Here is a 115,343-nt window from a genome sequence, read left to right as displayed (position 1 = left end):
AATATATTTAGTGAAAAAGATTCTTTGCAAATGAGTGCATATGCATGTGTTCCTGAATATCGCGATATCTTTGTTTTTAAAAGGAAAGAAAAGACGATTGGAATAGCGAAGATCTGTTTTAAATGCGGTCGTTTCCAGATTATTGGAAGTAAAATTGACACTCAGTATTTTGGACTTTTTGACGAATTAGAAAAATTACACAATATTGTTCGTCCCAATGAGAAAAAACTTTAGAATCTTAGCAGTTTAGTATCTAAGTTGCTAAGATTCTTTTTTTTTAGATTTGTTGATAAATGTAAATGGTTACAAATTCACCGTCATCTACTTTTATTAAATAACCTTCTGTATCATAAAAATATTTGAACGATTGTGTTTTTTGTGTTACACCATTGTCAACTATAGATTGTTCAATAATATGTAGATAAGGGTTTGGTAATGTCTGTCCTAATAAAGAGGAAAAAGTAGTGGCGATTTTATAATAAGGCTCATTATTATAGATTCCAGCCTTTGTTTTATCATATTTTGTGAGAATAACTCTTCCGTTGGCAACTTCGCCTAATGATTGAATAATTTCATATCGGGTTTCTTTGACTTCGGTATCGGTGTATTCAAAAGTGGATGCGTTTAATTTTCCTGTTCGTTTAGTGACTCTCTGCTCTGAATCATAATTGTATGTGGTTAAATAATTATCAATCAGAACTTTAGTTATTAGGCCATTTTCATATGTATAAGGAGTTTTGTTGTTTATAACATTTCCATTGCTATCATATTCATAAGAGAATTCAATTCCAGAAGATCCCATTGATTCTGGGCCCTTTTGAATTTCAATTTGAGTTAATTGACCGGCATTATTATAAATATAATTTCGAATATCTCCCTTAGGCGTATTTGCGTTAAGAGTATTTTCATTATCAGAGTACAGGTTGTCAGTTAATGAATAATCGGAAGATTCGTCAATTTTATAATTGCTTTTTTTGTATTGAATTGATTGAACTAAATGTTTTATAATTGTTTTCGTTTTTGAGACGATAGAGTTCTTATTGATATTTTTGATAGCTGGTTTAAGCAAAGATGATTGAGGAAGTGTGGCTTTTGGCTGCAAAATCTTTGTTGTTAAAGTTGTTGTTAGTCCTTTGCTATCTTTTATGGTAAAGGTATAATCTCCAGCTGCCAGTTCTGTTTGCGATGGCGCAATGGTATAAGGAGGAGTTCCTCCGGTAGGAGTAATGTTTACTGAGCCTGTACTTGCGCCGTAAACCGCAACATCAACTTGTGTGAAAGTTACAGTTAGAGGTTTTGTTTCTGCTTCAGGATTTGGTTTTTCTGGTGTAGTTGGAGAATCTTCCGAAGAACAGGAAATTGTTAAAAAAAGAAAGAAAGATAAGGTCAGCGTAATTTTTTTCATAGATCTAGGAAATTATCTGACAAATATTATTCTTTTTTTTTAATAAAAGAAATGATGTGTTTGAGAAAACGAACTTTACTTATAATAATTTCGAAACCAAACCTTCTGCCATTCTCTTTTTAAGATCAAGAAAGCAACTTGTTCAGCCAAAATAACCAAATCTGAACCATCTAGTTGTTTGATTTCGTTTTCGGGAACGTCAATGATGTATAAGAGGTTTAAATATTCAGCAAATTTGTACTGAATCATTCGGTAAACTTTTTCGTGAAGCTGAATTTTTAATTCATTTGGTGAAATGCTCAACGGAAAATCGATTCCTTCATTGGCCAGATTAAAATCTTTATTAATCTGTTCGATAAGATTCAGATATAAGGTCTCTGCTTGCGCTTGTGCTAATAATGATTCGGTATTTATTGGTGCTACAAACATGTGATTTTTAGATTTTAGATTGCTGATTTATGATTGTAGATTTTCTCCTGAATACTAAACTTTACGGCCCATTAAATTCTCGCCAAATGTTCTAAGAATATCCTTTTTTTCAGAATTAATATCCATTTTTTCTAAGGTTTCAAAGGCTTTTAAAGTATACATTTCAATAGCTTCTTGCGTAGCTTTTGAGGCTCCTGATTCGTTAAAAATCGTTTTGGCTGTTTCTATTTTTTCTGAATTATCATCTAATTGCAATGTAAATAATTTTTCTAATTCAGAAGCTTTTTCATCAGAAGAAAACTCTAAGGCTTTTAGGTATAAATAGGTCTTTTTGTTTTCTATAATATCACCACCAACTTGTTTTCCAAAAGTTTCTGGATCTCCAAAAGCATCTAGATAATCATCTTGAAGCTGGAAAGCCAATCCTAAATTTAGTCCGAAATCATAAATCAAATCTGCTTCTTTTTCAGAAGTTTTAGCTACAATTGCACCCATTTTCATGGCAGCAGCAACCAAAACTGCTGTTTTATATTCAATCATTTTAAGATATTGAGGAATCGTAACATCTTTACGAACTTCAAAATCTACATCCCATTGCTGTCCTTCACAAACTTCAAGAGCTGTTTTGCTGAATAATTTGGCAAGGTTTCTAAAAACAATCGGCTCGTATTGTTCAAAATATTGATACGCCAAAATAAGCATGGCATCGCCAGAAAGAATTCCAGTGTTTAAGTCCCATTTTTCATGTACCGTCACTTGTCCTCTTCTTAATGGTGCATCGTCCATAATATCATCATGCACCAGCGAAAAGTTATGAAAAACTTCAACCGCCATTGCTGCTGGTAACGCAATCGAATAATCAGTATCAAAAACTTCAGCAGCCATTAAAGTTAAAACTGGACGAATGCGTTTTCCTCCAAGTCCTAAAATATATTCAATAGGTTCGTAAAGATTTGTTGGTTCTTTATGTATGTTTTGACTCTCTAGATAATTGATGAAAAAATCTTGGTACTGACTTATATCGTGCATAATGAATTCTGATTTCGAGGCTCAAAGATACAATTCAAATATGAATTTTTAGAGATGAAATGTTAAAAGCGTACCAATCATTTAAAATGCACTTTTAATGCATCTCATTTTTAATGCGTTAAAATTTTTTCTAAAAAACCCGGAAACTTTTTTGGTATTCAGAGTTTCCTGTCTATATTTGCAGCGTTAATATGGAAACTAAGAACACTGTAAAAGTTTCCATGAAGAGTTTTAATGATTTGTAAAATCAATTAAATCAATTATTTATGAAAACAAAATGGACTTTAGATTCAAGCCAATCAGATGTTTTATTAGAAATGAGAAGATCTAGAACTTCTTATTTGGGAGGTGATGCAAATAAATTTGGTGGTTATGTAAACATTGAAGACAATGAGATTGAAGATGCTTCTGTCGAATTCTCATTAGATATCAATAACAAAAATGAGAGTTTCCAATCTATAGATGCTTACTTACAGCTTCAAGATTTTTTTGAAGAAGATGAGCATCCGATTATCAGTTTCAAATCGACTTCATTTCAAAAAGTAAATCAGAATATCAATTTTTTCAAAGGAGATCTAACGATAAAAGATATCACGAGAGTAGTTGAATTGGATGCTGAATTTCTTGGAGAAAATATTTATAACGGAGAGAAGAAAGTAGCTTTTGAAATTAAAGGAAATATTAAGCGTGAGGACTTTGGTTTAGATTACAGTTCTTTCAATCATACTTCTGGTGCTGCCTTAGGGAAAGACATAAAACTTATAGCGAATTTAGAATTTAGCATATAAATCTTACTAAATCAATAAATTGATGTAAAATTATTACAAATAAACAGGAAACTATTTTTTTAATTTTAGTTTCCAAAGTATATTTGTGATGCAATCGAGAATTTAAAATGAAAGAGAAGATTATAGCAAAAGCAAGCGAGTTGTTTTTAAAGCTTGGTTTTAAGAGTGTTACAATGGACGATATTGCGGGTGAAATGTGTATTTCTAAAAAAACGATTTACAAGTATTTCTGCAATAAAGAAGTTCTGATTGAGGAAAGCACTTCGCTGGTTCATGGCCAGGTACACGAAATCATGGATACCATTATAGCAAAGAACTTTAATGCTATCCATGAAAATTTTGAGATTAGAGAAATGTTTCGTGACATGTTTAAAAATAACATTGATACTTCGCCAATCTATCAGTTAAAAAAGCATTATCCAGAGATTTACCAAAACATTTTGTCTTATGAAATTGATCAATGTACACAGCTTTTTAGAGAAAACATTGAAAAGGGTATTCGTGAAGGTCTTTACAGAAGTGATTTGAATGTAGAGGTGTATGTGAAGTTTTATTATACACTGGTTTTTCATATAAACGAAAATACCGTTTCTGAAAGTGAAGCGCAAAGAATTGAGCTGGAAGCATTAGAATATCATACTCGCGCAATGGCAACCGTAAAAGGAGTAGAGGAATTAGAAAAGCAGCTAAAAAGAATAAATAATTAATTCATCCAAATATATTCAATCGTCATTATTCTGAGAGAGGATGGAAGATGACGATACTATCTCAAAATTTAAAAAATAAATATTTAACTACTTATGAAAAGAATCCTTCTTATATTTTTGTGCACCATTGGCTTGTCTGTCAACGCACAAACCACTTTAACCCTGAAAGATGCTGTCAATTATGCGCTTCAAAATAAAGCCGATGCGAAAAAAGCAAAACTTCAGGTAGAAAATAGTGAGTACCAGATTCAGGAAGTACGTTCAAGAGCCTTACCACAAATTAGTGCAAACGGAAGTTTAACGTATAATCCGGTAATTCAGACTACAGTTATTGATGGAGCTGCATTTGGTGCGCCAGGAACTACAATTCAGGCGGCGTTTGGTCAAAAATGGACTTCGACAGCAGGTGTTTCTTTAACTCAAGCGTTATTTGATCAATCTGTTTTTACAGGTTTAAGAGCTGCAAAAACAACTCGTGAATTTTATCAGATCAATGATCAGTTAACTGAAGAACAAGTTATTGAAAGAGTTGCAAATAACTACTATTCAGTTTATGTACAAAAAGAAAGACTTATTTTATTAGACAGTAACTATGTAAATACGCAAAAAGTTCGTGATATTGTTCAAGGACAGTTTAATAACGGTTTGGCAAAAAAAATTGACTTAGATCGTATTATCGTAAAAATGTCTAACATCGATACAGATCGTCAGCAAGTTAAAAATCAGATCGAATTACAGGAAAATGCATTAAAGTTTTACATGGGTATGCCTATCGAAACTCAAATCGTTATGCCTAAAGAAGAATTTCAAGTAGTGCCAGCTGCTTTAACACAAGAGCCAAATATTGAAAACAGAACAGAATATTTGCTTTTGAAAAAACAAGAAGAACTTTTAATATTTAATAAAAAGGCAGTTGAAGCAGGTTATTATCCGACACTTTCATTATCTGCAGGATATAATTATATCGGACAAGGACCTGAAATGCCTTGGTTTGCAAAACCAGAAAAAGGAGTGTATTGGTCAGACTTCTCTGCAGTTGCTTTAAACTTACACGTACCAATCTTTACAGGTTTTGGAACTCGTGCAAAAGTAAGACAAGCTGATGTTCAAATTAGAGAACTTCAAGAAGACATCAAAGACACTAAACTATCTCTTGATTTAGATTATAAAAATGCAATGGCGCAGATTAATAATAATCTTGTAACTATTGAGAATCAGAGAGAAAATATGCGTTTAGCGCTAGATATTTTAAGCAATACTAAAAACAATTATCTTCAAGGATTAGCATCTTTAACCGATTTGCTAGATGCAGAAAATGCATCGCTTGAAGCTCAAAATAACTTTACAAGAGCAGTTTTAAATTATAAAATTGCCGAAATATCTCTAATCAAATCGAAAGGCGAACTTAAATCTCTTACTAAATAACAAATTATTACAATGAAGAAAATAATTATAACAATCGTAATCATAGTCGTGGCTTTTGTCGGGATTAACTACATTCTAAATAAGAACAAGGCAGAAAATGAAGCAAAAACAGCAATTGTAGCAGAAAAAAACGCTGCGGTTTCTGTAAAAGTGGCTACAGTAAAAACAGAAGATGTTAACTTAGGTTTTACTGCAAACGGAAACTTCGCACCAATTCAGGAATTGACTTTCTCTGCTGAAAAATCTGGAAAAGTAATTAGTGTTTTAGTTAAAGAAGGTGACTATGTAAGAGTAGGCCAAACTCTTTTAACAGTAAGAGGTGACGTTATCAATGTAAATGCTCAAGCAGCTGAAGCAGCATATCAAAATGCGAAATCTGATTATGCTAGATATGAAAATGCTTTCAAAACTGGTGGTGTTACAAAACAGCAATTAGATCAAGCAAAATTAGCTTTAACTAATGCTCAATCTAATTATACTCAAGCTAAAATTAATGTTGGAGATACAAGAGTAAAAGCGCCAATCAATGGATACATCAATAAAAAATATATTGAGCCAGGATCTATTTTAGCCGGAATGCCTGCAACTGCTTTATTTGATATTGTAAATGTTTCTAAATTAAAATTGACTGTTACGGTAAACGAAAGTCAAGTTGCTAGTTTAAAATTAGGACAAACTGTAGACATTACAGCAAGTGTTTATCCTGATAAATCATTTAGCGGAAAAATTACTTTCATCGCTGCAAAAGCTGATGCATCTTTAAATTTCCCTGTAGAAATTGAAATTACAAACAATGCTAATAACGACTTAAAAGCAGGTATGTACGGAACGGCAAACTTTGGCGCGAAGAGTCAAAAACAAAACTTAAAAGTTGTTCCTAGAAATGCTTTTGTTGGAAGTGTGAGCAGTAACGAAATTTTTGTTGTAGAAAACGGTGTTGCTAAACTAAGAAAAGTAATAGCTGGAAGAATCTTAGGAGATAAAGTTGAAATTATCAATGGTTTAAATGATGGAGAAACTGTAATTGTGACTGGTCAAATCAACCTACAAGACGGAAATACAGTAGAAATTATTAAATAATTATTTGGCTATAAGCATTAAGCTATAGGCTATAAGCAATTCCAAAGCTTAAAGCCTATTGCCTACAGCTTAAAGCATAAAGAAAAAATATATGAAATTAGCCGAAATATCCATAAAACGTCCGTCGTTGGTAATTGTATTGTTTACAATTCTGACACTAGGTGGATTGTTCAGTTATAGCCAATTAGGCTACGAGCTGATCCCAAAATTCGAAACCAACGTTATTACGGTTTCAACTGTATATCCAGGAGCTTCTCCGAGTGAGGTTGAAAATACAGTAACAAAGAAAATTGAAGATGCGATTGCGTCTTTAGAAAATATCAAGAAAATCGATTCGAAATCTTATGAGAGTCTTTCGATTGTGTCAATTACATTGACTTCAAATGCGAATGTTGATATTTCGATGAATGATGCACAGCGTAAAATTAATGCAATTTTAAGTGATCTTCCAGATGATGCTGATCCGCCGTCATTGACTAAATTCTCTTTGAGTGATTTACCGATTATGACACTTGGTGCGAATGGTAAAATGGACGAAGCAGCTTTCTACGATTTGATCGATAAAAAGATTGCGCCAGTTTTATCTCGTGTACAAGGGGTTGCTCAGGTAAACATTATTGGTGGTCAAGAGCGTGAGATTCAGGTAAACCTTGATGCAGTAAAAATGCAAGGTTACGGACTTTCAGTTCCACAAGTACAGCAAACTATTTTGAGTTCAAACTTGGATTTCCCTACAGGTAATATCCAGACTCGTAACCAAAAAATCTTAATCCGTTTAGCGGGTAAATATAAGAATGTTGACGAATTAAGAAACTTAGTGGTTTCTTCTCAAAACGGAATTCAAATTCGTTTAGGAGATATCGCCGACGTTCAGGATACACAAAAAATTGCAGAGAAAATTGCTCGTGTAGATCAAAAAAGTGCAATTGTACTTCAAATTGTAAAACAATCAGATGCTAATGCCGTTGCGGTAAGTGAGCAATTGATTAAGACAATTAAGACACTAGAAAACGATTACAAATCGGCTCAATTGAAATTGGAAGTAGCAAAAGACAGTACTGTCTTTACGCTTGAAGCAGCAGATTCTGTTGTACATGACTTGTTAATTGCGGTTATTCTGGTAGCATTCGTAATGTTGTTCTTCTTGCACAGTATTCGAAACTCATTGATCGTAATGGTATCTATTCCAGCATCTTTGATTGCGACATTTATCGGAATTTATTTATTAGGTTACACACTTAACTTAATGTCTTTACTTGGTTTATCTCTTGTTGTAGGTATTCTTGTGGATGACGCGATTGTGGTACTAGAGAATATTTACCGACACATGGAGATGGGTAAAAGCCGAATTCGTGCGGCTTATGATGGAACTGCCGAAATTGGAGCAACCGTAACTTCGATTACATTAGTAATTGTGGTAGTGTTCTTGCCAATTGCAATGAGTACCGGATTGGTATCAAACATTATTACACAATTCTGTGTTACTGTAATTATTTCTACAATGTTCTCATTGTTGGCTTCGTTTACAATTATTCCGTGGTTATCTTCTCGTTTTGGAAAACTAGAGCATATTGAAGGTAAAAATCTTTTCGGAAGAATTATTCTTGGTTTCGAAAGCTATTTGACTCGTTTTACAAACTGGGTATCAAACTTGCTTAACTGGTGTTTAGATCACTATATTAAAACAATAGTTGTAGTTGTAGTAATGTTTTTTGGAACGATCTTCTGGTTAATGGGAGGTGGATATATTGGAGGAGAGTTCTTCGCATCATCTGATAGTGGTGAGTTCTTAGTACAAATCGAGATGCCAAAAGACGCTTCGTTAGAGCAAACTAACTTTATGACGCAAAAAGCAGAAGCTTTCTTAAAAGGAGAGAAATATGTTTTCAGCCAGATTACAACAGTGGGTCAAACCAGTGAAGGTTTAGGAGCTGCTCAGGCAACTGCATACAAAGCAGAGATTGACGTTAAAATGATCGATCAAAAAGATCGTACAGACGACGCCAACGTATACGCTGCAAAAGTAAAACGTAAACTGGAAAAAGTTTTAGTTGGAGCAAAAGTAAAAACAGTTCCAGTAGGTATCTTAGGTACTGCTGAGGATGCAACTTTAGGTTTGATTGTAACAGGTCCGAACGTAGAAAGTGCAATGAAATTTGCAAAAATGGCTGAAGCTGAATTACGTACTATTCCTGGAACAACTGAGATTAAATTAACAGTTGAGGACGGAAACCCTGAAATCAACGTTCAGGTTGATAGAGATAAAATGGCTGCATTAGGATTAACACTTCAAACAGTTGGTTTAACCATGCAGACAGCTTATAGTGGTAACACAGACGGTAAATTTAGAGCTGGTGAATACGAGTACGATATCAACATTAAATACAACGAATTTGATAGAAAAAACATCACAGACGTTAGTAATTTGATTTTCATCAACAATGCAGGTCAGCAAATTAAATTAAACCAATTTGCTACAATTACGGAAGGTTCTGGGCCAAGTAAATTGGAGCGTAGAGATAAAACAGCTTCTGTAACCGTGCAAGGTCAGAACGTTGGAGTACCAGCAGGAACAATCGTTCAGCAATGGCAGGCGAAATTAGATAAATTGCAAAAACCTACAGGAGTTAATTACATCTGGGGTGGTGACCAAGAGAACCAATCAGAAGGATTTGGTACTTTAGGAATCGCATTATTAGCTGCTATTATCTTAGTTTACCTTGTAATGGTTGGATTATATGACAGTTTCGTTCACCCGTTTGTTGTATTGTTCGCTATTCCGCTTTCGTTCATTGGGGTTTTATTCGCACTGGCATTGACAAACAACACCTTAAATATCTTTACCATCTTAGGGGTAATCATGTTGATTGGTCTTGTGTGTAAGAATGCGATCATGCTTGTCGATTATACGAATCAGCGAAGAGCAGCTGGAGAATCAATTAGAAATGCTCTAATCCAAGCAAACCACGCACGTTTACGTCCGATCTTGATGACGACAATTGCGATGGTGTTTGGTATGTTCCCGATTGCATTAGCATCTGGAGCAGGAGCAGAATGGAAAAACGGATTGGCATGGGTAATTATTGGAGGTTTGATTTCTTCATTATTCCTTACGTTAATTGTGGTTCCTGTAATCTATGATATTATGGAGAAAATCATTAGAAAATTCTCTAAAGGAGAAAAAATCGACTACGAAGCTGAAATGCATGCCGATTATGTGCATACTGAATTAAGCGAAGACGGTTTTAATCCTAAACACACTCATTAATAGTTTTAATTTTTGATAGTGGAATTCCGAGCCCGAATTCGGAATTTCACAATGAAAAATCCCAGATTCCTTTAAATTGGAATTTGGGATTTTTTTATTGATTCTTTAAAATTATTTCAGGCAGATTTTACAGATTTTAGCAGATCAGATTAAAAATCTGCGTGAAAAAAATATAAGTTTTAATAATTCAATACTACGTTCTTCAAATTGGAATTTGGATTTTTTTTAATGTTAATTGAAAAATCTGTTTATTTGCATCACCTTACAAAAACAACTATGCTACAAAAAGACAAGTCAGCAGCTATTGGTTTTATTTTTATAACCATGTTAATAGACATTACAGGATGGGGAATTATTATTCCTGTAATACCAAAATTAATCGAAGAATTGATTCACGGAGACATTAGTGAAGCCGCAAAAATTGGTGGCTGGTTGACTTTCGCGTATGCGATAACTCAGTTTGTATTTGCTCCCGTTATTGGAAATTTAAGCGATAAATTTGGAAGAAGGCCAATTATCTTGATTTCCCTTTTCGGATTTTCATTAGATTATCTTTTATTGGCATTTTCGCCAACTATTATTTGGCTTTTTATCGGAAGAATTATCGCTGGAGTTACCGGCGCAAGTATTACAACCGCTTCGGCTTATATTGCCGACGTTAGTACGCCTGAAAACAGGGCCAAAAACTTCGGATTAGTTGGAGCTGCTTTCGGATTAGGTTTTATCATCGGACCAGTTATTGGTGGGCTTTTAGGACAATATGGATCAAGAGTTCCTTTTTATGCGGCAGCAGTTTTATGTATGCTGAATTTCCTTTACGGATTTTTCATTCTGCCGGAATCGCTTAAAAAAGAAAACCGCAGACCATTTGATTGGAAACGTGCCAACCCAATTGGAGCTATTTTAGGACTAAGAAAACACCCAACTTTAATCGGATTAATTGTCGCAATATTTCTTCTGTATGTTGGCTCGCATGCTGTACAAAGCAATTGGAGTTTCTTCACCATTTATCAATTCAATTGGGATGAAAGAATGATCGGAATTTCATTAGGGATAATTGGTTTATTAGTTGGAGTGGTACAAGGTGGATTGGTGCGTTATATTAATCCGAAAATAGGAAATGAGAAAAGTATCTACATTGGTTTAGCTTTATATACAATCGGAATGCTATTGTTTGCTTTTGCAACAGAAAGCTGGATGATGTTTGTCTTTCTAATTCCGTATTGCCTTGGCGGAATTGCAGGTCCAGCGTTGCAATCTGTTGTAGCCAGTAAAGTTGCACCAAGCGAACAAGGAGAAATTCAAGGAACTTTAACCAGTTTAATGAGTGCTTCTTCGATTATAGGTCCGCCTATGATGGCCAATACATTTTACTTTTTCACGCATGATGATGCGCCGTTTAAATTTGCAGGAGCACCTTTTATTTTGGGAGGAGTTTTAATGCTGCTGAGTACAGTTGTTGCTTATTTTTCATTGAAAAAACATGCTGCTCCAAAAATAGAAATTGAGAATCAAGAAACCGTATAAAAATTAAAAAGCCTTTCTGAGGTATTAGACAAACAATAATCAGCTTCGGAGAAGCGAAATATTTATAGAAATCGTATTATTATCTATAACAAAGCTCCAGAGGAGTGAAATATGTAGTCATTATAAAAAAAATATGTCGCTCCGCTGGAGCTTTTAAATTAACATAATTGAAATTTCTATAAATATTTTGCTCCGCTGGAGCAGTTTAAAAAAAATAAGGCTATCTCATTATTGAGACAGCCTTATTTTTTTATTTGTAATTTTTCTATTTTAAATACAAATAATGATTAAAATAGTCAATAATCGCTTTTCCCTCCAATAAAACATCAGCGCCAATAATGCCATGAACGGCTTTGGCCTTAAAAGATTCTAAAGCTTCATTAACATGTGAAAGGTCAAAAATTACGATACTAAAATTTTTGCTTTTCCAGCTTCCTAATTGCAATTTATTTTGAGACGAGATCTGTGTTGTCATTCCAGTTCCGCCTGCTCCAGAAGCTTTTGTTTTAGAGTTTTTTGCAGAAAGTTCAAAACGCTCAATAGACTCAAAACCCACGCAAGTGTTGGATGCGCCTGTGTCTAAAATGAAATTGCCAGAAATGCCATTTATTTTGGCTTTTATCTGCAAATGCTGTGTTTTAGTGATTTTGAATTTTATTTTTTTATAATTCTCTTTTTTGAGAATTTCGTGAAGATTTTCCATTTCTGTACTGATTGAAACCCAAAAATAAGCCAATTACAGCCAAAAAACTAATGATATAGAAGATATAATTGGTTTGTGTTTCGGGTTTTTCAAGAGTGCCGTAATATACAAAAGCACTCCAGTAATAAGGTGACTTTTTTGCGTTGGGAATATTTTCATCTTTTAAAAATTTCCTTTTTGCATTTGCCGTTGCGTGTACAAAAGAAGAATTATGTTTAAGATCTTTATAAAAATAATCCATGAAAACAGAAGTCGTATAATCGTTTACATTCCACAAAGAAAATAATAGATTTTGCGCTCCTGCAAACTGAAAACCTCTGGCAATGCTCATAGCGCCTTCGCCTTTATAGAGTTTTCCAATTCCTGTTTCGCAGGCGCTTAGAACCACTAAATCTGGATTGAGCTGTAGATTATACAATTCAGAAAACAGGATTTCCTGATCGTAAAACTTAATGCTCGCCGGAATTTCAAAATCTCCCGAAGAGGCATGTGTGCTCAGATGAATAATTGATTTTCCTATAACATTATTTTTAAAGTTTGAAAAAGTGGCATTTTCATTTTCAAAAAACTGTCCGTCAAAATTGTGTTTTATAGATTGCAACTCATTTTTTGAAAAAGGAAGTTCGTAATTGGTTTTTCCGAAAACAGGAAAAAGACCTAGAATATTTCTTTTGCCACTTGAAAGCGTATTCGCATTCAAATACAATTCTGCAGAATTGTTGTAGGCAATATCAAACTTGTCTAGTAAATAATGCATTTTCGTAAAATTTGACGTGTTTGAAGTTTCACTTACTAAAGCTTCAAAAGGCAGAAAAGACAGAATACCATCAGGAACAATAATTAAATTTTTGTGCTTTTCAACTTTTGGAATTTGAAGTTTCTGATAGATTTTATTTCCAAGTAAATTATACTTTTTAGGATTATTGGCAATTATCGAAGGATCTTTAAATAAACCTATGAATGAAAGTAAGTCTTTATCATCTGTTTCAATTTTATGCAGTGCAATTTTTTTATTTTCTAAAGTAAAATTATAAATGCAATGAGCTCCAAAAAAGTATTCTATTAATATAGCATTGTCTTTTTCTAATTTGGTGAAAAGACCAGAAAGATCAAAGCTAGGATTCTTTTTTGAGTCTGTTTTACTTTGTTTCGTTTTCAAAAGCAGCATCAATTCATTCTGCTTTTTAACCGCTTCATTGATTTTCGAAATATCGGCCAATTCCAATTTTTGCTGTTCTTTTAAAATTGTAGCATTCCAATTTTGCAATTGCTGTAAAATCAGTTTTTCCTCTCTTGAAATCGTTTCTAAGTTTTTCAAATGATTCTTTAAAACAATAGATTTTGTCTGCTCCGAAAGTAGAAAAGCACTTTCCAAATAAGTCATTTTTCTCTCTTTTTCAAAAAGAGAAAGATAGATTTCGATGCATTTTTCAGTACGGTTTCGGTTTCTGACTTGTGTTATAATTTTAGAATTTTCATAAACCAAAAGCGACTGGATCGTTTCTTCAATTTTAAAAGAAAGCCCAAAACTTTTCAAGGCATTTTTAGGCTGATTTTCAGCTAAAAAAATCAAAGCCTGCAAATCTAAAGCATCTAATAAAACGGTTTCCGCATAAAGCGAATTCTGATTTGGCAATCTGTTTTTGGAATTTGAAAAGGATGGAAGAAGTGTTTTGAATATTAATGTGATATTTTCTTGCGCTTCCGCTAATTTTCCTTCGCTGAAAGCAATAAAAGCAGCTTCAAAATAAAACTGTCCTATTTTTCTAGGTTCTCTGTTCGGCGTTTTATTGAATTCCGTTTTGGCTTTTTCAAAGTATTCAGATGCTTTTTTAAAATCATTTTCATTTACTTTCAGCTGTGCCAGATTTCGATATGCATTCGCCAAAGTTTCGGTTTGTGATATGTCATTTTTTAGAAGAGCAACCGCTTTCAAAAAAGAAGTTTGTGCCTCCGATTTTTTAGAAGATAAAACATAGTTTGTGCCTAAATTATTCAGCAAAAGAGCTTTTTCTTTATTAGAAAGCTTTTCGGTCTGAATTGTTTTTTCGATTAAATCTATCGCTTTATAAACGTTACCGGTATTTTGATAAACATTGGAGAGGTTTAGAATTGCAGCTGTTTTTTGACTCTTATTTTTCTGCTGACTGGCAATAAAATAATATTGTTTGATGGTATTTTCGGCATTTTCATAATCGCCCAAAACGGTATACAAATTGCCTAAAGGTTTTAAGCAAAATTCAATTATGTCATAATTCTTCAGTTTGTTTTTCTGATAAACCATCCAAGCTTTTTCATAACTCTTTATAGCATCCAAATTCTGCCCAAACTGATTTTCATAATACGCTTTGTTGCAATTTAAAATGACAATTGCCAGTAATTCTTCTTTGGTTTTAGGTTTGGCACTTTTCCAAAAATCAATTTCAATACTTTTTAAATTTTGTAACGCTTCCGCGGAAGGATTTACGGTAAAACGATCCACGGCATTATATATTTTAGCTTCCTGACTTTGTCCGAAAACATTCAGACTCAGGAAAAGGAAAATAAAACCATATAAGTGATATAAGTTCATATTAAGCTTTTTTATTTCGCAGAGATGCACAAAGATTTTTTCGCAGAGATTCGCAAAAGAAAAATACTTTGTGTCTCTCTGTGGTATAATCTTTAAAACTTCCAAATCCCATAAACCTGAAAATAATTAAAATTCTGTTCAAAATTAATCACATAACGTGCGCCCAAACTTGGTCCGATTCTGGCAAAACCAGCTGTCAAATCAAATAAAAGCCCAGTTTTAAAGCCCGAGAAATTGTTTTTTATCGTATTAGAACTTGTATTAGAACTGATTAAAAAGTTTCCTTTATCGCCTTCATAAGTATCAACTGTGATCGTTTGATTTTGTTCTGAATAAACATTTACATTCGCCTGAATTCCTGCTCCAACTCCGATATAATTATTGATATTGTAGCGAATTAAAACTGGAATTTCCCAATTGATATTTTTATTTTCGGTTGCAGTTGTGGTGCGCACCAATTGCCTTGTTCCGTTGGCATTCGTAGTAAACTCTTCGGAGACATTTACGGCGCTATTATATTTGTTTAAAGCATTTTCCCATTCTACCTGCCAATAAAAGCGATACGATTTAAAAGGCGAAAGCGTAGCACCGACAAAATAACTGGTCGATTTATCTAAATCGGGATAAAAATTATAACCCGCTTTTGCTCCAATCGAAATTCCGGGCAAGAATCGGGTAGTGGCGTAATTTGTGATTATAGGTTCATTTTTATCAAATATAATCGCAGTTCGGCTTTTGGTTTTTACTTTATGAAAATCTTCGCCAAACTTCATAGAGTATTTTACAAAACCTTTCGTAGAATCCTTTTCCTGTACATTTTTCTGTTCGCTTCCAGGCAGATAAATATTTTTGAAGGTGAAAATAATTTGTTTCTGTTTGATGATCGTATCGAGACAGCTTACTGTTGGTTCTTCTCCTTTTGGACAAATCGGACATTCGGGATACATACTTTCAATCTGAAAAGTTTTTTTGTCGAACATCTCCGGAACATCGGTTTCCAAACGAATTTTTCTTGCAGGACCTTCACCATTATTCTGAAAGCGCGTTTTAAAATTTACTCTTTTAAAACGAACCAATCTGTAATTCATAAAACTTCCGTTAGACCCCATTTTATTAGGATCATGAGAAGTCACAATTTCCATTTCCAGATTTTTTACTTTATGGTTTTTATAACTTCTGTTCGGCACAAAAATACCACGCATTGTAACTGTTGCGCTTGTATCTTTTATCATTTCGGGAGTAGTTTTGAAAGTGTAAAAAACATTTCGGGTTTCTCCAGGATTTGCATCGTCAAATTCTAAAATAGAAACATTGTGATACGTTTTATTCGCGTCTAAAAGAGAAGCGTCTAGATCTTCTTCTGTTGTGGTATTTCGGTATTTTTTGGTTTTGAAATTCCCTTCGGCGGAAGCCAGAAAAGTATTCGAATCATTTAAATCATCAACAGCAGCGACCAAGTTTTCTTTTACTTCACGTTCGCCCGCATAAGTTCTGAAATCGCTTAACTCGAAATTATTGTGTTTGAATTGCTTTTCATTATAAAACAAATAAAGCTTTCCGCTAGAAACATAATTCTCCAGATTTTGGTAACTCACTACAACTACCATTTCCTGATCTGGAATTGGATCACAATTTTTAATAATCGCAAAACCGTTTTGGTCGGCAATAGAAGCAATGTCTTTATAATTGGTTTCTGTAATATCGTTGACAGCGACTTTTTTAGGGCGAGTTGCTGGAGGTTTTCCGTTATCGTAATTATTGGTTACAGCAAGTCTTGTGGTGTAAGTTCCTTTGTTTTTATAAACATGTTTAGGTTCGGCTTCTTTGCTGTAATGCCCGTCTCCCAATTCCCATAAATAAGAATAACTTGGTTTTGGCGCACCTGCAATCGGAATCAAAGGAGGTGTTTCGGGTTTAAAAGAAACCTGATTTCCGTTTTGGATAAAACCTATATTGGCTCTTCGCGTTATGGTGTCTTTCACTTTGGTTTGTCCTATTGTGAGAATAGAAAATAGAATAAAGAAAATAGACAGTTGTGGTTTCATAACTAGATAGTTTTGAGGTTTAAAAATTTCTGAATGAAATCTCAAACAAGATTAAATGTAAAAAAAAGTGATGAGCAAATCACCACTTTTTCTTAAAAAAAGCATTTGTAAGCTACTGTATGGCATTAATTGCGGCAATCAGTTGAGCTTCGGTACCGACTGTTGTTTCGGATAAATTAAATTCATAAACCGCATTGGCAGAAATTGTCACTCCTTTTATTGCATAACGCCAGTTACCATTATCTTCAGTAGCAAAAATGATGTGGCATGCTAATCCGATTGGAATTTGTCCATAATGCTCGCTAAATAATCCTTGAGCAGTAAAGGTGTCCAGTTTAGCAAGAGCATTTGTGCCTTCTCCATCATAAGAAAGATAAACAGCACTGTTTGTATTATTGTATCCATCTGGTACATCTACCAAAAGAGTTGTTTTTGGTCTTGGATCGCTGTAAAAACGGTCTACGTTTGTCCATCCAAAGTTTCCAAAAGTGACATAATAATTGTTTCCTTCGCCTTGTACGCCACCTTTTCCACCATTTCCATCAGCATTTGCTTTTGCTTCTCTCCAGGCCAATTCGCCATCTTCATCAATAACTCCAGTCCATAAAGTCATTAAATTATCAAGACCATTTGTCAATGCCGTCGGAACAATCATGTTCATACTGCATGAAGTTTGTAATTCGACTCCCCCCTGAGTTGCTTTGATGAAGAATTCTCCTCCAGAAATCAAAAGATTTTTCTTTCCGTCTGCTGTAAGTCCCATAGTTGGTTTATTGGTTACCAGCATATTTCCTTTGTCAAAAAGTTCAATGTATTCTATATCGACTTGTCCAGTTACCGGATTTCCATTTTTGGTTAGACAGTCTCCGTTAATGGAAAGCTTTACACCCTTTGCCGAAGTTAAAGTGACAACACCATTTCCTGCGGTCATGGTAAAATTTTGCGTGTTTCTTTTTACTCCTTTTTCGCTAATGCTTTTAAATGCTGCCGAAGTTGGTGGAGAAAGTTTAATATCGTCTCCGTCAGTATTGTCACAACTTGCAAACATTGTCATAGCTAGTATTAAAAGTCCGATTTTTTTAAAATTTGTTTTCATAATTTCTAGTTTTTTATAAATCTGTTCTGAAATTTTTTCAGAGGATTTTCAGATTTGGTTAATTAATTTTTAGTTAAATCAATTCGGGTTTGATTTTGTTACCCTTCTTTTCTAAAAATATTTTTAAGAGGCTTGTATATCGCTATATCAAGGGAGTAGAAAATTTGTTACCCCTGTTTTTTTGTTTTAAGCAGAAATACATTTGTCTTCAAATAAATTTCCGTCTTCGTCGACAGCAACTAAAATGTCTTTTTTGCGAGAGAATTTTAGAATAAGATAAATCCAGACAATTGCCCAAAAACCAAAAGTGAGGATACTGAGAAACAAATGAAATGCATGATTTATGGTCTTCTTTTCTTTAGACAAAACCACATAAGGCAGTTTCTCATTTTGTTCTGTAATTACAAAACCATTGCGTGTTTTGGCAGCGATTATTTCGTAAAACCGATCTAGGTTTTTTTCGTCTATAAATTGATAACTTTTCATTTCTTTTAATTTTTTAAAGGTTTTTAAAAGACTTTTGTTTCGTTATATACAATTGATTGTATTATTGTTACCTCTTATTTTAAAAGTTTTTAGGATTCTTTTTTTTAAATTAGCTGTAAAATGTCTTTTTATGGATCAAAATAAAATTCATCCTGATCAAAAATATATCGACGGACTTGCTGCAAACGATTCAGTGATTATCGAGATGATATATAAAAAATTTGCGCCCAAAGTCGTGCAGTTTATCACCAATAACTCCGGAGATAAAGATCAGGCGCAGGACGTAGTTCAGGAAATCATGATTCTGCTTTTTAATCAGGCGAAAGCCGGTAAACTTTTTTTGACCTGTCCTTTTGATGCTTATTTTTTCTTATTGTGCAAAAGACGATGGCTGAACGAATTGAAAAATTCTGCCAATAAAGGGGTAACAATTTATGAGAATGTAGTATCTATCAATGAATCTGCTCACGAATTGGTTGCGCAAGCCGAAGAATTTGATGAAAAACAGAAACTTTTTGAAACCATGTTTCAGAAACTAGGAGAGAAGTGCCAAGAAGTTTTGAAACTTAGTTTTTCTTTAAAATCGATGGAAGAAGTAGCCGAGAAACTCAACGTGACTTACGGTTATGTACGTAAAAAGAAATCGTTATGCGTAGGCCAACTGACACAGTGGATTCAAGAAGCGAAAAATTTTAACTCTTTAAAAAATAATTAATCATGAACGAAGAACGCTATATATTATTTGATCAATATCTTCAAGGCGAACTGACCGTTGATGAAAAACACAATTTTGAGAAACAATTGTCTGAAGATACTGAACTGGCTTCAGAATTTGAAAGTTTCAAAGAAATACATTTTCAATTGGAAAATAAATTTGGGCAAGAAGAAGAGAGAGAAATCTTTAAAGAAAACCTCACTAAAATTTCAGATAAATATTTCCATAAGAAACAAAACAAAGTGGTTTCGCTTAAACCGTGGTATTTTGCGGCGGCGGCATCTGTGATTATTATGTTCGGACTGTTTTTCTTCGATTATAAACACTATCCTAATTTTGAAGATTACAATCATCCAGAAAGCGCTTATTTTACAGAAAGAGGCGTGTCTGAAGCCATTTTAAAACAAGCAGAGAATAATTTCAACGGAAAAAGATACGAAACCGCTATTCCGATTTTTGAAATGATTTTGAAAGAGAATAATTCAGATGAAATTAAATATTTCTACGCAGTATCCTTATTACAGGTTGACAAATATGTAAAGGCAGAAACTATTTTTAAAGAATTGGAAGCAGGAAATTCTGTTTATAAGGAAAAAGCAAAATGGAATCTGGCTTTGTCTAAGCTAAAACAAGGAAAATATAAAGAATGTAAAGACATTTTACAGACTATTTCTCAGGATTATGAAGACTATGATCAAGTAGAACAGCTTTCGGAAGAATTGGACTAAAATACAATTATTAAGAAAAATTTTATCCGTTTACGGGAAACCTCAATCGAATTTGGAATTTTAGTTCTAAATTCGATTTTGTTTTTAAAGGAATTTGCCCAAAACATTTAACCTAAACCTACCCTTTTAATGAAGAAGTTTACATTGTTGCTTTTTATTGTTTTTTCTCAAAGCATTTTTAGCGCCGCTAAAATTACAGAGACCGAAAAGCTTTATGCAACCTGTAAAGTCTGGGGATTTTTAAAATATTATCATCCCAAAGTTGCTGGCGGAGAATTGAATTGGGATAATGAGCTTTTGGAGAAATTGCCTAAAATAGAAAAAGCACAAACCAAAGAAGAGTTTTCATTAATTCTTGAAAATTGGATTGATGATTTGGGGCCAGTAAAAGAAATAGCGCCAATTGCAATACCAAAAGACGTAAAGTTCTTTGATAAAAATTTTGATTTAAGTTGGATTAACAGCGACAAACTGTTTTCAAAAAAGCTTTCAAAGAAATTAAAATTTATTGAAGAAAATAGATTTCAAAGTAATGAAGAATTTGGGCCAAGTTTTGACGGTTTTAAAAATTTAAAAAACTATTTTAATCTTGATTACACTAATAAAAATTCAAAGCTTTTAATGCTTTATGCGTATTGGAATGTGGTAGAATATTATTATCCATACAAATATGTAATGGATCAGAAATGGGATAAAACTTTAAACGAGTTATTGCCTTCTGTTGTTGAGTCCAAAACACCAGAAGATTTTTATAAAGTATTGAGAAAAGCAGCGGCAAAACTCAATGATACTCATGTTGAGTTTCACATTTATCCGTCTTCTGCAACAGCAAAAAAGAGTTTTTATTATTTTCCTGCAACAGGTAAAGTAATAGATGAAAAATTAGTAATTACCGAGATTTTAGGAGATAGTCTTGCAGAGGTCGATAATATTAAAATTGGAACTGTAATTACTAAAATAAACGATAAGAGCATTAAAGAAATTATTGAAGAGAAAAGAGATGTTGTTTCTGCTTCAAACGACGTTGCTTTTCTAGATAAAGTTCTGCGCACAATTTTAATGAGCGAATCTGAAAAGGTAAACGTAGAATTCTTAAAAGATGGAAAATACGAAACAAAGTCAATGACTTGGTTTAACTATCACGATTCGCATCGAAATGAGTTTAAAAAAGGAGCTCAGATAAAGAAAGATAAATTTAAACTTTTGGAGAATAATATTGGTTACGTAAACATGGGAGTTATTAAACCCAAAAATGTTCCAGATATGGTTGAAGCTTTAAAAAATACAAAAGCAATTGTTTTTGATATGAGAAATTATCCGCAAGGTACTTATGCAGAAATTTCGAATTTTTTAAATGCTAAACAAGAGAAATTTGTGATTTATACTTATCCCTATTTAAACTATCCAGGCAAGTACTTTTGGACGGATGGAAGAAATGCAGGGTTTGACAATAAAGAAAATTATAAAGGGAAAGTGATTGTATTATTGGATGAGAATTCTATAAGCCAGTCAGAATGGACGGCGATGTGTTTTCAAACAGCTGGAAATACTACAATTATTGGAAGTCAGACCGCTGGAGCAGACGGAAATGTTTTTGAATTTGATTTTAGTGGTTATCACACTAATTTTTCTGGTATTGGAGTTTATTACCCAGACAGAAGAGAAACCCAACGTGTAGGAATTGTACCTGATATTGAAATAAAACCAACAATTTTAGGCATTCAACAAGGCAAAGATGAGGTTTTGGAACGCGCTTTGCTATATATAGAAACAGGAAAATAACTCCAATTATCGTTCTGAAGAACGAGGGATCGCACTAGCTGATCGAGAGAAAAAATGGGGGTTTTCTCCTCGAAGCTTCTTGTGAGATCCTTCGTTCCTCAGCATGATAAAAAATTGGTTATTATTATTCAGACCTTTGTAAAAGTTTAAGCTTTGACAAAGGTTTTTCTTTTTAATCAAATACAGAAAATCCATTTTTATCAGCGTTTTCACAAAGTGAATCCGTTTCATCCGTGTACCAATCGTGCGGAATTGCTATTCTTTTAATATTGTCGTAATTTTGCTACTTTAAAATTATAGACTTGAATTCAACACCCATTATTACCGATACCCATACGCATTTGTATTCTGAAGAATTTGATCAGGATCGTGACGAAATGATTCAGCGCGCTATTGATGCCGGAATTACCCGTTTTTTTATTCCTGCAATCGATGCTGCCGCGACTCAATCTATGTACGATTTGGAGAAAAATTATCCTGAAAATATATTCTTAATGATGGGTTTACATCCCACTTACGTGAAAGATAATTATCTGGAAGAATTGGCGCATGTTGAAAACGAACTGGCCAAAAGAAAATTCTATGCAGTTGGCGAAATCGGAATCGATTTATATTGGGATAAAACGCATTTAAAAGAACAGCAAATTGCGTTTAAAAGACAAATTCAGCTTGCAAAACAATACAAATTGCCAATCGTAATTCATTGCAGAGAAGCATTTGATGAAATCTTTGAAGTCTTAGAAGAAGAAAAATCTGAAGATTTATTTGGGATTTTTCATTGTTTTTCCGGAACTTTAGAACAAGCAGAGCGTGCAATTTCTTACAATATGAAATTAGGAATTGGCGGTGTTGTTACTTTCAAGAACGGAAAAATAGACCAGTTTTTAAATCAAATCGATTTAAAACACATCGTTTTAGAAACAGATTCGCCGTATTTAGCCCCGATTCCTTACAGAGGGAAAAGAAATGAAAGCAGCTATTTAGTCAATGTTATTGCCAAATTAAGCGATGTTTATAGTGTTTCTGCCGAAGAAATTGCAACAATTACAACTCAAAATTCAAAGGACGTTTTTGGTATTTAACTTAAGCCTTACAAAACTTTAATTTTTTTTTTGTTCTTTTGCCCACTTAAACCCAAATAAATAATGCAGAGATTTGATGCCATTCGACCGTTTTATGATTCCGAAATAAATGAAGCACTTCATGGTGTGGTAAATCATCCTATGATGAAAACCATGATGAACTTTACTTTTCCGGACGTGGAAGATGAGGTTTGGAAGGAACAATTAAAGAAAACACATTCTATTCGTGATTTTCAATGCAACTTTATTTACAATACAATCCAGAAAGTTTTAGAAAAAAGCTCTGAAGGTCTTACAACTTCAGGTTTTGAAAAACTGGAACCCAATACTTCTTATCTGTTTATCTCAAACCATAGAGATATTCTTTTAGATACAACCTTATTGAATGTTTGTTTGTTCGAACATGGTTTGGTAATGACGGCTTCGGCAATTGGAGATAATTTAGTGAAGAAAGCTTTCTTGGCAACTTTAGCAAAATTAAATAGAAACTTTTTGGTTTTAAGAGGATTAACGCCTCGAGAAATGCTGCAAAGTTCTAAATTATTGTCTGAATACATAGGACAATTATTGCTTCGCGAAAATCGTTCGGTTTGGATTGCACAAAGAGAAGGAAGAACAAAAGACGGAAATGACGAAACCAATCCAGGAGTTTTAAAAATGATTGGAATGGGTTCTGACGAAGAAAATTTAATGGATTATTTCAAGAAATTAAAGATTGTTCCAGTTTCTATTTCTTATGAATACGATCCGACTGATGTTTTGAAAATGCCTCAATTAATGGCAGAAGCAAACAACGAAGTTTACGTAAAAGACAAAAATGAAGATTTCATGACCATTATAAGCGGTATCATGGGAACTAAAAAAAGAATACATATTTCTGTTGGCGATGTTCTAGATACAGAAATCGATCAGATTGTGGCTGAGAATGACAACGCAAACAAACAGGTTCAGGCTTTGGCACAAACTATTGATGATGTTATTTTGAAAAACTACCAATTATGGCCAACAAACTTTATTGCTTACGATATTTTAAACGAAACAGACAAGTTTGCTCACAAGTATAAAGAAAGCGAAAAACAGCTTTTTGAGCGTCGTTTAGAAATGAGAATCGGAAGCGATAATCCTGTGACAAGACAAGGATTTTTGGCTATGTATGCTAATCCTGTTGTCAATAAATTGAAATACCAAGATGTCATCTAAAGCAAGAATACTATTAGTTTATACCGGAGGAACCATCGGTATGAGCAAAGATTTTGAAACTGGAGCGCTGAAAGCCTTCAATTTTGGTAAATTAATTCAGAAAATTCCAGAAATTAAACAATTGGACTGTGAAATCGAATCGATTTCATTTGAAGATCCAATTGATTCTTCGAATATGAATCCCGAAATGTGGACAAGAATTGCCACTATTATCGAGGAAAATTACAACGCTTACGACGGATTTGTTGTCCTTCACGGATCAGATACTATGTCGTATTCGGCTTCGGCATTGAGTTTTATGCTGGAGAATTTGGCTAAACCAGTTGTGTTTACAGGTTCGCAATTGCCAATTGGAGATTTGCGTACCGATGCAAAAGAAAACCTGATTACAGCAATTCAGATTGCTTCACTTTTAGAAGATGGAAAGCCAGTTATTAATGAGGTTTGTCTGTATTTTGAATACAAGTTATACCGCGGAAACCGAACTTCTAAAGTAAATGCAGAACATTTTAGGGCTTTTACAGCGCCAAACTATCCTGAATTGGTAGAATCTGGTGTTCATTTAAAACTAAACAGACATTTATTTCTTCCTGTAAATAAAGATGCAAAACTGATCGTTCATAAGAATTTGGACAATCATGTTGCCATCATCAAAATGTTTCCTGGAATGAGCGAAGTAGTTCTAGCTTCAATCCTTTCTACTAAAGGATTGCGAGGAATTATTCTAGAAACTTACGGCTCAGGAAATGCTCCAACAGAGGATTGGTTTTTAAATCTAATAGAAAAAGCCATTAAATCTGGAATGCATATCGTAAACGTAACCCAATGTTCTGGAGGAAGTGTCAATATGGGACAATACGAAACGAGTACTGCTTTAAAATCGCTAGGAGTTATTTCTGGAAAAGACATTACAACAGAAGCCGCAATTACAAAATTAATGTATTTGTTAGGGCATAATATTCCGCAAAATGAATTTAAAGATATTTTTGAGACTGCACTTCGTGGCGAGATATCTCTTTAAATAAAAATTCCAATATTTTTAAATCCCAAATTCTAAAATCTAAAGTTGGAATTTGGGATTTTTATATTAAAAATTTTATTAAAAATTTCGCTTAACCGCGCAGTTTGTCATCCTGACGAAGGAAGGATCACATAAGAAACTCGGCAACGTTAAGATAGCGAAACCCGACAGGTTTTAAAACCTGTCGGTTTGTTTTTAATGGATTAAACGTTCAGTTTGTCATTTCGACGAAGGAGAAATCTTCGCGAGAAGCTCGATAAAGATTGGTTTATTTGCATGCGGAATTACTACTGTGATCCTTCCTTCGTCAGGATGACAAGACTGTGGGAAATTGGAATTTAGTTTTTAGAATTTTGATATGGAACCGGGCAAGTTTCCAAGTCTTCTTCAGTTGCTTTATGTTTTTTATAATAAACGTAAACAATAACAGAAAGAATACAAATAATTCCCTGAATGGCAACGGTAGTTCTTACGCCAAGCGAATGAGAAACATAACCGATAATTAAACTTCCAACAGGAATCATTCCCTGATATGCCATCATATAATAACTGATACTTCTAGAACGCATGCTAACAATACTATGAGTCTGAATATAAATGTTGATCGATGAGGTTTGTCCCATCATTCCGATTCCGCTTAAAGTCATACAGATCAATGCAATTGTAATACTACTTGAAACTGCTAGAATAATAATACTGAAACCTAACAATAAACTGGCAGCAATCATTAGTTTTCCCATATTTTCAGACGATTTTAAATTGGCCAAATAAATTGCTGATATAACAGAACCAATTCCGGCCGCACTCTCAAACCAGCTGAAAGTTTCGGCATTTCCGCTAAAAATATCTTTGGCGAAAACGGGCATCAAAGTATTAAAAGAAATTACAAACAAACTGCTGCAAGTCAGCATCAAAAGCATTCTTGCCATTTCGCTTTCTTTTTTCACATAATCAAGTCCTTCTATAAGATCGTCTAGCATATTCAATTTGTTTTCGGCTTTAATATGTGGTGTGATTTTCATCATCATTAGCGAAATCAAGACAGGCACGTAACTAATAAAGTTCCCGATAAAACAAATGTCTTCTCCATATTGGTGCAGAATAATTCCCGCAAGCGCAGGTCCAGCGATTCTTGCAAAATTGTTTAAAGTGGAGTTAAGCGCCACAGCATTTGGAAGATCTTCTTTATTATCGACAATATCAATCATCATGGTCTGACGGCAAGTCATATCAAAAGCATTAATAATTCCTTGAATTAAACTCAAAGCTAGAATAAAATTGATATTATAAATTTTAAGATAAATAAGCAAAGCCAAAGCTCCGGCTTGAAGCATCGCCAAAGATTGCAAAACCATCATAGCACGGTGTCTGTCATAACGTCCAATAATACTTCCTGCAAGAGGTGCCAGAAATAAAGACGGAATCATGCTTAAAAAAGTCGCTAATCCCAGTAGAAAAACAGATCCAGTTATGCTATAAACCATCCAGCTTACGGCAGTTTTCTGCATCCAGGTTCCAATTACTGAAACAGATTGTCCATAAAAGAACAACTTGAAATTTTTTGATTTTAACGCTTTAAACATAGTCCTAAATATTTAATACAAAGGTCGGGATTATGATTTCATTAGAAAAATTAATAATTTTACTGATAATAAGTAGTAAAACTTATCAATATGGAAATCTATCAACTGCAATATTTTATTAAAACTGCTGAGGTTTTGCATTTTACCAAAGCGGCAGAATTGTGTTTTGTAACGCAATCGGGGCTTTCGCAGCAAATAAAGAAACTTGAAGAAGAATTGGGAATGCCATTGTTTAAGCGAATTGGTAAGAAAGTGCAATTGACAGAAGCTGGAGCTGTTTTCTTGATTCATGCCAAAAAAGTGGTCGAAAACGTAGAAAACGGAAAGCAGGCGATTGAAGATTTAAACGAAATGATTGGCGGAGAGCTCAGAATTGGTGTAACCTATATTTTTGGATTATTGATTCTGCCTGTTGTAAACGCCTTCGCCAAACGATATCTGAATTTAAGAATAGTCGTAGAATACGGCACAACAGAAGCTTTAGAACAAAAACTGATTAATAATGAATTGGATTTGGTTTTGGTAATTTCATCGCATGAGATTGGACCTCCAATTCAGAAAGTGCCTTTGTTTACTTCGAACATGGTTATGGCGGTTTCAAAATCGAACTCTTTAGCTGAATTAGAAAAAATACCGTTTAAGAGATTAGATGAAGTGCCATTAATTCTTCCAGGAAAAGGTTCTAATTCAAGAGAATATGTTGAATTGCTGTTTGCAAAACACAATATGAATCCGAAAATTTCGATCGAGTTAAATTCGATTCATGCGCTATTGCAAATGGTAGAAAACAGTGATTGGGCAACGATTGTAGCAGAAAAAGCATTGAAAGGTTGGGAGCATAGCCTTAAAGCCATTCAGATTACAGGCGTAGTAACCAAACGAGATTCGTTTATGCTGACAATTGGCAGTTATCAAAAGAAAGCGGTAAAATTGTTTATGGAAGAATTTAGAAAAAGTATAAACGAATCTTAATTTTACTTTTTAAACTCGATTTTTTTTGTGTTATTTGCAGACCAAAATAGAAAGGTGTCCGAGTGGTTTAAGGAGCTAGCCTGGAAAGCTAGTATATGGGTAACTGTATCGAGGGTTCGAATCCCTTCCTTTCTGCGAGTTTTTAACTAAAAATAATACCAAACCTCGAAATGTATATTTCGAGGTTTTTTTATTAACTTTCTATAATGTGTTAAATCTATTAAGTTGTAATTATTAAGCTTGGAGGAGTATAAATGATTTTATTAAAAAAGAATGGCAAAAGGAAAAAGTATTAATGTTGAAGGAACTCAAATTACTATCTTATCAAAAAAAGGAGGAGAAGAATATATTTCTTTAACCGATATGGCACGTAGTCAATTACAAGAAGTTGTAATTATAAAATGGCTGAGCCTTAAAAGCACAATTGAATATCTTGGAGAATGGGAAGCATTGTACAATCCAGATTTTAATTATACCGAATTCGGTATAATTAAAAATGAAGCAGGTACTAATAATTTTGTGCTTTCGGTAAAACATTGGATAGAAAGTACAGGTGCAATAGGACTTACTGCAACTGCTGGGCGATATGGAGGGACTTACGGACACAAAGACATAGCTTTTCATTTTGGGATGTGGATTAGTCCTAGGTTTCAACTATTGTTAGTAAAAGAATTTCAAAGACTTAAAGAAGAAGAAAATGAAAGACTAAATCTAACATGGAATTTACAGCGAACTTTAGCAAAAGTAAATTATAAGATACATACTGATGCTATAAAAGAGAATTTGATCCCTCAATTGCTTACTAAAGAAAAAATAAATTTTATATATGCAGATGAAGCAGACTTGTTAAATGTAGCATTGTTTGGAAAAACAGCAAAACAATGGCGTATTGAGAACCCAAATAGCACAGGCAATATAAGGGATGAAGCAACAATTGAACAACTGGTTGTACTTAGTAACATTGAAAGTATTAATGCTGTTTTAATAAATAAAGGGATGATACAAAGTCAACGTCTAGAACAATTGAATGCTATTGCTATAACACAAATAAAATCATTATTAGGTAATATAAACCTAGACAAGTTAAAATAATGTATTGTAAAAGCTTTTATTTCTTATTCAACAACTTCTCCAAATACTCATTTTTATCCTTTTCAGCCTGTACCAAACGTTCATAAAGTTCAACAACTTTGTCTAAAGGATTAAAAGTGCAATCATTATAATGTTTATTAAAAGCTGCATTATCATAAATATTATTAAAGTAATTAATTACAGCTTCTTCCGAAAAGTTTTTAATGGCTTCAACAGTCATTCCAAGCACTTTTGCCACTTCTTTCAATTTGTCTTCGTCTATGGTTTCACTATTTTCCATGGTAGAAACACTTTGTTGACTCATTCCTAAAGCTTGTGCCAAAGCTTCTTGTTTCATGTCTTTCAGCTCGCGAATTCGGCTGATCTTGCGTCCTATATGACTTGGTTTTGTTGTTGTGCTCATAAATCAAAGATATTTAAAATCTTAAATAAAAATAATATTTTGGTAAAAAACAGGTTCTTTTTGTAAGATACAGCTTTCAATATATATGCAAAAATACAGTTTTTCAGACAATTAATTATACACTAAAGCTTAATCTCAAACAAACTAAAAGAACCTTCTTTATAATGTTCTGGTAATTCGTTGGTCCATTCAATGGTGCTTATTCCTTTGTATTCGAAACCACAGCTGGTATAATATTTATTTATTCTTTCGTTACCGCTGTGCGTATCAAGTCTAATGTATTCTTTATTATTTTCTTTAGCATATTGCTTAACCCAATCAATAATTTTTTTGACATAAGATTGTCCTCTAAACTTCGGGTTTGTAGCAATACGATGTAAATAAACTGCAGGATCTTTACTGGCTTCTTTCCAGATAATTAAATCATCAAAAGTAAGTACAAATGTACAGGCGACTTCGTTTCCTTCTTTGATTATAAAATGACGATTTTCGGCAATTTCTTTTTCTATTAATGCTCTTTCAAAACCTCTCCAACTTTTGTTGTTTACTGTTTTTTGATATGATGTCGCTTGATTGTAAATATCGAAAACAGTATCGATATCTTCGTTTGTAGTTTTAAAAAATTCCATTATTAAGCTTTATTCTGTCGATTAATGAATCTTCAAAGGTAAATCTTTCAATAGCTTTAGAGAGGAGAAATGTTTAATTTATGCTTTTTTTATCAGAGTTCAACCAAACAACATTTTGTTCCGATTCGTGATTTTGACCAATAATAGCTCTATATAATTCTGGTCTTCTAGCTTTTATATAACGACTTCCTCCTGCAAGATTACATTTTTCGGGAGTAATTAGTGCCGTTGCAAAAGAATCGTCAAAAGTGCGGCATTCTGCTAGAATATCTCCAAAAGGATCAATAATCATAGAACAGCCGTTTTTTAATTGATCGTCGTCCATGCCAATTGGGTTCGAAAAAATGGCATAAATGGCATTGTCGTAAGCTCTTGCAGGAAGCCATTTCATTAACCAGTCACGACCTTTCATTCCGTCAAACTCTAATCGTAACGAAGTTGGATCGGCTTCGCGATTTTCCCAAAGCTGAGGTGCCACAAAACCAGCGCCAGGTCGGGTAGAAGGTGTGCACATCGTTACGTGAGGCATAAATATAATATCGGCACTTAGAAGCTTTGTTGCGCGTACGTTTTCGATAATATTATTGTCGTAACAAATTAAAATACCGCATTTCCAGCCTTCAATTTCAAAAATACAATAACGATCTCCAGGTGTTAAATACGGGTTTATAAACGGATGTAATTTTCGATATTTAGCAACTAAACCATTTTTATCCACGCAGACATAGGCTTTGAAGAGATTATCGTTTTCGTCTTTTTCAAAAAGTCCGGCCAATATTACGATGTTATTGTTTTTGGCAATTTCGATTAATTTTAGAATGCTTTCTCCACTCGGAATCAATTCTGCCAAATCTAACATTTGGTCTTTCGATAAGTTTCTTGCAAATGTATATCCGGTTATAGAACATTCATGAAAAGAAATTACATCGCACCCTTCATGAGAAGCTTTTTGAGAAAGTTTTTCAATTACAGATAGATTATATTTTTTGTCTCCGCTTTTGTTTTCAAATTGTGCAGTAGCAATTTTTAGATTTTTCATATAGTAAGCTATTAATTATTAGATCAAAAATAGCTTTATCAATATGTCGTGAATTGTACAAAACCGACATTTTAGAATGTTGAAGCAGGAAATCTTTTGATAAGATTATTGGCTAATTTTCCTGTGTTATAAACATATTCTGTTGGAGTAATTCCGGTATGTTTTTTAAACTCTTTTATTAAATGAGATTGATCTGAAAATCCAGCGTCGTAACAAATTCCAGTTAGATTGATGTCGTCGGGTTTGTTTTTCAATAGTTTCAAAAAATAATGCAGTCGTACAACGTTGCCAAATTTCTTAGGATTAAGACCAATACATTCTTTGAATTTTCTTTCGAGGTGTCTTTCGGTATAGCCCGTGTATTCTACCAATTGTTTTATAGAAAAAAGACCTTTCTTGTCAATTATAAAATTTAAAGAGTGATTCACTATTAACTGATTTGAAGAAGGTTTTGAAGCAATTGCTGATCTGAAAAATTGATTTAACAGCTCAACACGAGTCTGATTGTTTTCTTCTGATAATTGTTCTTGCAGCTCAATAATCTTTTGGTCAAACACATCTTCTACCGGAATAATAGAATCGTGAAATTCGCTGGCAGGAATTCCTAATAATTGATGTATTCCGTTGGGTTGAAATACGACAATGATTAGAGTTATTTCATTTTCAGAATAAAGATCTTTAAAGCCATTAAGTTGTCCGTATAAAAATGAAACAGGCAAATAATCTTTTATTTGCTGTTTGTTAATTCCAGAAATAAGCTTGCTTTTTACAGAAAATACAAGACCAGTATTACCATCAGAAAACAAACGAAATTTTTGAATTGCAGTTTCTGCATTATCTAAAAATAGATAATGTTTGATATAAGGTGATAATTCTTTTGGTGGAGAAACTTGCATGATTCCAGTTCATATTTATTCATAAATGAAATTGTCATTTATTGTGGCGCCTTGGTTTTGTAAATCTAATAAAACTTCTTCTATTCTATGCTGTACATCGTCGCCAGTTTGTATTAATTCTTTTAGAAGAACTATTTCATAACCGCTTTTCAGTCCGTCCAGCGCCGTTTGTTTTATGCAGTATTCTGCCAGAAAACCACATAAAACAAGTCGGCGGATTTTATTTTCTTTTAAGAATTTTTTAAATTCCTGAGACGAAAAACTGCTGTGCTGTGTTTTTGAAATTAAGATTGAAGAATCATCAAAGTTGAGATCAATTTCATGGCCTTTTGTTCCTTCAATGCACATTGAAATTCCGTTGCCAAATTGGTCTTTTTGATAATTAGAAAAAATAATCACAAATCTCTTAGTATCAATTTGTTTTATTAGACTGTTAATCTTGTTTTTGACTTTTATTATCTGCTTGATGGGATGTTTTTTTGCATACACACCTTCTGGATCAGTAAAGTCTTTTTGAGGATCTATAATTACCAGTAATTCTTCAGATGTTAATTGCATAATGTCGTTTTTAATTTTAAGTTTAAATCATCAAGAATTAACTTCGTGCAAAATTAGACATATTTTTCGATTATATTTTTTCTGATTCCTTGTAGATGTTTCTCTCCATAGTGATGTGAAGTCTTTCGAACATTTCAGAAATATTGAACCCTTCTTTTTTATAATGAGCTTGTACAGCTTCTTTTGCATTTTTCAAAACAGTTTCATTTTCCCAAACTGCAATTGTGATGTAAATTAAATTGCCATTTTCGTCAGTGCGTTCGTAAGCATTGTCATTTACAAATCCGTTTAAATGTTTTATGAAGTTTCGGTTGATTCGTACTCGTTCTAAAAATTCTTGCTTTGATTTCTCGGGAACGATAAATTTATCAATAAAAATTTGCTGCATGGTTTCGGATTTTTTAGATTCAATTTGTGAATTAATTGTGGCTGATTGAGCATTTGCTTTATAGGCGAGCAATGTCAAAAAGACAATTCCGATTAAAAGATTTGTTTTCATAATTTCTGTTTTTATTGATGTAAAATTCAGAATTGTGAAAACCAAATCATTGTAAAAAATCATTGATTTACCAAAAAGAAGGAAATCTGAAAAACTCAGTTGGTGTTTGTCCTGTGAACAATTTGAAGTCTTTATTGAAGTGAGGCTGGTCAAAATAACCTGCGTCAAAAGCTAGATCTGTGAGATTTTGATTTTGTTGTTTAAGATTGATAATAGATTTTATGCGAATCACATAACAGAATTGTTTTGGAGAAGAACCAATTGTTTTTCTGAATCTTTTTTCAAATGCGTCTTGGCTGATATAGAGTGAGTCGGCAAGTTCTTTTATTTTAACGATACCTTTTTTAGATTGTATAATAGTAATGGCAGCAGAGATTAAATCGTCGGGTTTGTAATTGTGAAGTCTTGACAGAAGAAACTGTTCGATAACAGCTATCCTTTGATTATTGGTTTTTGCTTCGGCTAAAAGTTCTTCGATAACTGCTATTTTTTGCTGTGGAATGAAGTTGTCCAATGATACACTTTCTTCAAATAATTCATGAAGAGGTTCTTTAAAAAAAGCTTTAGCACCAGCTTCTTTAAACTGAACGACAAGAGTTGTGGTTTCTTTTTCGTAATTAATTAAACGAACCGATCTGCGAATACCCGAAATTGTAGAAATTGGCAATTTGTCGGATTGATTTTCTTTAATATAACTGACAGTACCTTTACATCGAAAGGCAATTGCTAGAGAAGTGCTGGGCAAAACCCTATTTATCAATTCGTCTTCGCTTTCAATAATTCTGTAAGTCTTAATAAAAGGCTTTAATTGCACTGTTGGAATAAAATCGATAATTTTCATTTGATATTGTTTTCAACAGATTGAATTTCAAAGGTATGAAAAATAAAATTCCAATAACTCAGCTGTTTTTGAAACAGTTTAAGTTATTGGAATTTTTTAAAGAACTTATTTTGTTTATTAAACCATTTCAGTTTTCATCACAATTTCTTCTTCAATAGCGTTCCAAAGTCCGATACGTTTTTCTAAAGCAAGAATTGAAACTTCTTCAACTTCTTTCCATTTTTGAGCATCTTCCTCACATAATTCAGTAATCATGGTCATTGCCATTGGTCCGTGTTCATCGGCATCTAGTTCGATATGTCTTTCAAAATAATATAACAGTTTTGCTAAATCGCTCTCTGGCAGATTTTTTTGAAAGTTCTTTAAGATTTCCGTAAACATACTCGGAATCAAATCTTCTCTTCCAAAAGTAAATGCAGCGGCAATTTCGTGTGGTTTTCCTTCTTCAATAACTCTAAATGTAAAATCTAAAAAGGCTTTTACATTTGGATGTAAATTACTTTGCTTGATAGCAACAAATATATTGTGAAGAGAATTTACTTCTGATAAGAAGTTTAAAACTCCTGTTGTATCTGCACCGCAGGCTTCCATAGCTTCAAGATACATTTCGTAGTGACTTTGTCTTCTTCCGTCAATACTTAAATCTGTTTCTTCTGCAAGAACAATTTCATTAATTAAATATCTAGTTTCTGGATTTTTTGTAGCAAACCAAGGCGTTGTTGTACAGGTAAGTTTGGCTTGTAAAGCTTTTAATAATGACATAAAATCCCAAACAGCAAAAACGTGAGTTTCAAGAAAACTGTGCAGGTCGTCTATATTTTGAATCTTATTGTATAAAGAATGATTTAATAGTTGGTCTTTTTGTGGTTGTATGCTTTTGTTTATCGTTTCGATATTCATTTTTGAAAAAATTTTGATGCAAAGATAAAAAGCTTCTTCGTGAAGAAGAAGCTTTTTAGATTGATTTTGTATATATTTTAATAATTATCAATTATTTAAATGCTGGAATTCCGGTTACATCCATTCCAGTTATCAATAAATGTATGTCGTGAGTTCCTTCATAAGTAATAACACTTTCAAGGTTCATCATATGACGCATAATTGAGTACTCGCCTGTGATTCCCATACCTCCAAGCATTTGTCTGGCCTCGCGTGCAATAGTAATGGCCATATTTACATTATTACGTTTTGCCATAGAAATCTGTGCAGTAGTTGCTCTACCTTCATTTCTTAAAACTCCTAAACGCCAAGTTAATAATTGTGCTTTTGTGATTTCGGTAATCATTTCAGCCAGTTTTTTCTGCTGTAACTGTGTTCCTCCAATTGGTTTTCCAAACTGAATTCTTTCTTTTGAATATCTTAAAGCGGTATCATAACAATCCATTGCAGCACCAATTGCTCCCCATGCAATTCCATAACGAGCAGAATCTAAACAGCCAAGCGGGGCACCTAAACCAGATTTGTTTGGTAAAAGGTTTTCTTTAGGAACTTTTACATTGTCAAAAATTAATTCTCCTGTTGCAGATGCACGAAGTGACCATTTATTATGCGTTTCTGGAGTTGTAAAACCTTCCATGCCACGTTCTACGATTAAACCGTGAATTCGGCCTTCTTCATTTTTAGCCCAAACAATAGCGATATCAGCAAATGGAGCATTCGAAATCCACATTTTAGCACCATTTAAAAGATAATGATCGCCCATATCTTTAAAATTGGTAATCATACTTCCAGGATCAGACCCATGATCTGGTTCGGTTAAACCAAAACATCCTATATATTCTCCCGTAGCAAGTTTTGGAAGGTATTTCATTCTTTGTTCTTCGTTTCCATATTTCCAAATCGGATACATTACCAAAGAAGATTGGACAGATGAGGTAGATCTTACACCAGAATCGCCCCTTTCTATTTCCTGCATAATTAAACCATAAGAAATTTGGTCTAATCCCGCACCGCCATATTCTACAGGAATATAAGGTCCGAAACCGCCAATTTCGCCTAGACCTTTAATAATTTGTTTAGGAAATTCTGCTTTTTGAGCATATTCTTCAATAATAGGAGAAACTTCTTTTTTAACCCAAGCACGAGCAGATTCGCGAACCAATTTATGTTCGTCTGATAATAAATCGTCTAGGTTAAAATAATCTGGAGATTGAAATAGGTCTGGTTTCATGTTTTTTAATTTTTAGCAAAGCAAATTTACATAATAAAAATATAACAAATACCGGTTAAATTGTTGTATTATTTTACGGTAAAAATAAAATTAATAGGAATTTGGCAAATTAATTGTAGTTTATTGATAATTTATAGACTATTTTTGAATACCAAAAACTAACTTAATGAGGCTGATCATCTCTTTATTTTTTTTACTATTAATATTTTCCAGTGGGACTGCTCAAATCAAAGAGGAGTTCACGGAACAAAGGTACTTAGAATTACAGGATAAAATTCGTTTCAGCATGAATGGTAACTTCGACCAGGGTCTTGAGTATGCAGAAGAATTAAAGAAATCCAACAACAATGAACACGTAGCATTTGCCTATGGTGCAGGATCATATCTTTATCAATTAAAAAATAATAGAGCTAAAAGTGATGAATGGTTTACCAAGGCATTAGCTTATTATAATAAACTGCCAGAATCTGTTCAAAAAATAAATCTTAGAGCCTACCTATATAATTATAAAGGATTGATAGAATGGAAGAGACGAAACTTTAGTAATGCTCTTACTAATTATCAGGAAGGAATTAAACTCTCTATCAAAACTAATGATGTTATCCAGATTGTAAAGTTTAAAAGTAACATCGCCTTGGTTAATGAAGCTGTGGGTAATTATGAACTTGCCGTTAAAAATCTTAGACAAAACAGTGATTTTTTAGATAAGAACGAAAATCTTTATGATAAAGACCAATTTCAGAATAGTAGAAGTAACATTTATACCAATCTAGGGAATGTCTACGAAGGTTATTATATGAAGAATCGAAGTAAAGCCTTTTTACTTGATTCGGCCGAATACTTTTACAAAAGGGCGATAACCTATTCTCAAAACTATATGGATAATAAAATGACGGCTACTTTAAGTCTAGGAAATATCTATTTGTTGAAAAAAGATTTTAAAAATGCCGAAAGGTCTTATTTTGATATTGCAATGTATGCGAAACAAAATAATGACGAGGACTATTATAAGACTGCAAATTATAATTTGGGAGATCTTTATTATGCTCAAAAGAAATACGATAAAGCCCTGATATTCCTGAAAAAAGTTGATTCGCTTTATCTTAAGGAAAAGAAAATAGATGTGAGCTATTTTCAATCCAATTATGTCCAGGCCAAAATTTATAATATTCTAAACGAGCCTGAATTGGCTTTTAAGCATTCTAAAATTTATTTAGATTCTTATGAAAAATATGAGGGGCAACTGAGGGAAGAAGCTTTAGAAGTTAATTATAAATTGGGTACTGCAAATCTGAGTGATGAGATGTTGAGCATTCAAGAGAAATATAAATATGAAGTTTTATGGAATAAAGCCCTAAAAGTCTTCTATGTTATTTTGGTTGTTGGGATTGTATTTTTCTTGATTAAAAATATTAGAGATAAGAATAGAGCGCAGAAAAAAATGAACGCTTTAATTGAAGAGTTTAAAGCTAATCTTGAGAAAAAAGAATCTGAAAAAGCAGCATTAGAGAAAAACATAGTTTTGGAAGAGTCTATAGAACTAGAAGATACACAGCTTAAAAAAGAAAATGCAAATCTTAGTATTGATGAGGCTAAAGAAAATAAAATCGTAGAAAAATTATTGGCGCTAGAAGAGAAACTAGAATATCTAAATGCAGATTTTACGCTTTCGTATGTTGCCAAAAAAATTAAAACCAATACAACTTATTTATCCTATGTTGTCAATAAAAGATTTGGAAAATCTTTTGGAGAATATTCAAATGAGTTAAAGATTAATTATGTTATTAATCAGATGATTACAAATCATTTGTATCGTAAATATTCGACTCAGGCAATTGCAGAAAGTGTTGGTTTTAAAAATGCCGTTTCATTTGCAAAATCGTTTCGCAAAAGAACTGGAGTGTCTCCAGCTCAATTTGCGAACAATATTTAAGCTTGAATTATTAACCATTTCCTCCACCATTGGTTTTTATAGGATAGCTTACAACAGGCGGGTCAATAGAGTCGTTTTCACCTCCTCTAATAATTCTTTGAGTTTTTTTGTCTATTTTTTCTAGTTCAAAATCTTTGAATGTCAATATTTTAGTTTTCATGGGTTAAATTTTTTTAGTTGTTTTTTATACTACATATTTGAAAATAAGATCAGCCGTTTCCTCCACCATTAGTTTTTATAGGATAGCTTACAACAGGCGGGTCAATAGAGTCGTTTTCACCTCCTCTAATAATTCTTTGAGTTTTTTTGTCTATTTTTTCTAGTTCAAAATCTTTGAATGTCAATATTTTAGTTTTCATGGTTTAAATTTTTTAGTTGTTTTTTATACTACATATTTGAAAATAAGATCAGCCGTTTCCTCCACCATTAGTTTTTATAGGATAGCTTACAATAGGAGGATCAACAGTGTCGCTACCGCCTCCTCGAATAATTCGTTGTGTTTTTGTATCTATTTTTTCTAATTCGAAATCTTTGAATGTCAATATTTTAGTTTTCATGTCTTAATTTTTAGTTGTTTTTTATAATTGAAATCTGTAAATGCAAATCAGCCGTTTCCTCCGCCATTAGTTTTTATAGGATAACTTACAACAGGCGGGTCAATCGATTCGTTTTCACCTCCTCTAATAATTCTTTGAGTTTTTTTGTCTATTTTTTCTAGTTCAAAATCTTTGAATGTCAGTATTTTAGTTTTCATGTCTTGAATTTTGTAGTTTTTTATACTATGATATTATATATTAAGAATCAGCCGTTTCCTCCGCCATTGGTTTTTATAGGATAGCTTACAACAGGCGGATCAATAGGTTCGTCATCACCTCCTCTAATAATTCTTTGAGTTTTCCTGTCTATTTTTTCTGTTTCGAAATCTTTGAATGTCAATATTTTATTTTTCATGTCTTTTTTTTGGATTACTTTTTTTGGAATTTTTGCTATTTTAAGATGTCTATCAGCCGTTTCCTCCACCATTAGTTTTTATAGGATAGCTTACAATAGGAGGGTCTGTAGAATCGTTGCCACCTCCTCTAATAATTTTTTGAGTTTTCTTGTCTATTTTTTCTACTTCGAAATCTGCTAATGTGAATATTTTATTCTTCATGTTTTTGAATATTTAGTTTATTATTTTGTACTATTAATCTGTCATATTTGTTTTTTTGCAGTTTTGTCAAATGCGACAAAAGAGCGCTAAAAAATTTGGTTTATGCTAAATTTTTTTTGGGTTTTATAGGTCAAAAGCAATAAAAAATCTAGTTTTATTTGCGAGATAAAACTTTCAAATTAAGGTATTGCTTTTTGCTTTTTAGGGGAGTTTTTCGCTTCCGATTTGAGGCTTTTTTTTACTATTAAAGTCGTTTTTTTGAACCTCCTTTTTATGATTTTTTTTCTTGAAATCTGTATGTTTTTTTTGCCCTTATTTTCATGTTTTATGATGTTTAGATTATTACTTATCCAAAACTAGATAAAAAGCAAAACCGTTAATCGAAAATAGGCTTTCTGAGCTTTTTGTTGAAAAATTAACTATATAACTATCTGGTAATTAGATTGTTGTGTGTGGTACTATACTTGGTATAATTTATAAATTGTATGTGGTATAATTAATAAAATGTATGTGTTCATGTGATTTTTATCAATAAAAACCCCAATCTTTGCAGTGTAATTATGATTTAAAAACAATCAAAAACGATGTTAAAACTGGTCCAAAAATTTCTACAAATCAATCGATACTCAGACATCAAAAATGAGTTCAAGGACCTGTTTTTGTCTCATCCAAATTATCCGAGTTTGTTTGCCATTACAGACTCGTTTGATTTGCTTTCGGTAGAGAATGCAGCCGTAAGAGTTTCGAAAGAGCAGATCGAAGATTTGCCGTCAAATTTTTTGGCGTATTTTAAAGATGAGTTGATACTGGTTGAAAAAATTAAAAGTGGGGTTAGAATTACAACCACAAAAAAAGGAAGCCAGAAATTATCTTATGATAAATTCCTTTTAGACTGGAACGGTGTAATTGTTGCCATTGAACCAAACAACGTAGTAGCAAGAGATAATTTAAAATTCGAATACAATTGGCTTAAATATTTTCTGCCTTTTGTACTTGTAGCAGGGTTGTCTTTTTACTATAATGGTTTTGACTGGTTTAGTACCACATTCTTGGTAACATCAGTTCTTGGTTTAATTGTGAGCATATTTATTGTTCAAGAAAAATGGGGAGTTAAAAACACTGTAATTTCAAAATTCTGTAATTTAAGTTCTAATTCTTCTTGTCACTCAGTAATAAGTTTCAACGATGATATTGCAAACAGATGGTTAAGTTTCTCAGATTTGCCATTACTTTTCTTTAGTGCAAGCATTATCGCAATATTAGTACAGCCTTTAAGCTCTGCTATTTTTGTTGGGCTTTTAAGTCTGTTGGCTATTCCAATAATAGTTTGTTCGATCTGGATTCAAAAATTTGAGATTCAAAAATGGTGTATAATGTGTTTAGCAATATCATTTTTAATATTGGCTCAAAGCATTATTTGGTTTTCGTCAGATCTTTTTACATTGAGTTTTAGTTTTAATGAAATTTTTCCTTACGTATTCTCTTTATTGCTTTTAATGCCAATTTGGGCGACAGTTAAAGTGATGATTAGAAAAATGCTTGATAACGAAAACTCTCTTAAAGAGCTTAAGAAATTTAAAAGAAATTACTCTCTATTGAACTTCTTGTCTAAAAAAGTAAAATATACAAAAGGGTTTGAAGATTTGCGAGGTTTGACATTTGGTAATAAAAATGCAGGAGTTAGACTTTCTGTAATTCTTAGTCCAAGTTGCGGGCATTGTTACAAAACTTTTCAAGAAGCTTTTGATTTGGTACTGAAGTTTCCAGACAAAATATATTTGAATGTTCTTTTTAATATTAACCCAGAAAACAACGATAATCCTTACAAAGCAGTTGTTGAAAGACTTTTAACTATTAATAGAACAACACCTGGAAAAACGGTAGAAGCGATTTCAGATTGGTACATTAAAAGAATGTTGCACAAGAAATGGCTTAAGAAATGGAATGTTGATTCTGTAAGTATGATGATAAATCAGGAAATTCAGAAACAATATGATTGGTGCTCTATGAACAATTTTAATTATACACCTATTAAAATTGTAAACGAAAGGCTATTTCCAAATGAATATGAATTGAATGAGTTGAAATATTTCTTAAATGATTATGTAGACGAAGTTCAAGTTTTAGAGAAAATAGCTTAAGATACAGAAGCTTCAACTGTTGAAATAGAAGAGAATAACCCCCGATTAAAAAAACCTGCAGTTATGTTAAAGAACATTTTGAAGTTGAAAAGTGCAGTAGAATTGACTGCGAATGAGCTGAAAACAATAAACGGAGATCATGCTCCTATTTGTGAAGATGGATTTAAAGCTAAAAGATGTACAGAATTTGGAACAGTACCAGCTTACTGGAACTGCATACCAAATCGTTATGTTGGAAGCTGTTAAAGAAGATTTTTTTAAGTATCAAGTTATTTAAGATTTGAGGCTTAAACCAAAAAACGTAAATAGCCAGTTATGTTAGAAAAGATTTTAAAAAGTAAAGAAACAAGAAAGCTGACAAAAAAGGAACAGAAAAATATTTTGGGAAATGAGTATCTACAAGAGATCAATTGCCATGATAATGCTGTCGAGAAATACACTGCTTGCTAATTTATAATAGTATATAGCAATATAAAAAACACTATTGTTATATAAAAAGGTAATTAATTATGCTAAAGAAGATTTTAAAGCTAGAAGGTGCTCATTACATAAATAAAAATGAACAGAAAACCATGAAAGGAGGAATTCCGGAATGTTGGGTTTATGCTTTAGAAGCTGGATGTTTTTTAATACCGTTAGGCGAAACTTGTCCGTTAAATACATCATCGGGCATATGTGATACAAGCCGTCTTTGTTGTTAAGTTGAAAATTATTAAATTATTATAATAATGTAAAATAAAGCCTTTTTAAAATTTAGTCATGTTTTTTTTAATTCGTAGGCGCTCAATCGTGGAACATTGAGCAAATTATCCCAACATTGATGATTGGTGTCGGGATTCTCAGGATAATTGGCCACCTGATTAGTTTTATTTGGTTAGGGCTAATCAAGTGCCATATTCCTAGAGGAAAACTAAAATACGAGTACTTATCGTATTTAAAGTACTAGAGAAGTGAATTTACTTCTCTTTATTTAAAAGAGCAAATAGTTTATCTATAGAGACAGACAGAAACTTCAAATGTCTTAAAAGGAGTGTAGTGCAAACAAGCTAAAAAGCAGAGAAAGCATGTTAAAGAAAATTCTAAAATTAGAAGGAGCTCAAGAGCTAACTAGAGATCAACAAAGATTAATTAAAGGCGGAATTGCTTGCGGTGCTGGACACCCTCCATGTAAAAGTGGTTTTCACTGCGTTATTCCAGATGGCGGTGAGGGATATTGTAAAAGTAATTAATTGTAATAGTATTTAGGATATAAAAATATCAAAAAAAGCTTTGTTGTTAAAACAAAGCTTTTTTTGATAAAAATAGTTCTGCATAAATATTTTTTTAAGAATTTTTGTATAATATTGCTAAAATAAACCTAAATACAAGATTGAAAAAATTCGCTCATTATAAGCAGGCAGATTTTAAAGACTGTGGCCCCACATGTCTAAAAATTATTGCAAAACATTACGGTAAGACAATCCATATTCAGGATCTTAGAGATTTTAGCGAGACGACCCGCGATGGAAGCAATCTCCTGTTTCTGAGTGATGCCGCCGAGAAAATTGGTTTTAGGACTTTGGGAGTAAAACTGAGCTTAGAAAGATTGGAAGAAGCTCCGTTGCCGTGCATTCTGCATTGGAATAAAAACCATTACGTTGTACTTTATAGAATTAAAAAAGGGACTTACTATATTTCAGATCCTGCATTTGGGCTAATTGAATACAATAAGGAAGATTTTTTAAAATTGTGGATTGGCAGCAATGCCGATGATGGGACAAAGGAGGGAATTGCACTGCTGATCGAAGCAACACCTAAATTTTTTCAGTCTGATTTTGATAAAGAAGATCATAAAGGGTTGGGTTTTGGAATTTTGTCCCAATACGTGATCCGATACAAATCGTATCTTTTTCAACTAAGTATCGGGTTGCTGGCCGGGAGTTTACTGCAACTGATATTTCCTTTTTTAACCCAGAGCATTGTAGATGTCGGAATCCAGAACCAGAATATCCATTTTATTTATCTGATTCTCTTTGCCCAGCTGTTTCTCTTTGCAGGAAGAACAGGTTTAGAGCTCATAAGAAGCTGGATACTGCTTCATCTCTCCACGCGTATTAATATTTCACTGATTTCAGATTTCTTTATCAAGCTAATGAATCTTCCGATTTCTTTTTTTGATGTAAGAATGACAGGTGACATCATGCAACGTATAAATGACCATCACAGAATCGAAAAAATACTGACCACATCGTCTTTAAATGTGCTTTTTTCTATTATCAATATGTTTGTGCTGGGAGGAGTTCTGGCTTATTTCAATGTAAAGATATTCTTGGTGTTTTTTGCTGGAAGTCTTCTTTATTTTGGCTGGATAAGCATGTTTTTAAAACGGAGGGAGATTTTAGATTACAAACGTTTTGCGGAAGTTTCTAATGAGCAGGGAAAAGTTATGGAGCTTATTAACGGAATGCAAGAAATTAAGCTTCATAATGCCGAAAAACAGAAACGATGGGGTTGGGAATATGTCCAAGCGAGACTCTTTAGGGTTTCGATAAAAGGACTGGTTTTAGAACAATCGCAAACCATTGGGTCGTCGGTAATAAATGAATTAAAGAATATCTTCATTACTTTTTTATCTGCGAAATTAGTTATCGACGGTTCAATTACTCTGGGGATGATGTTGGCAATTAGTTCGATTGTAGGCAGTTTAAATGGCCCAATCGCACAACTTATCCAATTTGTGAGAGAGCTTCAGGATGCTAAAATTTCATTGGCAAGGTTGTCTGAGATTCATGAAAAAGAAGACGAAACGCAGCAGGAAGAGCATCAGTCTCATGATGTCCCTTATGATTCAGATATCGAATTAAAAAATGTCTCTTACAGATATCTAGGTTCAGATATTCCTGTTCTAGATAATTTAACCTTAAAAATTCCAGCCAATAAAGTAACGGCAATTGTCGGAACCAGCGGAAGCGGAAAAACAACGCTCATGAAGCTGCTTCTTAAGTTCTACGAACCCGAAAAAGGAGAGATCCTAATTGGGAATTCGCAACTTAGAAACATATCGCAGTATGCCTGGAGATCAAGCATTGGGGCTGTAATGCAGGAAGGATTTATTTTTAGCGACACCATAGCCAATAATATTGCCTTTGGAGTAGATAAAATTGATAAGGAGCGGCTGGTTTATGCTGCAGATGTGGCAAATATCAAACAGTATATAAGCGAATTGCCATTGGGCTATAACACCAAAATCGGCGCAGAAGGAGTAGGGATGAGTACCGGACAGAAACAACGGATGCTGATTGCTAGGGCAGTGTATAAAAATCCCGAAATTCTGTTTTTTGATGAGGCAACATCAGCTTTGGATGCTAACAATGAAAAAGAAATTATGCAGAAGCTTGATATTTTCTTTAAGAACAAAACCGTAATTGTAATTGCGCACCGATTAAGTACTGTAATGAATGCGGACCAGATTGTGGTTTTGGATAAGGGCAGAATTATTGAAATCGGAAATCATGTTACACTGGTTGAACAGAGAGGTAGTTATTTTGAATTGGTTAGAAATCAGTTGCAGTTAGGAAATTAATTATGGCAGAAAACAACGATACATTTGAATTAAGAAGCGAAGAGGTTCAGGATATCCTGACTAGAGTGCCACATTGGATGATACGATGGGGAACCGTTTTAATATTTGCCATTATCATCATGCTGTTTTTTGTTTCTTGGTTCGTTAAATATCCAGATGTCGTGAAAACCGAGATCGTCATTACAACCAATATCCCGCCAGAAAAAATAGTGTCAAAATCTTCTGGACGTATTGAAGCAATTCTGGTTCGGAATAAAACATTGGTTGAAAAAAACAGCACGCTGGCCATCATTGAAAACACAGCCAATTATAAAGATGTTTTCCTGCTGAAAAAGATTGTTGATAGTTATGATATAAACGGCTCAAAGAAAGAATTTCCTTTTGAGATACTTCAAAACAAACAGTTAGGCGAAATAGAAAGTGCTTTTGCAGTTTTCCAGAAGGATTATCAGGCTCAAGAACTAAATAAAGACCTGCATCCTTTTCAGGTGGAAAGCAGGGCACAGCAGTCCGAAAAAGTGCAGATAACCGAAAGGATCGAAATCCTGCAGCAACAGAAATCAATTAACGAGCACGAACTGGAGCTTCAGAAAAATGAAGTGGCTCGCTTTGAAACCTTATTCAATAAAGGGATTATTTCTGCACAGGAAATGGAAGCGAAAAAATTGGGTTTTCTTCAAGCGCAGAAGAATTACAGAAGTTTATTGTCGTCAATTTCTCAGCTGAGATCTTCTTTGATTGACAATACAAAATCAAGCCAGAATTCGCAGATAAACAGCACTAGAGAAGAGGTTAACCTCGGACGTAACGTGTCACAATCTTTCTATCAATTGAAAAAAGTGATAAGAGACTGGGAGCTGGCTTATGCGCTAAAATCTTCTATCAGTGGCAAAGTGACTTTTTTGCAGGTCTGGAATGAAAATCAGACTATAAATGTTGGAGATAACGTATTTTCAATAATTCCAGATGCTAAAAACAGTTTTATAGGAAAAGTAAAAGCGCCGGCTCTAAATTCAGGAAAAATTAAAGTGGGGCAGCGCGTCAATATCCGTCTAGCCAATTTCCCTGACAGAGAGTTTGGGGTTTTAAAAGGCGAAATCAAAAACATTTCACTGGTTCCCGATAAAGATGGAAACCTGCTTATAGACGTGGCTCTTCCAGACGGACTGAAAACATCCTATAATAAACAGATTGCCTTTCAACAGGAAATGAAAGGAAGCGCAGAAATTGTAACCGAAGATCTGCGTTTAATTGAAAGAATTCTGTATCAATTTAAGAACATTTTTGAACAAGTTTAATACTAATTTTAACTAACCTAAACCACCCCCAAGTTATCAATGAAAAAAACATTACTAATTACTTTTTTACTCTTATTTCAATACTCTTTTTCAAAACCAATTACAGAAACTCAAAAGTTAGCCACAACCTGCAAAGTTTGGGGGTTTCTAAAATATTATCATCCAAATGTTACCGATGGAAGTAAAAATTGGGATGAACAGCTATTTCAAATTTTGCCAAAAATCGAGGAAGCTCAGACCTCTGAAGCATTTTCTTCAGTGCTAGAAAATTGGATTGTTTCTTTGGGAGAAATTAAAAAACAAGAAACTCTAAAACCCGATGTAAAAAAAGAATATTTTGATAAAAACTTCGACTTGTCGTGGTTTAATAATAAGGAGTTGTTCTCGAAATCACTTTCAAAAAAATTAAAGTTTATTGAAGAAAACAGGAATAAGAATCAGCAATTCTATTACACTTCTAATCCCTATATAGAAGTGATAAACGAGATTAAGTACAAGGAATTTAAATGGACGGATAAGAATCTGCGTCTTTTGGCTCTCTTTCGTTATTGGAATCAAATGGAATACTTTTTTCCGTATAAATATAAAATGGACCAAAGTTGGGATTCTGTTTTAATAGAAATGATGCCTCGATTCAGTAATCCAGAATCTGAAATGGATTTTGCATTAGCGATGCGTGAAATTTCAATAAAACTAAACGATACGCACGCTTCCACTCAAATGAGGCAGATGTATGATTATTTTGGAGATAAATTTATTACTGCTGATGTAGCTTTTATAGATAATAAAGCGGTTGTTGTTGCTTTAAAAAATGATTCACTAGCTAAAATTGATGATTTTAGAATAGGAGATGTCGTTACAAAAGTTGATGGAAAAGCAGTAGGAGATTTAATCAAGGAAAATTTGAAATATGCAGAGGGCTCTAATATGCCTGCAATTTTAAAAAATATTTATTGGGCTGTTTTCAATGGAAAAACAGAATCAATCGAAATCGAATTTATTCGTGACAACACCACTTCTGTCAAAAAAGTTAAACGTTACACCTATTCAAAATTAAGAATCACAAATGCTAAAAATGCAGAGAAATGGAAATTATTGGATGATAGTATTGGGTATGTTGATGTTGAGAGAATAAAAGCAGATGAACTTCCTAGTGTAATGAAGCAATTTGAAAATACAAGAGCAATTGTTTTTGACGCCAGAAAATACCCTCAAGAACCAAATATTGAAGAAGACATAGCACAATATTTATATCCAGGAGAAAAAGCATTTGCAAAATTTATAGATGCGGACTTGACATATCCAGGGAGATATGTTTGGAGAGAAGATCAAAAAACAGGAAGAACAAATGCTGATTATTATAAAGGCAAAGTGATTATTTTGCAAAATGAAAAAACGCAAAGTCATGGTGAGCATCTAGTAATGTGTCTGCAAGCAGCTCCAAATGCCACAATCATTGGTAGTCAGACTTCAGGTGCAGATGGTGGAACGTGTAGATTTGAAATTATAAAAGGTTATTCAACCATATTTACAGGTTTTGGAATTTTTTATCCAAACGGAAAAGAAACACAAAGAATTGGTATTGTTCCAGATATCGAAGTTAAACCAACAATTTTAGGTATTCAGCAAGGTAAGGACGAAGTTCTTGAAAGAGCAATTCTTTTTGCTAAAAATGGTAAATAATTAAAAATAACAGTAAAAAAATATCATGAAAAAAATCATCGTTTTTTGTTTAATATTATTGGGAACTGCTGCTTATTCTCAAAAATTAGATTGCATTAGATTTAAGAATGGAAAGTTTGCGGCTCCAGCTTTTCCAGATGAATACGCTATTCGAAAAGATTCTATTGAAGAGTGTTATTTTGATAGTAAATTGCAAACCGTTTGGAGTGTCAAATGGCTTAGTGATTGCAAACTTGAAAGGGTTTGTATAAAAAACTTAGGAGCCGAGAATGTTAAAATTGGAGATAAAAGTGTAGCAGAAATAATTTATACAGACGATGAATGCGTTACTTATAATATAGTATATTTTAATGAAGAAAACCCGAATGGAATAGATTTTCAAAGAGGAGTGTGTCTGCAAAAAGAATAATTTATTTAAAGATATTTTTTACATCTTTAAATAAAAATCTTTAGTCAATTCAATATATTCAGGAGTATAAACGTGTCTGTTGATTTCGACAATAAGTTCGTCGATTTCAATTTCAGGAACTTCATTACGGCTAAAAGCTAATAAACTACGCTTAATTTCCGATTTTGGAGTTCCTTTAACTCTCGTGATTTTTATTGGATAGAGTTCTGATTCTTTTGCTAGAGCAATAAATTTTTCTTCTTCTTTAAAGGGAATAATTAAAACAAATATTCCGTTTTCTGAAAGTAATAAATCGGCAGCTTCAACCAATTCTTCAAATGGCATTGCGTCTTGAAAACGAGCTAAATCACGTTGCTCACTTTCTGTTTTATAATCTTCTGCATAAAAAGGCGGATTCGAAACAATTAAATCATATTCATCTTCTGGTTCTTCAATAAATTCATCTAAACCAGCGTGAAAGCAGAATAAGCGATCTCCCCAAGGAGAACTTTCAAAATTTTCTACCGCTTGTTCGTAAGCGTCTTCATCAATTTCAAGCGCATCAATTTGTTCTGCATTTGTTCTTTGCGCCAGCATCAATGCAATTATCCCCGTTCCAGCGCCAACATCTAAAACACTAAACGGATTATGATGAATAGGAGCCCAAGCACCAAGTAAAACACCATCTGTGCCTACTTTCATAGCGGTTTTGTCTTGTTTAACAGAAAATTGCTTAAACTGAAACATAGTAAATTCTAATTTATTATTAAGATTTTGAATTCAGGTAAGAAACTGAACACTTAAAACTGAGACTGAACACTAAATTAAAGATACATCTCCACAAGACCTTCAGGAAGATCCATGATTACTTTTTTGTTTTCGCGATCAATTTTAACCAAGAAATGGTCAATCATTGGAATTAGCATTTCAACTTCGCCATTTAAAACTTCGAAAAGTGGCTGAGCAGTAGAATCATTTATAGAAGTTATTTTACCAAAAACACCAAGACGTTTGTCTTCAATTTCGAAACCAATAACTTCATGATAGTAGAATTTGTTGCCAGTAAGTTTTGGCAACATAGATAAAGGAAGGAAAACACCGTTTCCGATTAAGGCGTCTGCATCTTCTTCGCTATTAACATCTTCAAAACTAACTCTTAAAAAGTCGTTTTTATGTAAAGAGCTTTTTTCAATAAAAAAAGGAACCAAGTGTTTGTTGTGTTCAACAAACACTGATTCCAGATTTTCGTATAACTCAGGTTCATCCGTGTCTAAATAGACTAAGACTTCACCTTTGAAACTAAATTTTTTAGCGATTTTACCTAAATAAAAACAATCTTCTTTACGCATTATCGCCAAGTAAAAATTATGCTTCAGTTGTTTCGTTATTCTCTTCAGCAGCAGGAGCTTCTTCAGTAGCTTCAGCAACTTCTTCAGTAGCCTCAGAAGCTTGTGCAGCAGCTTCAGCTTCAGCCTGTGCAGCAGCAGCATCAGCAACACGTTTAGCGTTGATTTCTTGCTCAGCTTTTAAAGCTTTTGCTTTAGCATCAGCTTTTGCTTTAGATAAACCATCTTTTTTAGCATCAACTTTTCCAGCTTTTGATTCTAACCAAGCAGTTAATTTAGCATCTGCTTGCTCTTGTGTTAAAGCACCTTTACGAACTCCTCCATCAAGGTGGTGTTTCAATAAAGCACCTTTGTAAGAAAGGATAGCTCTTGCAGTATCAGTTGGTTGAGCACCGTTGTGTAACCATTTAACTGCGCTGTCAAGGTTTAACTCAACAGTTGCTGGGTTAGTGTTTGGATTGTAAGTACCGATTTTCTCTAAGTATCTACCATCTCTTTTTGAGCGTGCATCTGCAGCTACTACCCAGTAAAAAGGTTTTCCTTTTTTACCGTGTCTTTGTAATCTAATTTTTACTGACATAATCTAGTGATTAAATTTTGAGGTACTCGACCTCTGTTAATTAAGGGCGCAAAGATATAATTTTTTTATGAAAAACACGTTTTTAAAAGGATTAAATGTATCTGAGTTGTTTTTTTAGCATTTTTTTGACTTTTTAAATTTTAGGGTTTAGCTCTTAATACGATACTTTTGCAGCAAATTCATTTTAAATATGAAAAAATACTTTTATTTTTTATCACTTTTACTACTAGTTGTATCCTGCACATCAGAAGATGTGACGTCTAATAATAAAGCTTTTCAAGCCTTAAAAGATAATGTTTTTTGGAGAGCAGAATTTTTTCAAGCCGGCACAGAGACCAATGGAATTTTTACTGTTGAAGGTTCTTTAGATTACGATCAGATAAGATTTCAGATTCCTGAACCAGCTGAGAAAACGTATGTTTTAGGTGTAGATGATGATACGAAAGCTGTTTATAAGAATACATATAAAGGAAAAGAAGCAGAATTTAGTACTGGAACTGGCAAAGGAAATGGAGAAATTATGATTACAGAATATAATGCAATCGATAATACCATTTCGGGAACGTTTAAATTTACGGCGGTTAATGCGGATTCTGATGCTGAAAAACAAACAATTCATTTTTCAGAAGGTGTCTTCTATAAAATTCCTGTAACACCAGAACATAACTTTATTACTACTAATAATTAAGTTCTGATCGAAGTATTCTGGGGTAAATCAAAATAAAAACTTAAATAAACTCATAACATAGTGGATTAGATAGAAATAAGATTACATTTGCTTATTATTATAAATAAATATCTATGAATATTTTTGTTGGAAGCCTTCCATTCAGTATTGAGGAAGCAGATTTAAGAGAGTCTTTTGAGGCTTATGGAACAGTTGACTCTGTTAAAATTATTACTGATAAATTTACTGGAAGAAGTAAAGGCTTTGGTTTTGTTGAAATGCCAAATGATAATGAGGCTCAAAAAGCTATCGACGAATTGAACGGTGCTGTTGTTGCAGGACGTACAATCGTTGTGAACAAATCTGAGCCAAAACCAGAAGGCGAAAGAAGAAGTTTTAATAACAATCGTGGTGGAAATGACCGCGGTGGTTACGGAAACAACCGTGGTGGAAATGACCGCGGAAACAGAGGAGGATATTAATATTTTTTTTCTAAAATATAAAAGGGATCAACGAAAGTTGATCCCTTTTTTTATGTTGTTTTCGTTTCAGATTTCAAGTTTAACGTTACAACAACCTGAAACCTGAAACCTGAAACCTGAAACTTGAAATAACCAATTATACATTCGCAGCTAACCAGTCACCAACTTCTTTAGTGCCGTATGCTTTGCCTCCATTAGCTAAATCTTCTGTAACTACTCCAGCTTCTAAAGCTTTATTTACAGCGTCTCTCATGGCTTTTCCTTCTTCCATTAATCCAAAGTTTTCGAACATCATAGCAGCAGATAAAATAGTAGCCATTGGATTTGCTATATTTAATCCGGTAGCTTGTGGATAAGATCCGTGAATAGGTTCGAATAAAGATACTTCAGCTCCCATAGATGCAGAAGGCATTAATCCCATTGAACCTGAAATTACAGAAGCTTCGTCTGTTAAGATGTCTCCAAATAAGTTTTCAGTAATTAATACGTCATAAGAATTTGGCCATTGAACCAAACGCATTGCTACAGCGTCAACAAATTCGTAGCTAACTTCAACCTCTGGATAATCTTTTTCCATTGCCTGAACAGTTTCTCTCCACAAACGTGAAGTTTCCAAAACGTTTGCTTTATCAACGCAGCATAATTTTTTAGAACGTGTCATGGCTAATTCAAAACCTTTTTTAGCTAAACGCTGTACTTCGGCTCTTGTGTAAACACAGTTGTCATAAGCAGTATCTCCGTTGTCTTTCCTTCCTTTTTCGCCAAAGTAAATTCCACCTGTTAATTCTCTTAAGAAAACCAAATCAGTACCTTCAATTCGTTCTCTTTTTAATGGAGATTTATCTAATAAAGATGGGAAAGTAAAAGTTGGTCTTACGTTTGCGAACAAGCCTAAAGCTTTACGCATTTTTAATAAACCTTGCTCTGGTCGTACTGGTGCAGAAGGATCGTTATCGTATTTTGGGTGTCCGATTGCTCCAAAAAGAACGGCATCAGCATTTTTACAAACTTCGTGTGTTGCATCTGGGTAAGGTTCTCCAACTGCATCAATTGCAGCTGCTCCAGTTAAAGCCGGTTTCCAAGTAATTTCGTGTCCGAACTTTTTTGCAATAGCATCAGATACTTTTACTGCTTCATTTATTACTTCTGGTCCGATTCCGTCGCCGGCTAAAAGGGCTATGTTTAATTTCATTCTATATTTTTTAAAAGGTTCTAAGGTTCTGAGTTGCTAAGCTTCTAAGTTTTTCTTCTTAGTGGCTTAGTTTTTTTTAAAGGTTCTAAGGTTCTGAGTTGCTAAGGGCTTAAGGTTAAAGAAAAATCTTAGAACCTCAGAACCTTAGTCTCTTAGCGCCTTAGGTAATTATATTAAGCATTTTTTGTGTTGCAATAATCGCTGCAACGGTTTGATCTGAATCTAATCCACGGGTTTTGAATTCTTTTCCGTTGTTTGTCCATGTAATAATGGTTTCACACAATGCATCAGAACTACTTCCCGGTGGGATTCTCACAGCATAATCGATTAATTTTGGAAGCGTAAGTTTCTTGCTTTTGTAGATTTTTGATAAAGCATTCATAAAAGCGTCAAACTGACCGTCTCCTTGCGCATTTTCTTCGATTATTTCTCCGTTTAAATTTAAAGATAAAGTCGTAGATGGGCGCATTCCTTTAGAATGAACCAGCATATAAGAATTTATAGTTATTTTTTCTTCGTAAGTATGACTGTCCAAAACATCCGAAATAATGTATGGAAGATCTTCTTTGGTTACGGTTTCTTTTTTGTCGCCCAATTCGATGATTCTTTGAGTAACCAATTTCAAATCTTCGTTGTTTAATTTTAAACCTAATTCCTGAAGATTTTTTTCAATATTGGCTTTTCCAGAAGTTTTTCCTAGAGCGTATTTTCTTTTTCTTCCAAAACGTTCTGGAAGAAGATCGTTGAAATATAAATTGTTTTTGTTGTCTCCGTCAGCATGAATTCCAGCTGTCTGCGTAAAAACATTATCTCCTACAATAGGCTTGTTGGCAGGAATTCTGTAGCCTGTAAAAGTTTCTACCAATTTGCTTACAGAATACAATGAAGTTTCTTTTACGTTGATGTTTACTTGTGGCAAATAGTCATTAATTACAGCAACAGTACTTTCAAGAGGTGCATTTCCAGCACGTTCTCCCATTCCGTTTACCGTTACGTGAAGTCCGTTGATTCCCGCTTTTACGGCTTCCATGACATTGGCAATGCTTAAGTCATAGTCATTGTGTGCATGGAAATCAAAATGAATGTTTGGATATTTTGCTCTGATTTTCGAAATAAATTCAAAAGTCAGAGAAGGAATTAAAACTCCTAAAGTATCTGGAAGTAAAACTCTTTTGATTGGTTGTGTTGCTAAGAAATCCAAAAATTGAAATACATAATCTGGAGAATTTCGCATTCCGTTGCTCCAGTCTTCCAGATAAACATTGGTTTCTATATTGTTTTCTTTGGCTAAAGCAATAATCTGAGAAATTTCAGAAAAATGCTGTTCTGGAGTTTTTTTTAATTGATGCGTTAAGTGATTCATTGAACCTTTGGTCAATAAATTCTGTACTTTGGCACCGGCTTTTTTCATCCAGTCAATTGAAACGCCTCCGTCAACAAACGTTAGAACTTCGATTCGGTCAATGTAACTACGTTCTTCAGCCCATGAAGTAATGCCTTTTACGGCTTGAAATTCTCCTTCGCTTACGCGTGCAGAAGCAATCTCGATTCTATCAATATTTAATTCCTCCAGCAATAATTGCGCAATGGTCAGTTTTTCTGCAGCAGAAAATGAAACTCCTGATGTTTGTTCACCATCACGAAGTGTCGTATCCATTATTTCAATTTTTCTTTTTTCCATATTGATAATCTATATTTCTTTTAATTTCGAAATGATAGCAGGTTTGTATTATTAATTTAGAAAGACCCGACTGGTTTTTAAAGCCTGCCGGGTCTAATAGACTGAATGATATTTCTATTAGTACGGAAGTTTATCGGCGAAAGTCTTAATATCTTCCTTCATGTTTTGTAAATAATCAATATCGTCAAAACCATTAATCATGTTATTTTTTTTGTAACCGTTAATAGCGAATGATTCTTGCTCGCCAGTTGACAATAAAGTAATCGTTTGGTTTGGAAGATTGATTTCTAATTCTGTATTTGGATCAGCTTCGATAGCTTCGAAAATATTTGCTAAAAATTCAGGGCTGATTTGTACTGGTAAAACACCAATATTTAAACAGTTTCCTTTGAAGATATCAGCAAAGAAACTAGAAACTACAGCGCGGAATCCGTAATCGTAAACTGCCCAAGCAGCATGCTCTCTAGAAGATCCTGAACCGAAGTTTTTTCCTCCAACAAGAATTTTTCCACTGTAAGTTGGGTTATTTAAAACGAAATCAGCTTTTGGAGTATCGTCTCCGTTATATCTCCAATCTCTAAAAAGATTATCTCCAAAACCTTCACGTTTTGTAGCTTTTAAGAAACGAGCCGGGATGATTTGATCTGTATCTACGTTCTCAATTGGCAGTGGCACTGCACTGCTCGTAAGTATATTAAATTTATCGTATGCCATTTGATTTTTGATTTTAGATTAACGATTTCTGATTTTAGATTTGTTGTTGTGTCTTAAAATTGTAATCGTTAATGTTTTTTGTAAAATGTAAATTGAAATTTTAGAAGATTTTTTAATGAAGCGTATCGAAATCTGAAATCAAAAATCGCTAATCTTCATTCTTAAATCTTTAAAAAAGCTCTCTCGGATCTGTTAATTTTCCAGTAACTGCCGCCGCAGCCGCCATAATTGGAGAAGCTAAAAGCGTTCTTGAACCAGGACCTTGACGGCCTTCAAAGTTTCGGTTTGAAGTACTTACTGCATATTTACCAGCAGGAACTTTATCATCGTTCATTGCTAAACAAGCAGAACAACCCGGCTGACGTAATACGAAACCAGCTTCAGTCAAAATATCCAAGATACCTTCTTCTTTGATCTGTGCTTCAACAACGTGAGAACCCGGAACTAACCAAGCCGTAACATTATCTGCTTTTTTTCTTCCTTTTACAATTTCAGCAAAAGCTCTAAAATCTTCAATACGTCCGTTTGTACAGCTTCCTAAGAAAACGTAATCGATTTGTTTTCCAATCATTACGTCATCTTCATTGAAGCCCATGTAAGCCAAAGACTTTTTGTAAGTTTCCTCACCGCCTTCAACTTCTTTTGCACTTGGGATATGTTTTGTAATACCAATTCCCATTCCAGGGTTAGTACCGTAAGTAATCATTGGTTCGATATCTTCTGCTTTGATGTTTAATTCAGCATCAAACACAGCGTCAGCGTCAGTTTTTAACGTTTTCCAATATTCAACAGCTTTTGTCCAAGCTTCACCTTTTGGAGCGTAAAGTCTTCCTTCTAAGAAATCGAAAGTAGTTTGGTCAGGAGCAATCATTCCTCCACGAGCACCCATTTCGATACTTAAATTACAAACTGTCATACGACCTTCCATAGTCATGTTTTCAAAAACATCACCAGCATATTCAACAAAATAACCTGTACCTCCAGAAGTAGTTAATTGAGCGATAATATAAAGTGCAACGTCTTTTGGACCAACACCTTTGCTTAATTTACCGTTTACGTTAATACGCATTTTCTTTGGTTTAGGCTGCATAATGCATTGCGTAGAAAGAACCATTTCAACCTCAGATGTTCCGATACCAAAAGCGATAGCTCCAAAAGCACCGTGAGTAGACGTATGCGAATCTCCACATACAATAGTAGCACCTGGCAAAGTAATTCCGTTTTCAGGACCTACTACGTGTACAATTCCATTTTTTTGGTGACCTAATCCCCAGTGCGAAATTCCGTATTCGTTAGCATTGTCTTCAAGAGCTTGAAGCTGATTAGCAGAAAGCGGATCTTGAACTGGTAAATGTTGGTTTATGGTTGGTGTATTGTGGTCGGCAGTTGCAAAAGTACGTTCCGGATATAATACGTTAACGCCTCTTGATTTTAATCCTAAAAAAGCAACAGGACTCGTAACTTCATGAATGAAATGGCGGTCAATAAAAAACACATCTGGTCCATCTTCAATTTTACGCACAACATGTGAATCCCATACTTTGTCAAATAATGTCTTACTCATTTTTTATTTTTTTTAATTGTAATTTCTATAACCACAGCAATTTCCTGTTCATTATAATAGCAAAACAAAAGTAAAAAAAGATAAAAAAGCGTCAATTTCAATATTTCATTATATACGATACCCAAACCAAATTACAAATTGCCAAATGGCTTTTGCAAACTAAAATTTGAAAGAAAAATGATTAAGAAACTGATTTAGCTTTTCTTTTTCGGCTTTAATTTTTCTTGTTTGTTTTTTGTTTTAATAGTTTGCAAATTTATCTCAAAATCAATACAAAATATAAGAATTTGTTTAAAAAAATCTAACAAAATGAATAAAAATAGTAATAATTGTTAGTTTTGATTTCTTTGTAAAAAGGATGGTTTTTAGATTTTTTGAACCCTTTAAAGGAGTTTTTTGGGTGTTATTTAGATTGAATAAAGTACCAAAATACTACGACATCCAAGAGGTGTATTTTTATGAAATTTTATGATTTTTTAAGACCGAAATTGATTTTTTGAAGACAATAATTTTTAAAATTAATTCAACGAATTTTTAAATTCTAATGGAGTAAGACTGGTTTTCTTTTTGAATAATTTACTAAACGATTGCGGATATTCAAAACCTAACTGATAAGCAATTTCTGCTACCGAAAGATTGGTAGTAATCAGGAAATCTTTTGATTTTTCTATTAATTTCGAATGAATATGCTGTTGCGCGTTTAATCCAGTTAAATTGCGAAGCATATCGCTGAGATAATGACTTGAAACATTAATCTGCGAAGCCAGAAATTCTACTGTTGGCAATCCTCTTTTTAAGGTTTCTGCATTGCTAATATAGTTATCCAGAGTTTCTTCGACTTTTAATAATAAATCGTTACTGATGGTTTTTCTGGTAATGAATTGGCGCTTGTAAAAACGATTGCTGTAATTCAGCAAAACATCAATGTAAGAGACAATCACGTCCTGACTCATTTCGTCAATTGCGGTATTGAGTTCGTTGTCGATGCTTTGTAATAATCCAATAATAATAGTTTTTTCACTGTCTGAAAGATGCAGAGCTTCATTGGTGTCATAAGAAAAGAAGCCATATTTTTTGATGCTTTTTCCCAAAGGATAATTTCGAATAAAATCGGGATGAAATAAAAGTGTATAACCGCCATATTCGACGCCTTCTTCATTTTCAGTAAAAATTAACTGAGTTGGAGAAGCAAATAGGAGTCCGCCTTCGTTGAAATCATAATAGCCTTGGCCGTAGCCCATTTTTCCTTTGGTAGAAAACTTATAAGAGATCTTATAAAAATCAAGCATAAAGGCATGATTCGCTAAATTTTCATTTATAACCAACTGTGTATTGTCTACCAAACTCACCATCGGATGAAGTGGTTTTGGCAATCGAAGGAGGTCGTGAAACTGCGATATAGAAGAGATTTTTTCTGGATTATTGTTTTTCTTTTCCATGATATAAAAGTATGAAAATTTGAAAGACTAATGAGGCTGTCCTAAAAGCATTGGACAGTCCCTTTGATTTTGCAATATCAGCTTCGAAGAAGCGAAATATTTATAGAAATCGTATTTGTTGTTGAAAGCAAAGCTCCAGGGGAGCGACATCTGTATTGCAATAAATATGTCGCTCCTGTAAAGGTTAGATATTTCGGTAACAAAATTTAACTTTAATAAATTTTGTTGCGATGAGAAATAACAGTCAGGATTCAACATTAGAAAGAAACTATTTAGAGAAGTATCGATTTTTGATAAGAGAATATGAGCAGGTAAAAAGTAAAACTCATCCAGTGCATAAAAAGGCGATGGATTTTTATAAGGCAAATGACACCTGCAGAAAAAGTTTCTTAAAGTATTATAACCGCTATAAGCAGAGCGGTAAGTCTTTAGATTTACTGCCTCAAAAACGTGGTCCAAAATACAAGACAAGACGTCCTTTACCTTTTATAGAACAAAAAGTAATTGAATTAAGAGAAAAAGGAAACAATAAATATGAAATTGTTAGTATCTTAAATCCCAGATTAGGAAAACATACACCTTCATATTCTGGAGTTTATAATATTTTAAAACGGCATAGAATAAACAGGTTAACTCCGAAGATTAAAAAGAATCATCAGAAAATAATCAAGGAAAGAATGGGACAGCTGGGTCATATTGATTGTCATTATTTAAGTAAAAGTATAATTCGTGGAGAAAACAAAAAGCTTTATTTAGTCTGTGTAATTGATGATTACAGCCGGATTGCTTGGGCTGAATTAGTTTCAGATATTACCAGTTTAACAGTAATGTTTGCTTCATTAAAATGTTTAAATATCTTAAGCAGCCATTATGAAATAAAATTTGAAGAGATATTATCTGATAATGGAGCTGAATTTGGACCTAAAACAAGCAAAGTAAAAAGCCAGCATCCTTTTGAAAGAATGCTTATGGAATTAGGCATAGTGCACAGATATACAAAGCCATATAGACCACAGACAAACGGTAAAGTAGAGCGCTTTTGGAGAACTCTAGAAGAAGATTTATTAAGAGATACTGATTTTGATTCTCAAGAAGAACTAAAAGAAGAATTATTACAATACTTATATTATTATAATCATGAAAGACCGCATCAAGGTATTGATGGTAAAAAACCGATCGAAATGATAAATCCGTTACCGAAATAAGTGACTTTTACAGCTCCCCTGGAGCTATTTTGCACCTTCATAATTGAATTTCTATAAATATTTTGCTCCTCTGGAGCTTAATAAAAGAATGTTCAATATTTTGTGGGTAGGGTTATTAGAAATAATTATTCTCCAAAAAATTGTTTGCCAAATTCAGAACGAAAAACCTCGTCTCCAACTTCCAATCTTTGTTTGTAAAGTGCTTTTGCGTCTTCTCCCGCGACATATCTTAGCTGGTTTTTTCCATCCGTAGCAGCCTCATAAACTACACTCGCAATTTGTTCAGGAGTTGATGCCATTTCAAACATGGTGTCAACGTTTCCAAACATTTTATTAGTCATTGTTTCATATTCTGGCAAAGTGCTTGTGTCAAGTGAACCATGAAGGAATTCAGTTTTGATTGCTCCTGGCGAAACTGTTTTAATGTTTATTCCAAACGGATTTAATTCATAAGCCATACTTTCGCTCCAGCCTTCTAATCCCCATTTTGTGGCGTGATAGATTGATCCTAAAGGAAAAGCAATCAAACCTCCAATAGATGTTGTCGAAATAAATGAACCGTTTTTTCTTTCTCTGAAATATGGGATGAAAGCATTTGTAACACGAATTACGCCTAATAAATTAGTGTCCAATTGTTTTGTGATTTGATCATCTGTTAAACTTTCCAAAGGTCCAATTAATCCATAACCAGCATTATTAAAAACAATGTCAATATCGCTTAGTTCCAATGCTTTTTTTACTGTAGTTTGAATTTGATCGTAATTGGTAACGTCTAAAGGTAAAAGCGTTACATTTTTTAATTGAGAAAGTTCCGTTTCTTTTTCAGGATTTCTCATTGTTGCGATTACATTCCAGCCCTGTTCGTGGAATAATTTTGCTGTTGCTTTTCCTAAACCTGATGATGCGCCTGTGATAAAAATTGTTTTCATGATTATTGTTTTTTTTAATTGTTATAATTTGATGAAGCAAAGTTCAGGATACACTTCAGTTTAAAAGTGTTCATTTTGGTGTAATGAGTATCCAAAATGAATAATCGAATTTTTTAAGACTAAATAATCTAAATTTTATCATTTTTATTAGTTTTTAACAGTTTGTAATAATGATTTTGATTAATGCTTTTTGTTGAATTCTTTATTTCTTGAAGCCAAAAAAAAGCGTAAATTTGAATTCCTCCGATTTTTCATTTCGCATTTTATTATGTTTCATGTTGTCAATGGTTTACAATGTGAAAGATATGAAATTTGGAGCTTTAAAACTTGACCTTTTATAATTCTATGTATTTAATATTCGATACCGAAACAACCGGATTACCAAAACGCTGGGATGCCCCAATAACCGATTCTGATAACTGGCCTCGCTGTATACAAATTGCATGGCAGTTGCATGACGAAATGGGACAGCTTATTGAGCATCAGGATTATTTGGTAAAACCAGAAGGATTTAACATTCCGTATGATGCCGAGCGTATTCACGGAATTTCAACTGAATTGGCTGAAGCCGATGGAATCACTTTGGCCGAAGTTTTAGAGAAATTCAATATTGCCTTAAGCAAAACCAAATTTATCGTTGGACAGAATTTAGGTTTTGACGTTAATATTATGGGAGCCGAATTCCATAGAATGGGAGTGGAGTCTCAAATGGCTTCAATGCCTGTTTTGGATACTTGTACCGAAGTGACTGCTTCGTTATTACAGCTTCCTGGAGGTCGTGGAGGAAAATTCAAACTTCCAACTTTGACCGAATTACACAGCTATCTTTTCAATCAGCCTTTCGCGGAAGCGCACAACGCAACTGCCGACGTTGAGGCAACTACGCGTTGTTTTTTGGAATTGGTTAGAAGAGAGGTTTTTACAAAAGAAGAATTAGATGTTCCGAAGGAATATTTCAAAGAATTTCAGGAAAGAAATGCGGAGCCATTTAAGTTAATTGGTTTAAAGCATATCAACTTAAAAGCAGCTTCTGATAAAATCAGAGAACAGCTTAAAGCTTTAGCTGGAGAAGGTCAGCAGACCGTTGTTTCGGAAGAAGATAAAGCTGATTTTAAAGCAGCAAAATTTGCGCATTTGCACAATCATACGCAGTTTTCGGTACTTCAATCTACTATCGGAATTGGGAATATAGTTGCCGCTTCCGCTAAAAACGGAATGCCAGCCGTTGCCATGACGGATACTGGAAACATGATGGGAGCTTTCCATTTTGTGAGCGCTGTTATGAATCACAACAAAGCCGCATCTGGAAAAAATAAAGCTTTAGTTGAAGCAGGAGAAGAACCAACAGAAACCGAAGTAAAACCAATTGTAGGTTGTGAATTTAATATTTGTGAAAATCACTTAGACAAAAGCAAAAAAGACAACGGTTATCAGGTTGTTTTGATGGCTAAAAACAAAGCGGGTTATCACAACTTGGCTAAAATGGCTTCGATCGCTTATACAGATGGATTTTATTATGTTCCGAGAATTGACCGCAGGATTGTGGAACAATACAAAGGAGATATCATGGTTTTGTCTGGGAATTTATATGGAGAAATTCCGAGTAAAATCCTGAATATCGGTGAAAACCAAGCAGAAGAAGCTTTAATTTGGTGGAAAGAACAATTTGGCGAAGATTTCTATTTAGAAGTGATGCGCCACAATCAGGAAGATGAAAATCGTGTAAACAAAACCCTGATTGAGTTTTCTCAAAAACACAATGTCAAATTAATTGCGACTAACAATACTTATTATTTAAATAAAGAAGATGCCAATGCGCACGATATTTTACTTTGTGTAAAAGACGGTGAAAAGCAGGCAACGCCTATTGGACGTGGACGTGGTTATCGTTACGGACTTCCAAATCAGGAATACTACTTCAAGTCGCAAGACGAGATGAAAAAGCTTTTTGCTGATTTGCCGGAAGCGATTATCAATATTCAGGAAATTATTGATAAGGTTGAAGGATATTCATTGTATCGAGATGTATTACTTCCGAAATTCGAAATCCCTGACGAGTTTATGGTTCCCGAAGATGAAGAAGATGGTGGTGTAAGAGGGGAAAATAAATATTTGCGACATCTTACGATGGAAGGTGCCAAAAGACGTTATGGCGAAATTACCGAATCGATTCAGGAACGTTTGGATTTTGAGTTAATGACGATTTCAAACTCAGGATATCCGGGTTACTTTTTGATTGTACAGGATTTCATCGCCGAGGCGAGAAAAATGGACGTATCAGTAGGGCCTGGTCGTGGATCTGCAGCGGGTTCTGCCGTTGCGTATTGTCTGGGAATTACCAATATTGACCCAATTAAATACGACTTGCTTTTTGAGCGTTTCCTAAATCCTGACCGTGTATCGATGCCCGATATTGATATTGACTTTGATGACGAGGGTCGTGGACGTGTAATGGATTATGTAATCAACAAATACGGTCAAAAACAGGTAGCACAGATTATCACGTATGGTAAAATGGCGACCAAATCGGCGATTCGTGATACGGCTCGTGTACTGGATTTACCGCTATTTGAAGCCGATAGAATTGCAAAACTGATTCCAGGAATGATGCCGTCAAAATGGAATTTGGCACGTTTTATTTCTGAAAGTGAAGAAGAAGTCAAAAAAGCCCTTCGTTCTGACGAATTTGATAATGTAAAAGAATTAATCGCGATTGCCAATGAAGATGATTTGGCAGGAGAAACCATTCAGCAGGCAAAAATTCTGGAAGGATCGATGCGTAATACCGGAATTCACGCTTGTGGGGTAATCATTACGCCATCAGATATTACGAATTACGTTCCAGTAACAACAGCAAAAGATTCCGATTTATATGTAACACAGTTCGACAACTCGGTTGCAGAAAGTGCCGGATTGCTGAAAATGGACTTCTTGGGTCTGAAGACCCTTACACTGATAAAAGATACTGTAAAACTGGTAAAATATAGGACTAATATTGATCTTGATCCCGATACCTTTCCGATTGATGATGAGGAAACGTACGCGCTTTTCCAAAGAGGTGAAACTGTTGGAATCTTCCAATACGAGTCACCCGGGATGCAGAAATACATGAAAGACCTGAAGCCTACGGTTTTTGGAGATTTAATTGCCATGAATGCACTTTATCGTCCGGGACCTTTAGAGTATATTCCTTCTTTCGTTCGAAGAAAAAATGGTGACGAAGAAATCAAATACGATTTAGATGCCTGTGCGGAATATTTATCAGAGACGTACGGAATTACAGTTTACCAAGAGCAAGTAATGCTTTTGTCTCAGTCTTTGGCAGGATTTACAAAGGGTGAGGCCGACGTCTTGCGTAAAGCGATGGGTAAGAAACAAAAAGATGTACTAGATAAAATGAAACCGAAGTTTGTTGAACAAGCGGCAGCAAAAGGTCACGATGCAAAGGTTCTGGAGAAAATCTGGAAAGACTGGGAAGCCTTTGCGAGTTACGCGTTCAACAAATCGCACTCGACTTGTTATGCTTGGATTGCGTACCAAACGGCTTATTTGAAAGCGCATTATCCTGCCGAATATATGGCAGCGGTACTTTCGAATAACATGAATGATATCAAACAAGTTTCTTTCTTCATGGAAGAATGTAAACGTATGGGATTGCAAGTTCTTGGGCCAGACGTAAACGAATCGTACTATAAATTTACCGTAAACGATGACTACGCAGTTCGTTTCGGAATGGGAGCGATTAAAGGTGTTGGTTCTGGAGCCGTAGAAACAATTGTAGAAAACAGAAAAGACGGAAGATATAAATCAATTTTTGATTTGGCAAAGCGAATTGATCTTCGTGCAGCCAATAAAAAAGCGATTGAGAATTTAGCACTTGCTGGAGGTTTCGATTCATTTGAAGGAACAACCAGAGCGCAATATTTCCACGACGATGGAGACGGAATTACTTTCTACGAAAAAGCCATGCGTTACGGATCGAAATTTCAGGAAAATGAAAACTCTTCTCAGGTAAGTTTATTTGGAGAAACTAGCGAAGTGCAAATTGCAGAACCAGTTGTACCACCATGCGAAGACTGGAGTACCATGGAAAAACTGGCAAAAGAAAAAGAGGTTGTTGGAATCTATATTTCAGGGCATCCACTTGACGATTTTAGGTTTGAAATGAAATACTTCTGTAATTCTCGTTTAGAATCTCTGAAAAGTATGAATGAGTATGTTGGGAAGAACCTAATGTTTGCTGGAATTATCAATAACGTTCAGCACCGTGTTGCTAAAAACGGAAAAGGCTGGGCAGCTTTCAATTTAGAAGGTTATGATGAAAGTTATGAGTTTAAGATTTTTGGGGAAGAATATTTAAAATTCCGCCATTTCTTGATTCAGAATAATTTTGCCTTTTTGAAAATAATGATTAAAGATGGCTGGGTAAATCATGATACAGGTAAAAAAACAGATCCGAGAATGCAGTTTGTCGAGATTCGCCAATTGCAGGATATTCTGGAAGCTTTCGCTAAAAAGCTAATCGTTTTATTAAATATAAAAGATTTGCATCCAGAGTTCATTCATAAATTGAGTCATTTGTTTGCTGAAAATAAGGGAGAGAATTCTGTGACTTTTGAAATCATGGAGCTGGAAAAAATAAAACGTTTGGTTGAGGTAGAAACTCCAACAGATTTTGAAGCAGATGATGCTGTTTTTCAAACCGAAAATGAAAATGAAGATAGTGCGATGGAAGATACAAAGATTCAAGAGGTAAATGAAGTTGAAGAAATAAAAGTGGTAACAAAATTAACGATGCCTAGCCGTCGCTTAAAGGTTAGAATCTCAACTGAATTATTGCAAGAATTGGAGAAAATGCAGATTAATTTTAAACTGAACTAAAAATTTAACAGTTAAAATTTAAACACATGTTAATTTTTTATGTTAAAAATATGCATGCATAATAGTTTTTTAGTAATATTGCCCAAAATTACAACGTTTTCGTTCCAAGTCTAACTTTGCAAACGGTAAGAATGTGTTAAAATATTCTATGTTTGTACTAATCAATAAATCAAAATTATGAAAAAGAACCTATTTTTATTAGGATTATTAGTTTGTTCTATGGCCACAATGGCGCAAACAGAAAAAGCAGAAAAACCAGAAAGCTGGTATTTTAAACTGGGAGGATCTTATTTCAACCAAACAGCTTCAACTGAGTTTCCAACTGTTGGAGGAAATGCTGCATTAGACAGAACTTATGTAGGAGGAAAATTAGTTTCTGAAAAAAGTATTACAGGTTCTTTTGGACAAGGTTTTAGAACTGGTATAACTGCTGGTTACCGTTTTTCTACACGTATTGGAGTTGAATTAGGAGTTAATTATTACTCTAGTAATGATAAAACTATGGCACAGACTACTTCAGATCAGCCATATATCCCTACATCTGCAACTACAGGAATTTACAACTTTAAATCAGTTGGTCAAATTACAGCTTTTGATTTAGCTCCTGCAATTGTTATGTTTTTAGGAGAATCTAACGGATTTGAGCCTTATACTAAAGTTGGGGTTTTAGTTCCAATTCACGGAGATTTAGAAATTAAAACAGATGCTGTTGCTCCAGTAGGAGTTAATCCAGGTACTGGTGCTCCAGTTTTTGGAAATGTTCATAGCGTTGATAAAGTAAAACCAAACCCAACTATCGGATTTACAGCTGCTGTTGGTACAACGTACAAACTTACGTCACACCTTTCTGCTTTTGCTGAATTAGAGTACCGTAACTTTACTGTACATGGTAAAACAAAAGAAACAACTGACTTTACAGTAAATGGAAATGATGCTTTGGCTACTAGAACTACAGCTCAAATTCACACTAATTACAGAGATGGTTTAGATGTAAATTCAAACAATGCTCTAACAAATCCAAATGGTGTTAATAAAGACAAACCAATGGATGAATTGAGTTCTTATGTTGGAATCTCAGGATTAGGATTAACATTAGGTATCAAATACAGCCTATAATTTTCCAATTTTTTTTATAGTTTAAAAAAAGAGGATATTCGAAAGAATATCCTCTTTTTTTTGGACGCATTTTTTGTCATCCTTGTAAAGGTTAGATATTTCGGTAACAAAATTTAACTTTAATAAATTTTGTTGCGATGAGAAATAACAGTCAGGATTCAACATTAGAAAGAAACTATTTAGAGAAGTATCGATTTTTGATAAGAGAATATGAGCAGGTAAAAAGTAAAACTCATCCAGTGCATAAAAAGGCGATGGATTTTTATAAGGCAAATGACACCTGCAGAAAAAGTTTCTTAAAGTATTATAACCGCTATAAGCAGAGCGGTAAGTCTTTAGATTTACTGCCTCAAAAACGTGGTCCAAAATACAAGACAAGACGTCCTTTACCTTTTATAGAACAAAAAGTAATTGAATTAAGAGAAAAAGGAAACAATAAATATGAAATTGTTAGTATCTTAAATCCCAGATTAGGAAAACATACACCTTCATATTCTGGAGTTTATAATATTTTAAAACGGCATAGAATAAACAGGTTAACTCCGAAGATTAAAAAGAATCATCAGAAAATAATCAAGGAAAGAATGGGACAGCTGGGTCATATTGATTGTCATTATTTAAGTAAAAGTATAATTCGTGGAGAAAACAAAAAGCTTTATTTAGTCTGTGTAATTGATGATTACAGCCGGATTGCTTGGGCTGAATTAGTTTCAGATATTACCAGTTTAACAGTAATGTTTGCTTCATTAAAATGTTTAAATATCTTAAGCAGCCATTATGAAATAAAATTTGAAGAGATATTATCTGATAATGGAGCTGAATTTGGACCTAAAACAAGCAAAGTAAAAAGCCAGCATCCTTTTGAAAGAATGCTTATGGAATTAGGCATAGTGCACAGATATACAAAGCCATATAGACCACAGACAAACGGTAAAGTAGAGCGCTTTTGGAGAACTCTAGAAGAAGATTTATTAAGAGATACTGATTTTGATTCTCAAGAAGAACTAAAAGAAGAATTATTACAATACTTATATTATTATAATCATGAAAGACCGCATCAAGGTATTGATGGTAAAAAACCGATCGAAATGATAAATCCGTTACCGAAATAAGTGACTTTTACAATCCTGACGAAGGAAGGATCACTAGAGACTCGACAAAGATTGGTGATTTAGATTGCGGATTTTCAAGTGTGATCCTTCCTTCGTCAGGATGACAAAATTGTATTTTAATCGATAATTATAATTTCGAATTCTCTCTAAATTCCTTCAAAACTTGATCAATAACCCAAGTGGTTCTTGCGCCAGAAGTTCCTTTAGATGGAGAAGCGCCTTCTTTGCCTAATAATTCAGTAATAACAGTTTCAATAAATGGCTGTTGAATATGAAGTGGGTTTTCTATCGTAATACTTTCTTTTTCTCCATTTGCATATTGAATATGAATAGGGTCATTTCCAAAAGTAGAAAACGAGATTTTTCCTTTATCACCTACAATTTCAGTGTTGTCATAACGTTCAAAACTTGCAAAATTCCATAAACCAGATCCGTGAATTCCGTTTTCGAATAAAAAGGACATTGAAACTGCGTCTTCTGCCGGATATGCTTTTAATTGAGAAGTTGCATGTCCGCGAACTGATTTTATCGGACCTAAAACAAAATCTAGGAAATCTAAAGTATGGCAAGCCAAATCAACAAAGATTCCGCCTCCTGAAATATGTGGCAAAACAGTCCAAGGAAGATTGATTTCGTCATCGTAACGTGCTTCAAAAGGATGGTATAAAACACAATTGACGTGTCTGATAGTTCCTAATTTTCCCTGATCGATTATTTCTTTTATTTTTAAAAAACGAGGTAAAGCTCTTCTATAATAAGCAACAAACAAAGGAACATTATGCTCTTTGCAGACGCTGATCATTTCGTTACATTCTTCAAATGACAAAGCCATTGGTTTCTCAACATAAACTGGTTTTCCTGCTTTGGCGCATAAAATGGTGTATTCTTTATGAGAAGATGGAGGAGTAGCGATATAAACGGCGTCAACTTCGGGATCATTTATTAAATCTTTCGCGTTAGAATACCATTTCGGAACATTATGGCGTTTGGCGTAATCTTCAGCAAGAGCGGCATCTCTTCTCATAACTGCAACTAAAGCCGAATTTGGAGCTTTCTGAAAAGCTGGCCCGCTTTTTACTTCGGTTACATTTCCGCACCCAATAATTCCCCATTTTATAATTTCCATTGATTAAGTTTTTAGTTTCTCAAATTTAAAAGAAAATTAGCCACGAATTCACGAATTTTTTGATCTGAATGTTTAAAAAATCTGTATCGAATTATGTGAACTAATTTCACGCAGATTTAAAATAATTTTAGCAGATGCTCGCAGATTTTTTTAATTCAATCTGCTAAATCTGCAGAATCTGCGTGAAAAAAATAAAAGCCACAGATTAAAAAGATTTTCACAGATTTTTTAATCTATCTAATCCTTTTAATCTGTGGCATAAAATAAATTAGCCACGAGCTCACAAAAATAATTCGTGAATTCGTGGCTAATAAAAAATTTAGCTTAAAGTTTTATTTTTTAGGTAAAGCTTTAAAACCCATATTGTAAAGTGTAAAAGCTTGAATGTCTACGTTCTCTTGAATCGTAGCGGCAACAGATTTTCCTGCCCCATGACCGGCTTTAACGTCAATTCTAATCAAAACCGGATTTTCTCCAGTTTGTTTTTCCTGTAACTCAGCAGCAAATTTGAAACTGTGCGCAGGAACTACACGATCATCATGATCTCCAGTTGTTACCATTGTTGCAGGGTAATGAGTTCCTTGTTTTACATTATGAACTGGAGAATATCCTTTTAAATATTCAAACATTTCTTTGCTGTCTTGAGCAGTTCCGTAATCAAAAGCCCATCCAGCACCTGCTGTAAAAGCATTGTAACGAAGCATATCCATAACTCCAACCGCTGGCAATGCTACTTTCATTAAATCTGGACGCTGTGTCATCGTTGCTCCAACCAACAAACCTCCGTTAGATCCTCCGCGAATAGCCAAATAATCAGAAGAAGTATATTTTTGGGCAATTAAATATTCTGCCGCAGCAATAAAATCATCAAATACATTTTGCTTTTGAAGTTTTGTTCCTGCATCATGCCATTTTTTCCCGTATTCACCGCCACCTCTAAGGTTAGCCACTGCGTAAACTCCACCATTTTCCAACCAAACCGCATTGGCAATACTAAAACTTGGCGTTAAACTAATATTGAATCCGCCATAACCATAAAGAATTGTTGGGTTTTTACCGTCTAATTTTGTTCCTTTTCTATACGTAATAATCATCGGAACTTTTGTACCATCTTTTGACGTATAGAAAACTTGTTTAGACTCATAATCTTCACTCTTGAAATCAACTTTTGGTTTTGCATATACTTCAGATTTGCCAGATTTTGGTTCAAAAGAATAGATACTTCCCGGAGTTGTATAATTTGTAAAACTATAGTACAAAATTTCATCTTCTTTTTTACCGCTAAATCCGCCTGCAGTTCCAACAGCTGGAAGTTTGATTTCTCGAACTAATTTTCCGCTGTAATCATATTGTTGTACAAATGAAACCGCATCTTTAGTATAGTTGGCAAAGAAATAACCAGCACCAGTTGATGGCGATAATATATCTTTGGTTTCTTTAATAAAATCTTTCCAGTTTTCAGGTTTCGGATTTGCTGCATCAACCGTTACAACACGTTTGTTAGGTGCATTATAATCTGTTTCAATAAACAATTTGCTTCCTTCGTTTTCTATTACATTGCTATCGCTGTTAAAGTTGTCTACGATAGTAACAATTGGGCTGTTCGGTTTTGTTAAATCCTTAATGTATAATTCGTTTCCGTAAGTCGAATTAGCTGCCGTGATTACCAAATAACGGTTGTCTTCAGTAACATATCCGCCAACATATCTTCTTTTTTGATCTGCACCAAAAATTACTTTATCATCTTTTTGAGAAGTTCCTAGTTTATGGAAATACAATTTGTGTTGATCTGTTTTAGCAGATAATTCACTTCCTTTTGGTTTGTCATAACTAGAATAGTAGAAACCTTCATTTTTATACCATGAAACACCACTAAATTTCACATCAACCAAAGTATCTTCTACAATTTTCTTAGAAAGTGCGTCTATGATAATTACTTTTCTCCAATCGCTTCCTCCTTCAGAGATTGCATAAGCTGCTTTGCTTCCGTCTTCAGAAAAATCAAGTCCGCCTAGAGAAGTTGTTCCGTCTTTAGAAAAAGTATTTGGATCTAAGAAAACTTCTTCTTTGCCATTTTCATCTTTTCTGTAAACAACAGATTGATTCTGAAGTCCGTTGTTTTTAGAGTAATAAGTAAATTTTCCTTCTTTAGATGGAGCTCCAATTTTTTCGTAGTTCCAAAGTTTTTCCATTCGTTTTTTAAGTTCTTCGCGAAACGGAATTTTATCTAAATAAGCGTAAGTGACTTCGTTTTCGGCTTTTACCCAAGCACCAGTTTCGGCAGATTTATCATCTTCTAACCAACGGTAGGGATCGCTTACTTTGGTGTCAAAATAAACATCAACAGTTTCTCCTTTTTTTGTTTGCGGATATTGTATTTTGCCTTGTCCAAATGATATTCCTGCAGTTGTAATTGCCATTAATAAAAATGTTTTTTTCATAGTTAGTTTTTATCTGTTATAACAAAAATAGCACTTTTTGTGAGAATTGATAAATGTTTAACCGCAAAGAACGCTAGGAGTTTTTCGCAAAGTTCGCAAAGCAAATAAAACTTTGTGAACTTTGCGTTTTCCTTTGCGATCTTTGCGGTTAAAATTTAAAATTATAAGTTGAAATTAACCCCCAAAACGATATTTCTTCCAATATTTGGAATACCGTCTGTCTTTAATCTAGAAAGGTGTGCAATATATTTTTTATCAAATAAATTGTTTCCGTTTAAGTTAATATCGAAAGCCGTTTTTCCTAGTTTAACAGTTCCTCCAAAACCTAAATTTACCAAAGTGTAACCTTTAGAAGCCGTTTCGAAACCGCTTACATTATCTTGGTTGAAAGTTGAAGAAACATTCAGAGAAGCAAAACCTTCGCTCAACCAATTTTTGATATTAAATTCAGTTCTAAGCGTATTATTCCAATTGTTTGCCGGAATCAAAGGCAGATAATCTTTGTTTTCTTTTTTACCTGTAACTGTTTCAAAACTAGTTTCAAAATGCAACCAGTCTAAAGGGTGTGGATGAAAATGCAAACCAACTTCACCTCCATACAATTGTGCATTATCTTGAACATAAGCAAAAACATCATTATCATCTCGAACTTCCCCAGTTGGCGAAGTATAGATATAATTGTTTACATGATTGTAAAATCCGTTTACGAAAAATTCAAAGTGCGTGTTTTTGTATTCTAAGTTCAAATCGGTCTGAACGTTTTGTTCTGTTTTCAAATTAGCATTCCCAATTTCGTAACGATTTGTTCCTTCATGAACACCATTTGAAGTCAATTCAGCCAAGTTTGGAGCTCTAAATCCTGTGGCAACATTCAAACGAAGCGTTAAAGGTTCTGCCAATTTTGTTTTATAACCTAAAGAAGCATTAAAGCTATCAAAAGATCGGTCTAAGGCCTGAAAATAACCTTCTTCACCTTCAGTTCCGTGTGCTATTGAAGTAATGTTTCGGTTGTCAAAACGAAGTCCAGCTTGAATAACACTATTATCCCATTCGTAATTGGCAGTTCCAAAAACACCAAAATCGTTTGTTGTGGCATCTGGAATTAAATATTCTTCTCCAGAATTTTTATTGGTCTGATGCATTCCCTGAACACCTAAAATAGTTTCGATTTTTCCGAATTTAGGAAAATGATATTTCGCATTGTAATTGAAAGTGTTCAATTTCATGTGAAGAGAAGCTTCATTGCTGTCTTCAAATTCACTTCGGTCATTGGCAATATATCCTAAATCAACATCCAGTTTAGAGTTTTCAAAAAAGATAACATTATTCAAACTTAATAAATGATTGAAAATTCCCTGTCTCGGAAATTGAGTGTCTTTGCTTGAAGATTGTTCTGCAATTCCGTCTTCCGGAATTCCAATATCCAATTTGTTGTAGTTGTATCTTAAAACACTTGAAAAAGTTGAATTGCTGTAGCCGATTCCAGTTTTAAAGTCCGTTTCGTTGTAACGCGAATTGGTTACACGATCACCACCAGAAATTTTGTAATCAGAATGTGTATTGTAGCTTCCTCTTGCTAAGAATTTCCAGTTATCAGTAGACGTTTTTAACCCGATAGAAGAATTGCTTCCTTGTGTATTCGTAAAATATTTTTGACTGAAATTAGCTTTAAAATCACCAGCATCAGCAAATTTTTCAGGATTGAAATATAAAACACCTCCCAAAGCATCAGAACCATATAATAATGAAGCTGGCCCTTTAATAACTTCAACACTTTCTATTCCGGCATCATTTAAACCCAAACCATGCTCATCTCCAAATTGCTGATTTTCGATACGAACTCCTTGAGAATAAACTAAAACACGATTACCGCTAAGTCCGCGAATTACAGGTTTTCCAATAGAAGTTCCTGTTGAAATCTGAGAAACTCCTGGAATTGTTGCTAAACCTTCAATTAAAGTTGAGGTTCCTTTTTGCTGTAATGTTTTAATGCTTTCGTGCTCAATTTTCATTACGTTTTGCGATTGCAGTTTGTTGAAAGGTGTAGAAACTACTACTTCATCCATTTCTAAAATAGATTCTTCAAGAGTAATGTCTAGTGTATTTTGCTTCAATAATTTTGCGATAGTCTTATTTTGATTTGCATATCCAACATACGTGAAAGCAATGCGAAGACTTCCGTTGGGAAGATTATTCAATTCGTATTTTCCCTTTGCGTCTGTTGTAGTTCCTTTATGTAATTCTGGAGCATAAACAGAAACTCCAGGCAATGGCTGATTTTGATTATCGGTTACTGTTCCCGAAACCGAATTTTGAGCAGTAAGTATGCTCGAAAACCCTAAAATAAGGGCAATTATAATTTTTTTCATTTGAAAATGATGCTATAGTTAAATTGAGTTTTTCTTCAAATGAAAACCAAAAGCAACAATACAGCATTCTGATCCTAAATTCAGAATATTAGGATTAGGAAACTCAATGTTGTTTGAATTTAAATTGAAAGAAATATTTTTTTAGAAAAATCGAAATCTAAGAAACTATACTTGCAGGCGGTCCTCGTAATAAATACGGGATTTTCGAAATAGAAAAAATCTTTTCTGACAGCGGAAAGAAATAAGGAATTTCGCTGTTGAAATAATAAAACTGAAAAGAGAAATCTTGAGGAACAACAAATGATTCAAAAGCAAAATTACAAACAAAACAAACATCGTAATTGTGATGCTGATGTGTTATTTCGCCACTTGGGTCATTGTAATCATGATGGCATTGCTTTTCTGAAAGCTGCTTTACAATATGCTCATAACTGTGTATCGACTGAAACAATATCGAGAACAATATTGTTACAGCAAAGGATAAACTTAATATGAGCTGCTTTTTCTTCATTGCTTTGCAAAGGTATAAAAGATAAAAAGAAAATGAATTAATTTTTTATTTCGTAGAAGTGATTTATTGAAAATAATGCAGCAATTATTTTTATTAGCAGGCAAATTGAGAATATTTTGCTTCTTATCGTTACTGGAGAAAGCATTATGTTATATTTGTATATGAAATAAATGGGCGTAGAAAAACGTTTATTTGTAATTATCTCTTTAAAACCCAAAACACGATATGCGAATTATTTTTAACTGCTTATTTTTACTCACTTTTTTTAGCTCTTTTGCACAGGGAGATGTTAAGCCTGAGATCAAGCCAGTTGTAAAAATAGATTCTTTATATCGAGAAGATCAGTTTTATTTTTCGGTGACTTATAATATGTTTACCGATATTCCAGTCGATTTCAAACAGAATAAATTTTCTCTTGGACTTTCTGGAGGTTTCTTGCGCGATATGCCAGTAAATAAATCAAGAACCGTTGCTATTGCTGCTGGATTAGGGTTGAGTTATCAGAATTATTATCAGAATCTTACCATTTCTCAAGACGGATCTGGAGCTATAATTTATGGCGTTAACAGTTATGGAGAATTTGTTTCCAATCGTTACAGACAATATTCTGTAGATCTTCCAATAGAATTCAGATGGCGTAACTCGACTTATGAAAGCACTAAATTCTGGCGTATTTATGGTGGAGTTAAACTGAGTTATGTTTTCTCGAGTGCCTCTACTCTTGACGACGGCGAAAAAACGTATAAAATCAAAAATAACGGAGACATCAATAAATTTCAGTACGGACCTTATTTGTCCGCTGGATATAATACCTGGAACGTCTATATATATTACGGCTTAAGTCCGTTGTTTAATTCGGCAACAACTTTGAATGGCGAAAAAATCAATATGAAAACCTTAAACGCAGGACTGATCTTTTATATTTTATAACCACAAGTATAAAAATAAAAGCTGCGGCATTATTCCAACAAACAATCCAATTAATATTTCTCTAGAAGTATGCGCATTCATTTCTAAACGAGATGAAGCTACAATTCCCGATAATAAAATAAGTAAAGCTGGCCAATACGGATTATGCAGCTGAAGATGAATGTTTAATCCGATAATAAAAATCGTTAAACCTGAGATTGCGACCATATGCAAGCTTGCTTTTGTCTTGAACAGCACACATACCAATGCCAAAATAGTACTGAACAACGCGGCAAGAAAAAAGAAGTGAAGCTCTGGATAACGTGTAATTATAATACTTCTTTTGACTAATAAAATATATAAAAAACACTGCAAAATGAGCGGAATGGTTCGTTCTGAAGTCTGACTTAGCATTATTGATTTTACATGTCCAGTCGATTTTAACAATAGATAAAATAAGACAGGGACAATTATGTTAATGACCAAAATCTGAATTAAGACAAAATACTTCTCTTTTGTACTAAAAACATCATCTTTGTAAAATAAGTAAAACAAAGTTGCGTATAACGATATAAAAATCGGATGTAAGATATAGGAGAATAGTGGAAGTACTTTTTTCAAAACTTGCAAATTTGTGGTCTAAAAACAAATATAATCAATAAATGTTTTCTGCCATGAATTACACAAATTCTCACGAATTATTTTTTTGCCACTCCCGATAGCTATCGGGATAACCGGATTTAAAAGGGTTATAATTAGTGATACTTTTTTAATCTGGGAAGAAATTTTTCACGCAGATTTAGCAGATGCAGAAGCTTTTTTTTTAGAAATCAGTAATAATTTTTTAATCTGTGGCTAAAAATTTTCACGCAGATTTAGCAGATTATTTTAAAAAAATAATTCGTGAGAATTTGTGTAATTCGTGGCAAATCTACTTTTTCTACACTTTCATATAAATGGAATAATTAGTGAAAATTTACGAGTTTCGTGGCAAACCTTTTTTTAAATTTGAAAAAAAGAAATTCCGAAATGAGTCTAAATTTAAAAAGCCTGGTTTCAGTACTTAACGCCAAATGGATTGGTACAAATGCTGATGTTTTAATCGATCATATTTCAATTGACAGCCGTTCACTTCAAAACGGATCACAGACTTTATTTTTTGCTCTGGCCGGTGTTAACAACGATGCTCATTTGTTTATTCCAGACTTAATAGAAAACGGAGTTCAGAATTTTGTGGTTCAGTATATTCCAGATGGTTATATAGACAAAGCTAATTTTTTAGTTGTTGGTAATGCACTTTTGGCACTTCAGGAATTTGCGGCTTATTACAGAAATCTTTTCCATTTTCCAGTTATCGGATTAACTGGAAGTAACGGTAAAACGATTGTAAAAGAATGGCTTAATTTCTTGTTGAGTCCTGATTATAATATTATTAGAAGTCCAAAAAGCTACAACTCTCAAGTTGGAGTTCCGCTTTCGGTTATTGGTATTAACGAAAAACATAATTTAGGCATTTTCGAAGCTGGAATTTCGACAGTTAACGAAATGATTCATCTTGAAAAAATAATTAAACCTACAATTGGTGTGCTCACTAATATTGGAAGTGCACACGATGAAGGGTTTTTAAATTTAGTGCAGAAGATTGATGAAAAATTACTTTTGTTTAAAGATTGTCCAATAATTATATATCAAAAAACTGAAGTTGTAGAATCATGTCTGACTCAGTTCGCGGCAGAATATATGATTCATCCTAGAAAGCTTTTTTCTTGGAGTTTTACAGATAAAAAAGCAGACGTTTTTATTGAAAAAAGAGAATGTAAAAACGATCATACTTTTATACAATATCAATACAAAAATGAAATTTTCAATTTAGAAATTCCGTTTAACGATTCGGCTTCTATAGAAAATGCTATTTCTTGTTTATTGGTATTGCTGCATTTTAATTATAATCAAGAAACGATTCAAAGCCGAATTGAGATGCTTTATCCAGTTCGAATGCGTTTGGAAGTAAAAAACGGAATCAACAATTGCAGTATTATTGATGATAGTTACAGTTCCGATTTTCAATCGCTTAAAATTGCTTTGGATTTCTTAGAAAGCCAAAAGAAGAAAGGCGCTTCAAAAACCGTTATTTTATCAGATATTTTCCAAAGCGGATTTGCAAATGAAGAATTGTATTCTAAAGTTGCCCAGTTAATTTCAGACAATAAAATAAACCGCATAATTGGTATTGGCGCAACGATTTCTTCTTTTGCAGCTAAATTTCCAAACAGTACGATGTTTCAAAATACAGCCGATTTTATAGCTGACATCGATAATCTGAATTTCAATAATGAAACGATTCTAATAAAAGGAGCTAGATCTTTTCAGTTTGAAGAGATTGTTTCGCTTCTTGAAGAGAAAACACACGAAACAGTTCTTGAAATTAATCTCGATGCTATCAGCCATAACTTTAATTATTACAAGTCAAAACTGGCACCAAATGTCAAAATGATGGTTATGGTAAAAGCATTTGGTTACGGAAACGGAGGTTTAGAAATTGCCAAACTTTTAGAACATCATAAAGTAGATTATTTGGGAGTGGCTTTCGCCGATGAAGGAATTACGTTGAAAAATGGAGGGATAAAAGTTCCTATTATGGTTTTGAATCCAGAATCGACTAGTTTTCCATCTATAATTCAATATCAGTTAGAGCCTGAAATATATAGCTTAAAAGGGTTAAATGCCTTTTTGAAAATTGCACGCGAAAAGAACTTAAAAGATTATCCAATTCATATCAAAATGGACACAGGAATGCATCGTTTAGGTTTTGAAAACAATACAATCGATGAACTGATTGCGACTTTAAAAGGAAATTCAACTGTTCGTGTTCAAAGTATTTTATCTCATTTAGCAACAAGTGATGATCCAAAACATTTTGATTTTGTGAGACAACAGATTGCATTGTTTGAAAATCTGTCTTCAAAATTAATGGCAGCATTAGATATCAATCCAATTCGTCATACATTAAATACTTCTGGAATCAGTAATTTTCCTGATGCGCAATACAGCATGGTGCGTTTGGGCATTGGATTGTATGGAGTTTCAAATGATCCTGCAGAACAGAAATATCTGGAAAATGTGGGAACGTTAAAATCCATAATTTCTCAAATTCGAACCATTCCAGCTGGTGACAGCGTAGGTTACGGACGCCGTTTTATGGCTGACCAAGAAACAAAAATTGCTACAATTCCAATTGGCTATGCAGACGGAATTTCGAGATTATGGGGTAATGAAATCGGTTATGTAACAATTAAAAATCAGAAAGCAAAAATTGTTGGCAGTGTCTGTATGGATATGCTGATGGTTAATGTAAGTCATATTGATTGTAAAGAAGGCGACTCGGTAATTATTTTCGGCGAAAGCCCGACTGTAATAGAGATGGCTGTAGCGTTAAAAACAATTCCGTATGAGATAATGACGAGTATTTCGCAACGTGTTAAGAGGGTATTTTTTAGATAATATTAAGAATTTCCAATAAAATTGCTTATTTTCGATATTACTTAATTATAAATATAAACAGATACGATATGGGATTTTTTTCAGAATTTAAGGAATTTGCAATGAAAGGCAACGTAGTCGATTTGGCTGTCGGTGTAATCATTGGAGCTGCTTTTGGTAAAATTGTAAGCTCATTAATCGAAGATGTGATTACGCCATTGTTATTGAAACCTGCTTTAGATGCTGCGCATATGTCGACTATTGAACAATTGACTGCTTTTGGAGGAGTAAAATACGGTGTGTTTATTTCGGCAGTGATTAACTTTGTTATTGTTGCTTTTGTATTGTTCTTAATCATTAAAGGAATAAACCACGCTAAAAAGAAAGATGTTGCGGCGCCGCCTCCAGCTGGACCAACTCAAGAAGAATTATTGACACAGATTAGAGATTTATTGAAAAATAAATAAAAATATAATACCGCTACACTAAGTCTAACTTAACCGCCTGCTAAAGAGGCGGTTTTTTTTTACAAAATGTTTGTTTTATAACAATTTGTTATTTTTTGTGAATCACCTTGCCATAACTTTTATTATACTTACTTTTGCGATACAAATTAGATTAATTGATTATTTAAAAATATAAAAATGAGAATTGCAGTTGTAGGCGCTACTGGAATGGTAGGCGAAGTAATGCTTAAAGTATTAGCAGAAAGAAATTTTCCTGTTACAGAATTAATTCCTGTTGCATCAGAAAGATCAGTTGGGAAAGAAATCGAATACAAAGGGACTAAATATAAAGTAGTAGGATTACAGACAGCTGTTGATATGAAAGCTGATATTGCTGTTTTCTCTGCTGGAGGAGATACTTCATTAGAATGGGCTCCAAAATTTGCTGCTGCTGGAACAACTGTTATTGATAACTCGTCTGCATGGAGAATGGATCCAACTAAAAAATTGGTAGTTCCAGAAATCAATGCTGATGTTTTAACTAAAGAAGATAAAATTATTGCAAATCCAAACTGTTCTACTATTCAAATGGTAATGACTTTGGCTCCTTTGCACAAAAAATATAACATTAAAAGAATCATTGTTTCTACTTACCAATCTATCACAGGAACTGGTGTAAAAGCAGTGAAACAATTAGAAAATGAGTACGCTGGAGTTCAAGGTGAGATGGCTTACAAATATCCAATTCACAGAAATGCAATTCCACATTGCGACAGTTTTGAAGAAAACGGGTACACTAAAGAAGAAATGAAATTAGTTCGTGAAACTCAAAAAATCCTAGGAGATAACACTATCAGAGTTACAGCTACTGCAGTTCGTGTACCAGTTGTAGGTGGACACAGTGAGGCTGTAAACGTAGAGTTTACAAATGATTTTGATGTAAATGAAGTTCGCGAAATCCTTCATAATACAGACGGAGTAACGGTACAAGATAATTTGGATACCTTTACGTATCCAATGCCATTATATGCAGAAGGTAAAAATGATGTTTTTGTTGGAAGAATCCGTCGTGACGAAAGCCAGCCAAATACATTAAACATGTGGATTGTTGCTGATAACTTAAGAAAAGGAGCTGCAACAAACACAATCCAAATCGCTGAATATTTAATTAAAGCTGGTTTGGTATAATCGAGAGATTAAATAAAATTGTTATAAAGAGAAAACCGTAATTGCAGTGATGTAATTACGGTTTTTTTGTGAGAAATATTCTAGTGATTCTACTTTTGAAATAATACATTTGCTTTAACTATAAAGCAATATTTTAATGAGAACAGAGGTTTGCCATTTTTGGTTTGGAAAATTTAAATCAGAGGATGAATATTTTGATTTCATTGGGGAAGATGAAAGTTATTATAGCGAAGATGATATCGAAGAAAAGTATCTCTCTGAGTTTGCAAAATCGCAAGATAGAAATCATTTAGATCATGATTTTATGGAAAGTGGTTTCGAAGATGAAAATATAGCATTCGAGGACAAATTCCTAAAATATTCCTATGCCTCAGAATGGATATTGGAGGCAAAAGAAAAGCTGATTCAGCAAAATCAAAATATAGAAGAAATTAATACGGTTATTTTTATTTCGAAAGATCAGATTAAAAACCCTATTTCAATACATAATTCAGATTTTAATTTATTGTATATTGGTGAAATTGAATATGAAATTTGATTTCAGTAGATGACATTTTAATTATTATAATACAAAGCAAAAATGAATTTCGATAACTACAAGATAATTCCAAACTATAACACGAATAAAACAGATTTGTTTTTAGCAGATGAAGAAGAGATTCTGGCTTGCGAGAAGACGTTGAATGTTGAATTTGACGAAGATTATAAAGAGTATGTTCAAACCTACGGAAGCGGAATTTTAGGAGGAACTTATGTAAGGGTTTATCTTCCTGAAACCATAATTCTTACTCTTGAAGAATGGAAAAATAGAATTACCGAATATTGGTTTTGGGATGAAGGAAAAGATGTTTTAACGAAAGAGGAAGTGCTAAACTCCATCAGAATTGGAGATACTTTTGATGGTGATGAAATTATTCTTCTAAACGGCCAATATTATATTTTACCAAGATATAGCGAAATGATTTATAAAGCTGGAAATACGTTAGAAGAAGCAATTACCTGGTTGTGTTCAGCAGGAATTTTGACAGAAGCTTTTTCTGAAAGAGAATTTGAACCTTTTGATCCATCAGAATTTTTAAAAAGTAATTAAAATGAGAGATGAAAATCTTGCTTATATTGTAGATAATTATTTGGAGTTTGAAGAAGTCAAAAGGCTTACAAGATTATCTGATGATGAATTAAATAAGCTTATTGAAGAAAAGCTAATTCCGTCACCATCTTATGTAATTAATTCAGAAATAACGATTAGTTCGCCTTTAAATGATCAGCATACATTGACGGTATCCAGAAGATACTTTGCTAAAAACATTGTGGATCTGATTGAGAAAAACAATAAAGAATCTTATGAAGAATTAAAAAAGGGATTCAAAGAGAACTTGCTTTTACATTTAAAGAATCATCAGAATAAAGCATTTGCGTATGGAAACCTTTTTGATGAAAATGGAGAAATAGATTCTGAAAAAGCAGAAAATGCTTTAGAAGAAGAATGGAATTATTACTGTAAAGGTGTTTATGGAATCTGTACTTTGAATAATGATGAAAATGCTATTATCGAAAAAGAAATCGTTATCAAACGAATTTTGGATTTTATCGCTAATAAGTCGTCATCACAGACTGTAGAAGAACAAAATTACCTGAAAGCACTGAATGACGAACTGAATAAATCGACCAGTTTGTTTGCTCCCTACCAACGAGAATTGAGCAGTAGAGGTAAATATTTGGATAAATTGTTAAAGGAGTTTTCTCTGGATGATTTGATTAAAAAGTATTAAAATAAAAAAGCGAGAACCATTTGATTCTCGCTTTTTTTATTTTTTAGTATTCAGGAGCTAATTCCAGCTCTAAGCCTTCTAACTCTTCAGTAATTGGAATCTGACAACCTAAACGGCTATTAGACTTCACGTAAAATGCTTCCGAAAGCATGGCTTCTTCATCGTCTCCCATTTCTGGTAATGCAACATCATTAAGAACATAACACTGGCAAGAAGCGCACATGGCCATTCCTCCGCAGGTTCCTTCAACAGGAAGTTCGTATGCTTTGCATAACTCCATTATATTCATTGCCATATCGGTTGGAGCCTGTAATTCGTGTATAACTCCTTCTCGATCTTTAATTTTAATTAATACATCCATTTTTAATTATTGGAATTTACTGCAGAATTTGAAAACGTGTTCAAACTCTTTATTAATTTTAACTTTTCTCTTTTAAGCTAAAAGCGTATTCTTTTCGATTACCATCTTTAAGGCGCATTTTTACACCAATAATATTACCTCCTTTTTCTAGTATTGTTACTAGAGAGATAACAGAATAATAATCCTTATCAGCTTGGAAGATTAAGGTCCCTTCGTATGTAGAGTTTAAAATTCCTTGTTTGTCTGTTTGTGCACTAAGTTTTCGCGGATGCGAAAAATCGGCTGAACTATAGGTTGCTTTATTTGAAAACTTTGCTTTTCCGTCGCAAAGGTCATATAAGAAATCATAATTTCCAATTCTTAAAGCGCCTTCTTCAGTTTTGCCATTTGTAGAAAAAATGATTTGTCCTGAATATTGGAAATCTGACCATTCCTCTGATTCATTTACCCAAGCTTTTTCAGCAAATAGTGTTTGGCCCTGTTGTGCATTTACAGCGCTTATAAAAAATAATAAAAAAAGAGCGTAAAAGTTTCTCATAAGTTTAAGATTTAAGGGTTATGTTGACAAATTTAAGTTAAAAATGTAACAATTCCTTAACAGAAACTCTTAAAACTTTGCATTGTTTTTTGTGAATGTTGCAAAAAGCAGCTTTTTTTCGGTGTTATTTTATTGTTTTTTCAATTAAATGATAAAACACCTATTATTCTTGTTAAACTGCGAGCGTTTAATTTTCAAGAAAAAGCAACGATTTGTTACATTACATTTACCACAGTTTCAATTTGTGGAGCATATTTTTTTATTGTTGTTTCAACACCTGCTTTTAGTGTCATTTGATTAACACTGCAGCTAATGCAAGCACCTTCCAAACGAACTTTTACATGTTTGTCATCTTCGATAGAAATTAAAGAAATATCTCCACCGTCAGATTTTAAGAATGGTCTTATCTCATCTAAGGCCAATAAAACATTACTTGTTAATTCTTCTGTTGTCATAATATTAATGTGTCAATTAGAGAATATTTTTAATTCGAAAATGTGCCAATTAGAAAATTAGAAAATTCACTTTGTTACGTGAAATTATCTCATTACCTAATTTTCAAATTATCTCATTAGTTTCATTATCTCAATTATCTAATTATTTTTTAACTGCTGAGCAACCTGCCATTGTTGTAATTTTGATAGCTTCTGTTGCTGGTAAGCTTTCATTTCTGTTTACTGTTTCTTGTACAACGTTTCTAGTAATTTCTTCAAAAACCGTTTCTATTGGAGAACCAGTCTGCAATGCTGCCGGACGGCCGTAATCTCCTGCTTCGCGAATAGATTGTACAATTGGAACTTCTCCTAAAAATGGAACTCCTAAGTCTTCAGCAAGGTTTTTAGCGCCTTCTTGTCCAAAGATATAATATTTATTTTCTGGCAATTCTTCTGGTGTAAAATACGCCATATTTTCTATAATTCCTAAAACAGGAACATTGATATTGTCTTGCATAAACATTGCCACACCTTTTTTAGCATCTGCAAGTGCCACAGCTTGTGGAGTACTTACTACAACAGCTCCAGTAATTGGAAGCGACTGCATGATAGAAAGGTGAATATCTCCAGTTCCAGGAGGCAAATCTAAAAGCATGAAATCTAATTCTCCCCAATCTGCATCAAAAATCATTTGATTTAATGCTTTTGCCGCCATTGGACCTCTCCAGATTACGGCTTGGCTTGGTGCTGTAAAAAATCCTATTGAAAGCATTTTGATTTCGTAGCTTTCAATTGGCTTCATTTTAGATTTTCCGTCAACAGCTATAGAAACAGGTTTTTCGTTTTCAACGTCAAACATGATTGGCATAGAAGGTCCGTAGATATCGGCATCCAAAACACCAACTTTAAAGCCCATTTTTGCAAGTGTAACAGCTAAGTTTGCAGTTACAGTAGATTTTCCTACTCCTCCTTTACCAGAAGCAACTGCAATAATATTTTTAATTCCAGGAATAGCACGACCTTTAATTTCCGGTTTCTCTGGAGCTTCTACTTTAATGTTTACTTTTACTTTAGCATCAGGAGATATTAAATCATGAATTGTTTTTTTAATATCATCTTCTGCTCTTTTTTTGATGTGCATAGCAGGTGTATGCAACACAAGGTCTACAACAGCTTCATCTCCAAATGTAATAACATTGGTTACAGCGCCGCTTTCAACCATATTTTTTCCTTCTCCAGCAATAGTGATTGTCTCTAAGGCTTTTAGAATTTCTTTTCTATCTAGTTTCATTGTAATGGGCTATTTTTTTATTCTCCAAAATCAATCTTATAAGATTATATTTATTTAAACTGATTTCAGGGTGCAAAGATAACAGATTAAGTTCGGAAATTAAGCGTTTTTGAATTGTAATTATTGATATTGAGATTATTCAAAATTATGCCGTATTCATTTTTACCAGAAATCATAATTTGAGTAAGATCGATCGTTTTAATAAAGGCCGAAAAGTTTTTTCGTTTTAAGCGAATTATTTTCTATAAGTTTTCTTTCAAATAAATAAAATTCTCACAAAACTTCGTTATATTTGATTACCCAAATCGATGATTACCAGACATAAAAAAAATATGTGAAAACTAAGGTTTTTTGAGTAATTTATTGGGTTTTCGGTATTTTTTTTAAAGTTATTTACCACTTAAAACTTTAAAAATATGCGAAATTTTACTTCTTCTTTAATTATTGTTACAGTCAGTTTTTTTGCATTTTCATTTAATTCGTTTTCCAACAATGCTAAAACCAGAGCTGATTTGACAAATCGAAAAGCTGTTGCGGTCATTACTCTTGACGCGGCTTCTATTAATGCCTTTTTTAAAAAATACCCTAAGCTTAAAAAATACCAGAAAGATGTTGAAGGTGTTTATAAGGCCAAAGGGTACAAATCTATTTGGTACGATGACAAAAGTATTACCGAATTTGGATCTTTACTGTACCAAAAAGTAAATGTTTTGAAAGATCAGGGAATTGAAAATAAAATGCCTTATAAAGAACAAATTGATGAGGCATTTAATGAAAGTTCTTCGAACAAACCACCACAACTAGATACCGAATTGCTGCTGACAAGTATGTATGTGTTTTATGCCAGCAATGTGTATTCTGGGGTTGATCCTGCAACATTAAAAAAAATAGGATGGTATCTGCCAGCAAAATCTATCTCATATGCTCACATTCTAGATTCATTAATGGTGGATTCTGATCGATTGGATAAAGATGATAATCTTTTGTTTAGCCAATACTACAGATTGAAAGACGCACTGAAAAAATATCGTAAAATTGAAACCGATAATCTATGGCAGAAAATTTCGATTGACAGTGCTAATTTTAAAGATTTAAGGCCAGACGATACAGCTATTGCCATAAAGCAAATTAGAAATCGCTTGTATGTTGTAGGAGATTTAAAAAAAGATTCAGGAAGTGATATTTATGATGAAGAATTGATGGCGGGAGTTTTAAATTATAAAAAAAGATATAATTTAAAGATAAATTATGCCCTTACTAGAGATATTGTCAATCAGATGAATGAGCCGATTAGTAAGAGAATCAGAACCATTATGCTGAATATGGAAAGATGCAGATGGATTCCGACCAAGTTGGCTAAAGCAGAAGAGTATGTTATGGTTAATATTCCTTCATTCAGGTTGTTTTATGTTAAGGACGGAAAATATGATCTAGTTTCGGACATTTTTGTTGGTAACAGGCTTAGCGAAACGGTGATTTTTAGTGGAAATATGGACCGAATTGTTTTTAGTCCGTATTGGTATGTGCCAAACAGCATTATTCAAAATGAACTAAAACTTCAGATTGCAAATGATAAAAACTATCTGGAAGAACATAATATGGAATGGAACGGAGGTAAAGTAAGGCAAAAGCCTGGGCCAAAAAATTCTCTTGGACTAGTAAAATTCATGTTCCCAAATCCGAACGATATTTATATGCATGATACACCCGCAAAAAGTTTGTTTGAGTTTGAAAACCGTACTTTCAGTCACGGTTGTATAAATGTAAAAGAAGCCAAACAGCTTGCATTGCATATTTTAAAAGATGATCCAGATTGGCCAGCAGACAAAATTGAGAGCGCTATGAATGGCGGAAAAGAAACAACTTGTATGCTTAAACGTAAAATTCCGGTTTATATAGGTTATTTTACATGCTGGGTTCAGGACAATGGAGAAGTTAATTTTTTCCCAGATGTATACGATCGTGACCAAAGTCTGGACAAGCTGATCTATAATGATTCTGTAACAATGAAAGACTAAAAACAGAAGCCCGACGGATTTTACTGAAATCTGTCGGGCTTCTTTAAAAAAAATGGTCTACAAGCTTATTCGTATTTTAGATACTTTAATACATCTATTCTAGTTACCTGAAATGCTTTTGTTAAAACAATCACTAAAGTTAGGAACAAAAGTGAAATCAGGGCAATTAAAAACGGAATGGTCGATATTCCAATTCTAAAAGCGAAATCCTCAAGCCATTTCTGTAATAATATATAAGCAGGAACAATTCCGATTGCAAATCCTATAAAACAGAAAACAATATATTGTTTCGATAATTCTTTTAAGAGTATATCTGTTTCAGCTCCTAATGTTTTTCGAATGGCGATTTCTTTCAATCTTCTCTCCATCGAAAATGATGCCAAAGCAAACAATCCGAACACAGCAATTATAATTACAACCAAATTTAGAATAAAAAATAGGTTTTTTTGCTTCACTTGTTGCTCATAAGTCTTTGCAAATCCTTTGTTAACAAATTCGTAATCAAACGGATAGTCTGGGTTTACATTTTTCTCCCAATATAATTTCAATTTATCTAACGTTTCTGTTAAATTATTTGGAGAAACCTTTACAAGCACACTACCAAAGTTATTCCATTTTAAAGTTTTAAGATTTATAAAAACCATTGGTGGAACTTTATTTTGTAATCCCGTCAAATTGAAATCTTTCACTACTCCAACAATTTTAAACTTTAAATTGTCACCATTGTTGATGCTCCATCCCGAAGTTACAACGGTATTAATCGGATCTTTCAAGTTTAACATTTTAACCAACGTTTCATTCATAAGCATACCGCTTATAGTATCTGAAGCGTATTGAGGAGATAAATCGCGACCTTTAACTATTTTTATTTTCATCATATCTAGGAAACCAAAATCCATTTCAATGTTTTTTGGCTGTACGAAAATCCCATTGTGCTTAAATCCTGAACTTGAACCTGAATTACCTCCAAAAGCTCCTGCAAATGTAGTAACATCAACAACGCCCGGAATTTTTTTAATTTCTTGTTTTGAAACTAAATAATCATCAGTTCTTTTGAGTCTGTCTACAGTATTATAAGGAATAGAAATGACTTGATCGCCACTAAAGCCTAAATCTTTCTCCATCATATATTTTACCTGAGAATTAACAATTAGCGCTCCAATGATGAAAAATGCTGCAATTCCGAATTGAAAAATAAGCATCGAATTACGAATCCAGATACCACTTTTGCTGCGAGAGAAATTGCCTTTTAAAACTTTTAGAGTTTCAAAGTTTGAGATATAAATGGCAGGGAAAATACCCGCAAGAACAATAACTAATCCAAAAATAAAAATGAGCTGCAGGTAGAATTCACTGCCATTCATAGTCAGTGTTTTGTTTAAAAAATTGTTGTAATACGGTAATGAAAGTTCTACAATTGCCAAAGCAAACAAAATAGATAATGTTACAATTATTGCGGTTTCAAAAATAAACTGAATAATAATCTGGTTTTTTGAAGCGCCTACAATTTTGCGTACTCCAACTTCCTTTGCACGTTTTATGGCCGATGCTGTTGCTAAATTGATGTAGTTAACCAATGATAAAACTAAAATCAAAACAGACAAGCCCGCCATAATGTAAAGCAATTTTAAATTTCCTACACCTTCAGGATAATTTTGTCCGGCAGAACTTTTTGTTCCGTGTAATCGAGATGTTTTTAATTGATCTAAAATGACTTTTATTTCACCGTTTTCTTTTACGTACTGAGCCACAGTCATACCGCTTTCTTTGGCATCTTTTACAGTTCTATTTACAAAATAAACATTTTGCATTTTCTTTAAAACAGTAGAAATATCTGCATTTTTCTTTGTTTTAATAAGCAAACCATAATTAAAATTTCCCCATGCATCTAGGTCACCTTCTCTCTTTACATCACTAAAAACAAAAGAAGGTTCTACAGATGACGGCCTAATAATGCGGTATACCGATTTTATCGTATAGTTTTTATTGCCATAAGAAATAGATTTTCCAATAGGATCTTCATTTTTAAAGATTAACAATGCCTGTTCTTCAGAAATTGCAACACTATTCTTTTCTTTTAAAATATTGCTTTTCGCACCTTTAATAATTTCAAAAGGGAAAAAATCAAAGAAATTTTCATCACTAGAAAGGATGTCTTTTGTCATCAGTTTTTGATCCTGATATTTGATTATGTCTTCATCGTACCAAGTATGAAAGAAGCAAACCTTTTCTATTTCGGAAATAGAAGCTTTACACGTCTCGCCAAACGGAATAGAATTGGAGCCCCACGTATCTCCATTACTAAGTTTATTAAGAACCATATAAGTATTCTCCTTTTCAGGATTCCATTGATCGTAAGAATGCTCATTGTTCCAATATAAAATGGCAAAAATTACGCCTGCAATACCGATGCTTAGACCTAAAACATTTAAAAACGAAAACAGTTTGCTTTGCTTTAAATGATATATAAATATTTTAAACCAGTTAAAAATCATTTTGAAGTATATTTTTTATAGTTGATATGGTTGTTTTTGGATAACCTTTCGGTTTTAAATCATAGTAAATATTTTGCACACCAGTTCTACCAAAACTACAAGTGCAGTAACAATAATTTTAATCATCACTTTTTTATTTAGCGTCCATAAAAACATCAACATTTCGTTGATTTAACTTTTCAGAAAATATAACTCCGTCTTTCATGTGAATAGTTCTTTGCGAAAAAGAAGCATCATAATCAGAGTGGGTAACCATCAAAATAGTAGCGCCTTTAGCATGTAAATCGGTTAAAAGTTCCATTACTTCATTACCGTTTTTACTGTCTAAGTTTCCTGTTGGCTCATCGGCCAAAATAATTTTAGGGTCATTTACCAAAGCTCTTGCAACCGCAACCCTTTGTTGCTGTCCTCCAGAAAGCTGTTGTGGGAAATGTTTCAAACGGTGCGAAATGTTTAGCTTTTCGGCAATCGCCTCAATTTTCTGTTTTCTTTCAGAAGCTTTTACATTGTTGTAAAGCAATGGCAATTCGATATTATCGTAAACAGAAAGCTCATCGATTAAGTTGAAATTCTGAAAAATAAAACCAATGTTTTCTTTACGTACTTGTGCTCTTCCTTTTTCTTTTAGACCAATCATTTCCTGATCTAATAATTTGTAGCTTCCGCCATCTGCACTGTCCAAAAGCCCGATTATATTTAATAAAGTCGATTTTCCACAGCCCGAAGGTCCCATGATAGTTAAAAAATCTCCTTTTTTTATTTCTACGTTGATACCGCTTAAAGCAGCAGTTTCTATTTCTTCTGTTCTAAAAACTTTGGTTAAATTCTGAATTGTGATCATAATTTTTAAGGTTTTGAAATGTTATTAAATACGTTTTTTGATTGATGATTGAAATTATGTTTTTGTTTATTTTGTTTCAAGTTTAAGGTTTCAAGTTGGTTGCAGCGTTAACGTGAAACCTTAAACTTGAAACAAAATAAACTATTCTTTATTTAGAGAAAGCTCTTCAATATCTTTGTAATCGGTGTAAGAAGAAGTAACTACAGATTCGCCTTCTTTTAAACCTTCTAAAACTTCATAATACGAAGGATTTTCACGCCCTAATTTGATGTTTCTTCTTATCGCTTTGTTTCCGTTTACAACAAAAATCCATTTTCCTGCTGCTTCTTGGTTAAAGGCTCCTCTCGGAATTACCAAAGTTCTATTCTTTTCAGACAAAATCAGTTTTACGCCAAAACTAAGTCCGTCCTGCAGGACAATATTTTCTTTGCTTACAAAAGCAAGTTCTACAGTAAATCTTCCACCTTTAACCTCAGGAATTACTTTGGTCACGACAACTTCAAGATTCTTGCCTTTAAATTCTACTTGCCCTTTTAAGCCTTCTCTAAGTTTTTCCAGATAAAATTCATCTACTTCGGCAATAAGTTTATATCCTTTGTTAGAATCAATTCTTCCAATGCTTGCGCCTGCTTGAAAAGTTTTTCCTAAAACAGGTTCAAAAGACGTTAATCGTCCTGTTTCTGGAGCTGTAATTAAGAAGTTCTTTTTGTTGTTTCTAAGAATATCCAAACTTTTCTCCATAGTCTGGATCGAACGGTTTATTTGAGAAATCTGAACCTGATTGCTTTGCTTTTCTTTTTGAATACTCTGCTGAATTGTTCTTTTACGTTCTTCCTGAAAACGAAGGCTTTCTTTAAAAGTATTCCAGTCATTTTTAGAAATTACATCTTTCTCATACAGCTTCGCATTCATATCATATAGTCTCTTAGCGTCGTTATAATCATGCTCAATCAAAACTAAATCTTTGTTTAAGTTTAGTTCTTGATTTCTAATGTTTAATTTTCCTGTATTCAAATTGTTGATCTGCTCAATAATAGCAGTTTCCTGAGTCAAATAATTCAACTCTGTATTTGGGTTGTACAAACGAGCCAGTGATTGTCCTTTGGTAACCATTGCGCCATTTTCTACAAAGATTTCTTTTACAGAACCTCCCTCGGTAACATTCACAAGCATAACATTCAAAGGTTCTACTTTTGCTTGAAAAACTACAAAATCTTCAAAAAAGGCTTTTTCTGCTTTTTGAATTACCAATTCGTCGGCTTTTACATTTAAAGTTCTTTTCGTATTAAATGCGAAAACGCTAATGGTTAGCAAAACTAAAAAAACAGCAATTGCTATTGCGAGATATCTAAATTTTTTACTTTTACGAGGAATTATCGTGTCCATTTTTTAAATTATTTTACTGATAATCAATAGGTAAATACTGTGCCATAAAATTTATTATTTGTAAAGTATTGATTTTAAAGAGGCTCTAAAAAACACTTCGAAAAAGTAGTGTCCGATAATGAACAGTTGACCGTTCGGAAGCGGACAGAAAAAAGACCACATGAGAAAAAAACTAGCCCAAATATTAGTTGTTGACGATCAGGAAGAAATTCTTTTTTCTGCAAAAATGATTCTTAAAAAACATTTCGAGACCATTTTTACAACTAATAGTCCAAAAAAAATCATTTCAATCTTAAGTGAAAATGACATTAATGTGGTGTTGTTGGATATGAATTACCGAATTGGTTTTGAAGATGGGCGAGAAGGAATTCATTGGTTGAAGGAAATTAAAACGCTTTCTCCGCAGACAGTCGTTATTTTAATGACCGCTTTTGGTAAAATCGAAACTGCTGTAGAAGGTATTAAAATTGGGGCTTTTGATTATGTGCTAAAGCCGTGGAACAACGAAAAGCTGTTAGAAGTTATTGATAAAGCAGTCACTGAAAGCAGAAAAAACAGCAAAAAAACAACTTCAGAAAAAGCAGAGAAGACCGAAAAGAAATATTTTGTTGGTACTTCGGCTAAAATAAAACAGGCGTATTCTATTGCCGAAAAAGTGGCTAGAACAGATGCCAATGTTTTGATTTTGGGCGAAAACGGAACAGGAAAATATGTTTTTGCCGAATATATTCATCAGCATTCAGAAAGAAAAAATCAGCCTTTTGTGCATGTAGATTTAGGTTCGCTAAGCGATAATCTGTTTGAAAGCGAACTTTTTGGTTACGCCAAAGGTGCTTTTACCGATGCTAAAATTGATACTCCAGGACGTTTTGAAAATGCATCGAACGGGACTATTTTCTTAGATGAAATTGGAAATATCCCGCTTCATCTTCAAGCTAAATTATTGCATGTTTTACAGACTAAAACCGTAACGCGTTTAGGCGAAAGTAAACCAAGACCGCTAAATGTTCGTGTTATTGCCGCAACAAACAGTGATATTAAAACCGAAGTAAAAAATAAAACATTCCGTGAAGATTTGCTGTACCGAATCAATACAATGGAGATCAATCTTCCGTCTTTACGCGAAAGAAAAGACGATATTGTGCCAATGGCAAATTTCATTCTAGAACAGATTGCAGAAAAATACAATCAGGAAAATTGGTGTTTTGAAGATAATGTTGCATCTTATCTGGAAAAATATCCGTGGAAAGGGAATGTGCGTGAAATGGAAAACAAAATAGAACGCGCTTTGATTTTGGCTGAAAACAATACCATTTCGGTAATGGATTTGGATATTTTGGACTTTGAAGAGATTCAGGAAAATGATGAAAATCCACTATCGGAAATGGAGAAAGGCGCAATCGAAAAAGCACTTTTCAAGCACAACGGAAACATCAGTAAAACTGCCGAAGAATTAGGTTTGTCGCGCGCTGCTTTGTACAGAAGAATAGAGAAATACGATTTGAAGAATTAGAGAAAATGAGTAGCGTCCAGCTTTAGCTGGATGTTAATTTTGAAATAAGATTGGGGCTTTAGCCAAGCTTACGCGTTTTGGCTAAAGCCTATTTCTGTAAATAATATATCTCTCCAGCTAAAGCTGGAGGCAATTCAAAAAAATAATGAAGAACTGGAAATTTTATAATGCCTTGTTCGTGAGGGTTCTATTTGTAATGGTGCTCTTCCTTGCCAGTGCATTATTGTTCTATAAAGGATTTCAATACAACGCTTTATTGGTTGGTGTTTTTGTTTTGATTTTCCTATTCGAAATGTATTTTTTCGTCAAAAACCAATTGCTGTTTTATGACAAAACGATAAACTCGATTCTGCACGACGACTTTTCTACCCATTTTCCAGAAGAACATAAAATAGGCAACTTCAATAGTTTGTATCTTTTGTATGATACTTTAAAAGTTCAGAAACAAGAGCAGATATCCAAAGAATTAATCTACCGTTCGATTTTGAACAGTATCGATACCGCCGCTTTAATTTTAGAAAAAGAAAATGAGGATTGGTCCATTTTTATAATGAATGACTGTTTTTCTAATCTTTTTAAAGTCCCAAAAGTAAGTCATTGGAAATACCTAAAAAACTATCTTCCGAGTTTGTGTGGCGAAATTGAAAAGGTTGGTTTTACCGAATTAAAAACCGCTATTTCAATCAAAATTGAAGATCAGGATTTGCAGACTTTTATGTTGCAGACTTCATATACGCAAACCTACGATAAAGAGTATTTTATTATTTTATTAGACAGTATTCAGCGGGTTATTGAGAAGAAAGAAAAAGAAGCGTGGATTAATTTAATGAAGATTATTTCGCATGAATTAATGAATTCTCTAACGCCAATTCGTGCGCTTTCGCAGAATCTGCTTCATATTGTAGATCAGGAAGAATTGGAAGAAGACGATTTTGAAGACATCAAAAGCAGTATTTCGACAATCATAAATAGAAGCGATCATCTGCAGTTTTTTGTGGAGAATTACCGTAAACTAGCAATGTTGCCTACGCCAAATAAACAAATGACGCCAATTAATGCTTTGTTTGAAGATTGCCTTCGAATAATGAGTCCGATTTTGAAAGAGGAAGGAATAGAATTAGTGAATGAAATACACAGTTCCCGTTCTATTATGATTGATAAAAATCAGATGGAGCAGGTAATTATCAATTTGATTACCAATAGTATTCATGCATTAAAAGAAAAAACAGAAAAGAAATTGATAATTTCCAGTTATACTGAAAATAATCGCTTTTTCATTGTGATTTCAGACAACGGAAAAGGAGTAGACGCAGAGATTCGAGATAAAGTTTTCTTGCCATTTTTTACCACCAGAAAAGATGGAGCAGGAATTGGATTAACGCTTTCTAAAAACATTATAGAAGCTCATGGAGGTTATCTAAGCTATCAAACTGATGAAGATAAAACGAGTTTTGTGATTTGCTTGATTTAGGAGATTTGCCACAAAGACGCTACGTCGCAAAGTTTTTTTGTTCCCGCAGATTTTGCAGATTTTGCAGATTTTCTTTTTTATTCAAACCGTAGAATCTGCTGAATCTGCGAAATCTGCGAGAGAAAAATAAAAATATAAATTCTTTCTTCTAAAATAAACTTATATCACTTATATGGTGAAAATGATTTTTACGATTCAACTTCCGGTTTCCAGAAATGCTTTTCAAAATCTACAATCTGATTGTTGACCACTTTTATCCCTTCATTTTCTAATAGTTGCTGCATTAAATTGGTTCCGTCAAAATGATGTTTTCCTGTTAGAAGACCTTTTTGGTTTACAACTCTATGCGCAGGAACATCATCCATATTATGACAGGCGTTCATTGCCCAACCGACCATTCGTGCAGAACGTGCTGTGCCCAATGCTTTTGCAATTGCACCATAAGAAGTAACTTTTCCAAACGGAATTTGTCTGGCGATTACATAAACTCTTTCAAAAAAATTCTCTTCTGCCATTTTAAAATATTTATACCATTAAGATATGAAGTTAATAAAGATAAAAACTTAATTTTTCTTAATCTCTTAATGGTTAATTTTATTTATCCGAAGTAGTAATTCAGGATATTAAAAAGTGCTGCTACAGCGACTAATCCAGTTATGGTTCCGATAATGGTATTCATGTTTCGCATGAAGTAATCGGTTTTCTTTTCTATTCTTCCAAAGAAGGCAATATAGCTATACAAAATTGCAAAAGCTCCAAGAACCGAGCCTAATACAAAGGTTAAAATAATTGTATTTTCGAATACAAAAAGATGATACGAAGCAAGCGTTACACTTATTACAACATAATAAGGAATAGGAAAGAAGTTTAGTCCAGAAAGTAGCATTCCGAGGAAGAAACTGCTTTTTTTGCTGGTTTTCTTTAGTTTCGTTTTTTTCTTTGCTATTGGATCTTTCGCAAAAAAGAAAAAATAAATGGTTAAAATCGAAAAAATGACAAAACCAGCTTCGCGCAATAATATTACAACATCTGGACGATTGTCTATCACACGAGCAAACAATACAGCAATGTAAGCCTGAAAAAAAATAATTAAAACCGCACCAATTACAAATGACAGAGCATTCTTTTTCCCTTCTTTCATTTTTATTTTGGCAGCCGTCATATTGAGCAATCCAGGCGGAATAGTTCCAATGGCAGCGGCAATAAAACCTGAAATTAGGGGAGTAAGGTAGATCATTTAGTTATTAAATCGGTTAGATAAAGGCTTCAAAATTAAAGTTAGTCTTTAATTTTGAAACGAATATACGTAATTGCCTTATTAATTTCTAAATATTGTTTTTCGTAAAAAGTCTGGATAGAAGTCACAACTTCTGGGCTTCCTTCGTTTTTATATACGTTATGATTCGCGTATAAAACTTCGTGACCTTCTCCGTGAAGCAATCCAAGAGTATAACCGTGCATAAATTCGCTATCGGTTTTAAGATTTACAACACCGTCTTTTTTCAGGATTTTTTTGTACAATTTCAAGAACTCAGAATTCGTCATTCTGTGTTTCGTTCTTTTGTATTTGATCTGCGGATCTGGGAAAGTAATCCAGATTTCGTCTACTTCGCCTTCAGCAAAAATATGATTGATTAATTCGATTTGAGTACGAACAAAAGCAACATTATGAAGTCCGTCTTCTACAGCAGTTTTAGCACCACGCCAGAAACGAGCGCCTTTAATATCAATTCCGATAAAATTTTTGTCTGGGTATTTTTCAGCTAATCCAACAGAATATTCTCCCTTTCCGCATCCTAACTCTAAAACTAATGGATTATCATTTTTAAAGAAATCAGAATTCCATTTTCCTTTTAAAGGCATTAAATCGCCTACAACTTCTTCTCTGGTTGGTTGAAAAACGTTTTGAAATGTTTCGTTCTCTCTGAATCTTTTTAGTTTATTTTTACTTCCCACTTTTACAAAAATTTTCGGCAAAATTAAGGAATATAAACGAATGAAACGGCGTAAGTCGGTTTAAATGTTTTTTTCAGCCACGAATTCACGAATTATTTTAAAAATAAAATTTGTGAATTCGTGGCGAAAAAAAATTATCCATAATGAGGTTCAGTAATTGGCTGCGCTTTTGGATCAAGAGATTCATCGTGCTGAGATAAATCCAATCCGATGTGTTCTGATTCTTCTGAAACTCTTAGTGGAATAATGAAATTGGTTACTTTAAATAAGAAATAAGCGCCGAAGAAAGTAAAGATCGAAACTAGAACCAATGCCATCATGTGATGTCCAAAAACATTCCATCCGCCGTGAAGTAAACTTGCATCTTCGCCGTGAGCGAAAATAGCAGTTAAGATCATTCCCATAATTCCGCCGACACCGTGACAAGCAAAAACGTCAAGTGTATCATCGAACTTTTTAGAGTATTTACAATTTACAGCCGTGTTAGAAACCAACGCTGTAATGAAACCGAAGAACATACTTTCTGGGACCGAAACAAATCCTGCAGCTGGTGTAATCGCGACAAGGCCAACAACAGCACCAATACAGGCGCCTAGAGCAGAAACTTTTCTTCCGTTCATTCTGTCAAAGAAAATCCAAGTTAGCATCGCTGCGGCAGACGATGTTGTAGTTGTAGCAAAAGCCATGGCAGCAGTTCCGTTGGCTGCAAGAGCAGATCCAGCATTGAATCCGAACCAGCCGAACCAAAGCATTCCCGTTCCTAATAATACAAACGGAATATTGGTTGGAATATGCTGACTGTTTTTTCTTTTTCCTAAAACAATAACTCCAGCCAAAGCCGCAAAACCAGAACTCATGTGCACCACAGTTCCTCCTGCAAAATCTTTAACTCCAAAATAACTTCCTAAAACACCTGTTGGGTACCAAACCGCATGACATAAAGGAGCATATATAAAAATGGTAAATAAACTAATGAAAACTAAATAAGAGATAAAACGAACGCGTTCTGCAAATGAACCCGTAATAATTGCAGGGCAAATGATGGCAAATTTCATCTGAAACAAAGCAAAAAGCATAAACGGAATCGTATTGGCCAATTGTTTATGAGGCAGAACGCCAACATAATCCATAAAAGCAAAAGTAGTTGGATTTCCGAAAAAGCTATAAAAATGATCTCCAGAACCAAAACCAACCGGTTCTCCAAAAGCCAAACTAAACGCCACAACAACCCATAAAAGCGTAACTACGCCCAGACAGATAAAACTTTGAAGCATGGTCGAAATAACGTTTTTCTTTCCAACCATTCCACCATAAAAGAAAGACAATCCAGGTGTCATGATTAAAACCAGACAGCTCGAAGTTAGCATCCAAGCAACATCGGCAGGAACGATATGATCTGTAGTTCCAAATTCTGATAAAACATAATTATTTTCTGTAACTGTTGGCCAAAATGCCCCTATCGTACATACGACGCTAATCATAATAAAGGAAATAATCCAGCGTTTTTCTATTTTCATTTTTAAAATACTTTGTTTAACCCTATTTTTTTTGGGGTCAAAGTTAGAAAAAAATAAAGATTACTGTTTTGAAGGCTGTAAAAATAGAGGTGTGGGTTTTATTTTGGTGAAATTTGTAAAATACAGGTTCTTTTTTTGACAGTATCTTATTCTAAAGTTACAAAAAAGCACTGTTTTTGCCGAATTAATTAAAAATAATCGGCGAACAGTGCTTCTAAAGTGCTCAAAAAGTTACGTTTATAATAAGAAAACCGTAAAATGTTTTATTTTTTCTGAAGTTTTGCAATCAAAGCGTCTTCAATTGGTGCTTTTATTTTGGTTACGGCATCAACTTCATCATTCGGAATTGTCATTGACAGTACATAATGCTGAATTTTCCATTCGTTCCCCACTTTTATTAAAACTCCAGAACCGCGGCAGATTTTCATTTGCGTATCTAATAATTCATCAAACCAAGCAATTTTTCCTGATTTATCAAAAAAGATATGACGTTCTAAAGCTTTAAAATTCCATGTAGTTCCTTTGTCAAAAAATGGTTTTGCCCAAACAGAAAATTCTTTTTTGGTCCAATTTTCGGTTGCATCAGTTCCGATGTAAATTGCATCATCGGCCAATGTATTAAAATAAGCATCAAATTTTACTTCGGCAGCCGCTTTATGCCAAGCATCTAATGTGTGATTGATTTTGGTTTTGTCTGTTTGCGCATTGGCAAAAGAAGCAACAAACAAAAGGAGTAAAAGTGTTTTTTTCATGAGATATAGTATTTGAGTTTAAAGGTATAATTTTTTTTGAACCATATAAGTGATATAAGGAAATGGAAGTTTTTAAGCTCCTACTTGCATAATAAAAGTACTGTTTGTCATCCTGAGGAACGAAGGATCACACTAGAAACTCCGGAAAGAGATTCGCTAATCTTTGTAGATCTCCGTGTGTGATCCTTCGTTCCTCAGGATGACATAAAATCAAAACAATTTAAAATCTTGTGTTTAATTATCATTAACATTCTTCATGTCACTTAATCTCTCAAAAAACTACTATATTTGATTCTCAATAAAAATACCCCAGTCATGAAGGCAAAAATACTTCTAAGCTCAATAGCTGTTACTTCTTTACTTTTTGTTTCTTGTAAAAAGGAATTAGAACCGCAAGAAAGTACAGCAACCTCAGAATTAGTAAGATTAGGACTTGCAAAAGATACAACAAAACCCGCAGCGCCAGTAGCGCAAACTCCTGCTGCAAACCCAAATACAGTTTTAAGCGATACGAAAGGAATTAATCCTGCCCACGGACAGCCGGGACACCGTTGCGATATTGCGGTTGGAGCGCCTTTAAATTCTGCACCGACACAGCAAGTGCAGGCAACTCAGGGACAAACCGTTCAGGTAAATCCGAATCAGCAGAAAATGGTGACGACTACAACAACTACACCTGTTAAAGTGGCAAAAGGAATGAATCCGCCACACGGACAGCCAGGACATAGATGCGATATTGCGGTTGGAGCGCCTTTAAATTCGCCTAAAGCAACAACGACAGCAGCAGCTTCAAACCCAGCTCAAAGCGGAACGGTTACACAAAACTTTACGGTTTCGCCGCCAGCATCAAACGCAGTTCCAGCATTATTAAGCACAGAAGGTACTGAAGCTACGGTAGCAGATGGAATGAATCCGCCACACGGAAAACCAGGTCACCGTTGCGATATTGCAGTTGGCGCACCGTTGCCTAAATAAAGTAAACCATATAAGTGATATAAGTAATTTAAGATTTTTACTTACTACGATCCATAAAAAAAGCGAAGCCGTAAAGTACTACTTTACGGCTTCGTTGCTTTGTGATGTAAACTTAAAATGAACTTATATCACTTATATGTTTAAAAAAAATTAATGTTCTTTTATCTTCTCGAAAGTGCTCGTCAATGTTTTTTTAGCTTTGGCCAATGCACCGCTAAAGGCTTTTTCTAGAGTGTCTGCGTGTTCTGTAACCGTAATTGGCTGTAGTTTTACAGGACGAACTTCAATCACACATTTTTTGTCATGCAAGCTGAATTTTTCTCCATTTTCATCTCCAAAATGAATTTCTACGCGAGTAATTTTATCTTGAAAACGGTCTAAGCTTTTTTCTACTTCTCCAGAAAAATAACTTTCTAATCTTGCACTTCCTTCAATGTTTTTGTCGGTGTTGATTTGTACTTTCATAACAAATAAAATTTAATGATTCATTCTCAAACTTATCGATTTTAAAGATAAAAGACAAGTAGGTTAAGGAAATATTATGAAATTTTAAATTGATTTATTTTTCAATTTTGTAATTTCGATTTGGAGAAAATATACTTATAGTATTTTATTTTTAAAATAAAGAAAAAACTTACAATATATTGTTTTGTTTCGTATGTTTGTAATTCTAAACTTTCAGAATATGAACAAGACAAAACTTCTGCCCGCATGGCATGCTGGCGGTATTGGAAACAACCGCAACGCTCTGAAAGGCGTAGAGCAGCTAACCCATGCGGGTTTTATACTCTCTAAACTTTCAGACTTATGAGTACCAAAACCCTTTCCAAAGAAACCGAATTAAGGTTGACTGAATTCTTCAACAATTCAATTGATTCCAAAAGTATGGCAAAAACGATTAGGCAAGTAAATTTCCTAATTGCGTTAAACGCAATACGAGAAGATGGATTTATGAAAACCGAAACCGTAAATATTGAAGATGGTTTCTTTTGGTTAAATGAATTAGCCGAAATTCTTGATCCTTATTTGGTGATTGAGTAAGAAATGAGAAAAAGCCACTTGGGAAAGTGGCTTTTTTATGAATCTTATTTGTTGATCATTAAATGTAAAGAATAAATTATTAAGTAAGTTTTGTCATTCCGAGGAACGAGGAATCACACTAGTATTTCCGCAAAGTAATTCTCCAATCTTTGTCGAGTTTCGAGTGCGATTCCTCGTTCCTCGGAATGACAAAAAAATGTGAAATCACTCAAAGCAATGAAATCATCCCTTATCCTTCTTCCCCCACTTAACCTTCATTTTTCCTTCATTATCATAAGCAATCAAATGCAGGACAATACCACGTTCGCGAACGGCTTTTCGTTCTTCTTTGGTGGCGAGTTTGGCGTCGTTTTTAGAGTTTCTTAGCGGAATGGTGAGGGCGAGATTGGTGCCTCGGCCAAAAGAGTAAATTCCGACAACGTCAAAGTTTAAGACGCTCGAACTTATGGTAAGTTTATTGACATCGACTTGTTCTCCACGCAGATTAAGCGAACCAGACAAATCGCTAAAAGTGATATTCTCTACATCGCGAAACGGAAAAGCAAATTTGCCGACTTTCATAATCGGTTCAAAATTGAGTAATGCACCTTGATTGACATTAAAATCTAGTTTTCCTTTCATCGAATTCACAATCAGATCGCCTTTACTGTTCATTAAACCCGCAACATTGGCATTGCTGCTTAATCGGCCACGAATATTTTTTGGACTGAAAGATTTGATTCCGAAATTATTAAAAGACCTTAAAAAACTCGCAATATCAACTCGGTTTACCTGCGCATTTGAAGTAAAAACATATTGGTTGCCACTTGGTTGTACAGAACCGCTAAACGTTATGCTTCCGCCAGAAGTCTGCAATGTTCCGTTTTTAAGCAAAATCTTCGAATCTAGCATCTGGATTGTGGCCAGAGTATTGGTTGCAGTAAGCGATCCGTAAGTGATTTTATCGGCTTTGAGGTTAATTACAGCAGCACATTTTTCTATTACAGATCGTAACTGATTTGTAAAATTGACATTCTTTTTTACTGGTTTTTTCTCTGTCACTTTTTGTTTCGGAGAATTTTCTAAAACACCTATAAACTGTTTTACATCAATATTTGGACAGTAAATATTCCAGTTTACCACCATTTTTTCGGGTGCATCGTAATAGAGATTTAAGAAATTATCGATTTTTCCATCAATGCGGATAATGTTCTTTTTGTGTTTGTAGGCTATTTTTTTAATGTAAAGCGCTTCTTGTGTAAAAGACAATTGTACAGCCGTTTTTTCAGCATGAATCTTTTTCGGAATATAATCGAATGTAGCATCAGCAATATCAACATCTCCTGTGAATTTTGGTTTATTGATGTACAAATCGACAATGTCAAACTGAAACTTCAAATTGGCTTTGGCATGACCGCTTTCAAAATGAAGTATTTTCTCGTTCATCATTCCGTTGAGTTTCGAAATGTCAAAATCAGAATTTACAACTCCTGTGACAATTGGTTTTTCGAGATTATTGATAACTGCTTGTGCAATTGTCAGCGGAATACTTGCGTATTCGGCTTTAAAATTGGTTAAAATAATAGCCGAGTTCGGATCGCTGGATTCCTTTTCGGGTTTAAAAGTGTTAGTAAAAATTCCTTTGAAACTGCAATTGGTAAACAAACCATCTGGAATACTCACTTCGTTATCGCGAATGTCTGCCTGAACTACAATTTTTGGATCGCCTTCTACATTCAAATCGCCTTTAATGTCGCAATTTACCTTAATTGGTTTTTTGATGTCAAACTGATTGAGTTTCGAACTAATGTTTGCCGATAATAAATTGGAAGCATTTCGCCATAAAATATCCGTTCCGATATTGATTCCGAAAAGCGAATTGTTTTTTCCGATATTAAAATAAGCGACAATATCAAAAACGTCAGAACCAATTTTAAGTCCTTTGGTTTTAATATCTATTTTCTGATTGGCTTCGGCATACGAAATATCAAAATTGCCTTCTAGAACTTTTTCCTTAGCAAAACTTCCGTGAACGGTATTAAAGGCAAGACTATTAATTTTGGTTTTCAAATACAGATTGGTTTGCCAGTTGTTGTCGCCATAATTTACTTTAGATTCTAAACTTGCCACATCAAAATCAAACAATTTATGACCTAGATGATTGTCAATAATAACATGAACATCGTTGAGGTTTACTTCGTCAATTGTCGTTTCGGGTTTCTCTTTTTCGGTTTGTGTTTTCTTCTTTTTCGGTTTAAAAATATTGACATTAGAATAACCGTTTTCGGCTTTATAAATATATATATCAGCGTCGTTGATTAAGATTTTATGAATGTTGATTTCGTGCTGCAACAAACTCAAAATGTTCAAACGTGCTTCGATTTCTTTTGCTCTCAGCAAAGTATGTTTGTGGCTCTGCCATTGATTGTCTTTTATTTCGACATCATTTAACGCCAATGTAAAATTGGGGAAACCAGTTAGAAACTTATAATGAAAATCTCTAATATGAAATTTGCCATTTATATTTTCGTTGATTTTGGTATTGACTTTAGCAATAATTTCGGCTTTATTTCGATTGAAGTATATAGACAAACCTCCGCAGGCAAGTAAAAGAATGGCAATTAAACCCAAGATAAAATATCCAAAACGTTTGGCGTATTTTTTAAAAGAATCAGATTGCAGAAAGGATTTGGTTTTGGATAAAGCTTCTTTCATAGTAGCCGAATTTTGAATGTATTAAAGATACTACAAAAAACATTAACTTTTTATTGGTTTGATTTTCAGGTAAATAAATTGTAATTTTAAAGTTATCTAGCTTATAATTAATGATAATACATTTATAACGAAAACTAATTTAGTAATGGTGTTTGATTTATTTTAAATTTTTAAATTTGTACTGTAGTTTGAAAGTTAATATTTCAGACCTAATTTTAATCTTAATATATTATGGCATTAGCAATAACAGATGCTACTTTTGATGAAGTAGTTTTAAAATCAGATAAACCAGTAATGGTAGATTTTTGGGCAGCATGGTGTGGTCCTTGTAGAATGGTTGGTCCAATCATTGACCAATTAAGCGAAGAGTACGCTGGTAAAGTAGTTGTTGGTAAAGTAGATGTAGATGCTAACCAAGAATTTGCTGCAAAATATGGTGTGCGTAACATACCAACCGTTTTGGTGTTTCATAACGGTGAAGTAGTAGGAAAACAAGTAGGAGTAGCTCCGAAACAAACCTACGCAGATAGTTTAGACGCTTTATTGTAATCTTAGATTGCAATTTATATAAAAGAGGTTTGACGAAAGTCAAACCTTTTTTATTTTATTTTTTTGCCACGAATTCACGAATTCGCGCTAATTTAATTCCTTCCAAAAACGTATATAGCCGTTCTGATAATTTCACAAATTTAATTCGTGAATTCGTGGCAGAAAACCTTTGTTCGAAAATTAATTAGTGGCTGTGAGTTTCGCTGTTTTCATGACCCAAAACCGTAATCATATAAGGCGTGCTAGAAACCTTAGTCTTTTTGATTGCCGATGTAGAAAGGTTTACTTGTATTAATTCTCCAGTTGATGGAGAAGTAATATAAGCAAAACGATCTGTAACTGCCATTTGAGGTTTTAATGTCGCGTCTGTAGCTGTTTCTGAAGTTGCTTTAACTTCTTTTGCAACTTGTAAACTGCTGATATCATAAAGTTTAAACTCTCCAGAATGCAATAAAACAGCCAGTTTTTTACGATCGTAACTCGTTTTGCATTGCATAATAGTTGTATTCTGAATAATTGGTTTTACAGTATTAGCTACAACATCAATTAAATAAGCGCCTTTTGCAGCCGTGTAGCCAATGAATTTTCCAGCCGAAACCGTTTCTAAAATACTTCCAAACCAAGCTGTTCCAAAATCTGCTGGATGATCAATTAGTTTTTGGTTTCCGTTGCCTTCTACAACCAAAATTCCGCTTGACGAACCAAAAACGGCATAAACACCGTCTGAAGCATTTCCGTGAATTCCTTTTGTCGCAATTTTTGCATCAAAAACTGTTTTTCCGGTATTGTCGATGATTTTCACTTTTTCTGGAAGCGTTCCTGTAACCGAATTATCTTTCTCAGTAATGGCATAAGTTCCGTTTGTAAAAGTCGCCATGGCACCGTGATGTGCCAATAAACCTGCATTTATTGTTTTGAAAGTTGAACCAGCTTTATTTACATCAGCTTCTTTACCAAAAGAAAGCGTTCCATCTCCGTCGTTAAAAGTTAGGATTTCTCCAATTTTACTTTTAAAATGCGTTGGTTTTAATGCGCTTGTCGCTAAAACTCCAAATTTCGGAACATCATCAACATCAATGTGATCGCCGTGTAATTCCAATCCGCTGTCGAAAGTTTCTACGAAATTATTGTCTCTGTGAACAATTCCTGCAAAACGTCCAGATTCTGTTGTGTACAAAGAGGCTTTAGCAAATTTTGCCGTAAAAGAACTTGTTTTATTTTCATGCGGATCAAAAAGGGTTAACTCCGTAGTTTTTTCGTCAGAAAGTAAAACTCGAACAAATGTATGTTCTTCCGAAGTGTCGTGATCATGATCGTGATCGTCGTGGTTGTCATCGTCGTTGCTACACGAAACCGCAAAAAGCGATAAAGCGAATAAAAATAGTAGTTTGTAAAACTTGTTTTTCATTGTAATAAAGGATTTAAAATTTGTAAATAATTGAGTTTTGAATGGTTTGCTTATCGCGAAACCGAAAACGGAATTTTCATAGAAACAATAATGTTTCGTCCCGCTTCTGGAAGTTCGATAAGTCGATAAAAGCTGGTGTGATTTAAATATCTAGTATTAAATAAATTCTGGATCTGAATATTGAGGCTGATATCCTGTTTTCCTGTCTTAACTTTTGAACCAAAAGCTAAATTGAATACATGACTTTCAGCCGTTTTTTTCTCTGGCGGAACAATATTATTCTGCTGTGCCGTAAAGCGATAACCAACAGAAAAGTATGGTTCTTTTAAAAAGGAAATTTGAGGTTCATAATTCAATCCGAACAAAACAGAAGGTGGCGGAGAAAACGGAATTGTATAGCCTTTTTTGCTTCCTGATTTTTGTTCCGAATAAAGATATTCGGCACCAATTTCTGCGCTTAAAGATTTTAGGAAATAGTATCTCGTTTGAAATTCTGCACCATAACGAAAGACTTTGCTTTGTTCATATTCAAAAACCTGATTTCCTGCGCCATAATAAATATCATGAGCCGAAGTCGGATTCAGATAAATGAAATTCGGAAAATAGTTCACAAACGGAGTCAGTTGAAAAGACCAGTTTTGCTGGTTCAATTCCATTCCCAAATCCAATTGATACGAACGTTCTGCATCCAAATTCGGATTTCCTTTTTCGAATCGGAAATAATGATAATTTACACCATTTGAAGCTAGTTCTTTGGCAATAGGCATTCTGAAACTCGAACCCAAATTGGCTTTCAGCGAAAGCTTTCCAGGATTGTAATTTGCACCAATCGACCATGTAAAACTGTCAAAAGTTTTAGTCAAATCTTGAGAACGCTGTAAATATTCCAATTCCGTCTGATTGTTTTCAGAAACCGGACTTTGAAACCAATCGTAATACGATTTCATTTTAATTTTTCCGTAATCGTAACGAACAGCGCCGTTTAAAAACCATTTTTCGTTCAGTTCAATTTTATCGTAAGCAAATAATCCAGCGTTAAATTGTGTGAAAGCAGGAATTAAAAAACTCCATCCGCCAATTTCATTTTGCTGATAAACCACATTCGAACCAATTGTAATTTGATGATTTTGAATTCTGAATTCATCTTTAGCAGAAAACGACCAAACATCTTTATCGTATTGGCGTTCCAAATCTTGTGGAGCGTACATATTTTTAGGATAAATTGGAGGCATATAACCATGATTGACGTAATGGCTATACTCTTTTCTAAAATTATTCTGAAAACCAATCTGCGTCTCAAAAGCATGATTTCCCAACTGAAAAGAAGTCGTATTACTCAGCTTCAAATGATTGACTTGCTGATACGGCATCAAAATATCACGGCTCGATTTGTCGTGTAATTCTAGATCTACATTTCGCGGTTCGAGTCCATGCGCATTCGCGAAAAATCCGCTTTTAGTATGCACATTACTGAAATAGAAAACCGATTTAAAATGTTCTCCAGAATAACCTGAACTCAAATGAAAATCAAGTTCTTTTCCAGCCGTATTTCGCAAATGATTTTTGTATAATGGAACGGCATAACTATACACATGAACCACATCGGTCGGAACGCGATAATCGCCGTAATCCATTGTGGTTACTCGAGAATCAAAGAACCAATTTTCGTTTCTTCCAAATAAATTAATAGAACTTCCAAATTGCGCATTGTTACTTTTTCCGGTAAGATCTACGCTTCCGCCAAAAGTGTTTTGCAACGGAAGAGGTAAAGGCTTAATGTTTATCGCACCGCCAACAGCATCAGATCCGTAGATAAATGAAGAAGGACCTTTTATAATTTCTACCCGATTTACAGCATATTGATCGATTTCCAATCCGTGATCAGCGCCCCATTGCTGGCCTTCGTGTTTCAAGCCATTTTCAACCACAATAACCTGATTGAAACTCAAACCACGAATAAGCGGTTTCGAACCTCCCGAACCAATCGAAATAGTTTTAACGCCGGGTAATTTCTGCAAAGACTGCATCAAACTTCCGCCAAGATTACGCTGAATAAAACTATTGTTTACCGTTTCAACATTCAACGATTCTTCTTTTTTGCTTTTTTGAGTAGCATTATTGCTGATTAAAACTTCGTCAAGTTCCTTGATTTCTGGTTTCTTTTCTGATGGCTGATTTTGAGAAATAGCTTCCGTCGTAATTAATAAACTGATGAGTAAAAAACAAAATCTCCAATACATGGATAGGGCATTCTTCATTAATCTGATCTTATAAAATTTTAATACTTAAACCTTTCAGCGTTTGCCAGCCTTCTTTATCCGTCAAGCGGATCATAAAATGATAATCTCCGGGATCAACATCTGCAGGAATGGTGATTTGTGCTGTTGCTTCGTAAGTTTTCACACCATTTGGAATAGTATAATTGTTGATGAAAAGCATTGGTTTTACAGGTTTTTTTATCGCTTTCATTTCACAAGTTGTAACTTCTGTACTGTGTGTATGATGATCGAAATTGTGATGAATGTCAAGGCTGTAAGAACCCAAAGCTACATTGTCGTTAAAAGTGGCTTTGAAAGTGAAGGTTTTTCCGCGTTCGATTGTACTGCATTGAATCGGAAAAGCATTTGCTCCAGTACTATCAATTACGGGATATTCGCTGTCGATTTCGGCTTTGTCGCTGGAGCAGGATGAAATAAAAGTAAGAGCAAAAATGCCTATCAAAAACTTTATCTTTTTCATATTTTTTGATTTATAATGGTTAAGTTTTTCTTCACTTCCAGTTTGCTTCCGTTTTGATCGTTTACGATAATGATGAAGTCGTATTTGCCTTCTGCAGCATCTTCTGGAATATCAAAATGTTTGTGCACATTGGCGTTTTTTGCGCCTGCATATTGCGTCCATGTAATTTCGTGCGACCAGACTTTCGAGTATGTTTCAGTGCTTTTCTGTACAATTTTTACTTGTACATTTTCGATTTTATCAGCAGCAGTTACTTCTGCATTAAAATGGAAATCTGCGCCAATAGTTGCTGTTTCGCTGTTGTTAAGACCAAGCTCGATTTTGTCAATAGTTGGAATTGCCTGTTTTTCTTCTGAATCGTCGTTACTGCAGCTTGTAAAAGCCATTGCAGCAAAGAGTGAAGCCAAAATGAGTTTTGTTGTTTTCATTTTTTCTAATTTGATTTTGATCATTTTATAAAGGGTATTTGGATTACAAAAGGGCATATTGATTTCAATATTCAAGTCCTGACGGGACGAAATAGTGATAGGAAATTTGACTAAGTCCCGGAGGGACGAAATATTTATAGAAAAGAATTTATGAGCTATACAAAAGCCTCAGAGAGGCGACATATATCTTTTCTCTAGTAAAACAGCATAGCAATAACTAGAAACCTGAATAAGGATTTAGTTCTGAATGCGTTAATCGATAAAAATTTGGAAGTTTTTTGCGTAGAAAAAGTTATTTTAATATCAATATCTTGTATTAAATACTTAGAGTGAATGAAATAGCTTCTGAATGTTTTTAGATTTTGAAGTCCTAAAAACAATTAAATAGCCGAATTGCAAAACAATCGGAAACACAAAAAAAACTAAAGTGAAAAAGGCGGGGCTCGAAGTGAGAAAAGAGCGCCCTTAAAAAATGCAAAATGAGGTTTGCTGTAAAAGTTAATGTGTTTTACAACAGACTTATTCTTGAAAAACTGAAAGGCATTGAATTCAAATGTGCCGACTGCGCTGAATTTGAAATCGCAAATCGAACATTTATGAAATGAATGCAGTTTGGCTTTGAATTGCGGTTTTTCGGAAACAGAAAACTCTAATTTTTCTTTAGAATTATGAGTATCTAAAATGTGCTCATACGAATGGACAACCGGAAAAAGTATTGCGAACAATACAATCAAAGGCATCAAGAGATTTATAAATTTAAGTTTCTTTTTCATTCGTGAAGATTAACTTCTAGATGAGGTTTTTCATGCTGTTTAATGCAATAGTGTTGCAAATATAGAAATCTTATTTTTAAATGCAATATTGTTGCGATAATTGTTTGCGAAAAATCAATGCTTTTGTTAATTTTATCAAATCTTATATTCCTTAAAAATGAAAATTTTCTACAGCTTTCTTTGTTTTTTTATCTTGATTTTCAATAGTTTTTCTCAGTCAAAAGCAAGTGAATTATTTGAAAACGGCGTTTCTGAACAGCTGGCAAATTTTCGTAAAAAACAGATTTCAAATCTTCAATACACTTTGTTTTTCGAAATTCCGAATCAGAAAACAGAAAATATAAATTCTAATTTGATAGTAAATTTGAGTTTGTCTGATTTAAGTCAGCCTTTAATTTTAGATTTTAAAGAGAAAACTTCAAACATAAAAACAATTGAAGCAAACGGGAAAAAGCTTTCTATTGTTCATGAAAATGGACATATGATAATTCCGGTTTCCGCTTTGATTTTAGGAAAAAATACATTTTCAATTTCGTTTATAGCAGGTAATTTGTCATTAAATAGAAATGATGATTTCTTATATACTTTATTAGTTCCAGATCGGGCCAGTACTTTATTTCCTTGTTTTGATCAGCCTGATTTAAAAGCGACCTATAAACTGAGACTTTCTATGCCAAAAGATTGGTCGGTTTTGGCTGGAGCCGATGTTGTGGAGAAACTTGAAAAAGGAGATTTTACATCTTACACTTTTGGAGAATCAGACAAAATGAGCACCTATTTATTTTCTTTTGTTGCAGGAAAATTCAAAAGCGCGACACGAAAGCCAGGTTTAGAAATGACGATGTTGTATCGTGAAAATAGTCCGGAAAAATTTCGCGTAAGCGCTGATACTATTTTCAATCTGCATCAGCAATCGTTAGACTTTTTAGAAAAATATACGAATTATAAATTTCCGTTTCAGAAGTTGGATTTCGCTTCGATTCCTGTTTTTCAATATGGCGGAATGGAGCATGTTGGCGCAATTCAATATAGAGAATCGACTTTGTTTCTGGACAACAGTGCAACCGACAGTGAAAAACTAAATCGTGCAAAACTCGTCGCACACGAAACCTCGCACATGTGGTTTGGCGATTTGGTAACCATGAAATGGTTTGACGACGTTTGGATGAAAGAGGTTTTTGCCAACTTTATGGCTGATAAAATCATGAATCCGATTTTTCCAAAAGTCAATCATAATTTGCAGTTTTTTACCGCGCATTATCCTAGCGCTTTCGCGGAAGATCGATCGTTGGGAACACATCCGATCAAGCAGCATTTGGTTAATTTGAAAGATGCTGGTTCGCTTTACGGAGCTATTATTTACAACAAAGCACCCATTATGATGCGTCAGTTAGAAGCTTCGATGGGCAAGGAAGCGTTTCAGAAAGGAATTCAAAGATACATTCAGAAATATGCCAATGATAATGCTGATTGGAATAATCTCGTAGAACTTCTTGATGCCGAAACTCCGCTTGATATGAAAAAATGGAGCGATGTCTGGGTTAACAAATCTGGAAGAGCCATTTTTACGGATCAAATAGAATATGATGCTAAAAACCGAATCAAAAGCTTTGAAATCCAGCAAAAAGCAGAAGATAAATCAGAGAATATATGGCCTCAGGTTTTTCAGATTGGTTTAGTTTATGCTAAAGAAGTGAAAGTTTTATCAGTCAATATTAATGACAAAAATACGGTTGTAAAAGAAGCTATCGGACTTGAAAAACCGCTTGCCGTTGTTTACAATTATAATGGTTTTGGATACGGTGTTTTTCCGCTTGACGGGAATAATTTAAATTATATTGCAGATTTAAAAGATGAAATGGCAAGAGCTTCCAGTTATAGTAATCTTTACGAAAATACTTTGATTGGTACTGTTTCGCCAGAAAAAGCTTTTGAATGTTTTTTAAGAGGAATTCAAACTGAGCAAAATGAATTGGTTTTGCGAATGGCGACAGGAAGTTTAAATACGATCTATTGGAGATTTTTTACCGAAAAACAGCAGAATAAATTGCAGAAAAAACTTGAAGGCGTTTTATATGAGCGTTTGCAGGCTAATTTATCGTCTAATATTAAAAAGACATTATTTGGATTGTTCAGTTCGATTGCCTATTCTAATTCGGCGAAAGCCAGTTTGTATAAAGTTTGGAATAGAGAAATCTCGATTCCGAATTTGAAATTAAACGAAGACGATTACACCAATATGGCGATGAATCTGGCTATTTTCAAACATCCAAAAGCCGATGAAATTTTGGAGAAAACCAGAACTTCGTTTACCAATCCGGACAAACAAAAGCGTTTTGAGTTTTTGCTTCCTTCTTTATCCAAAGATGAATCGGTTCGAAATGCATTTATAGAATCATTAAAAGACGATGCAAACCGAGAGAAAGAATCGTGGGTTTCGGTTGGTTTGGCGAATATTCATCATCCGCTTCGTCAGGAAAGTGCGCAGAAATATATTAGATTTTCATTAGATTTGGTTGACGAAATTCAGCGAACGGGAGATATTTTCTTTCCAAAAGACTGGCTGGATAATACAGTTGGGAAATATTCGTCGAAATTTGCTTTTGATGAAGTACAAAGATTCTTAAAAGAAAACCCTAATTTTAGTCCGATCTTGAAACGCAAATTGTTTCAGGCAACAGATTTGCTTTATAAAGCACAAAATATTAAAAAAGAAACCGAATGAAAATCGAATCGGAAATAGAAAAAGTCTCCAGTTTTCAGCATCTCGAAATGCTGGCGAATCAGGTTGTGGAAGGTTTTATATCGGGAATGCACAAGAGTCCGTTTCATGGATTTTCGGCCGAATTTGCCGAACATAAAGTCTATAACGCAGGCGAAAGTACCAAACATATCGACTGGAAATTGTTTGCCAAAACCGATCGTTTGTACACGAAACGTTTTGAGGAAGAAACCAATTTGCGTTGTCATTTGATTGTGGACAATTCGTCATCAATGCATTATCCTGAACTGAAATCGAATCAGCCTTTTTATGAAAAGAAGATTGGTTTTGCGGTTTTGGCTTCGGCGGTTTTAATGAATATTTTAAAGAAACAGCGTGATGCGGTCGGTTTGAGCGTTTTCTCAGATAAATATGAATATTACGCTCCCGAGAAAGGAAGCGATCGCCATCATAGAATGCTTTTGAATAAACTGGAAGAATTATTGGTTCAGCCAAAAGTCAAAAAAACGACTGATACGATTACCTATTTGCATCAGATTGCGGAGAAAATGCATCGCCGTTCGATGATTATTTTGTTTACCGATATGTTGCAGACCGAAGATGATGAGAAACTATTTAATGCATTGCAGCATCTTAAACACAACAAACACAAAGTAGTTTTGTTTCATGTAGTTGATAATGAAACCGAATTGAAGTTTGATTTTGATAACACGCCAAGAAAGTTTATCGACTTAGAATCGGGAGAAGAGGTTTCGATTTTTGCTGATAATGTAAAAGAGCAATATGAAAAGAGGGTAGAAGCTTATTTTAAAAACTTGGCTTTAACCTGCGCAAAGAACCAAATTAAGTGCGTTCCGGTAAATGTTGGCGATAATTTTGAAAAAATATTGACTACATATTTGGTTGAAAAACAAAACTTTGGATAAAAATTTGAAAATTTATTTCATTTTTTTTACAAAAACACTTGCAGAAATGAAATTCTGTACTATCTTTGCAACCGCAATAACGCAGAGGTTTGGTAGTTCAGTTGGTTAGAATACATGCCTGTCACGCATGGGGTCGCGGGTTCGAGTCCCGTCCAGACCGCAATATTGGGGAAGCCTTTCTTAACAGAAAGGCTTTTTTGCCCAAATACGGTATCTAAGATTAGTTGTGTTGTTTTGCTACGACTTTGTAACTCGTAGCTGGTTTAGTAGTTAGACCAATGAAAAGCTTTCCACTTTTGTGGATGGCTTTTTTGATTTAAGACCTTTTGTAAAGGTAAATTCCAAACCCGAAACTTCGGGAAAAATTCCAAATTCCAATTTTATCGTACAGTTTGTCATTTCGACCGAAGGGAGAAATCACACACGTAATTCCAGAAAGATTTTACCGCAAAGAGCGCAAAAGAATACGCAAAGTTCGCAAAGGTATTTTTGAGGATGCAAAGTCCACAAAGCTATAATTTAATAAAGCTTTGCTCCAATAGTTATTGGGATTCTGCTTTTAACCTTGCGCTTTTAGCGGTTAAGTAAAAGAAAGTTCCTACTTTTTGATTAAAACTTGAATTTTTAAAATATTGGATTTTAACTAATTAAAAAATTGTCTAAATTTTATTTGAAAAAACGCTTGCAGAAACGAAATTCTGTTGTATTTTTGCACTCGCAATAACGCAGGGTTTGGTAGTTCAGTTGGTTAGAATACATGCCTGTCACGCATGGGGTCGCGGGTTCGAGTCCCGTCCAGACCGCCTAAGTTGTTAAAAGCCTTTCTTAACGGAAAGGCTTTTTTGTTTTTGTTATTTAACCGCAAAGTTTTGTATTACTCACTCTGATTTCTCCTTCGTAGAAATGACAAACGTTGTGGAATTGAAATTTGGAATTTCAGATATTGGAATTTAATTTCCTTATCTTTAATATAACGAAAAAACCGCTGTATTAAACACCAATGGAACATTCTGGTCAAAAACTCGATAAATATTATATCAGGAAAGTAGATGCTGATAAAAAAAGCATTTACTGTCACCATGATTTAATGGGTGAATTGTTTATTCCGCCACACAGACATGTTAAAGCGCAATTGCTTTATGCAGAAGGTGATGTTGTTTTTGTGACTACAGAAACCAAAACGTACTTTTTGCCAGCAAGGCATTTTATCTGGATTCCAAGTGGAGTGGAGCATAGCATCGAGCCGAAATCGGAAAGCGTGACAATGCGAAATCTGTATTTTCCTGTTGAAAAAGACGAAGATGACTTTTATAAAGTAGAAGGAATTTATCCCGTTAATAACTTATTGCTGCAAATGATGCTTTTTACCAATCGATGGAATGGCGATCTTAAAAAAGGAACTCCGAATTTTGCCATTGCTAAAGCGATAAAAGCGATTCTTCCGCAAATATGCACCAATAATCTTCCTTTAGAATTGCCACAGCCAAAAGACAAACGACTTAGTAAAATTCTTCGGTATATTGAAAATAACCTAGGAGAAACGATTCTTTTTGCCGATGTAGCTCATGAATTTGGTTTCAGCGAACGCTCTTTGTATCGCTTGTTTCAAAAAGATCTAGGCATGTCGTTTATTCAATATTATACCATTAGAAGAATTCTCAAAGCGATCGAACTTTTATTAGAAAGAAAACTTTCGGTAAAAGAGGTAGCCGAAGAAGTTGGTTATAATAGTGTTCCGACTTTCAGCAATACTTTCTTCAAGATATTAGGACAAAGACCTTCCGATTACTTAAACGGAGAAGAGATTTTGGAAAGCAAATGATTTGTTTTTTCTCTCGCAGATTTGGCAGATTGTACAGATTTTTACTTTAATTCATTAATTATCTGCTTGATCTGCCAAATCTGCGAGAGAAATTCAAAAATAATCACAATCAAAATCTATTTTGTAATAAATTGTTTTTCAATGCTTTAATATAACGTTTTCGGAAAACACGATTTTAACATTTGTCTGAAATGAATATGTTCTTGGCTTTTTAGAATTATCAGTCACCAGAAAAATGAAGGAACTTTGCAGCATCAAATATTTAATTATTCATGTTCCTTAAAACAACAAATTCTACAGACGATTGTTTTCCCAGAATCCTGCTGTTATTCTTAATTGTATTAGCATTCAATGGCTTACAAGCGCAGGAAGTTCATACTGTTTCATTGCAAGATGCTTTGAAGCTAGCTAAAGAAAACAACAAAAAAATCCTCAGATCTCAATTGGAGGTCACGCTCTCAGAGCAGAATATCAAAGAAAGAAAAGAACTCCGACTGCCAGACGTACAGTTAAACGGCATGTATTCTCGAATTACGAATATTACCGAATTCAAAGGAAGCGGGTTTTTAAAAGACAAAGAAGTTACGCCGGCAATTCCTGAAATTTATGAGGTCAATTCGACTTTTAAAATGCCAATTTATGCCGGAAATAAGATTAATAATGCCATCAAAATTGCCAATCAGGAAAGCGAAATAGCTAAAATAAAAACCGAAAAGGCTGAAAATGATATCGAGCTTGAAGTAGTGGCAAACTATCTGGCAATTTATAAAATGATGGAACTTCAGAAAATATTCGAAGAAAACATCAAAGAAGAAAAAAGCCGATTGAAAGAAGTGCAATCACTTCAAAAACATGGAACGGTTACGAAAAACGAAGTTATTCGTGCCGAATTACAGCTTTCAGATCGCGAATTGAATGCGTTAACTAACTCCAAAAACATTAAAATCGCACTTCACGATCTGAAAACGCTGATCCAGATTCCAGAAAACGAAGAAATTGCGATTGATACAACGTCGAGTTTGGACGAAATGAACGGTTTGGATCCGTATGATTTTTATATGAATAAAGCTTTGCAAAACGAAGAAATGCGTATTGCTAGTCAGGAGCTGAATATCAGTAAAACCGAACTCAAAATGGTAAAAGGAAATTATTTGCCAAGTGTTCATTTCTTTGGAAATTACGGTTTTTATTATCCGAACTATAAATTCTTTCCGCCAAATCCGTATCTGTATACTTTAGGGCAGGTTGGTATTGAAGCCACTTTTGATCTTTCGTCTTTATATAAAAATAAAACCAAAATGGAGCAGGCGAACACCAAAATCAAATGGCAGGAAATGCAGAATGAAATCGTAAAAGAGGAAATTCAGGACAAGTTGTATAAAGAGCATACGCAGTATCAGGAAATTCTTGAAAAGTTTGTTGTTGTGGACAAAGCACTGGATTTGGCTGACGAAAATTACCGAATTGTAAAGCTAAAATACTTAAATCAATTGGTTTTAATTACCGAAATGGTTGACGCCGATAATGCTTTGCTTCAGGCGAAATACAACAAAATTTCTACGCGATTGGATGCGGTTTTAAAACATTACGAATTGCTTCATACGGCTGGAATGCT

Annotated in this window: 102 protein-coding genes and 3 tRNA genes (2 of these 105 cut by a window edge); 49 read left to right on the top strand and 56 right to left on the bottom strand. The window is 33.9% G+C overall.

What is annotated here, in order from left to right; translation table 11 throughout:
* A protein-coding gene (locus LPB248_RS10055) for a hypothetical protein (RefSeq protein ID WP_177211315.1) crosses the window boundary here: on the top strand, positions 1-234 show its end. It extends 333 nt beyond the left edge of the window; the window shows 234 of its 567 coding nt (coding positions 334-567); its start codon lies beyond the left edge, outside the window; it ends in the stop codon at positions 232-234.
* A gap of 43 nt (positions 235-277) precedes the next feature.
* Here the strand turns inward: LPB248_RS10055 and LPB248_RS10050 are convergent, their stop codons facing one another.
* The 3 genes from LPB248_RS10050 to LPB248_RS10040 form a co-directional block, all read right to left on the bottom strand.
* Complete coding sequence (locus tag LPB248_RS10050) at positions 278-1,405, bottom strand: SprB repeat-containing protein (protein WP_177211314.1); 1,128 nt, start codon at positions 1,403-1,405, stop codon at positions 278-280.
* Between the two features lie 75 nt (positions 1,406-1,480).
* Complete coding sequence (locus LPB248_RS10045; protein ID WP_177211313.1) at positions 1,481-1,834, bottom strand: hypothetical protein; 354 nt, start codon at positions 1,832-1,834, stop codon at positions 1,481-1,483.
* Positions 1,835-1,888: 54 nt separating this feature from the next.
* Entirely contained in the window at positions 1,889-2,863 is a 975-nt protein-coding gene (locus tag LPB248_RS10040) for a polyprenyl synthetase family protein (protein ID WP_177211312.1), read from the bottom strand.
* A gap of 266 nt (positions 2,864-3,129) precedes the next feature.
* On the opposite strand from LPB248_RS10040, the gene LPB248_RS10035 reads away from it, so the two are divergent.
* From LPB248_RS10035 to LPB248_RS10010, 6 genes are all read left to right on the top strand, one after another.
* A complete protein-coding gene (locus LPB248_RS10035) occupies positions 3,130-3,651 on the top strand; it encodes a YceI family protein (RefSeq protein ID WP_177211311.1) in 522 nt (173 codons plus the stop codon).
* A 107-nt stretch (positions 3,652-3,758) separates the two neighbouring features.
* Complete coding sequence (locus LPB248_RS10030) at positions 3,759-4,358, top strand: TetR/AcrR family transcriptional regulator (RefSeq protein WP_177211310.1); 600 nt, start codon at positions 3,759-3,761, stop codon at positions 4,356-4,358.
* A 93-nt stretch (positions 4,359-4,451) separates the two neighbouring features.
* Positions 4,452-5,783: a TolC family protein gene (locus LPB248_RS10025; RefSeq protein ID WP_177211309.1), complete on the top strand. Its 1,332-nt coding sequence runs from the start codon at positions 4,452-4,454 to the stop codon at positions 5,781-5,783.
* A gap of 12 nt (positions 5,784-5,795) precedes the next feature.
* The gene (locus LPB248_RS10020; RefSeq protein ID WP_177211308.1) at positions 5,796-6,863 is read left to right on the top strand and encodes an efflux RND transporter periplasmic adaptor subunit; all 1,068 of its coding nucleotides are present in this window, start codon (positions 5,796-5,798) and stop codon (positions 6,861-6,863) included.
* 91 nt (positions 6,864-6,954) lie between these two features.
* Entirely contained in the window at positions 6,955-10,131 is a 3,177-nt protein-coding gene (locus LPB248_RS10015; protein WP_177211307.1) for an efflux RND transporter permease subunit, read from the top strand.
* A 228-nt stretch (positions 10,132-10,359) separates the two neighbouring features.
* Positions 10,360-11,658, top strand: coding sequence for a TCR/Tet family MFS transporter (locus tag LPB248_RS10010; protein ID WP_410504066.1), 1,299 nt, complete (start codon positions 10,360-10,362; stop codon positions 11,656-11,658).
* Positions 11,659-11,923: 265 nt separating this feature from the next.
* Here the strand turns inward: LPB248_RS10010 and LPB248_RS10005 are convergent, their stop codons facing one another.
* The 5 genes from LPB248_RS10005 to LPB248_RS09985 form a co-directional block, all read right to left on the bottom strand.
* Positions 11,924-12,361 (bottom strand): retropepsin-like aspartic protease, encoded by a 438-nt coding sequence (locus tag LPB248_RS10005; protein ID WP_177211305.1) that lies wholly within the window; start codon positions 12,359-12,361, stop codon positions 11,924-11,926.
* Positions 12,321-14,933 (bottom strand): CHAT domain-containing protein, encoded by a 2,613-nt coding sequence (locus tag LPB248_RS10000; protein WP_177211304.1) that lies wholly within the window; start codon positions 14,931-14,933, stop codon positions 12,321-12,323. Before LPB248_RS10000 ends, LPB248_RS10005 begins: the two co-directional genes overlap by 41 nt.
* Positions 14,934-15,025: 92 nt before the next feature.
* A complete protein-coding gene (locus LPB248_RS09995; protein ID WP_177211303.1) occupies positions 15,026-16,978 on the bottom strand; it encodes a PKD domain-containing protein in 1,953 nt (650 codons plus the stop codon).
* A 112-nt stretch (positions 16,979-17,090) separates the two neighbouring features.
* The gene (locus LPB248_RS09990) at positions 17,091-18,074 is read right to left on the bottom strand and encodes a hypothetical protein (protein WP_177211302.1); all 984 of its coding nucleotides are present in this window, start codon (positions 18,072-18,074) and stop codon (positions 17,091-17,093) included.
* Positions 18,075-18,260: 186 nt separating this feature from the next.
* Positions 18,261-18,560, bottom strand: a complete 300-nt coding sequence (locus LPB248_RS09985; RefSeq protein ID WP_177211301.1) for a hypothetical protein — start codon at positions 18,558-18,560, stop codon at positions 18,261-18,263.
* Positions 18,561-18,690: 130 nt separating this feature from the next.
* Between LPB248_RS09985 and LPB248_RS09980 the strand changes: the two genes are divergently transcribed.
* From LPB248_RS09980 to LPB248_RS09955, 6 genes are all read left to right on the top strand, one after another.
* Positions 18,691-19,275, top strand: a complete 585-nt coding sequence (locus tag LPB248_RS09980; RefSeq protein WP_177211300.1) for an RNA polymerase sigma factor — start codon at positions 18,691-18,693, stop codon at positions 19,273-19,275.
* A 2-nt stretch (positions 19,276-19,277) separates the two neighbouring features.
* On the top strand, positions 19,278-20,003 hold the full coding sequence (locus LPB248_RS09975; RefSeq protein ID WP_177211299.1) for a tetratricopeptide repeat protein: 726 nt from the start codon (positions 19,278-19,280) through the stop codon (positions 20,001-20,003).
* 129 nt (positions 20,004-20,132) lie between these two features.
* Positions 20,133-21,785, top strand: a complete 1,653-nt coding sequence (locus tag LPB248_RS09970; protein ID WP_177211298.1) for a S41 family peptidase — start codon at positions 20,133-20,135, stop codon at positions 21,783-21,785.
* A 302-nt stretch (positions 21,786-22,087) separates the two neighbouring features.
* Positions 22,088-22,867, top strand: coding sequence for a TatD family hydrolase (locus tag LPB248_RS09965; RefSeq protein WP_177211297.1), 780 nt, complete (start codon positions 22,088-22,090; stop codon positions 22,865-22,867).
* 63 nt (positions 22,868-22,930) lie between these two features.
* Entirely contained in the window at positions 22,931-24,067 is a 1,137-nt protein-coding gene (locus LPB248_RS09960; protein ID WP_177211296.1) for a 1-acyl-sn-glycerol-3-phosphate acyltransferase, read from the top strand.
* Entirely contained in the window at positions 24,057-25,088 is a 1,032-nt protein-coding gene (locus LPB248_RS09955; RefSeq protein ID WP_177211295.1) for an asparaginase, read from the top strand. The genes LPB248_RS09960 and LPB248_RS09955 overlap by 11 nt, the downstream gene beginning before the upstream one ends.
* 338 nt (positions 25,089-25,426) lie before the next feature.
* Here the strand turns inward: LPB248_RS09955 and LPB248_RS09950 are convergent, their stop codons facing one another.
* The gene (locus tag LPB248_RS09950; RefSeq protein ID WP_177211294.1) at positions 25,427-26,671 is read right to left on the bottom strand and encodes an MFS transporter; all 1,245 of its coding nucleotides are present in this window, start codon (positions 26,669-26,671) and stop codon (positions 25,427-25,429) included.
* Positions 26,672-26,761: 90 nt separating this feature from the next.
* On the opposite strand from LPB248_RS09950, the gene LPB248_RS09945 reads away from it, so the two are divergent.
* The 3 genes from LPB248_RS09945 (at position 26,762) to LPB248_RS09935 (ending at position 28,735) form a co-directional block, all read left to right on the top strand.
* Complete coding sequence (locus LPB248_RS09945) at positions 26,762-27,643, top strand: LysR substrate-binding domain-containing protein (RefSeq protein ID WP_177211293.1); 882 nt, start codon at positions 26,762-26,764, stop codon at positions 27,641-27,643.
* A 48-nt stretch (positions 27,644-27,691) separates the two neighbouring features.
* A tRNA-Ser gene (locus tag LPB248_RS09940) sits at positions 27,692-27,778 on the top strand.
* Positions 27,779-27,916: 138 nt separating this feature from the next.
* The gene (locus LPB248_RS09935) at positions 27,917-28,735 is read left to right on the top strand and encodes a KilA-N domain-containing protein (RefSeq protein WP_177211292.1); all 819 of its coding nucleotides are present in this window, start codon (positions 27,917-27,919) and stop codon (positions 28,733-28,735) included.
* A gap of 16 nt (positions 28,736-28,751) precedes the next feature.
* Here LPB248_RS09935 and LPB248_RS09930 read toward each other — a convergent pair whose 3' ends face one another.
* From LPB248_RS09930 to LPB248_RS09890, 9 genes are all read right to left on the bottom strand, one after another.
* The gene (locus tag LPB248_RS09930) at positions 28,752-29,138 is read right to left on the bottom strand and encodes a helix-turn-helix domain-containing protein (protein ID WP_177211291.1); all 387 of its coding nucleotides are present in this window, start codon (positions 29,136-29,138) and stop codon (positions 28,752-28,754) included.
* Between the two features lie 122 nt (positions 29,139-29,260).
* Positions 29,261-29,767, bottom strand: coding sequence for a GNAT family N-acetyltransferase (locus LPB248_RS09925; RefSeq protein ID WP_177211290.1), 507 nt, complete (start codon positions 29,765-29,767; stop codon positions 29,261-29,263).
* A 73-nt stretch (positions 29,768-29,840) separates the two neighbouring features.
* Positions 29,841-30,806 (bottom strand): nitrilase family protein, encoded by a 966-nt coding sequence (locus tag LPB248_RS09920; RefSeq protein WP_177211289.1) that lies wholly within the window; start codon positions 30,804-30,806, stop codon positions 29,841-29,843.
* A 71-nt stretch (positions 30,807-30,877) separates the two neighbouring features.
* The gene (locus LPB248_RS09915) at positions 30,878-31,702 is read right to left on the bottom strand and encodes a helix-turn-helix domain-containing protein (protein ID WP_177211288.1); all 825 of its coding nucleotides are present in this window, start codon (positions 31,700-31,702) and stop codon (positions 30,878-30,880) included.
* A gap of 15 nt (positions 31,703-31,717) precedes the next feature.
* Positions 31,718-32,260 carry a cysteine hydrolase family protein gene (locus LPB248_RS09910; RefSeq protein ID WP_177211287.1) on the bottom strand — a complete coding sequence of 181 codons (543 nt, stop codon included), beginning with the start codon at positions 32,258-32,260 and terminating at the stop codon, positions 31,718-31,720.
* A 70-nt stretch (positions 32,261-32,330) separates the two neighbouring features.
* Positions 32,331-32,759, bottom strand: a complete 429-nt coding sequence (locus tag LPB248_RS09905; protein ID WP_177211286.1) for a hypothetical protein — start codon at positions 32,757-32,759, stop codon at positions 32,331-32,333.
* A gap of 67 nt (positions 32,760-32,826) precedes the next feature.
* The gene (locus tag LPB248_RS09900; protein ID WP_177211285.1) at positions 32,827-33,600 is read right to left on the bottom strand and encodes a helix-turn-helix transcriptional regulator; all 774 of its coding nucleotides are present in this window, start codon (positions 33,598-33,600) and stop codon (positions 32,827-32,829) included.
* A gap of 117 nt (positions 33,601-33,717) precedes the next feature.
* Positions 33,718-34,500: a DUF3050 domain-containing protein gene (locus tag LPB248_RS09895; protein ID WP_177211284.1), complete on the bottom strand. Its 783-nt coding sequence runs from the start codon at positions 34,498-34,500 to the stop codon at positions 33,718-33,720.
* A 91-nt stretch (positions 34,501-34,591) separates the two neighbouring features.
* Complete coding sequence (locus LPB248_RS09890; RefSeq protein WP_177211283.1) at positions 34,592-35,770, bottom strand: acyl-CoA dehydrogenase family protein; 1,179 nt, start codon at positions 35,768-35,770, stop codon at positions 34,592-34,594.
* 286 nt (positions 35,771-36,056) lie between these two features.
* On the opposite strand from LPB248_RS09890, the gene LPB248_RS09885 reads away from it, so the two are divergent.
* Positions 36,057-37,703: an AraC family transcriptional regulator gene (locus LPB248_RS09885; RefSeq protein WP_255462912.1), complete on the top strand. Its 1,647-nt coding sequence runs from the start codon at positions 36,057-36,059 to the stop codon at positions 37,701-37,703.
* A gap of 10 nt (positions 37,704-37,713) precedes the next feature.
* Here the strand turns inward: LPB248_RS09885 and LPB248_RS09880 are convergent, their stop codons facing one another.
* From LPB248_RS09880 to LPB248_RS09855, 6 genes are read right to left on the bottom strand one after another with little or no spacing between them, the layout of a single operon-like run.
* The gene (locus tag LPB248_RS09880) at positions 37,714-37,863 is read right to left on the bottom strand and encodes a hypothetical protein (protein WP_177211281.1); all 150 of its coding nucleotides are present in this window, start codon (positions 37,861-37,863) and stop codon (positions 37,714-37,716) included.
* 49 nt (positions 37,864-37,912) lie between these two features.
* Positions 37,913-38,062, bottom strand: coding sequence for a hypothetical protein (locus LPB248_RS09875; RefSeq protein WP_177211281.1), 150 nt, complete (start codon positions 38,060-38,062; stop codon positions 37,913-37,915).
* 48 nt (positions 38,063-38,110) lie between these two features.
* Entirely contained in the window at positions 38,111-38,260 is a 150-nt protein-coding gene (locus tag LPB248_RS09870) for a hypothetical protein (RefSeq protein ID WP_177211280.1), read from the bottom strand.
* A 47-nt stretch (positions 38,261-38,307) separates the two neighbouring features.
* Positions 38,308-38,457 carry a hypothetical protein gene (locus tag LPB248_RS09865; protein ID WP_177211279.1) on the bottom strand — a complete coding sequence of 50 codons (150 nt, stop codon included), beginning with the start codon at positions 38,455-38,457 and terminating at the stop codon, positions 38,308-38,310.
* A gap of 47 nt (positions 38,458-38,504) precedes the next feature.
* Positions 38,505-38,654, bottom strand: a complete 150-nt coding sequence (locus LPB248_RS09860; protein WP_177211278.1) for a hypothetical protein — start codon at positions 38,652-38,654, stop codon at positions 38,505-38,507.
* A gap of 52 nt (positions 38,655-38,706) precedes the next feature.
* Positions 38,707-38,856: a hypothetical protein gene (locus LPB248_RS09855; RefSeq protein WP_177211277.1), complete on the bottom strand. Its 150-nt coding sequence runs from the start codon at positions 38,854-38,856 to the stop codon at positions 38,707-38,709.
* 584 nt (positions 38,857-39,440) lie between these two features.
* On the opposite strand from LPB248_RS09855, the gene LPB248_RS09850 reads away from it, so the two are divergent.
* The 7 genes from LPB248_RS09850 (at position 39,441) to LPB248_RS09820 (ending at position 47,949) form a co-directional block, all read left to right on the top strand.
* Entirely contained in the window at positions 39,441-40,997 is a 1,557-nt protein-coding gene (locus tag LPB248_RS09850) for a vitamin K epoxide reductase family protein (RefSeq protein ID WP_177211276.1), read from the top strand.
* A 63-nt stretch (positions 40,998-41,060) separates the two neighbouring features.
* The gene (locus LPB248_RS09845; RefSeq protein WP_177211275.1) at positions 41,061-41,243 is read left to right on the top strand and encodes a hypothetical protein; all 183 of its coding nucleotides are present in this window, start codon (positions 41,061-41,063) and stop codon (positions 41,241-41,243) included.
* Between the two features lie 818 nt (positions 41,244-42,061).
* The gene (locus LPB248_RS09840) at positions 42,062-42,226 is read left to right on the top strand and encodes a hypothetical protein (protein WP_177211274.1); all 165 of its coding nucleotides are present in this window, start codon (positions 42,062-42,064) and stop codon (positions 42,224-42,226) included.
* Between the two features lie 140 nt (positions 42,227-42,366).
* Positions 42,367-44,559: a peptidase domain-containing ABC transporter gene (locus tag LPB248_RS09835; protein ID WP_177211273.1), complete on the top strand. Its 2,193-nt coding sequence runs from the start codon at positions 42,367-42,369 to the stop codon at positions 44,557-44,559.
* Between the two features lie 2 nt (positions 44,560-44,561).
* Positions 44,562-45,857, top strand: coding sequence for an HlyD family secretion protein (locus tag LPB248_RS09830; protein WP_177211272.1), 1,296 nt, complete (start codon positions 44,562-44,564; stop codon positions 45,855-45,857).
* Positions 45,858-45,896: 39 nt separating this feature from the next.
* Positions 45,897-47,540 carry a S41 family peptidase gene (locus tag LPB248_RS09825; protein ID WP_177211271.1) on the top strand — a complete coding sequence of 548 codons (1,644 nt, stop codon included), beginning with the start codon at positions 45,897-45,899 and terminating at the stop codon, positions 47,538-47,540.
* A 25-nt stretch (positions 47,541-47,565) separates the two neighbouring features.
* Complete coding sequence (locus LPB248_RS09820) at positions 47,566-47,949, top strand: hypothetical protein (RefSeq protein ID WP_177211270.1); 384 nt, start codon at positions 47,566-47,568, stop codon at positions 47,947-47,949.
* 18 nt (positions 47,950-47,967) lie between these two features.
* On the opposite strand, the gene LPB248_RS09815 is transcribed toward LPB248_RS09820, so the two are convergent.
* The 3 genes from LPB248_RS09815 to LPB248_RS09805 all read right to left on the bottom strand — a co-directional run bounded on the left by LPB248_RS09815 (position 47,968) and on the right by LPB248_RS09805 (position 49,854).
* Positions 47,968-48,675, bottom strand: coding sequence for a tRNA1(Val) (adenine(37)-N6)-methyltransferase (locus LPB248_RS09815; RefSeq protein WP_177211269.1), 708 nt, complete (start codon positions 48,673-48,675; stop codon positions 47,968-47,970).
* A gap of 77 nt (positions 48,676-48,752) precedes the next feature.
* A complete protein-coding gene (gene rimM / locus LPB248_RS09810) occupies positions 48,753-49,277 on the bottom strand; it encodes a ribosome maturation factor RimM (RefSeq protein ID WP_177211268.1) in 525 nt (174 codons plus the stop codon).
* Between the two features lie 16 nt (positions 49,278-49,293).
* Positions 49,294-49,854, bottom strand: a complete 561-nt coding sequence (locus tag LPB248_RS09805) for a 30S ribosomal protein S16 (RefSeq protein ID WP_177211267.1) — start codon at positions 49,852-49,854, stop codon at positions 49,294-49,296.
* 190 nt (positions 49,855-50,044) lie between these two features.
* On the opposite strand from LPB248_RS09805, the gene LPB248_RS09800 reads away from it, so the two are divergent.
* On the top strand, positions 50,045-50,542 hold the full coding sequence (locus LPB248_RS09800) for a DUF6252 family protein (protein ID WP_177211266.1): 498 nt from the start codon (positions 50,045-50,047) through the stop codon (positions 50,540-50,542).
* Positions 50,543-50,655: 113 nt separating this feature from the next.
* Positions 50,656-51,003, top strand: a complete 348-nt coding sequence (locus tag LPB248_RS09795; protein WP_177211265.1) for an RNA recognition motif domain-containing protein — start codon at positions 50,656-50,658, stop codon at positions 51,001-51,003.
* A 136-nt stretch (positions 51,004-51,139) separates the two neighbouring features.
* Here LPB248_RS09795 and leuB read toward each other — a convergent pair whose 3' ends face one another.
* From leuB to LPB248_RS09770, 5 genes are all read right to left on the bottom strand, one after another.
* Positions 51,140-52,195, bottom strand: coding sequence for a 3-isopropylmalate dehydrogenase (leuB, locus tag LPB248_RS09790; RefSeq protein WP_177211264.1), 1,056 nt, complete (start codon positions 52,193-52,195; stop codon positions 51,140-51,142).
* 160 nt (positions 52,196-52,355) lie between these two features.
* On the bottom strand, positions 52,356-53,876 hold the full coding sequence (locus tag LPB248_RS09785) for an alpha-isopropylmalate synthase regulatory domain-containing protein (protein WP_177211263.1): 1,521 nt from the start codon (positions 53,874-53,876) through the stop codon (positions 52,356-52,358).
* A gap of 117 nt (positions 53,877-53,993) precedes the next feature.
* The gene (gene leuD / locus LPB248_RS09780) at positions 53,994-54,590 is read right to left on the bottom strand and encodes a 3-isopropylmalate dehydratase small subunit (protein WP_177211262.1); all 597 of its coding nucleotides are present in this window, start codon (positions 54,588-54,590) and stop codon (positions 53,994-53,996) included.
* Positions 54,591-54,759: 169 nt separating this feature from the next.
* Positions 54,760-56,154, bottom strand: coding sequence for a 3-isopropylmalate dehydratase large subunit (leuC, locus tag LPB248_RS09775; protein ID WP_121362563.1), 1,395 nt, complete (start codon positions 56,152-56,154; stop codon positions 54,760-54,762).
* 518 nt (positions 56,155-56,672) lie between these two features.
* Entirely contained in the window at positions 56,673-57,593 is a 921-nt protein-coding gene (locus LPB248_RS09770) for a helix-turn-helix domain-containing protein (RefSeq protein ID WP_177211261.1), read from the bottom strand.
* Between the two features lie 230 nt (positions 57,594-57,823).
* On the opposite strand from LPB248_RS09770, the gene LPB248_RS09765 reads away from it, so the two are divergent.
* Entirely contained in the window at positions 57,824-58,798 is a 975-nt protein-coding gene (locus tag LPB248_RS09765; protein ID WP_177210027.1) for an integrase core domain-containing protein, read from the top strand.
* A 125-nt stretch (positions 58,799-58,923) separates the two neighbouring features.
* On the opposite strand, the gene LPB248_RS09760 is transcribed toward LPB248_RS09765, so the two are convergent.
* On the bottom strand, positions 58,924-59,727 hold the full coding sequence (locus LPB248_RS09760; protein ID WP_177211260.1) for an SDR family oxidoreductase: 804 nt from the start codon (positions 59,725-59,727) through the stop codon (positions 58,924-58,926).
* Between the two features lie 345 nt (positions 59,728-60,072).
* Here LPB248_RS09760 and dnaE point away from each other — a divergent pair, with 345 nt between their 5' ends.
* From dnaE to LPB248_RS09745, 3 genes are all read left to right on the top strand, one after another.
* The gene (dnaE, locus tag LPB248_RS09755) at positions 60,073-64,608 is read left to right on the top strand and encodes a DNA polymerase III subunit alpha (protein WP_177211259.1); all 4,536 of its coding nucleotides are present in this window, start codon (positions 60,073-60,075) and stop codon (positions 64,606-64,608) included.
* Between the two features lie 177 nt (positions 64,609-64,785).
* Positions 64,786-65,724 carry an outer membrane beta-barrel protein gene (locus LPB248_RS09750; RefSeq protein ID WP_177211258.1) on the top strand — a complete coding sequence of 313 codons (939 nt, stop codon included), beginning with the start codon at positions 64,786-64,788 and terminating at the stop codon, positions 65,722-65,724.
* 137 nt (positions 65,725-65,861) lie between these two features.
* Positions 65,862-66,836: an integrase core domain-containing protein gene (locus LPB248_RS09745; RefSeq protein ID WP_177210027.1), complete on the top strand. Its 975-nt coding sequence runs from the start codon at positions 65,862-65,864 to the stop codon at positions 66,834-66,836.
* A gap of 127 nt (positions 66,837-66,963) precedes the next feature.
* Here the strand turns inward: LPB248_RS09745 and LPB248_RS09740 are convergent, their stop codons facing one another.
* The 4 genes from LPB248_RS09740 to LPB248_RS09725 form a co-directional block, all read right to left on the bottom strand.
* On the bottom strand, positions 66,964-67,962 hold the full coding sequence (locus LPB248_RS09740) for a Gfo/Idh/MocA family protein (protein WP_177211257.1): 999 nt from the start codon (positions 67,960-67,962) through the stop codon (positions 66,964-66,966).
* 332 nt (positions 67,963-68,294) lie between these two features.
* Positions 68,295-70,403, bottom strand: a complete 2,109-nt coding sequence (locus LPB248_RS09735; RefSeq protein ID WP_177211256.1) for a prolyl oligopeptidase family serine peptidase — start codon at positions 70,401-70,403, stop codon at positions 68,295-68,297.
* A 161-nt stretch (positions 70,404-70,564) separates the two neighbouring features.
* The gene (locus LPB248_RS09730; RefSeq protein WP_177211255.1) at positions 70,565-72,772 is read right to left on the bottom strand and encodes a TonB-dependent receptor; all 2,208 of its coding nucleotides are present in this window, start codon (positions 72,770-72,772) and stop codon (positions 70,565-70,567) included.
* 157 nt (positions 72,773-72,929) lie between these two features.
* Positions 72,930-73,283 carry a hypothetical protein gene (locus tag LPB248_RS09725; protein ID WP_177211254.1) on the bottom strand — a complete coding sequence of 118 codons (354 nt, stop codon included), beginning with the start codon at positions 73,281-73,283 and terminating at the stop codon, positions 72,930-72,932.
* A 225-nt stretch (positions 73,284-73,508) separates the two neighbouring features.
* Between LPB248_RS09725 and LPB248_RS09720 the strand changes: the two genes are divergently transcribed.
* Entirely contained in the window at positions 73,509-74,213 is a 705-nt protein-coding gene (locus tag LPB248_RS09720; RefSeq protein WP_177211253.1) for a porin family protein, read from the top strand.
* Here the strand turns inward: LPB248_RS09720 and LPB248_RS09715 are convergent.
* The gene (locus LPB248_RS09715; protein ID WP_255462910.1) at positions 74,208-74,813 is read right to left on the bottom strand and encodes a hypothetical protein; all 606 of its coding nucleotides are present in this window, start codon (positions 74,811-74,813) and stop codon (positions 74,208-74,210) included. The two genes, LPB248_RS09720 and LPB248_RS09715, sit on opposite strands and share 6 nt — an antisense overlap.
* A 408-nt stretch (positions 74,814-75,221) precedes the next feature.
* Here LPB248_RS09715 and LPB248_RS09710 point away from each other — a divergent pair, with 408 nt between their 5' ends.
* From LPB248_RS09710 to LPB248_RS09685, 6 genes are all read left to right on the top strand, one after another.
* Positions 75,222-77,693, top strand: coding sequence for a bifunctional UDP-N-acetylmuramoyl-tripeptide:D-alanyl-D-alanine ligase/alanine racemase (locus tag LPB248_RS09710; protein WP_177211252.1), 2,472 nt, complete (start codon positions 75,222-75,224; stop codon positions 77,691-77,693).
* A 68-nt stretch (positions 77,694-77,761) separates the two neighbouring features.
* Positions 77,762-78,139 (top strand): large conductance mechanosensitive channel protein MscL, encoded by a 378-nt coding sequence (gene mscL / locus LPB248_RS09705; protein WP_177211251.1) that lies wholly within the window; start codon positions 77,762-77,764, stop codon positions 78,137-78,139.
* Positions 78,140-78,316: 177 nt separating this feature from the next.
* Positions 78,317-79,306, top strand: a complete 990-nt coding sequence (locus tag LPB248_RS09700; protein ID WP_177211250.1) for an aspartate-semialdehyde dehydrogenase — start codon at positions 78,317-78,319, stop codon at positions 79,304-79,306.
* Between the two features lie 136 nt (positions 79,307-79,442).
* Positions 79,443-79,844 carry an immunity 22 family protein gene (locus LPB248_RS09695; protein WP_177211249.1) on the top strand — a complete coding sequence of 134 codons (402 nt, stop codon included), beginning with the start codon at positions 79,443-79,445 and terminating at the stop codon, positions 79,842-79,844.
* Positions 79,845-79,886: 42 nt separating this feature from the next.
* Positions 79,887-80,396 (top strand): SMI1/KNR4 family protein, encoded by a 510-nt coding sequence (locus LPB248_RS09690; RefSeq protein WP_177211248.1) that lies wholly within the window; start codon positions 79,887-79,889, stop codon positions 80,394-80,396.
* 1 nt (position 80,397) lies between these two features.
* Entirely contained in the window at positions 80,398-81,078 is a 681-nt protein-coding gene (locus LPB248_RS09685) for a DUF6058 family natural product biosynthesis protein (RefSeq protein ID WP_177211247.1), read from the top strand.
* A 43-nt stretch (positions 81,079-81,121) separates the two neighbouring features.
* Here the strand turns inward: LPB248_RS09685 and LPB248_RS09680 are convergent, their stop codons facing one another.
* From LPB248_RS09680 to LPB248_RS09665, 4 genes are all read right to left on the bottom strand, one after another.
* Entirely contained in the window at positions 81,122-81,439 is a 318-nt protein-coding gene (locus tag LPB248_RS09680) for a 2Fe-2S iron-sulfur cluster-binding protein (RefSeq protein WP_095929730.1), read from the bottom strand.
* A gap of 58 nt (positions 81,440-81,497) precedes the next feature.
* Positions 81,498-81,977 (bottom strand): hypothetical protein, encoded by a 480-nt coding sequence (locus tag LPB248_RS09675; protein WP_177211246.1) that lies wholly within the window; start codon positions 81,975-81,977, stop codon positions 81,498-81,500.
* Positions 81,978-82,192: 215 nt separating this feature from the next.
* Positions 82,193-82,432 (bottom strand): NifU family protein, encoded by a 240-nt coding sequence (locus LPB248_RS09670; RefSeq protein WP_095929732.1) that lies wholly within the window; start codon positions 82,430-82,432, stop codon positions 82,193-82,195.
* Positions 82,433-82,574: 142 nt separating this feature from the next.
* On the bottom strand, positions 82,575-83,702 hold the full coding sequence (locus LPB248_RS09665) for an Mrp/NBP35 family ATP-binding protein (RefSeq protein WP_177211245.1): 1,128 nt from the start codon (positions 83,700-83,702) through the stop codon (positions 82,575-82,577).
* Between the two features lie 416 nt (positions 83,703-84,118).
* On the opposite strand from LPB248_RS09665, the gene LPB248_RS09660 reads away from it, so the two are divergent.
* Complete coding sequence (locus tag LPB248_RS09660; protein WP_177211244.1) at positions 84,119-85,720, top strand: murein L,D-transpeptidase; 1,602 nt, start codon at positions 84,119-84,121, stop codon at positions 85,718-85,720.
* A 65-nt stretch (positions 85,721-85,785) separates the two neighbouring features.
* Here the strand turns inward: LPB248_RS09660 and LPB248_RS09655 are convergent, their stop codons facing one another.
* The 3 genes from LPB248_RS09655 to LPB248_RS09645 form a co-directional block, all read right to left on the bottom strand.
* A complete protein-coding gene (locus LPB248_RS09655) occupies positions 85,786-88,215 on the bottom strand; it encodes an ABC transporter permease (protein WP_177211243.1) in 2,430 nt (809 codons plus the stop codon).
* 133 nt (positions 88,216-88,348) lie between these two features.
* Complete coding sequence (locus LPB248_RS09650; protein WP_111376033.1) at positions 88,349-89,056, bottom strand: ABC transporter ATP-binding protein; 708 nt, start codon at positions 89,054-89,056, stop codon at positions 88,349-88,351.
* Positions 89,057-89,197: 141 nt separating this feature from the next.
* Positions 89,198-90,442 carry an efflux RND transporter periplasmic adaptor subunit gene (locus LPB248_RS09645; RefSeq protein ID WP_111425965.1) on the bottom strand — a complete coding sequence of 415 codons (1,245 nt, stop codon included), beginning with the start codon at positions 90,440-90,442 and terminating at the stop codon, positions 89,198-89,200.
* Positions 90,443-90,602: 160 nt separating this feature from the next.
* Between LPB248_RS09645 and LPB248_RS09640 the strand changes: the two genes are divergently transcribed.
* The gene (locus tag LPB248_RS09640) at positions 90,603-91,955 is read left to right on the top strand and encodes a sigma-54-dependent transcriptional regulator (RefSeq protein WP_177211242.1); all 1,353 of its coding nucleotides are present in this window, start codon (positions 90,603-90,605) and stop codon (positions 91,953-91,955) included.
* Positions 91,956-92,100: 145 nt separating this feature from the next.
* Positions 92,101-93,426 (top strand): sensor histidine kinase, encoded by a 1,326-nt coding sequence (locus tag LPB248_RS09635; protein WP_177211241.1) that lies wholly within the window; start codon positions 92,101-92,103, stop codon positions 93,424-93,426.
* Between the two features lie 188 nt (positions 93,427-93,614).
* On the opposite strand, the gene LPB248_RS09630 is transcribed toward LPB248_RS09635, so the two are convergent.
* The 5 genes from LPB248_RS09630 to LPB248_RS09610 all read right to left on the bottom strand — a co-directional run bounded on the left by LPB248_RS09630 (position 93,615) and on the right by LPB248_RS09610 (position 97,651).
* Positions 93,615-93,941, bottom strand: coding sequence for an MGMT family protein (locus LPB248_RS09630; RefSeq protein WP_111286436.1), 327 nt, complete (start codon positions 93,939-93,941; stop codon positions 93,615-93,617).
* Between the two features lie 83 nt (positions 93,942-94,024).
* Complete coding sequence (locus LPB248_RS09625) at positions 94,025-94,663, bottom strand: lysine transporter LysE (protein ID WP_177211240.1); 639 nt, start codon at positions 94,661-94,663, stop codon at positions 94,025-94,027.
* 41 nt (positions 94,664-94,704) lie between these two features.
* Complete coding sequence (gene trmB, locus LPB248_RS09620) at positions 94,705-95,382, bottom strand: tRNA (guanosine(46)-N7)-methyltransferase TrmB (RefSeq protein WP_144215838.1); 678 nt, start codon at positions 95,380-95,382, stop codon at positions 94,705-94,707.
* Between the two features lie 134 nt (positions 95,383-95,516).
* Entirely contained in the window at positions 95,517-96,899 is a 1,383-nt protein-coding gene (locus LPB248_RS09615) for an ammonium transporter (protein WP_177211239.1), read from the bottom strand.
* A 263-nt stretch (positions 96,900-97,162) separates the two neighbouring features.
* Positions 97,163-97,651: a nuclear transport factor 2 family protein gene (locus LPB248_RS09610; protein ID WP_177211238.1), complete on the bottom strand. Its 489-nt coding sequence runs from the start codon at positions 97,649-97,651 to the stop codon at positions 97,163-97,165.
* A 315-nt stretch (positions 97,652-97,966) separates the two neighbouring features.
* Between LPB248_RS09610 and LPB248_RS09605 the strand changes: the two genes are divergently transcribed.
* On the top strand, positions 97,967-98,626 hold the full coding sequence (locus LPB248_RS09605) for a hypothetical protein (RefSeq protein ID WP_177211237.1): 660 nt from the start codon (positions 97,967-97,969) through the stop codon (positions 98,624-98,626).
* Between the two features lie 150 nt (positions 98,627-98,776).
* Here the strand turns inward: LPB248_RS09605 and LPB248_RS09600 are convergent, their stop codons facing one another.
* A complete protein-coding gene (locus tag LPB248_RS09600) occupies positions 98,777-99,091 on the bottom strand; it encodes an HPF/RaiA family ribosome-associated protein (protein ID WP_111425972.1) in 315 nt (104 codons plus the stop codon).
* A 342-nt stretch (positions 99,092-99,433) separates the two neighbouring features.
* Between LPB248_RS09600 and LPB248_RS09595 the strand changes: the two genes are divergently transcribed.
* On the top strand, positions 99,434-99,667 hold the full coding sequence (locus LPB248_RS09595; RefSeq protein ID WP_177211236.1) for a hypothetical protein: 234 nt from the start codon (positions 99,434-99,436) through the stop codon (positions 99,665-99,667).
* A 222-nt stretch (positions 99,668-99,889) separates the two neighbouring features.
* Here LPB248_RS09595 and LPB248_RS09590 read toward each other — a convergent pair whose 3' ends face one another.
* Entirely contained in the window at positions 99,890-102,361 is a 2,472-nt protein-coding gene (locus tag LPB248_RS09590) for an AsmA-like C-terminal region-containing protein (RefSeq protein WP_177211235.1), read from the bottom strand.
* A 231-nt stretch (positions 102,362-102,592) separates the two neighbouring features.
* Between LPB248_RS09590 and trxA the strand changes: the two genes are divergently transcribed.
* The gene (gene trxA / locus LPB248_RS09585) at positions 102,593-102,910 is read left to right on the top strand and encodes a thioredoxin (RefSeq protein ID WP_068844792.1); all 318 of its coding nucleotides are present in this window, start codon (positions 102,593-102,595) and stop codon (positions 102,908-102,910) included.
* Positions 102,911-103,094: 184 nt separating this feature from the next.
* Here the strand turns inward: trxA and LPB248_RS09580 are convergent, their stop codons facing one another.
* Genes LPB248_RS09580 through LPB248_RS09565 form a run of 4 tightly spaced genes read right to left on the bottom strand, consistent with a single transcriptional unit; the run spans position 103,095 to position 107,485 of the window.
* On the bottom strand, positions 103,095-104,318 hold the full coding sequence (locus tag LPB248_RS09580) for a hypothetical protein (protein WP_177211234.1): 1,224 nt from the start codon (positions 104,316-104,318) through the stop codon (positions 103,095-103,097).
* A 50-nt stretch (positions 104,319-104,368) separates the two neighbouring features.
* On the bottom strand, positions 104,369-106,576 hold the full coding sequence (locus LPB248_RS09575; RefSeq protein ID WP_255462908.1) for a TonB-dependent receptor: 2,208 nt from the start codon (positions 106,574-106,576) through the stop codon (positions 104,369-104,371).
* 10 nt (positions 106,577-106,586) lie between these two features.
* Positions 106,587-107,057, bottom strand: a complete 471-nt coding sequence (locus LPB248_RS09570) for a DUF4625 domain-containing protein (protein WP_177211233.1) — start codon at positions 107,055-107,057, stop codon at positions 106,587-106,589.
* On the bottom strand, positions 107,054-107,485 hold the full coding sequence (locus tag LPB248_RS09565; protein ID WP_177211232.1) for a DUF4625 domain-containing protein: 432 nt from the start codon (positions 107,483-107,485) through the stop codon (positions 107,054-107,056). Before LPB248_RS09565 ends, LPB248_RS09570 begins: the two co-directional genes overlap by 4 nt.
* A gap of 930 nt (positions 107,486-108,415) precedes the next feature.
* Between LPB248_RS09565 and LPB248_RS09560 the strand changes: the two genes are divergently transcribed.
* The 6 genes from LPB248_RS09560 to LPB248_RS09535 form a co-directional block, all read left to right on the top strand.
* A complete protein-coding gene (locus LPB248_RS09560; RefSeq protein WP_177211231.1) occupies positions 108,416-110,983 on the top strand; it encodes a M1 family aminopeptidase in 2,568 nt (855 codons plus the stop codon).
* Entirely contained in the window at positions 110,980-111,906 is a 927-nt protein-coding gene (locus LPB248_RS09555; RefSeq protein ID WP_177211230.1) for a DUF58 domain-containing protein, read from the top strand. The genes LPB248_RS09560 and LPB248_RS09555 overlap by 4 nt, the downstream gene beginning before the upstream one ends.
* 86 nt (positions 111,907-111,992) lie before the next feature.
* Positions 111,993-112,066, top strand: a tRNA-Asp gene (locus LPB248_RS09550).
* Positions 112,067-112,635: 569 nt separating this feature from the next.
* Positions 112,636-112,709 (top strand) — tRNA-Asp (locus tag LPB248_RS09545).
* A 197-nt stretch (positions 112,710-112,906) separates the two neighbouring features.
* Entirely contained in the window at positions 112,907-113,728 is an 822-nt protein-coding gene (locus LPB248_RS09540; protein ID WP_177211229.1) for an AraC family transcriptional regulator, read from the top strand.
* A gap of 272 nt (positions 113,729-114,000) precedes the next feature.
* A protein-coding gene (locus tag LPB248_RS09535; RefSeq protein WP_177211228.1) for a TolC family protein crosses the window boundary here: on the top strand, positions 114,001-115,343 show its 5' portion. 13 nt of this gene lie beyond the right edge of the window; the window shows 1,343 of its 1,356 coding nt (coding positions 1-1,343); it begins with the start codon at positions 114,001-114,003; the stop codon falls past the right edge of the window.

It is taken from the genome of Flavobacterium sp. LPB0248, assembly GCF_013388355.1.
Classification (GTDB): domain Bacteria; phylum Bacteroidota; class Bacteroidia; order Flavobacteriales; family Flavobacteriaceae; genus Flavobacterium.
Note: the sequence above shows the minus strand (reverse complement) of the source record. Positions and strands in the feature narration are given on the sequence as shown.

What these genes read in the sequence shown, in the direction of transcription:
- LPB248_RS09955 (WP_177211295.1), top strand. Translation starts at nt 24,057, where the DNA reads ATGTCATCTAAAGCAAGAATACTATTAGTTTATACCGGAGGAACCATC.
- LPB248_RS09700 (WP_177211250.1), top strand. Translation starts at nt 78,317, where the DNA reads ATGAGAATTGCAGTTGTAGGCGCTACTGGAATGGTAGGCGAAGTAATG.
- LPB248_RS09970 (WP_177211298.1), top strand. Translation starts at nt 20,133, where the DNA reads ATGAAGAAGTTTACATTGTTGCTTTTTATTGTTTTTTCTCAAAGCATT.
- LPB248_RS09720 (WP_177211253.1), top strand. Translation starts at nt 73,509, where the DNA reads ATGCGAATTATTTTTAACTGCTTATTTTTACTCACTTTTTTTAGCTCT.
- LPB248_RS09605 (WP_177211237.1), top strand. Translation starts at nt 97,967, where the DNA reads ATGAAGGCAAAAATACTTCTAAGCTCAATAGCTGTTACTTCTTTACTT.
- LPB248_RS09875 (WP_177211281.1), bottom strand. Translation starts at nt 38,062, where the DNA reads ATGAAAACTAAAATATTGACATTCAAAGATTTTGAACTAGAAAAAATA.
- LPB248_RS09695 (WP_177211249.1), top strand. Translation starts at nt 79,443, where the DNA reads ATGAGAACAGAGGTTTGCCATTTTTGGTTTGGAAAATTTAAATCAGAG.
- LPB248_RS09680 (WP_095929730.1), bottom strand. Translation starts at nt 81,439, where the DNA reads ATGGATGTATTAATTAAAATTAAAGATCGAGAAGGAGTTATACACGAA.
- LPB248_RS09865 (WP_177211279.1), bottom strand. Translation starts at nt 38,457, where the DNA reads ATGAAAACTAAAATACTGACATTCAAAGATTTTGAACTAGAAAAAATA.
- LPB248_RS09640 (WP_177211242.1), top strand. Translation starts at nt 90,603, where the DNA reads ATGAGAAAAAAACTAGCCCAAATATTAGTTGTTGACGATCAGGAAGAA.
- LPB248_RS09860 (WP_177211278.1), bottom strand. Translation starts at nt 38,654, where the DNA reads ATGAAAAATAAAATATTGACATTCAAAGATTTCGAAACAGAAAAAATA.
- LPB248_RS10010 (WP_410504066.1), top strand. Translation starts at nt 10,360, where the DNA reads ATGTTAATTGAAAAATCTGTTTATTTGCATCACCTTACAAAAACAACT.
- LPB248_RS10015 (WP_177211307.1), top strand. Translation starts at nt 6,955, where the DNA reads ATGAAATTAGCCGAAATATCCATAAAACGTCCGTCGTTGGTAATTGTA.
- LPB248_RS09630 (WP_111286436.1), bottom strand. Translation starts at nt 93,941, where the DNA reads ATGGCAGAAGAGAATTTTTTTGAAAGAGTTTATGTAATCGCCAGACAA.
- LPB248_RS09855 (WP_177211277.1), bottom strand. Translation starts at nt 38,856, where the DNA reads ATGAAGAATAAAATATTCACATTAGCAGATTTCGAAGTAGAAAAAATA.
- LPB248_RS09895 (WP_177211284.1), bottom strand. Translation starts at nt 34,500, where the DNA reads ATGAATATCGAAACGATAAACAAAAGCATACAACCACAAAAAGACCAA.
- LPB248_RS09840 (WP_177211274.1), top strand. Translation starts at nt 42,062, where the DNA reads ATGTTAAAGAAAATTCTAAAATTAGAAGGAGCTCAAGAGCTAACTAGA.
- LPB248_RS09900 (WP_177211285.1), bottom strand. Translation starts at nt 33,600, where the DNA reads ATGAAAATTATCGATTTTATTCCAACAGTGCAATTAAAGCCTTTTATT.
- LPB248_RS09735 (WP_177211256.1), bottom strand. Translation starts at nt 70,403, where the DNA reads ATGAAAAAAACATTTTTATTAATGGCAATTACAACTGCAGGAATATCA.
- LPB248_RS09795 (WP_177211265.1), top strand. Translation starts at nt 50,656, where the DNA reads ATGAATATTTTTGTTGGAAGCCTTCCATTCAGTATTGAGGAAGCAGAT.
- LPB248_RS09560 (WP_177211231.1), top strand. Translation starts at nt 108,416, where the DNA reads ATGAAAATTTTCTACAGCTTTCTTTGTTTTTTTATCTTGATTTTCAAT.
- LPB248_RS09745 (WP_177210027.1), top strand. Translation starts at nt 65,862, where the DNA reads ATGAGAAATAACAGTCAGGATTCAACATTAGAAAGAAACTATTTAGAG.
- LPB248_RS09800 (WP_177211266.1), top strand. Translation starts at nt 50,045, where the DNA reads ATGAAAAAATACTTTTATTTTTTATCACTTTTACTACTAGTTGTATCC.
- leuB (WP_177211264.1), bottom strand. Translation starts at nt 52,195, where the DNA reads ATGAAATTAAACATAGCCCTTTTAGCCGGCGACGGAATCGGACCAGAA.
- LPB248_RS09830 (WP_177211272.1), top strand. Translation starts at nt 44,562, where the DNA reads ATGGCAGAAAACAACGATACATTTGAATTAAGAAGCGAAGAGGTTCAG.
- LPB248_RS09885 (WP_255462912.1), top strand. Translation starts at nt 36,057, where the DNA reads ATGAATGGTAACTTCGACCAGGGTCTTGAGTATGCAGAAGAATTAAAG.
- LPB248_RS09760 (WP_177211260.1), bottom strand. Translation starts at nt 59,727, where the DNA reads ATGAAAACAATTTTTATCACAGGCGCATCATCAGGTTTAGGAAAAGCA.
- LPB248_RS09685 (WP_177211247.1), top strand. Translation starts at nt 80,398, where the DNA reads ATGAGAGATGAAAATCTTGCTTATATTGTAGATAATTATTTGGAGTTT.
- LPB248_RS09730 (WP_177211255.1), bottom strand. Translation starts at nt 72,772, where the DNA reads ATGAAAAAAATTATAATTGCCCTTATTTTAGGGTTTTCGAGCATACTT.
- LPB248_RS09915 (WP_177211288.1), bottom strand. Translation starts at nt 31,702, where the DNA reads ATGCAAGTTTCTCCACCAAAAGAATTATCACCTTATATCAAACATTAT.
- LPB248_RS09625 (WP_177211240.1), bottom strand. Translation starts at nt 94,663, where the DNA reads ATGATCTACCTTACTCCCCTAATTTCAGGTTTTATTGCCGCTGCCATT.
- LPB248_RS09595 (WP_177211236.1), top strand. Translation starts at nt 99,434, where the DNA reads ATGAGTACCAAAACCCTTTCCAAAGAAACCGAATTAAGGTTGACTGAA.
- LPB248_RS09995 (WP_177211303.1), bottom strand. Translation starts at nt 16,978, where the DNA reads ATGAAACCACAACTGTCTATTTTCTTTATTCTATTTTCTATTCTCACA.
- LPB248_RS09600 (WP_111425972.1), bottom strand. Translation starts at nt 99,091, where the DNA reads ATGAAAGTACAAATCAACACCGACAAAAACATTGAAGGAAGTGCAAGA.
- LPB248_RS10040 (WP_177211312.1), bottom strand. Translation starts at nt 2,863, where the DNA reads ATGCACGATATAAGTCAGTACCAAGATTTTTTCATCAATTATCTAGAG.
- LPB248_RS09765 (WP_177210027.1), top strand. Translation starts at nt 57,824, where the DNA reads ATGAGAAATAACAGTCAGGATTCAACATTAGAAAGAAACTATTTAGAG.
- LPB248_RS09950 (WP_177211294.1), bottom strand. Translation starts at nt 26,671, where the DNA reads ATGTTTAAAGCGTTAAAATCAAAAAATTTCAAGTTGTTCTTTTATGGA.
- LPB248_RS10000 (WP_177211304.1), bottom strand. Translation starts at nt 14,933, where the DNA reads ATGAACTTATATCACTTATATGGTTTTATTTTCCTTTTCCTGAGTCTG.
- LPB248_RS09570 (WP_177211233.1), bottom strand. Translation starts at nt 107,057, where the DNA reads ATGAAAAAGATAAAGTTTTTGATAGGCATTTTTGCTCTTACTTTTATT.
- LPB248_RS09575 (WP_255462908.1), bottom strand. Translation starts at nt 106,576, where the DNA reads ATGAAGAATGCCCTATCCATGTATTGGAGATTTTGTTTTTTACTCATC.
- LPB248_RS09980 (WP_177211300.1), top strand. Translation starts at nt 18,691, where the DNA reads ATGGATCAAAATAAAATTCATCCTGATCAAAAATATATCGACGGACTT.
- LPB248_RS09650 (WP_111376033.1), bottom strand. Translation starts at nt 89,056, where the DNA reads ATGATCACAATTCAGAATTTAACCAAAGTTTTTAGAACAGAAGAAATA.
- LPB248_RS09665 (WP_177211245.1), bottom strand. Translation starts at nt 83,702, where the DNA reads ATGAAACTAGATAGAAAAGAAATTCTAAAAGCCTTAGAGACAATCACT.
- LPB248_RS09660 (WP_177211244.1), top strand. Translation starts at nt 84,119, where the DNA reads ATGCGAAATTTTACTTCTTCTTTAATTATTGTTACAGTCAGTTTTTTT.
- LPB248_RS09815 (WP_177211269.1), bottom strand. Translation starts at nt 48,675, where the DNA reads ATGTTTCAGTTTAAGCAATTTTCTGTTAAACAAGACAAAACCGCTATG.
- LPB248_RS09825 (WP_177211271.1), top strand. Translation starts at nt 45,897, where the DNA reads ATGAAAAAAACATTACTAATTACTTTTTTACTCTTATTTCAATACTCT.
- LPB248_RS09805 (WP_177211267.1), bottom strand. Translation starts at nt 49,854, where the DNA reads ATGTCAGTAAAAATTAGATTACAAAGACACGGTAAAAAAGGAAAACCT.
- LPB248_RS09645 (WP_111425965.1), bottom strand. Translation starts at nt 90,442, where the DNA reads ATGGACACGATAATTCCTCGTAAAAGTAAAAAATTTAGATATCTCGCA.
- LPB248_RS09590 (WP_177211235.1), bottom strand. Translation starts at nt 102,361, where the DNA reads ATGAAAGAAGCTTTATCCAAAACCAAATCCTTTCTGCAATCTGATTCT.
- LPB248_RS09710 (WP_177211252.1), top strand. Translation starts at nt 75,222, where the DNA reads ATGAGTCTAAATTTAAAAAGCCTGGTTTCAGTACTTAACGCCAAATGG.
- trxA (WP_068844792.1), top strand. Translation starts at nt 102,593, where the DNA reads ATGGCATTAGCAATAACAGATGCTACTTTTGATGAAGTAGTTTTAAAA.
- LPB248_RS09990 (WP_177211302.1), bottom strand. Translation starts at nt 18,074, where the DNA reads ATGAAAACAAATTTTAAAAAAATCGGACTTTTAATACTAGCTATGACA.
- LPB248_RS09920 (WP_177211289.1), bottom strand. Translation starts at nt 30,806, where the DNA reads ATGAAAAATCTAAAAATTGCTACTGCACAATTTGAAAACAAAAGCGGA.
- LPB248_RS10045 (WP_177211313.1), bottom strand. Translation starts at nt 1,834, where the DNA reads ATGTTTGTAGCACCAATAAATACCGAATCATTATTAGCACAAGCGCAA.
- LPB248_RS09690 (WP_177211248.1), top strand. Translation starts at nt 79,887, where the DNA reads ATGAATTTCGATAACTACAAGATAATTCCAAACTATAACACGAATAAA.
- LPB248_RS09985 (WP_177211301.1), bottom strand. Translation starts at nt 18,560, where the DNA reads ATGAAAAGTTATCAATTTATAGACGAAAAAAACCTAGATCGGTTTTAC.
- LPB248_RS09935 (WP_177211292.1), top strand. Translation starts at nt 27,917, where the DNA reads ATGGCAAAAGGAAAAAGTATTAATGTTGAAGGAACTCAAATTACTATC.
- LPB248_RS10005 (WP_177211305.1), bottom strand. Translation starts at nt 12,361, where the DNA reads ATGGAAAATCTTCACGAAATTCTCAAAAAAGAGAATTATAAAAAAATA.
- LPB248_RS09785 (WP_177211263.1), bottom strand. Translation starts at nt 53,876, where the DNA reads ATGGAAAAAAGAAAAATTGAAATAATGGATACGACACTTCGTGATGGT.
- LPB248_RS09905 (WP_177211286.1), bottom strand. Translation starts at nt 32,759, where the DNA reads ATGAAAACAAATCTTTTAATCGGAATTGTCTTTTTGACATTGCTCGCC.
- LPB248_RS09890 (WP_177211283.1), bottom strand. Translation starts at nt 35,770, where the DNA reads ATGAAACCAGACCTATTTCAATCTCCAGATTATTTTAACCTAGACGAT.
- LPB248_RS09930 (WP_177211291.1), bottom strand. Translation starts at nt 29,138, where the DNA reads ATGAGCACAACAACAAAACCAAGTCATATAGGACGCAAGATCAGCCGA.
- mscL (WP_177211251.1), top strand. Translation starts at nt 77,762, where the DNA reads ATGGGATTTTTTTCAGAATTTAAGGAATTTGCAATGAAAGGCAACGTA.
- LPB248_RS09615 (WP_177211239.1), bottom strand. Translation starts at nt 96,899, where the DNA reads ATGAAAATAGAAAAACGCTGGATTATTTCCTTTATTATGATTAGCGTC.
- LPB248_RS09975 (WP_177211299.1), top strand. Translation starts at nt 19,278, where the DNA reads ATGAACGAAGAACGCTATATATTATTTGATCAATATCTTCAAGGCGAA.
- LPB248_RS09565 (WP_177211232.1), bottom strand. Translation starts at nt 107,485, where the DNA reads ATGAAAACAACAAAACTCATTTTGGCTTCACTCTTTGCTGCAATGGCT.
- LPB248_RS09725 (WP_177211254.1), bottom strand. Translation starts at nt 73,283, where the DNA reads ATGAAGAAAAAGCAGCTCATATTAAGTTTATCCTTTGCTGTAACAATA.
- LPB248_RS09850 (WP_177211276.1), top strand. Translation starts at nt 39,441, where the DNA reads ATGTTAAAACTGGTCCAAAAATTTCTACAAATCAATCGATACTCAGAC.
- LPB248_RS09845 (WP_177211275.1), top strand. Translation starts at nt 41,061, where the DNA reads ATGTTAAAGAACATTTTGAAGTTGAAAAGTGCAGTAGAATTGACTGCG.
- LPB248_RS09540 (WP_177211229.1), top strand. Translation starts at nt 112,907, where the DNA reads ATGGAACATTCTGGTCAAAAACTCGATAAATATTATATCAGGAAAGTA.
- leuD (WP_177211262.1), bottom strand. Translation starts at nt 54,590, where the DNA reads ATGGCATACGATAAATTTAATATACTTACGAGCAGTGCAGTGCCACTG.
- rimM (WP_177211268.1), bottom strand. Translation starts at nt 49,277, where the DNA reads ATGCGTAAAGAAGATTGTTTTTATTTAGGTAAAATCGCTAAAAAATTT.
- LPB248_RS09770 (WP_177211261.1), bottom strand. Translation starts at nt 57,593, where the DNA reads ATGGAAAAGAAAAACAATAATCCAGAAAAAATCTCTTCTATATCGCAG.
- LPB248_RS09870 (WP_177211280.1), bottom strand. Translation starts at nt 38,260, where the DNA reads ATGAAAACTAAAATATTGACATTCAAAGATTTCGAATTAGAAAAAATA.
- LPB248_RS09910 (WP_177211287.1), bottom strand. Translation starts at nt 32,260, where the DNA reads ATGCAATTAACATCTGAAGAATTACTGGTAATTATAGATCCTCAAAAA.
- LPB248_RS09580 (WP_177211234.1), bottom strand. Translation starts at nt 104,318, where the DNA reads ATGAAAAACAAGTTTTACAAACTACTATTTTTATTCGCTTTATCGCTT.
- LPB248_RS09675 (WP_177211246.1), bottom strand. Translation starts at nt 81,977, where the DNA reads ATGAGAAACTTTTACGCTCTTTTTTTATTATTTTTTATAAGCGCTGTA.
- LPB248_RS10025 (WP_177211309.1), top strand. Translation starts at nt 4,452, where the DNA reads ATGAAAAGAATCCTTCTTATATTTTTGTGCACCATTGGCTTGTCTGTC.
- leuC (WP_121362563.1), bottom strand. Translation starts at nt 56,154, where the DNA reads ATGAGTAAGACATTATTTGACAAAGTATGGGATTCACATGTTGTGCGT.
- LPB248_RS09750 (WP_177211258.1), top strand. Translation starts at nt 64,786, where the DNA reads ATGAAAAAGAACCTATTTTTATTAGGATTATTAGTTTGTTCTATGGCC.
- LPB248_RS09945 (WP_177211293.1), top strand. Translation starts at nt 26,762, where the DNA reads ATGGAAATCTATCAACTGCAATATTTTATTAAAACTGCTGAGGTTTTG.
- LPB248_RS09670 (WP_095929732.1), bottom strand. Translation starts at nt 82,432, where the DNA reads ATGACAACAGAAGAATTAACAAGTAATGTTTTATTGGCCTTAGATGAG.
- LPB248_RS09960 (WP_177211296.1), top strand. Translation starts at nt 22,931, where the DNA reads ATGCAGAGATTTGATGCCATTCGACCGTTTTATGATTCCGAAATAAAT.
- LPB248_RS09880 (WP_177211281.1), bottom strand. Translation starts at nt 37,863, where the DNA reads ATGAAAACTAAAATATTGACATTCAAAGATTTTGAACTAGAAAAAATA.
- LPB248_RS10035 (WP_177211311.1), top strand. Translation starts at nt 3,130, where the DNA reads ATGAAAACAAAATGGACTTTAGATTCAAGCCAATCAGATGTTTTATTA.
- LPB248_RS10050 (WP_177211314.1), bottom strand. Translation starts at nt 1,405, where the DNA reads ATGAAAAAAATTACGCTGACCTTATCTTTCTTTCTTTTTTTAACAATT.
- LPB248_RS09820 (WP_177211270.1), top strand. Translation starts at nt 47,566, where the DNA reads ATGAAAAAAATCATCGTTTTTTGTTTAATATTATTGGGAACTGCTGCT.
- LPB248_RS10020 (WP_177211308.1), top strand. Translation starts at nt 5,796, where the DNA reads ATGAAGAAAATAATTATAACAATCGTAATCATAGTCGTGGCTTTTGTC.
- LPB248_RS09655 (WP_177211243.1), bottom strand. Translation starts at nt 88,215, where the DNA reads ATGATTTTTAACTGGTTTAAAATATTTATATATCATTTAAAGCAAAGC.
- LPB248_RS09925 (WP_177211290.1), bottom strand. Translation starts at nt 29,767, where the DNA reads ATGGAATTTTTTAAAACTACAAACGAAGATATCGATACTGTTTTCGAT.
- LPB248_RS09740 (WP_177211257.1), bottom strand. Translation starts at nt 67,962, where the DNA reads ATGGAAATTATAAAATGGGGAATTATTGGGTGCGGAAATGTAACCGAA.
- LPB248_RS09555 (WP_177211230.1), top strand. Translation starts at nt 110,980, where the DNA reads ATGAAAATCGAATCGGAAATAGAAAAAGTCTCCAGTTTTCAGCATCTC.
- LPB248_RS09635 (WP_177211241.1), top strand. Translation starts at nt 92,101, where the DNA reads ATGAAGAACTGGAAATTTTATAATGCCTTGTTCGTGAGGGTTCTATTT.
- dnaE (WP_177211259.1), top strand. Translation starts at nt 60,073, where the DNA reads ATGTATTTAATATTCGATACCGAAACAACCGGATTACCAAAACGCTGG.
- LPB248_RS10030 (WP_177211310.1), top strand. Translation starts at nt 3,759, where the DNA reads ATGAAAGAGAAGATTATAGCAAAAGCAAGCGAGTTGTTTTTAAAGCTT.
- LPB248_RS09610 (WP_177211238.1), bottom strand. Translation starts at nt 97,651, where the DNA reads ATGAAAAAAACACTTTTACTCCTTTTGTTTGTTGCTTCTTTTGCCAAT.